Source organism: Streptomyces sp. NPDC127190, assembly GCF_042672505.1.
In the GTDB taxonomy this organism is placed as follows: Bacteria; Actinomycetota; Actinomycetes; order Streptomycetales; family Streptomycetaceae; genus Streptomyces.
The window spans coordinates 133798-229128 of sequence record NZ_JBHXVE010000013.1 but is presented as its reverse complement, the minus strand read 5'-3'; the positions used below and the strand labels follow the sequence as shown (position 1 = coordinate 229128).

Below are 95331 nucleotides of genomic sequence, written 5' to 3'. Positions count from 1 at the left end.
AGCCCGCTGGGCGTCAGTGACCGACAACGGCGGAATCTTCGGACCCGGACGACTCATGCCCGACCAACGACGAATCTCTGACTCAGGTCACTAGGGCCTGTCTTTCGGATCAGGTCGGCTGCGGCGCCGGCGCCTTCTGGCCAACCCGAGCGGGCTCTGGTGCGTGCAGATGCAAGGCGGAGGAGGGAAGCGACGCGGAGCGATGGGGGTCCCCCCGCGCGAGCGCAGCCGAGCGTGGGGGAGAGCGACGACAACGCAGCAGATGTGCGTGCCAGGGCCCGCGACGCCGGCAAGATCCGAAAGACAGGCCCTTAGGGCCCGTCCCGTCCCCGCCCCCGGTTTGGCAGCTTGCTGACTCGCGGGCGGGGGCGGGACGGGCCGCCCCCTACGCTTCCGGCGAGGCGTCCCCGACAGGGCACAGCCCCACGACGCGACGGAAGAGACCCGGGAACCGTGCACACCACAGCTGCTGACGACGCGACACCGATCTTCGCGCGGGACAAGCGCATCTGGTTCCACCACTGCGACCCGGCCGGCATCGTGTTCTACCCGCAGTATCTGCTGCTCATGAACGAGCTGCTCCAGGAGTGGTTCGAGACCGGACTGCGGACGGACTACGCGGGGCTGTTCGCCGAGCGGCGCCTCGGCATCCCCACCGTGCGGCTGGAGTGTGACTTCCACGCCCCGAGCCGGCTGGGCGACACCGTGCGCTTCGCTCTGTCGGTGCCGCGGATCGGCACCAGCTCGTTCCATCTCCGCTTCTCGTGCACCGGCCCGGACCCGTCCGACGTCCGGGTGCAGATCAAGGCCGTCCTGGTGTGCATGTCGCTCGACGAGCACCGCCCGGTCCCGATTCCCGGCGACATCCGTGACGCGATGCAGGAGTGGCTGGTCCCGGTGGCCGACGCGACGACGTGACAGCGGAAGGACGAGACCGAGATGGCAGACGAACTGATGCTCGTCGACGGGCTGGGCGCGGGTAACTTCTTCCGCACCGCGGCCGCCGTCGGCGGCACCGCCGCAGCGAGCGTCATCGAGCTGGACAAGGAGTACCGGCACCCCGAGGGGCACACGGTACGGGAGTTCGGGCTCGCCGAACTGGACGAGCTGACCGACCGGGTGGCCGCCGGGTACCAGCGTGACGGCATCGAGGCCAAGGACCCGGTGGCGGTCTTCCTGGACGAGAGTGTCCGCTATCTGATCCACTACATCGCCCTGACGAAGATCGGTGCCATTCCGGTCTTCCTCAACAGCGGGCTCCGGCCGGACATCGCGGCCGCGTTCGTCTCCCGGGTCGGCGCGGTCGCCGTGGTCAGCGACGGCAGGCTCGAGCGTACGGCGCTGGACCTGCCGTACTACGACGCCGAGCCCTACGCCACCGGCCCCTACACGGCGTTCACCCACGCGGACGACGACCCCGTCCTCATCGCACACACCTCCGGCACCACCGGCGTCCCGAAGGCCGTCCAGTTCAACCACACGGGCTTCTTCTTCGGGATCCGGCAGCAGATCGGGGCCGACCTCGGCCGGCGCGTGCTGTCCGCGCTGCCGCAGAGCCATGCCTCGGCGATCTCCGTGCTGATGTCCTGCGTGGCCCGGGGCAGCCGGGTGCTGCTGGTCACCGCGCGCGAGGGCGAGCAACTGGCGCGGGGAATCGAGGAGTTCCGGCCCGAGCTGGTCGCCGCCTTCCCGAAGGTCTTCGTCGACCTGTGCCGGCTCGACCTGGACCGCTACGACTTCGGCTCGGTCGCCCGCTGGATGTCCACCGGTGACGCCAACCACGAGCGGCACATCAGGAAGCTCGTCCAGCTCGGCAACCACCGCGACCGCAGCGGGCGGCCGGCCCCCGGGTCGCTGTTCATCGACAACTTCGGCTCGTCCGAGTTCGGCTTCGCCATGTTCCGCAATGTCCACTCCCCCACCACCAACCGCTACGGGCGGTGCATAGGGCGGCCCTTCGACTGGATCGACGCCCAGGTCTTCGACGACAAGGACGAGCCGGCGGCGCCCGGCACGGTGGGCCGGCTGGCGCTGAAGTCCCCCACGGTGACCGCCGGTTACTGGAACAACTCGCTGCTGAGCGAGAAGAACCGGGTGCGGGGCTACTGGCTCACCGGCGACCTCGCCTACCGCGACGAGGAGGGCCGCTTCTACCACGTCGACCGCACCACCGACAGCATCGACACCCCGCACGGCACCATCTACAGCTGCGAGATCGAGGAGCTGATCATGCGGCAGGTGCCGGAGGTGTTCGACTGCTCGCTGGTCCATTCCCGGCCGGCCCCCGAGGCCGCGCAGCGGCTGGTCCTCACCGTCGACCTGCCGTCGGCCGGCACCGATCTGGCGGACCTGCGCTCCCGGATCAACGCCGTGCTGGCCCAGCGGGAACTCCCGGTGATCGACCGGCTCGTGGTCAAGGCGCCCGACGAACACATCGGCCTCACCGGGAAGGCACTCAAGCGCACCATGCGGGACGCCTATCAGAGCGTGTGACGCCTTCGCCCTCCTCCCCTCCCCCCCCCCCGGATCACCCGGGCGTGCTGCTCCCCCCCGACGGCACGCCCGGGTCACCTCTTCCGGTACGTCAGTCAGAGAAAGAACAGCCCATGCCGACACCCAGGCTGCACATGCCGGCGGCCAGCACACCCGCCAGGCCCGAACGCCGGACGGCGGCGGTCCGGACGGTCACCTACATCGTGTTCACGCTGCTGCTCGGGGGGACGGTGCCCACCCCGATGTACTCGCTGTACGCCCAGCGGCTCGCTCTCACCCCGGTCGTGGTCTCGGCCGTGTTCGCCGCGTTCGCGGTCGGGGCGCTGTGTGCCCTGATGCTCTTCGGCTCGTTGTCCGACCAGATCGGGCGGCGGGCGACGATCGTCCCGGCGGTCTGTCTCGCCCTGGCCAGCTGTGCGGTGTTCGCCGGCTTCCACACCCTGCCCGGCATCATTGCCGGCCGGCTGCTGACCGGCCTGTCGGTGGGGCTGGCCAACGGCGCGGCCACCGCCTATCTCGGCGAGCTGTTCCAGGACCGCGGCCGGGCCGCGCTGACCTCCTCGGTCGCCAACATGCTGGGCCTGGGGACGGGGGCGCTGCTGTCCGGGGTGCTGGTGCAGTACGTGTCCGCTCCGCTGACGGTGTCGTACCTGGTGCTGGGGGCCCTGCTGCTGCCCGGGCTCGGGCTGCTGCTGATGCCCGAGACGGTACGCCGGGAGGGTCCGGCGCGCTTCCGGCCGCAGCGGCTCGGGGTTCCGGCGCAGATGCGGACGGTGTTCACCGCGATGGCGGTCGCGGTCTTCGGCTCCTTCGCCCTGCTCGGGCTGCTCGCGGCGCTCGCGGGCAAGTTCCTGGTCAGCGGTCTGCACATCACCAGCCATCTGATGGTGGGCGTCGTCGCGTTCTGCGCGTTCGGCTCCGCGGCGGCCGCACAGCTGGTGGGCGCCCGGCTGGCGCCCCGGGTGGGCTCGGTGGCCGGCATGGTGGCGGTGCCGGTCGGGCTCGGCCTGTTCGTGGCCGCGCTGCCGGCCACCTCGCTGGCGCTCTTCCTGGTCGGCTCGGTGATCGGCGGCGCGGGCAGCGGGCTCGCCTTCCGCGCGGGCCTCGCCATGGTGTCCCACCAGGCACCGCCGGACCGGGTCGGCCAGGTCGTCTCCAGCTACTTCGCCTCGGCCTACCTGGGCCTGACCGTGCCCGTGCTCGGCATCGGGGTGATGGTCATGGAACTGCCGCTGCTCACCTCGGCCCTCGTCTTCGCCGTCATCATCAGCCTGCTCGCCGCCCTCAGCATCACGGTCACCCTGGCGACCCGGCCGCGGGCAGCGGCCTGAAGGAACGGACCGGCTCGCAGCCGGCCGGGGAAAGGAGTTCGGCCATGCCGGACAGCGGCGCGACCGCGGTGGATTTCTGGTTCGACCCCATCTGCCCCTGGGCGTGGATGACGTCCCGCTGGATGCTGGAGGTGGAGAGACAGCGGCCGGTGCGGGTGCGCTGGCACGTGATGAGCCTGTCGGTGCTCAACGAGCACGGGCTCGACGATCTCCCGGAACGCTACCGGGAGATCGTCCGCACGGGCTGGGGCCCGGTGCGCGTGTGCATCGCCGCCGAGCAGGAGTTCGGCGGCGAGGTCCTGGGCCCGCTGTACACCGCGCTGGGCACCCGGCTGCACCCGCGGGGGCTGCCGCGGGACCGGCCCACCCTGACCGCCGCGCTGGCGGAGGCCGGGCTGCCCGAGCGGCTGGCGGACGCCGCGGACACCGACGCCTTCGACGCGGCGCTGCGCGCCTCCCACCGGGAGGGCATCGAACTGGTGGGCGAGGAGGTGGGCACCCCGGTGATCGCGCTGCCCGGCGCGGACGGCGAACGCATCGCGTTCTTCGGGCCGGTGGTCACCCCGGCCCCCAAGGGCGAGGCGGCGGCCCGGCTGTGGGACGGAACCCTGCTGGTCGCCTCGACACCCGGCTTCTACGAGCTCAAGCGGAGCCGGGAGACCGGGCCGGTCTTCGACTGACCCGGGACGGCATTTCGCCTGTAGGCGGCAGCTTCTTGCCATGTTCCTCCGGGAACGGCAACAAGCTGCCGCCCGTCGCTGTCCTCGCGCCCTCAGCACGCACAGTGGGTTCGTTAAGCACTTGACGATCCCAGGGAGGGGCGCATGACCGTCACGACCTCCGGCCGGCCGGCCGCCGAACCACCCGTCGCGGAGCGGACCGGCGCCGCCGCCCCGCGGATCACCTGATGCGCACGGCTCCACGGCCTGACCGCGCGCCGGGCACCGGTCCGATGCCGTAGCAGCCCCTGGGGCCGTCCGGCCCCCGGTACTCACCCCCCACCGTCCGCCCGGCTGAACACAGGGAGTTCCACATGCCCTCAGCACGCGTCACGACCACGGACCGCCGCCGCGCCCCGGAGCCGCACGCACACCGCCACGCGGCGGCCGCGGACTGCAAAGAGGAGACCGGGCCGCTGAACCCGGCCCTGTTACGGACCTTCGTCGAGGTCTACCGCACCGGCTCCTTCGGCAAGGCCGCCCAGCGGCTGCGCATCTCCCAGCCCGCCGTCACCCAGCAGATCCGGATGCTCGAGGAACGGGTGGGCGTGCCGCTGTTCGTCCGGCACGCCACCGGCTCCCGGCCCACCCCGGCCGCCGAGTCGCTGGCCAGGGACGCCGAAGGCGCGGTCGACGCCCTGGACTTCGTGCTCCAGCGCTACTTCGGCACCGACGGTCCGGCCCGCCCGCTGCGGCTGGGCGCGCCCAGCGACCTGATCGGCGAGCGGATCCTGCCCGCCCTCGCCGACATGCTCGGGGACGGCCTCCAGCTGCGCACCACCCTCGCCCTCTCCGACGTCCTGCTGCCCCAGCTGGCCGCGGGTGAACTCGATGTCGTCGTCGTCCGGGTCCGGCCCCGGCTGACGGGTATCACCGCACTGCCCCTGTACGACGAGGAGTGCAGCCTGGTCGCCTCGCCCGAGCTGGCCCGCGTGCTGCGGCCCGAGCTGGTGGCGGGCGGTGCGCCGGAGGTGCTGGCCGACCGGCCGCTGGTCGCCTACGCCGAGTCGGTGCCGCTGATCGACCACTACTGGTGGTCGGTCTTCCACCGGCCGGCGCCCAACGCGCCCGATGTGGTGGTGCCGGACCACCGGGCGGTGCTGGCCGCGCTCCGGGCGTCGATCGGCATCGCCGTGGTCCCGACGTACCTGTGCGCCGACGACTTCGCCCGCGGCACGCTCGTCCCGCTGCTCGCCCCCGAGATACCGCCGATCACCACCATGTATCTGGCGACCCGCGAGGGGGACGCGGTGTCCCGTCCGCAGGTCGCCGCCGCCCAGAGCAGGCTCCTCGCCTGCGGCCGCGGCTGGAACTGACGCGCCGGACCGGCGCACCTGGCCGGGCATCAGGGGCGGTCGGGGGCGGTCAGCCGCCAGTCGAGGGTGCGCCGGAAGTAGACGAGCGGTTCGCCCGGCGCGGCCTCGCAGCGGGTCACGTCCCCGATCAGGACCGCGTGGTCGCCGTGCTCGACCACCCGGGCCCGCAGGCAGCGCAGGTACACCAGCGCGTCGGCCAGCCGGGGCACCGGTCCGTCCCAGGACCACTGCTGCCCGGCGAACTTGTGGTCGGCGCGGCTCGCGAACGCCGCCGCGGCCGCGCCCTGTCCGGCGTGCAGCAGATGGACGCCGAACTCCTCGGCCGCGAGCAGCGGTGCGTAGCAGCGTGACCGCCGGTCGACCGCCAGCAGCACCGACGGCGGCGACGCGCTGTAGGAGCACAGCGAGGACACCAGCAGTCCGCGCGGGCCGCCCTCGCGGTCGGCGGCGGTCACCACGGCGACGCCGGACGCCAGGCTGCTCATCGCGTCGCGGAACGTCTCGGGTTCCACCACGGACATCCGCGCCTCCAGCACGGTCCACCTCGCATTCGTCGACGGGATGAGCCCCTGGCGGCCCGGCGGCTTCGCCGCGATCGGTCAGCGAGCGGCGGGGCGGAACCGGGGGGCGACCTGCTCGGCGAACAGGCGCAGCGTCCGCTCCGAGTCCCGGAAGTCGGTGTAGCCGGAGTTGACCTGGATGCTGACGCACAGGTCGTCGCCGTACTTCTCCCGGGTGGTGTCCAGCTGGCGCACCACGTCGTCCGTGTTGCCGGCCAGGATCCGGCCGTCGCCGAGCGCCTTGCCGAAGTCGTACTCGCGCGCCTTGTCGACGAGCTTGTCGTACCCCTTGTACTGGTCCGAGCTCTTGCGCAGCCAGCCCTCGGCGGCCTGCGACATCAGCACGACGTGGTTGTTCTCCATCTCCTCGCCGCGGCGGAGCGCCTCGTCGCGGTCGTCGGAGAGGTAGCAGTTGTACTTGAGCTGGATGCGCGCCGCGCCCGCCCGGTGGCCGGCGTCCGCCCAGGCCTTGCGGTAGGCGGTGAGCATCTCCACCACGGTCTCGGGGCTGACGATCGTCGGCACGATCTGGAGGTGGTAGCCGGCCTGGCCGGCCGCGGCGCAGGACTCGGGGCTGGAGGCGGAGGCCACGAACACCGGGGGGCCGGACTGCTGGTACGGGCGGGGCGACAGCGTGACCGGTCCGAAGGAGTGGAACTCGCCCTCGAAGACGACGTTCTCCTCGGTCCACAGCCGGCGGCAGGCCTCGATGCCCTCGCTGAAGCGGCGGCGGCTCTCGTCGATGGACACGCCCAGCCACTCGAACTCCTGCGGCAGCCAGGCCCGGCCGAAGCCGACGTCCAGGCGCCCCTCGGAGATGTTGTCGAGCATCGCGAGCTTGCTGGCGAGCTGGAGAGGGTGGGAGAAGGCCGGGATGACCGCGCCGGTGGCGACCCGGATGGTCTTGGTGCGGGCGGCGATCGCGGAGAGCAGGGTCACCGGGTCCGGGCTGTAGCCGCCGTACGGGGTGCCGTAGTGCTCCACGGTCTGGACGTGGTCGAAGCCGTACTCCTCCGCGATCTGACTGAGCGCGATGGCCTCGCGGTAGAACTGCGAGGCGGGCTTGTGATCAGGTGTGAAGACCGGGAAAAAGTTCAGACCGAAGTCCACGGGACTCTCCTGAGGGAAGGTTGTGCCGTCGTGGGCAGAGGGTGAGGCGACGAGGCGGCCCAGCGGTCTCACCGTGCGGCGGCAATCGGCTCCGAAGGGGTCCGCGAGGCACCGCGGAACCCGCCGCTCAAGCCAGGCAACTGTGGCAACCGGCCGCGAGGGCCGTCAAATAAGGTGCGCTATCACCTCGATAAGGGATCTGATCCCCCTCCTGTCCTCCCTCCGCCTTCGCGCCAATTCGTGTACGGGGCAAGGGAATTGGTGCCGACCGGCGGTAACGTCGGGGCGTCCCGTCGGCGTCCTTCGGAAACGGTGGTCATGAACACTTCCGTCCTCGCCTGTACCGACCGCCGGCCCGCGTGCGGGCTGGATCCCGATCTCGCGGCGCTGCTCGCGCGGTCCGGTCTCGTCCCCGAGCACGTCGAGGAGGTCGCGCGCCGGGTGGTCGGGGAGGAGACCGGCACCGGGGTGGACCGGGCCACGGCCGTCCTGGTGCCCGAAAGCGCCGTCCTGGTGGGTGACTTCACCGCCCGGCAGGACGGCGTGGTGGCAGGGCTGCGGGTCGTGGAGGCCGTGCTGTCCGTCGCCTGCGCCGAGGGGTTCACGGTGCGGCGCCGGGCCGAGGAGGGCGCACGGGTCGAGGCCGGGCAGGTGCTGCTGAGCCTCACCGCTCCCGCCCGTGCGCTGCTCACCGCCGGGAACGGCGCGCTGAACCTGCTGTGCCGGATGTCCGGGATCGCGACCGCGACCCGCCGCTGGGCCGACGTCCTGGACGGTACGCGGGCCAGGGTCCGCGACACCCGCAAGACCACGGCGGGGCTGCGGGCGCTGGAGAAGTACGCGGTGCGGTGCGGCGGCGGCGTCAACCACCGGATGTCGCTGTCCGACGCGGCCCTGGTCAAGGACAACCATGTCGTCGCGGCCGGCGGGGTCGCCCAGGCGTTCCGGGCCGTGCGCCGGCGCTTTCCCGAGCTGGCGATCGAGGTCGAGGTGGACACCCTGCCCCAGGTGCACGAGGTGCTCGACGCGGGCGCCGACCTGATCCTGCTGGACAACTTCACCCCGGCCGCGACCGCCGAGGCCGTGGCCGTCGTCGCAGGCCGTGCCCTGCTGGAATCCTCCGGCCGGCTCACCCTGGACACCGCCCGCGCCTATGCCGAGACCGGCGTCGACTACCTCTCGGTGGGCTCGCTCACCCACTCCGCGCCGGCGCTCGACATCGCGCTGCGGCTGCGCGACTAGGGCCTTTCTCTCGCCGGCAAGATCCGAAAGAGCGGCCCTGAGCCGGGGCGGCCCCGCGCGGGCCCGTACTCCGCCGGGGCGGCCGAGGGCCACCCCACTGCCCGAAGGTGCAGGAAGGTGCCACGGCCAGGGCGCAAGGGACGGTGCGCCCCCAGCATGGGCTCACCGGAAGCCCCGGCACGCGGAGCCCAGACAGAGAAATCGGCGTGTCTCCGCGGCGGGGCCCCTGACCGAGGAGCGACGTTGCAACCACTGGCACCGTCCGCGCATCTGGACACCTTCCCCCGCGACAGTCTGCCGCCGCGACGGGAGTGGCCCGAGCTGGTCTTCGACCTGCCGGAGCTGCACTATCCCGGGCGGCTCAACTGCGCGGAGGAGCTGCTGGACGCGACCATCGCCCGGTTCGGCGCCCAGCGGCCCGCCCTGCGCGACGGGTCCGGCCGGGTCTGGTCGTACGGGCTGCTGCGGGAGCATGTCGACCGGATCGCCCGGGTGCTGACCGAGGACCTGGGTCTGGTGCCGGGCAACCGGGTACTGCTGCGCGGGCCCAACTCGCCCTGGCTGGCCGCCTGTTGGCTGGCGGTGCTGAAGGCGGGCGGGGTGGCGGTGACGACCATGGCGCTGCTGCGCGCCACGGAGTTGCGCGAGATCGCCACCAAGGCCCGCATCGGCCTGGCCCTGTGCCACAGCGGCTACACCGACGAGCTGGAGCGGGCCGGTCTGCCGGGGCTGCGCGTCATGGAGTACGGGGACGCCGGGAGCGAGCTGAACCGGCGCGCCGATGCCAAGCCCGCACAGTTCGCGGCGGTGCCGACGGCCGCGGACGACGTCGCCCTGATCGCGTTCACCTCGGGCACCAGCGGGCTGCCCAAGGCGACGATGCACTTCCACCGCGACGTACTGGCCATCGCGGACACCTTCTCGGCGCGGGTGCTGCGGCCCCGGCCGGACGACCTGTTCGGCGGCAGCCCGCCGCTCGCCTTCACCTTCGGCCTGGGCGGACTGCTGGTGTTCCCGCTGCGCGCGGGCGCGTCGGCGCTGCTGCTGGAGAAGGCCGCCCCGGAGGAGCTGTTCACCGCGGTGGGCCGGCACGGCGTCACCGTGCTGTTCACCGCGCCCACCGCCTACCGGACGGCGCTGCGCCGGATCGACACCTACGATCTGCGGTCCCTGCGGCGCTGTGTGTCGGCCGGGGAGGCGCTGCCGGCCGACACCTGGCACGCCTTCGAGCGGGCCACCGGTCACCGGATCATCGAGGGCATCGGCTCCACGGAGATGCTGCACGTGTTCATCTCGGCCGCCGACGACGACATCCGGCCGGGCTGCACCGGCCGGCCGGTGCCCGGCTTCCGGGCCCGGGTGATCGACGAGAACGGCGCCGTGGTGCCGGACGGCGTGCCGGGGCGGCTCGCGGTGCAGGGGCCGACCGGGTGCCGCTACCTCAGCGACGACCGGCAGCGCGCCCAGGTCCAGGACGGCTGGAACATCACCGGCGACATCTACGTCCGCGACGCCGACGGCTACTTCCGCTACCAGGCCCGCGCCGACGACATGATCGTCACCGCCGGCTACAACGTGGCCGCCCCCGAGGTCGAACAGGCGGTGCTGCGTCATCCGGCCGTCCTCGACTGCGGGGTGGTCGGCGTGCCCGACGCGGAGCGCGGCTCGGTCGTCAAGAGCTTCGTGGTGCCGGCGCCCGGGGTCGAGCCCAGTGAGCAACTCGCGCGGGACATCCAGGAGTTCGTCAAGTCGGAGATAGCCCCGTACAAGTATCCGCGGCTCGTGGAGTTCGTCGCCGCGCTGCCGATCGGCGCCACCGGGAAGCTCCAGCGCCATGTGCTGCGCGCGGGTGCGCCGGTGGACCGTCCCTGACCGGCCCGGCAGCCGCGCATCCGGTCCGCCGGCCGCGCGCCGTCTCCCCTTATCTTTTCCGGTTCTTTCAGGCAGGTGAGTTCTCATGTCGCTGACGGACGCCGTCGGCACCCCTTGGCCCGACCGGCGCACGGCACGCTGGACCACGCCCGCCGGGGTGGGCGTGCACCGCTCGACGCTGCCGGCCGGTCCGGCCCGGCTCGCCCGCGCCCGGCTGGAGAACACCCTCGACCAGCGGCGCGGCATGCTGCGGTACTGCGGTGACGACCTGGTCATCGGCTATGCCGATCCGCCCGTCGAGGTGAGCGTGCGCGGTGACCGGGTGGCCGTCCGGGCGCTCAACTCCCGGGGCCGGGTGCTGCTTCCCGCGCTGCGGGCGGCGCTGGAGCCGGTGCTGACCGAGTGGTCGGCCGACGCCGACGAGGTCGTGGGACGGGCGCCGGGGCCGGGCGGGGTCTTCGCGGAGGAGGACCGTACCGCGCACGCCGGGGTGTTCCAGGCGGTGCGCGCGCTGCTCGCGGCCATGGCGGGACCGGACGACCGACTGCTGGGCCTGTACGGCGCGTTCGGCTACGACCTGCTGTTCCAGGTGGAGCCCGTCGAGCTGCACCAGGTCCGCGACCCGGACGACCGCGACCTGGTGCTGCATCTGCCGGACGAGATCCACGAGCTGGATCTGCGCCGGGACGAGGCGCTGCGGCACGTCTACGAGTTCAGCGCCGAGGGCGCGAGCACCGAGGGGCTGGAGCGCACCACCGAGGCCGCGCCGTTCGGCCCCGGCTCCCCCGGCCGGCTGCGCGACCACGCGCCCGGTGAGTACGCCGAGGTGGTCGAACGGGCCAAGGAGCTGTTCCGGTCCGGCGACCTGTTCGAGGTGGTGCCCGGCCAGGTGTTCCGCCGAGCCTGCGCCGAGCCGCCCTCCGTGCTCTTCAGACGGCTGCGCGAGACCAACCCCGCTCCGCACAGCCTGCTGGCCAACCTCGGGGAGGGCGAGTATCTGATCGGCGCCTCCCCGGAGATGTTCGTACGGGTACGGCGCGAGGGCGACCCGGCCGGGCTCGGCGACCGGCTGGTGGTGGAGTCCGCGCCGATCAGCGGGACCGTCCGCCGGGGCCGCGACGCCCTGGAGGACGCCGAACGCGTGCGGGAACTGCTCGGCTCCGTCAAGGAGGAGTCGGAGCTGACCATGTGCACGGATGTCGACCGCAACGACAAGGCGCGGGTCTGTGTGCCGGGTTCGGTGCAGGTCACGGCGCGGCGGCGGATCGAGACGTACGCGACGCTCATCCACACCGTGGACCGGGTGCGCGGGGTGCTCGCGCCGGGCCGGGACGCCCTGGACGGCTTTCTCGCCCATCTGTGGGCGGTGACCGTCACCGGGGCGCCCAAGCTGGCGGCGGTCGAGTTCATCGAGCGGGTGGAGCGCTCGCCGCGCCGCTGGTACGCGGGCGCGGTGGGCTGCCTCGCCTTCGACGGCACACTGGACACGGTGCTGACCCTGCGCACCATCCAGGTGCGGGACGGGGTGGCGACGGTGCGGGCGGGGGCGACCCTGCTGTACGACTCCTCGCCGCAGGCGGAGGAGGCCGAGACCGAGCTGAAGGCGCGGGCGCTGCTCGATGTGCTCACCGTGCCGTTGCCGCACTCCGGTCCGGGGCCGCTGGCCGTGGGCCCGGACCGGCCGGGCGAGGGGCTGCGGATCCTGATGGTGGATCACCGTGACTCGTTCGCGCACTGCCTGGCGGACTATCTGCGGCAGACCGGCGCGAGCGTGACGACGTACCGCAGCCCCGGGCATCTGCCGGTGCTGGCGCGGGAACGGCCCGATCTGCTGGTGCTCTCACCGGGGCCGGGCCGCCCCGCCGACTTCGGGCTGGGCGCGACGCTCGCCGAGGCGGAGCGGCTGGACCTGCCGGTGTTCGGGGTCTGCCTCGGACTGCAAGGGCTCGTCGAGTACTTCGGCGGCAGCCTCGGGGTGCTGGACCGGCCGGTGCACGGCAAGTCGTCCCAGGTCCGGGTGACCGCGCAGGACAGCCGGCTGCTGGCGGGGCTGCCCCGGGAGTTCACGGTGGGCCGGTACCACTCGCTGTACGCCAGCGCGGCGCAGATGCCGGCGGAGCTGCGGGTGACCGCGGAGACCTGGGACGGCGTGGTGATGGCGGTCGAGCACCGGGAACGGCCGCTGGCCGCGGTGCAGTTCCACCCCGAGTCGATCATGTCGGCGGGCGGCCGGAGCGGCCATCTGGTGGTCGCGGGCGCCGTGACCTCCCTCGCCCGCGGCCGCACGGCCGCCTCGGTGACCGGCCCCCGCTCGTGACCACCCCACCCGGCCCCTCCACAACAAGAACCCCCCGTCCCCCCGCCGGAAGACACCCGGCCGCGCGCCCGGCACCCCGGCCGAGAGCGGCGCGCCCGCCGGGTGGGCCGCTGGGCCCGGGCACGACCCCAGCGCCCGGGCCAAGCACAGCACGCCCACCAAGTGGACCCCCGGATCCGGCCCTGAACCGGGCACCCCGGCCGACCACGGCACCCCCACGGGGTGGTCCCGCGGGCCCGGGCACGACCCCAGCGCCCTGGCCAAGCACAGCACGCCCACCAAGTGGACCCCCGGATCCGGCCCTGAACCGGGCACCCCGGCCGACCACGGCACCCCCACCAGGTGGGCCCCTGGGCCCGGGCACGAACCCGGCACCCCGGCCAAGCACAGCACCCCCACCAGGTGGGCCCCCGGGCCCGGCCGCGAACCCGGCACCCCGGCCAAGCACAGCACCCCCACCAGGTGGACCCCCGGGCCCGGGCACGACCCCAGCGCCCTGGCCGACAACGGCACCCCCACCAGGTGGACCCCCGGATCCGGCCCCGAACCCGGCACCCCGGCCGACCACGGCACCCCCACCAGGTGGATCCCCGGGCCCGGGCACGAAGCCGGCGCTCCTCGGCGGCACGCCCTCCGGCACCGGAGCGGGTCCCGAGCGCGGTGGCGTGGGTGAGGGGGGTGGCTGATGGGTGGGGTCGATGGCGCGCTCGCCGAACTGGCGGGGTGTCCGCCGCTGTTGTTGCCCGGTGAGTGCGACCGGTTGCGGGCGCGGCTCGCCGCGGTCGCGCGGGGCGAGGCGTTCCTGCTGGCCGCGGACGACGTCGCGGGCGGGCAGGTCGCCGAGGCGTTCGGGACGCTGCTGCGGATGGCCGTCGTACTCTCCTACGCGGGTGCGCGTCCGGTCGTGAAGGTGGTCGGACCGCTCGGCGACGGGGCGCCGGCGCGGGGGACGTACCAGGCCACGGCCGCGGCCCTGAACCTGCTGCGCGGGCTCACCGCCGGACACCACACCGACGTACGGCGGGTGCACGGAGAGATCCAGGACTTCGTGGCGCGCTCCCCCGCGCGAGCCCGGCACACCCGCCTGACCCGGCGGATCGCCGCGGCGATCCGCTTCATGGAGGCCTGCGGGGCGACGCCGGAGGCGCTGCGCAGGGCGGAGTTCTTCACCGGTCACGAGGCGCGGGACGTGGCGTACGAGAGGGCGCTGACCCGGACCGCCGAGCGCGGCGGCCGGTACGGTCTGTCCGGGCATCTGCTCTGGCTCGACGGGCGCACCCGCCGGCCCGACGGCCCGCAGGTGGCGTACGCCGCGGGCATCCGCAACCCGCTCGGGGTGCGGCTGGGGCCGGCCACGGCGGCCGACGAGGTGCCTGCGCTGGTCGACCGCCTCGATCCGGGGCGCGAGCCGGGACGGCTGACGTTCCTCGTCCGGATGGGCGCGGCGGCGGTGCGGGACCGGCTGCCCGGGCTGGTGGCGAAGGCCACCGCGAGCGGCGCCCCGGTGGGCTGGGTGTGCGACCCGGTGCCCGATGGGACGCCCGCCCGGGTGCTGGACGAGATCGGCGGCTTCTTCGAGGTGCTCCGCGCCCTCGGCGGCCATCCGGGCGGGGTCCGGCTGGAGTTGGCCGGTTCCCGCCTCGGCCAAGAGCAGGCACTGGATCTGGCCTTTGCGTTGGCCGAACTGTACTGACTCCGGACAGTCCGTCACCTGCATGGTTAAGCTGGTGAAATGACGTTAGCCAGGTCTCCGCTGACCCTGGAGGTCATCGACCTCATCGGCACGATGGTGTCCCGTTTCTACGGCGAGTACGAGGCGGCCGCGGCCGTGCACGGGCTCTCCGGCTCCCAGGCGCGGCTGCTCGCCCTGCTGTCGCACGGCCCGCTGCCGATGCGCAGGATCGCCGAGCAGCTCAAGTGCGAACCGTCCAATGTGACCGGGCTGGTGGACCGGTTGGAGGCCCGCGGTCTGGTGCAGCGCCGGCCCGACCCCGCCGACCGCCGGGTCAAGCTGGTCGTCTCCACGGACGCGGGCCGGTCCACCGCCGGGCAGGTGCACGCCTCGCTGGACTTCGCCCGCGAACCGCTGGCCGCGCTGCCGGAACAGGACCGGGCGCTGCTGCGGGATCTGCTGCGCCGGATCCTGTCCTGACCGCTCTGCGCGTCAGAGCTTGCGGGCGACGATGATGCCGTAGCCGACCTGCGGCAGGTCCCCGAAGCGCTCGATGATGTCGGCGGCCTCGGTGAGCTGCTCGCTGAACGCGTCGTCGAAGGTCTCGGTGGCCTGCCGGATGGCGGCTGCGGCCAGCGTGTGGCTGCGCCGCACGTTCTCGCCGATGTCCAGCACCTCGACGACCTTCAGGCCCGCGTTCTCCATGTGGGCGACGTAGGTGTCCGCGTCACCGAGCGGCGGGATCTGGAAGAGCCGGCGGTTCGCCGCGACGATCTCGGCCTCCCGCTCGTCCAGTTCACCCTGCTGGTACGGGTTGGCCGTGACCAGCGTGCCCCCGGGGCGCAGCACCCGCGCCGCCTCGGCGATGGCCTTGCCGCGGTCGGACATGTGCAGGAAGGACTCGATGGCGTAGACGCCGTCGAACTGCGCGTCGCCGAAGGGCAGGGCCATGCCGTCGCCCTGCCGGAAGGCCACCTGGCCGCTGTTCTCGCCGACCTCGGGCCGGGCAGCGGCCGTCTCCGCCTGCTGGGCGCTGATGGTGATGCCGGTGACGTGTACGTCCCACCGGCCGGCGATCCGGACGGCGGGCTTGCCGCTGCCGCAGCCGACGTCCAGCACCCTGAGGCCCGAGGAGAGTCCCAGCCGCTCGGCGACCATGTCGGTCAGGGTGTCGGTGGCCTGCTCGACCGACGCGTCGTCCTCGTCACTGTGCCAGTAACCGAGGTGGATATTTCCCCCCATCACTTCGGAGAGAAGGTCCGTCGACTGGTCGTACATGCTGCCGACATCCGCCGCGGTGGGAATTTGCTGTTCGGCCATCCCTGATATGCCCTTCCTTATTTCCCCGACCGGTGCACGCGCACCGCCGCTCGGACGCTACAAACAGTGAACTCCGTTTGTCAACGCACTACTCGGCCCACCTGGAGCCCCTATTCCGCGCTATTTCCGAGTTGTTTCCGCCGTGTTGAGCACGCCCCTCATAAGACGGGTTATCGATGCCATGGGCGATGTTATTGGACAGCCCACGGAGCGTCGGGGTCTACTGACTGTGCCTGATGCGATCAGGCAGTCTGCACCGGCGGACGGACACGCTCCGCCACCCTGAGCGACCGCGCACCACCAGGGCGCGGCCCGGTATCCCGGTCCCTTCCTCCGTCCCTTCTTCCGCTCTCTTCCAGCCACATTCTCGGTCGTCGGACTTTCGGGAGATTCATGCGCACCGCCCGGCCATTCGCAGCTGACCGCACCAGCGTGACCGGTGAACCCGTCGCCATTGTCGGACTGTCCTGCCGATTCCCTGGCGCACCGAACCCCGAGGCCTTCTGGACACTGCTGCGCGAGGGTACCGACGCCGTATCGCAGGCCCCGGCCGGACGCGGGCTCGATGCCGGTGCCGGTGCATTTCTGGACCAGGTCGACCAGTTCGACCCGGAATTCTTCGGCATATCGCCCCGGGAAGCCGCCGCCATGGATCCGCAGCAGCGGCTGATGCTGGAACTGAGCTGGGAGGCGCTGGAGGACGCCGGTGTCGTCCCGGCGGAGCTGAGCGGCAGCAGAACCGGTGTCTTCGTGGGCGTCATGTGGGACGACTACGCCACCGCGGTGCGGCGCGACGGCACGGCCACGGCCGGCCGGCACAGCATGACCGGCCTGCACCGCAGCATCATCGCCAACCGGGTGTCGTACACCCTGGATCTGCGCGGGCCGAGCATGGCGCTGGACACCGGGCAGTCGTCCTCGCTGGTCGCGGTGCACCTGGCCTGCGAGAGTCTGCGGCGGGGCGAGGCGGAGCTGGCACTCGCGGGCGGGGTGAACCTCAACCTCTCCCCGGAGAGCACCCGGCACTCCGAGACGTTCGGCGGACTGTCCCCGGACGGCCGCTGTTTCACCTTCGACGCGCGCGCCAACGGCTATGTGCGGGGCGAGGGCGCCGGTCTGGTCGTCCTCAAGCCGCTCTCCCGCGCGCTCGCCGACCACGACCGGATCTACTGCGTGATCGACGGCACGGCGATGAACAACGACGGGGCGAGCGAGGGGCTCACCGTCCCCAGCGCCCGGGCGCAGGAGGAGGTGCTGCGCGAGGCGTACCAGCGGGCCGGTGTCGACCCGGCCGAGGTGAGCTACGTCGAGCTGCACGGCACCGGGACGAAAAAGGGCGACCCGCTGGAGTCGGCCGCGCTGGGCGCGGTGTTCGGCCCCGGGCGGGAGCCGGACGCACCGCTGCTGGTCGGCTCGGTGAAGACCAACATCGGGCATCTGGAGGCCGCGGCCGGCGTCGCCGGGCTCATCAAGACGGCGCTCGGCATCAGCCGCCGGGAGCTGCCCCCGAGCCTCAACTTCCGTACCCCCAACCCGCGGATCCCCTTCGAGGAGCTGCGGCTGCGGGTGCAGACGGAGCTGACCGGCTGGCCGCGCGAGGACGCCCCGCTGCGGGCCGGTGTCAGCTCGTTCGGCATGGGCGGCACCAACTGCCATGTGGTGCTCTCCGAGGCCGTTCCGGTGGCCGAGCCGGCGCCCGCGCGGACGCCGGGGGCGTTCTCGCCGCTGCCGTGGGTGGTCTCCGGCCGCTCGGCCGCCGCGGTGCGCGCCCAGGCGGAGCGGCTGCACGCGCATGTCGCCGGCCGCCCGGAACTGAGCCCGGCGGGCGTCGGGTTCACGCTCGCCGCCCGGCGCACCGCGTTCGAGGAGCGCGCCGTCGTGCTGGGCGACGGCACCGGTGAGCTGCTGGACGGCCTGGCGGCGCTCGCCCGCGGGGTGCCCGCGCCGAACGTGGTGCGCGGCACGGCCCGGGGCGCGGGCCGTACGGCGTTCCTGTTCAGCGGGCAGGGCAGCCAGCGGCCCGGCATGGGACGCCGGCTGTACGCCACGGTCCCGGTGTTCGCCGCCGCCCTGGACGAGGTGTGCGCGGAACTGGATCCCCATCTGCCGCGTCCCTTGCGGGAGTTGCTCTTCGCCGACCCGGGCACGCCCGAGGCGGAGCTGCTCGACGAGACCCGTTACACCCAGGCCGCGCTGTTCGCGCTGGAGGTCGCGCTGTTCCGGCTGGTGGAGCGGTGCGGGCCGCGCCCCGACGTCCTCCTCGGCCACTCCATCGGCGAGCTGGCCGCCGCGCATGTCGCCGGGGTGTTCTCCCTCGCCGACGCCTGCACCCTGGTCGCGGCGCGCGGACGGCTGATGCAGCAGGCCACCGAGGGCGGCGCGATGATCGCCATCGAGGCCGACGAGCGGGAGGTACGGGCCGCGCTGCCCGACGACGAGCGGCTGGTGTCGATCGCCGCCCTCAACGGCCCCCGGACCACGGTCGTCTCCGGCGACCGGGACGCCGCCACGGCCGTCGCCGCCCGGTTCGCGGCCGACGGCCGCAGGACCAAGCGGCTGCGGGTCAGCCATGCCTTCCACTCGCCGCACATGGACGGCGTGCTGGACGAGTTCCGCGAGGTGGCCGCGGGGCTGGACTACTCCGCACCGCGGATCCCGGTGATCTCCGACGTCACGGGCCGCATCGCCACCGCCGACGAGCTGGGCTCACCCGACTACTGGGCCCGGCACATCCGGGCCTGCGTGCGCTACCTCGACGGCGTCCGCCTGCTGCGCGCCGAGGGCGTGACCTGCTGTCTGGAGCTGGGGCCCGGCGGGCTGACCGCGATGACCCGGGAAGGCCTGGCCGCCGAGGACGGGCTGCCGGGCGCCTCGGTCGTGCCCCTGCTGCGGGACGGACGGCCCGAGGAGCACACGGTCGTCGCGGCGCTGGCCGAGGCGTTCGTCCGCGGGGCGACGGTGGACTGGACGCCGCTCACCGGCTGGGCCGAGGAGCGGGTCGACCTGCCCACGTACGCCTTCCAGCGCGCGTCGTACTGGTTCGACGCGGCGGGCGGCCCCGGGCCGCTCCCGGCCGAGGCCCCGGCCGCGCCGGACCGGGCGCTCCGGGAACCTGCCGATGCCCCGACCGCGCCCGGGCAGACCCCGCATGAGGTGGCGGGCACCGCTCCGGCGGCGGATCTGCCGGAGCTGGTGCGGGCGAGTGTGGCGACGGTGCTCGGACACTTCTCGACCGACACCGTGGACACCGGACGGACCTTCAAGGAGCTGGGGTTCGACTCGCTGACGGCGGTCGAGTTCCGGGACCGGGTGGCCGAGGCGACCGGCCTGACCGACCTGCCCCCCACCCTCATCTACAACTACCCGACACCGGACGAGCTGGTGCGCTTCCTGCGCGCCCGGTCGACGGGCGAGCAGCCGGCGGACGACACCCCGCAGGCGGCGGCCGCGGACGACGAGCCCATCGCGATCGTCGGCATGGGCTGCCGGTTCCCCGGCGGGGTGCGCTCGCCCGAGGACCTCTGGCAGCTCGTCGCCGCCGGCAAGGACGCGATCTCCGGCTTCCCCACCGACCGCGGCTGGCCCCGCACCGAACTGCACGACCCGGAGAACCCGGACGTCCGCTACGCCCGGGAGGGCGGGTTCCTCTACGACGCGGCCGCGTTCGACGCGGGCTTCTTCGGGATCAGCCCGCGGGAGGCGCTCGCCATGGATCCGCAGCAGCGGCTGCTGCTGGAGACGGCGTGGGAGGCGCTGGAGCGGGCGGGGGTCGACCCCACCGCGCTGCGCGGCACCCGGGTCGGGGTGTTCGCGGGCGCGACCGCGCAGGACTACGGCCCCCGGCTGGGCGAGCCGGCCGAGGGCGGGCAGGGCTATGTGCTGACCGGCACCACGGCCAGTGTCATCTCCGGGCGGGTGGCCTACAGCCTCGGCCTGGAGGGTCCCGCGGTCACCGTGGACACCGCCTGCTCCTCCTCCCTGACCGCGCTGCACATGGCGAGCCGCGCCCTGCAACAGGGCGAGTGCACCATGGCGCTGGCCGGCGGGGTGACGGTGCTGGCGACGCCGGGCATGTTCGTGGAGTTCGCCCAGCAGCGCGGGCTGGCGCCGGACGGCCGCTGCAAGCCGTTCGCCGCCGCGGCCGACGGCACCGGCTGGAGCGAGGGCGTCGGCATGGTGGTGCTGGAGCGGCTGTCGGACGCCCGGCGCCAGGGGCACCGGGTGCTCGCGCTGCTGCGCGGCTCGGCGGTCAACCAGGACGGCGCCAGCAACGGTCTGACCGCCCCGAACGGGCCGTCGCAGGAGCGGGTGATCCGGCAGGCGCTGGCCAACGCCCGGCTGACCCCGCGGGACGTCGACGCCGTCGAGGCGCACGGCACGGGCACCCGGCTCGGCGACCCGATCGAGGCGCAGGCGCTCGTGGCCACGTACGGCCGGGACCGCGCCGGTGACCAGCCGCTGTGGCTGGGCTCGGTGAAGTCCAACATCGGGCACACCCAGGCCGCCGCGGGCATCGCCGGGGTGATCAAGATGGTGATGGCGCTGCACCACGGGCGGCTGCCCGCCAGCCTGCACATCGACGCGCCGACCCCGCATGTCGACTGGTCCGCGGGCGCGGTGGCGCTGCTCACCGACACGGTGCCCTGGCCGCGCGGCAGCCGGCCGCGCCGGGCGGGCATCTCCTCGTTCGGGATCAGCGGCACCAACGTCCACGCCATCCTGGAGGAGGCGCCCGAGGACCGCCCGGCCGCCGAGGCGCTGCCGGACCCCGAGGCGCTCGCGGAGGCCGTGGAGGCCCCGGCCGGCCCGGTGCTGTGGCCGCTGTCCGCGAAGACCCCGCAGGCGCTGCGCGCGCAGGCGGCCGCCCTGCGCGCCCATCTCGACGGGCGGACCGCACCCGGCGCCGCCGACGTGGGCCTCTCCCTGGCCACCACCCGGGCCGCCTTCGCGCACCGCGCCGTGCTGATCGGCGACGACCGGCCCGCGCTGGAGGCCGCCCTGGACACGCTGGCGCGCAACGCCCCGGCGGAGACGGTCGTCCAGGGCCGGGCCGCCGGCGACGCGGAGCGGGTGTTCGTCTTCCCGGGCCAGGGTGCGCAGTGGGCGGGCATGGCGGTGGAACTGCTGGACTCCTCCCCGGTGTTCCGGGAGCGGATGCACGAGTGCGCGGCGGCGCTCGACGCGGTCACCGACTGGTCGCTGCTGGACGTGCTGCGCGAGGTGCCGGGCGCGCCGGGTCTGGACCGGGTCGACGTCGTGCAGCCGGTGCTGTTCGCGATGATGGTGTCGCTGGCGCGGCTGTGGGAGTCGTACGGGGTGCGGCCGACCGCGGTGGTCGGGCACAGCCAGGGCGAGATCGCGGCGGCCTGTGTCGCCGGCGGACTCTCGCTGCCGGACGCGGCCCGGATCGTGGCCCTGCGCAGCCAGGCGCTGACCGCGATCTCCGGCCTCGGCGGGATGGTGTCGGTGGCACTGTCGGCGGAGGGGGTGCGCGCCCTGCCCTGCTGGGACGAGCGCCTGGACCTCGCGGTGGTCAACGGGCCCTCCTCGGTGGTGGTCTCGGGTGAGCCCGCGGCGCTGGAGGAGCTGGTCGCCGTGTGCACCGCCCGGGATGTGCGGGCCAAGCGGATCCCGGTGAGCTACGCGGCGCACTCGGCCCAGGTCGAGGCCATCCGGGAACGCCTGCTGGAGGCGCTCGACGGGATCGAGCCGCGCGCGGGCGAGGTGCCGTTCTACTCGACGGTGACCGGCGAACTGCTGGACACGCGCGAGCTGGACGCCGGGTACTGGTACCGCAACCTGCGCGAACCGGTGCAGTTCGAGCGGGCCATGGGCACGGTCCTGAAGCGGGGGCACACCCTGCTGTTCGAGATCAGCCCTCATCCCGTACTGAGCGTGGGCGCCCAGGAGGCGATCGACGCGCTCGGCGGGTCCGGTGCGGTCGTCGGCTCGCTGCGCCGCGGGGAGGGCGGGCCGCGGAGGTTCCTGACCTCGCTGGCGCAGGCGTACACGCTGGGCGCGCCGGTGGACTGGGCGGCGGTGTTCGCCGGTTCCGGCGCGACCCGGACGGAGCTGCCCACCTACGCCTTCCAGCACGAGCGGTACTGGCTGACGGCGCCCGCTCCGGAGCCCGCCGCGGCGCCGGAGAGCGCGGCGGACCGCCGGTTCTGGGACGTGGTGGAGCGCGGGGACGCGGAGGCGCTGGCCGCCGAGACGGGCATCGCGGAGGTGGCCGCCCTGCGGGCGCTGCTGCCGGCCCTGGCCGACTGGCGCCGGCGGCAGGACGAACGGGAGCTGGTGGACTCCTGGCGGTACCGGATCTCCTGGCAGCCGCTGCCGCGGGCGCCGCTGGGCACCCTGTCCGGCCGGTGGCTGGTGGTCGTACCGGAGGCCCCGCGGACCGCGGCGGATGCGCCGGACCGGCGGCCGGTGCCGGCCCTGCTGGACGCCCTCACCCGCAGCGGCGCCGAGGCGGCCGTACTGGCGGTGCCGGCGGAGCTCGGACGGGCCGAGCTGGCGGAGCGGCTGCGCGCCGGGGCGCCGTCGGCCGGGGTGCTGTGGCTGCCGGCGCCGGGCTCGCCGGACCGTCCCGCGGAGTCCGGGAGCGAGGCCCTGACGCTGGTCCAGGCGCTCGCCGACGCCGGGACGGACGCACGGCTGTGGTGTGTGACGCAGGGCGCCGTGGCGGTCGGTGCCGGTGACCGGGTGACCGCACCGGCGCAGGCCGCGGTCTGGGGCCTCGGCCGGGTCGCCGCGGTGGAGTGGCCGGAGCGCTGGGGCGGGCTGCTGGATCTGCCGGACGAGCCGGACGCCGCGGTGCTCGGGCTGCTGCCCGCGGTGCTGGCCGGTGCGGGCGACGGCGAGAACCAGGTCGCGGTCCGCGACGCCGGGGTGTTCGTGCGCCGGCTGGTCCGCGCGCCGCGGCCGGACGGCGGTACCGGGCCGTCCTGGACACCGCGGGGCACCACGCTCGTCACGGGCGGCACCGGCGCGCTCGGCGCGCACGCCGCACGCTGGCTGGCCGGGCAGGGCGCGGAGCATCTGGTGCTGGTCAGCCGCAGCGGACCCGCGGCACCGGGGGCCGACGCGCTGACCCGGGACCTGACCGCGCTCGGCGCCCGGGTCACGGTCCGCGCCTGCGACGTCGCCGACCGGGCCGCGCTGGCCGGGCTGCTGGCCGAGCTGGAGGCGGAGGGCCACCCGGTGCGGGCGGTCGTCCACACGGCCGGTCTGATCGAGAACGTCCCGCTGGACGCGCTCACCCCGCAGCGCTTCGCGGAGGTGGTCCGGGCCAAGGCCGAGGGCGCGCTGCATCTGCACGACATCACCCACGACCTGGACGCGTTCGTGCTGTTCTCGTCCGTCTCCGGGATGTGGGGCAGCGCGGGCAACGGCGGCTACGCGGCGGCCAACGCCTACCAGGACGCCCTCGCGGAGTACCGCAGGGCCCAGGGGCTGCCCGCCACCTCGGTGATCTGGGGGCCCTGGGCCGGCGACGGGATGATGGCCCGCGACGGCATGGACGCGGCCATCGTCCGGCGCGGGATACGGCTGCTGGACCCGGAGCGGGCGATCGGGGCGCTGGCGCGGTGCCTTGACGACGACGCGGCCGCGCCGGTCGTCGCCGACGTGGACTGGACGGCGTTCCACGCGGCGTTCACCGCCAAGAGCCCGAGCCGGTTCTTCGACGAGGTGCCCGAGGTCCGGGAGGCGGTACGGCAGTCGGAGCCGGCGGATCCGGAAGGGGCCGGCGGCGAGGCCGGGACCTGGGCGCGGCGGCTCACGGAGCTGGATCCGGGGCGGCGCCGGGAGGAGGCCGCCCGGGTGGTCCGCGCCCAGGTGGCGAGCGTCCTCGGGTACGCCGACCCGGACGCGATCGGCGACCGCCAGCCGTTCAAGGAGCTGGGCGTCGACTCGGTGATCGCGGTGGAGCTGCGCAACCGGCTCCAGGAGGACACCGGTCTCCGGCTGCCGGTCACCGTGATCTTCGACCGGCCCTCGCTCGGGAAACTGGTGGATTTCCTGCTGGAAACGGCGCTCGCGGACGGTGCGGAGACCCGCGAGCCGGAAGCGGAACCGGAAGACGAAAGGGCGCGGGAACGCGCGCAGGAACTGATGGCAGCAGAGCAGCGGATCAACGAGATGGACGCCGACGATCTGGTGCGGCTCATGCTCGGCGAGCAGTAGCAACGCACCGCGAAGAACGTCGTTCCAAGGCAACCGATCAGTGAGGGACCATGGCCACGTCGCCGGACAAAATCGTCGATGCCCTGCGCGCGTCAATGAAGGAGACGGAGCGGCTGCGGCAGGAGAACAAGGAGCTGCTCGCCGCCGCGCAGGAACCGATCGCCGTCGTCGGCATGGGCTGCCGGCTGCCCGGTGGCATCCGGACCCCGGAGGAGTTCTGGCAGCTCGTCGCCGCGGGCGGTGACGCGGTCTCCGGGTTCCCCACCGACCGGGGCTGGGACCTGGAGGCGCTGTACGACCCGGACGCGGACCGCCCGGGCACGGTGTACACGCGCCACGGCGGATTCCTCACCGATATCGCGGAGTTCGACGCGGAGTTCTTCGGCATATCGCCGCGCGAGGCGGTCGCGATGGACCCCCAGCAGCGGCTTCTGCTGGAGACCTCGTGGGAGACGCTGGAGCGGGCCGGAATCGACCCGACGACGCTGCACGGCAGCCGCACCGGTGTGTACATGGGCACCGCCTTCCAGGACTACGCCCGTGTTCCCCCGGCCGAACTCGGCGAGTACGAGGGGTACTTCCTCACCTCCGGTGCGGCGAGCGTGCTCTCCGGCCGGATCGCGTACACGCTCGGCCTGGAGGGCCCCGCGGTCACCGTCGACACCGCCTGCTCGGCCTCGCTGGTGGCGATCCACGCCGCGTGCCAGGCGCTGCGCCGGGACGAGTGCTCGCTGGCGCTGGCCGGTGGCATCACCGTGATGACCACGCCGCACCAGTTGCAGGGCTTCAGCCGGCAGCGCGGGCTGTCCGCGGACGGGCGGTGCCGCTCCTTCGCCGCGGCGGCGGACGGCACCGGCCTCGCCGAGGGCGTCGGCGTGCTGGCGCTGGAGCGGCTGTCCGACGCCCGGCGGCTCGGGCACCGGGTGCTGGCCGTGGTGCGGGGCAGCGCCACCAACCAGGACGGGGCGAGCAACGGGCTGGCCGCGCCCAACGGCCCCGCGCAGGCGCGGGTGATCCGGCAGGCGCTGGCCGACGCCCGGCTGACCCCGCGGGACGTCGACGCGGTGGAGGCCCACGGCACCGCCACCACCCTGGGCGACCCGATCGAGGCGCAGGCGCTGCTGGCCACCTACGGCCAGGACCGCACCGACCCGCTGTGGCTGGGCTCGGTGAAGTCCAACATCGGGCACACCCAGGCGGCGGCCGGTGTCGCCGGTGTCATCAAGATGGTGCTGGCGATGCAGCACGGCGTGCTGCCGGCCACCCTGCACGTGGACGAGCCGACGCCGCACGTGGACTGGTCGGCGGGGCGGGTGGAGCTGCTGACCGAGGCCACGCCGTGGCCGGAGACCGGCCGACCGCGCCGCGCCGGGGTGTCGTCGTTCGGCATCAGCGGCACCAACGCCCATGTGGTGCTGGAGCAGGCGCCCGAGCAGGAGGCCGCGGACACGGGTGCCGGCACCGCGCCGCGGGCGGTGCCCTGGCTGCTGTCGGCGCGCAGCCCCGAGGCCGTACGGGACCAGGCGCGCGCCCTGCTGGCCCGGCTGGACGCCGCGGACGCGCCGGACGCGGTGGCGGTCGGCCATGCGCTCGCGACCACCCGGACGGCGTTCGAGCACCGGGCCGCCGTCGTCGCGGAGAGCGGCGAGGAACTCGCCCGGGCCCTTGCGGCACTGGCCGAGGACCGCCCCGACCCGCGGGTGACGCTCGGTCAGGCGGTGCGCGGCAAGCTCGGCTTCCTCTTCACCGGCCAGGGCAGCCAGCGCGTGGGCATGGGCCGCGAGCTGTACGGCGCCTCGCCGGTGTTCGCCGAGGCGTTCGACGAGGTCTGCGCGGAGCTGGACCGGCATCTGCGGCGGCCGCTGCGCGAGGTGGTGTTCGGCGCCGACGGCACCGAGGGGCTGCTGGACCGGACCGAGTACACCCAGCCGGCGCTGTTCGCGCTGGAGGTCGCGCTGTTCCGGCTCGTCGCCCACCACGGGGTCCGTCCGGAGTATGTGACCGGGCACTCCATCGGCGAGGTGAGCGCCGCGCACGTGGCCGGGGTGCTGTCCCTGGCGGACGCGGCGGCCCTGGTGGCGGCGCGCGGCCGGCTGATGCAGGAGCTGCCGGAGGGCGGCGCCATGGTCGCCGTACAGGCGGCCGAAGAGGAGGTGCTGCCGCTGGTGGCCAAGCGGTCGGCACGGGTCGACCTGGCCGCGGTGAACGGTCCGGCCTCCGTGGTGGTGGCCGGTGAGCAGGACGCGGTGCTGGAGATCGCGGCGCACTTCGCCGAACAGGGGCGCAAGACCAAGCGGCTGACGGTCAGTCACGCCTTCCACTCCCCGCTCATCGACCCGATGCTGCCGGAGTTCCGCCGGGTGGTCGCCGGGCTCGCGTTCGGCTCCCCGGAGATCCCCGTCGTATCGGCGCTGACCGGCCGGGAGATCACCGCGGAGGAGCTGCGGACGCCCGAGTACTGGGTGCGGCACGCCCGGGGGACGGTGCGGTTCGCGGACGCGGTGCGCGCCATGGAGGCCGCGGGCGTACGCACCTTCCTGGAGCTGGGCCCCGACGGGACGCTGTGCGCGATGGGCCGCGACAGCCTCACCGCCGCGGACGCCGATCTGGTCCCGGCCCTGCGCGCGGAGCGGGCCGAGGAACTCACCGTGACGACCGCGCTCGCCCGGCTGCACACCCGGGGCGTCGCCGTGGACTGGCGGGTGTTCTACGGCCGAGCCGCAGCGCCGGCCGTCGAGCTGCCCGTCTACCCCTTCCAGCGCAGCCGCTACTGGCTGACGCCCGCCCGCTCGGCGGCGGTGGGTTCGGCCGGGCTCGGCGCGGCCGACCACCCGCTGCTCGGCGCCGTGGTGTCCCTGGCGGACGACGACGAACTGCTCTTCACCGGGCGGCTGTCCACGGGCGCGCACGGCTGGATCGCGGACCACCAGGTGTTCGGCCAGGCACTGCTGCCCGGCACGGGCTTCCTCGAACTCGCCCTGCACGCCGGGGAACGGGTCGGCCTGGACGTCGTACAGGAACTCACCTTCCACACCCCGCTGGTGCTCCCCGAGCGCGAGGCGGTCACCCTCCAGGTGCGCGTGGGCGCCGCGGGCGAGTCCGGGCAGCGCTCGCTGAGCCTGCACTCCCGGCCGGACCAGGCGGCGGACGACGAGCCGTGGACCCTGCACGCCACCGGTGTGCTGGCCCGGGCCGAGGCGCCCGGCGACACCGACGAGGAGGAGCTGGCCGTCTGGCCGCCGCGCGGCGCCGAACCGGTGGAGGTCGGCGGGCTCTACCCGCTGATGGCGGAGACGGGGCTGGACTACGGCCCGGTGTTCCAGGGGCTGCGGGCCGCCTGGCGGCGCGGCACCGAGCTGTTCGTGGAGACCGGGCTGCCGGACGGCACCCGGCCCGAGGAGTACGGCGTGCACCCCGCGCTGCTGGACGCGGCCCTGCACGGAGTGGCCCTGAACGTGGTGCTGCCCGAGTGGGACCAGGCCCGGCTGCCCTTCTCCTGGCGCGGGGTGACCCGGTACGCCGTCGGCGCGCCGTCGCTGCGGGTGCGGCTGGCGCCGGCCGGGGAGGACGCGGTGTCGGTGCTGGCCGCCGACGAGTCCGGCCGGGCCGTGCTGGCGGCCGACGCGCTGGTGCTGCGCCCGGCCGCGCGCGAGCGGATCGAGGCGGCCGGCTCCGCCACCCGGGACCGGCTCTTCCAGGTGGGCTGGGAGCCGCTCGCCGCCGCACCGCGGCCCGGTGCGGCCCCGGACCTGGTGGCCGTGGGCCCCGGCACCGGCGACCTGGTGCCGTATCTCACCGGCGGCTCCGCCGCACTCCACCCGGACCCGGACGCCCTGGCCGCGGCCCTGGAAAGCGGCCGCGCGGCCCCCGCGGCGGTGCTGGTCTCCTTCCGTACCGACCCGGTCGCGGCGGACCCGGGTGCCGGTGCCACCGCGGCGGCGGATCGCGGTGACGCCGTGCGCGAGGCCGCGCACCGGGCGCTGGAGCTGGTGCAGGGCTGGGTCGCCGACGAGCGGTTCGCCGGTGTCCGGCTGGTGGTGCTGACCCGGCGCGCCGTCGCCGCGGGCAGCGAGGACGTGACCGACCTGACGCACAGCGCCGTGTGGGGGCTGCTGCGCACGGCCCAGTCGGAGCACCCCGGCCGGTTCACGCTGGTCGACCTCGACGGCGCTGCGGACGCGCTGGACCTGCTGCCGGCGGCGCTCGCCTCCGACGAGCCGCAACTGGCCGTGCGGGACGGCGAGTTGCGGGTGCCGCGGCTGACCCGGGTGCGCCCCGAGCGGGCGCTGGCCGTGCCGGCGGCGCCGGCCTGGCGGCTGGGCGTCGACGGCGGCGGCACGCTGGAGAACCTGGCCCTGCTGGACCACCCCGACGCCGCCGCCCCGCTCGCCCCCGGCCAGGTCCGGGTGGGCGTACGGGCGGCCGGTCTGAACTTCCGCGACGCGCTGAACGCCCTCGGCATGTACCCCGGAGAGGCCGGGCCGCTCGGTGTGGAGGGCGCCGGTGTGGTGCTCGAAACGGGTCCCGGGGTCGACACGTTGGCGCCCGGTGACCGGGTGTTCGGCATGATCTTCGGCGGGATCGGCCCGATGGCCGTGACCGACCACCGGCTGCTGGCCAGGGTCCCGGACGGCTGGTCCTTCGCCGAGGCGGCCTCCGTCCCGGCGGTCTTCCTCACCGCGTACTACGCGCTGGTCGGCCTGGCGGACCTGCGGCCCGGCGAGTCGGTGCTGGTGCACGCCGGCACCGGCGGCGTCGGCATGGCCGCCGTGCAGCTGGCCCGGCACCTGGGCGCCGAGGTGTACGCCACGGCCAGCCCCCCGAAGTGGGACACGCTCCGCGCGATGGGCCTGGACGACGACCACATCGCCTCCTCCCGGTCGCTGGACTTCGCGGAGAAGTTCCGGCGGACCAGCGGCGGGCGCGGCGTGGACGTCGTACTGAACTCCCTGGCCCGGGAGTTCGTGGACGCGTCGCTCGGGCTGCTGGGGCCGGGCGGCCGGTTCCTGGAGATGGGCAAGACGGACGTGCGGGACGCCCAGGAGGTCGCCGAGGCGCACCAGGGCGTCACCTACCGGGCGTTCGACCTGGTGGACGCGGGACCGGACCACACCCGGGAGATGCTCGGCACGGTCCTCGAGCTGTTCGCACAAGGTGCGCTGCGGCTGCCGCCCGTCACCTCGTGGGACGTGCGGCACGCGGCCGAGGCCTTCCGGTTCATCAGCCAGGCCCGCCACATCGGCAAGGTCGTGCTGACCGTGCCGTCCGGCCTGGACCCGGCGGGCACGGTGCTGATCACCGGTGGCACCGGCGCGCTCGGCGCCGGGGTGGCCCGCCGGCTGGTGGACCGGCACGGGGTGCGGAACCTGCTGCTGGTCAGCCGCCGGGGCGCCGCGGCGCCCGGGGCGGACGACCTGGTGGCCGAACTCTCCGCGCGGGGCGCCGCGGTGACGGTCGCGGCCTGCGACGTCGCCGACCGGGACGCGCTGCGGGAGCTGCTGGCCGCGGTGCCCGCGGACCGTCCGCTGACCGCCGTGGTGCACACCGCCGGCGTCCTGGACGACGGGGTCCTGGGGTCGCTCACCCCCGAGCGGCTGGACACCGTGCTGCGCCCCAAGGCGGACGCGGCGCTGCTCCTGGACGAACTCACCCGGGACGCCGATCTCGCCGCGTTCGTACTGTTCTCCTCGACCGCCGGTGTGCTCGGCGGCCCGGGGCAGGCCAACTACGCGGCGGCCAACGTGCTGCTGGACGCGCTGGCCGCGCACCGCCGGGCGGCGGGACTGCCCGCGGTGTCGCTGGCCTGGGGGCCGTGGGAGGACTCCGGCAGCATGCTCGGCGGGCTGGGCGAGGTGGACCTGCGCCGGCTCGGCCGCACCGGTCTGGTGCCGCTCACCGACGAGGAGGGCCTGGACCTGTTCGACGCCGCCCTCGCCGCCGGGCGGGCCGCCCTCGTCCCGGCCAAGGTGGACGGCGCGCTGCTGCGCCGGGCGGCCGACGAGCTGCCGCTGCTGCTGCGCGGGCTCACCCGGACGCCGGTGCGCCGGGCGGCCCGCGAGGCGGCCCGGCCGGCCGCGACCGCGGCCCTGCGCAACCGGCTGGCGGGTGTGTCCGAGGCGGAGGGCGAGCAGCTCCTGCTCGATCTGGTACGCCGGCACGCGGCGACGGTGCTGGGCCACACCGACGGCGCGACCGTCGCCGCCGACCGCACCTTCAAGGAGCTGGGCTTCGACTCGCTGACCGCGGTCGAGCTGCGCAACCGGCTCAGCGGTGCCGCCGGGACGCAGCTGTCCGCCACGCTGGTCTTCGACCATCCGACGCCGGTCGTGCTGGCCCGGCATCTGCGGGCCGAACTGCTCGGCGCCGCGCCCGCCGGGGAGCCGGTCCCGGCCGCCGCGCAGGCGCAGGCCGCGGACGACGACCCGGTGGTGATCGTCTCGATGAGCTGCCGCTACCCGGGCGGCATCGCCACCCCGGAGGACCTGTGGCGGCTCGTCACCGACGAGACCGACGTCGTCCTGCCCTTCCCGGCCGACCGCGGCTGGGACGTGGACGGCATCTACGACCCGGACGGCACCCGGCCCGGCACGACCTATGTGCGGGTGGGCGGCTTCCTGGACGACGCGGCGCGGTTCGACGCGCAGCTGTTCGGCATCAGCCCGCGCGAGGCGCTGGCCATGGACCCGCAGCAGCGGCTGCTGCTGGAGACCTCGTGGGAGGTGCTGGAGCGGGCCGGGGTCGACCCGCTGTCGCTGAAGGGCCGCCAGGTCGGCGTGTTCATCGGGGCGGCGGCCCAGGGCTATCCGTCCGACCCGCGCCAGGCGCCCGAGGACCTGGGCGGCTATCTGCTGACCGGCAGCACCTCCAGCGTCATGTCCGGCCGGATCGCCTACGCCTTCGGCGTCGAGGGGCCGGCGGTGACCATCGACACCGCCTGCTCGTCCTCCCTGGTGGCGCTGCACCTGGCCGTACAGGCGCTGCAACGGGGCGAGTGCTCGCTCGCGGTGGCCGGCGGCGCCGCCGTCATGGCCGCCCCGGACATCTTCCTGGAGTTCAGCCGGCAGCGCGGGCTGTCCCCGGACGGCCGCTGCAAGGCCTTCGCGGCGGCCGCCGACGGCACCGGCTGGGGCGAGGGCGTCGGCGCGCTGCTGCTGGAGCGGCTGTCGGACGCGCGGCGCAACGGCCACCCGGTGCTGGCGGTGGTGCGCGGCTCGGCGATCAACTCCGACGGCGCCAGCAACGGCCTGACCGCCCCGAACGGCCCCTCCCAGCAGCGGGTCATCCGGCAGGCCCTGGCCAACGCCGGTCTGGCGGCCGGTGACGTCGACGCGGTGGAGGCCCATGGCACCGGCACCCGGCTGGGCGACCCGATCGAGGCGCAGGCCCTGGCGGCGACGTACGGCCGTGAGCGCGAGCCGGAGCGTCCGCTGTGGCTGGGCTCGGTGAAGTCCAACATCGGGCACACCCAGGCCGCCGCGGGCGTGGCCGGCGTGATCAAGATGGTCGCGGCGCTGCGGCACGGGGTGCTGCCCCGCACGCTGCACGTCGACCGGCCGACCCCGGAGGTGGACTGGGCGGCGAGCGGGCTGTCGCTGCTGACCGAGGCCACCCCGTGGCCCGAGACCGGCCGGCCGCGCCGAGCCGCCGTCTCCTCCTTCGGGATCAGCGGCACCAACGCCCATGTGATCATCGAGCAGGCCCCGGAGACGGCCGAGGAGCCCGCGCCGGACGCCCCGGAGCAGGCCGCCCCGGCCGCGCTCGCCGCCGTACCGTGGGTGCTGTCCGGCAAGACCGGGACGGCGCTGCGCGCCCAGGCCCGGCGCCTGCTGTCGCGCCTGGCGGACACCGGTGCGCCGGACCTCGCGGGGATCGGGCACGCGCTGGCCACCACCCGCGCCACGCTCGACGAGCGGGCCGTGGTGGTCGGCGCCGGCCCCGAGGAGCTGCGCGAGGGCCTGGCCGCCCTCGCCGAGGGCCGGGACGCGGACGGGGTCGTCCGGGGCACGGCCCGCGAGCGCGGCCGGACGGTGCTGGTGTTCTCCGGGCAGGGCTCGCAGTGGCCCGGGATGGCCGCCCGGCTCCTCGACGAGTCCGCGGTGTTCGCGGAGCGGATCCGGGAGTGCGAGGCCGCGCTGGCGCGGTATGTGGACTGGTCCCTGACGGAGGTGCTGCGGGGTGCCGAGGGCGCGCCGTCGCTGGACCGGGTGGACGTCGTCCAGCCCGCGCTGTTCTCGGTCATGGTGTCCCTGGCCCGGCTGTGGCAGCACTTCGGGGTGCGGCCGCAGGCGGTGATGGGCCACAGCCAGGGCGAGATCGCCGCCGCGTGCGTGGCCGGCGCGCTGACCCTGGACGACGCGGCCCGGGCGGTGGCGCTGCGCAGCAAGGCGCTGCTCGCGATGTCCGGCAAGGGCGGCATGGTGTCCGTCGCGCTGGGCGAGGGGGCGGTGTCCGAGCTGGTGGAGCAGTGGGCCGGCAAGGTGTCCGTGGCCTCGGTCAACGGCGCGTCGTCCACGGTCGTCTCCGGTGACCTGGACGCGCTGGAGGAGCTGGTGGCGCGCTGTGCCGCCGACGGGGTCCGCACCCGGGTGCTGCCGGTGGACTACGCCTCCCACTCCCCGCAGGTCGAGCAGGTCCGCGAGGAGCTGCTGCGGGAACTGGCGCCGATCTCGCCGCGGCCCGCGGAGATCCCCTTCTTCTCGACGGTGACCGGCACCGAGCTGGACACCACCGAGCTGGACGCCGAGTACTGGTACCGCAACCTGCGGCAGACCGTGCATCTGGAGCGGGTGACCCGGCTGCTGCTGGAGCAGGGCCACGACGTGTTCGTGGAGACCAGCCCGCACCCCGTGCTGACCATGGCGATCCAGCAGACCATGGACGCCGCGCACGTCGCCCACGGGGTGACGGTGGGCTCGCTGCGCCGGGAGGACGGCGGCCTCGGGCGGTTCCTGGCCTCCGCCGCCGAACTGCACACCCGGGGCGTGCCGGTGGACTGGGCCGCGGCCTTCCCCGAAGGCCGTACGGGCGCGGCCGCGCTGCCGACCTATCCGTTCGAGGGCGAGCGGTACTGGCTGGAGCGCACCGTCGCCGCGGCCGACGTCACCTCGGCCGGACTGGGCCGCACGCGCCACCCGCTGCTCGGCGCCCTGGTGGCGCTGCCCGGCCCGGCCGGCACGGTGCTGACCGGCCGGCTGTCCCTCACGGCCCAGCCCTGGCTGGCCGACCACGCGGTGCGGGACACGGTGCTCTTCCCCGGCACCGGCCTGGTGGAACTGGCGCTGCGCGCCGGTGCGGAGACCGGCTGCGGCACGGTCGAGGAACTCACCCTGCTGGAACCGCTGGTGGTGGACGAGGAGGGTGCCGTACAGCTGCGGGTGCTGACCGGGGAGGCGGACGGGACCGGACGCTGCTCCGTGGAGGTGCACTCGCGGCCCGAGGACGCGCCCGCGGACACCCCGTGGCAGAAGCACGCCGTCGGGGTGCTCGCCCCCGGCGGGCCGGCCGCGCCGGACCGGCTGCCCGCGTGGCCGCCGGCGGACGCCGAACCGGTGGCCCTGGAGGACGGGTACGCCGTGCTGGCGGCGGCCGGACTCGAGTACGGCCCGGCCTTCCAGGGGCTGCGCGCGCTCTGGCGGCGCGACGGCGAGGTCTTCGCCGAGGTCCGCCTGCCGGACGAGGCGGAGGCGGGCCGGTACGGCGTGCATCCGGCGCTGTTCGACGCGGCGCTGCACGGAATGGTCCTGGGCGGGCTGGTGGCCGATGCCGGCGAGCCGCGGCTGCCGTACGCCTGGCAGGGCGTGTCCCTGCACGCCACGGGCGCGGCGGCGCTGCGGGTGCGGCTGGCGCCGGCGGGCGAGGACACCGTGTCCCTGACGGCGTTCGACACGGCGGGCGCTCCGGTGCTCTCGGTCGGCTCGCTGCGGGCGCGTCCGGTGCCGCCCGGGGCGCTGGCGAACTCCCGCCGGGCGGGCCTGCGTTCGCTGTTCCGGCTGACCGGCGAGCGGCTCGCGCCGGGGCGCGCGCCCCTCGGCGGATGGGCCGTGCTGGGCCCCGACGACCTCCAGCTGGGGGCCGTGCTGGAGCGGGCCGGGGAGCGGCTCGACGGGTACGCGGACCTGGCGGCGCTGGCCACGGCGGTGGCCGCCGGAACGCCGGCGCCCGAGGTGGTCCTGGTGCCCTGCCTGTGCGACCCGCGGGAGGACGCGGGTCCGGCCGCGGCCGTCCACGGGACGGTCCACCGGGCGCTGGCGCTGACCCAGGAGTGGCTCGCCGACGAGCGGTTCGCCGGCTCGCGGCTGGTCTTCGCCACCCGGTACGCGATGTCCCTGGACGACGACGAGCCCGCGCACGACCTGCGGCACGCCCCGCTGTGGGGTCTGCTGCGCGCGGCGCAGTCGGAACACCCCGGCCGGTTCGTGCTGCTGGACACGGACGAGGACGCCGCGTCCCTGCGCGCACTGCCGCAGGCACTGGGCGGCGACGAGCCCCAGCTGGTGGTCCGGCGGGGTGTGGTGCAGGCGCCGCGGCTCGCCCGGGTCTCCCCCGCCGCCGAGGCGGCGGACGGCCCGGCACCGCTCGCGCCGGAGGGTACGGTCCTGATCACCGGCGGCACCAGCGGCCTCGGCGCGCTGGTCGCCCGTCACCTGGTGGCCCGGCACGGGGTCACCCGGCTGCTGCTCACCAGCCGCGGCGGCCCGGACGCGCCGGGCGCGGCCGAGCTGGCGGCGGAGCTGACCGGGCAGGGCGCCCGGGTCACGGTGGCCGCCTGCGACGTGGCCGACCGGGACGCGCTGGCCGCGGTGCTGGACGGGATCCCGGCCGCGCATCCGCTGACCGCGGTGGTGCACGCCGCCGGGGTGCTGGACGACGGGGTGCTCACCGCGCTGACCCCCGAGCGGGTCTCCGGGGTGCTGCGGCCCAAGGTGGACGGCGCGCTGCATCTGCACGAACTGACCCGTGACGCCCGCCTGTCGGCCTTCGTGCTGTTCTCCTCGGCCGCCGGGGTGCTGGGCACCGCGGGGCAGAGCGGGTACGCGGCGGCCAACGCCTTCCTGGACGGGCTCGCGCGCACCCGGCGGGCCGCCGGCCTCGCGGGCACCTCGCTCGCCTGGGGCATGTGGGAGGAGCGCAGCGGGCTGACCGGCGCGCTGTCCGAGGCGGACCTGCGGCGCATGGCGCGGTCCGGGGTCGGGCTGTTGCCCACCGACGAAGGCCTCGCGCTGTTCGACGCGGCGCTGGGCGCCCAGGACGCCGTCCTGGTGCCGCTGAAGCCGGCGCCGGCGGCCGACGCGGACGCGGTGCCGGCGGTGCTGCGCACGGTGCTCCGCGCCGGGCGGCGGGCCGGCGGCCCGGGCGCCGCGGACGGAGCGGGCCGGCCGTTCGCCGCGCAGGTGGCCGAACTCCCCGCGCAGGAGCGGGAGTCGGCGGTGCTGCGCCTGGTCCGGGAGCAGGCGGCGACGGTGCTGGGGCTCGCCTCGGCCGAGGCCGTCCCGGAGACCCGGGGCTTCCTGGAGCTGGGCTTCGACTCGCTGACCGCGGTCGAGCTGCGCACCCGGCTGAGCGCGGCCACCGGGCTGCGGCTGCCGGCGACGCTCGTCTTCGACCAGGCCACCCCGGTCAACACGGCCCGCTACCTGCGCGACCAGCTCTTCCCGGAGAGCCGGGAACTGACCGCGGAGGAGCTGGAGGAGAAGAAGTTCCGCGAGGCACTGGCCTCGATCCCGCTGGCCCGCTTCCGGCAGGCCGGTCTGCTGGCCGACCTGCTCCGGCTCGCCGGGGGCGAGGAGGCCGCGGACCCGGCGGCGCCGGGCGAGGAGGCGGCCGGGATCGACGACATGGACGTCGACGATCTCGTGCGCACGGCCTTCGGCGGGGACACGGCGTGATCACGGATGCGAACTGCGGGAGGGGCCATGGCCACAACCTCTGACAAGGTGGTCGAAGCACTACGGGCTTCGCTGAAGGAGAACGAACGGCTCAGGAAGGCGGCCGCGGCCGCGAACGAGCCGATAGCGATCGTCGGGATGGGCTGCCGGTACCCGGCCGGGGTGACCTCCCCGGAGGAGCTGTGGGAGCTGGTCGTGGACGGCCGCGACGCCGTCTCCGGGTTTCCCGCGGACCGCGGCTGGGACCTGGCGTCACTGTTCTCCGACGACCCCGACCGGCCCGGGACCTCGTACACCCGCGAGGGCGGATTCCTGCACGACGCGGCGGAGTTCGACGCCGCCTTCTTCGGGATCTCCCCGCGCGAGGCGCTCGCCATGGACCCGCAGCAGCGGCTGCTCCTTGAGACGTCCTGGGAGGCCGCGGAGCGGGCCGGGCTCGATCCGCGGACGCTGCGCGGCAGCCGTACCGGGGTCTTCGCCGGGGTGATGTACCACGAGTACGGCGCCCGGCCCGGTCTGCCGACCGAGGAGGTGGAGGGCTACCTGGGCACCGGCAGCGCGGGCAGCGTCGCCTCCGGCCGGATCTCGTACACCCTGGGCCTGGAGGGTCCCGCCGTCACGGTGGACACCGCGTGCTCGTCCTCGCTGGTGGCGCTGCACCTCGCCGTGCAGGCGCTGCGCCGGGGCGAGTGCTCGCTGGCCTTCGCCGGCGGGGTGACGGTGATGTCGACCCCGTCGACGTTCGTGGAGTTCAGCCGGCAGCGCGGGCTGGCCCCGGACGGCCGGTGCAAGTCCTTCGCCGACGCGGCGGACGGCGCCGGCTGGAGCGAGGGCGCCGGGGTGCTGCTGCTGGAGCGGCTCTCCGACGCGCGCCGCAACGGCCGGCGGATCCTCGCGGTGGTGCGCGGCAGTGCGGTCAACCAGGACGGCGCGAGCAGCGGGCTGACCGCGCCGAACGGGCCGTCGCAGCAGCGGGTGATCCGGCAGGCGCTGGACGACGCGGGTCTGACGACCGCGGACGTCGATGTGATCGAGGGCCACGGCACCGGCACCCCGCTCGGCGATCCGATGGAGGCCCAGGCCATCCTGGCGACCTTCGGCGCGGAGCGGGAACGCCCGCTGTGGCTGGGCTCGGTGAAGTCCAACATCGGACACACCCAGGCGGCCGCCGGGATCGCCGGGGTCATCAAGATGGTGCTGGCGCTGCGCCACGAGCTGCTCCCCCGGACCCTGCACGTCGACCGGCCCTCGACCCGGGTGGACTGGTCGGCGGGCGCGGTGGAGCTGCTGACCGAGAACCGGCCGTGGCCGGACCCGGGGCGGCCGCGCCGCGCCGGGGTGTCGTCCTTCGGCATCAGCGGCACCAACGCCCATGTGGTGGTGGAGGCGGCGCCCGCCACCGAGCAGGACACGGACCCCGTACGGCCCTCCCAGGTGCCGGACCGCGCGCTGCCGTGGGTCGTCTCGGGCCACAGCGAGGAGGCGCTGCGGGCGCAGGCCGAGCGGCTGCGCCGGCATCTCGCGGACCACCGCGACGCGTACCTCGCCGATGTGGCGTACTCGCTGGCCACGACGCGCACGGCGTTCGAGCACCGGGCGGTCGTCGTGGCCGCGGACCGCGCGGAGCTGGACCAGGGCCTGCGCCGGCTGGCGAACGGCGAACCGCCCGCCGTCGGCGCGCGCGGCACGGTGTCCGGGGGCCGGCTGGCGGTGCTGTTCACCGGTCAGGGCGCCCAGCGCGTGGGCATGGGCCGCGCGTGGTACGCCCAGTACCCGGTGTTCGCGCAGGCCTTCGACGCGGTGTGCGCGGAGCTGGACCGGCACCTGGACCGGCCGCTGCGCGAGGTGGTCATGGGCGCGCCCGGCACCGAGGGCCTGCTGGACGAGACCGGCTGGACCCAGCCGGCCCTGTTCGCCGTCGAGGTGGCGCTGTACCGGCTGGTGGAGTCCTGGGGCGTACGGGCGGACCTGGTGTCCGGCCACTCCATCGGCGAGCTGGCCGCGGCGCATGTCGCCGGGGTGCTGTCCCTGCCGGACGCGGCCGTCCTGGCCACGGCCCGGGGCCGTCTGATGCAGGCGCTGCCGCGCGGCGGGGCGATGACCGCGGTGCAGGCGAGCGCGGAGGAGGTGGCCCCGCTGCTGGCCGAGCGGGACGGGCGTGCCGGGCTCGCGGCGGTCAACGGCCCGTCGTCCGTGGTGGTCGCGGGTGACGAGGACGCGGTGTCCGAGGTGGCCGCGCACTTCGCCGGGCTGGGCCGCAGCACCAAGCGGCTGCGGGTCAGCCACGCCTTCCACTCGCACCGCATGGACGCCATGGTCGCGGAGTTCGAGGAGGTGGTGCGGGGGGTGACCCTGCGCGCCCCGGAGATCCCGCTGGTGTCCGCGCTGACCGGGACCCTGGTGCCGGCCGAGGAGGTGTGCAGCCCCGCGTACTGGGCCCGGCACGCCCGGGAGACGGTGCGGTTCCTCGACGCCGTGCGCACGCTGGAGGCCGAAGGGGCCACCGTGTTCCTGGAGCTGGGCCCGGACGCGGTGCTCGCGGCCATGGCCCAGGAGTGCGTCACCGGCGAGGGCGCCGTGTTCGCCGCGGCGGCCCACCGTGACACGCCGGAGCAGCAGACGCTGCCGGCGGCGCTGGGCGCGCTGTACGCGCGCGGGGTCGCGGTGGACTGGCCGGCGGTGTTCGCCGGTACCGGCGCCCGGCCGGTCGAACTGCCGACGTACGCCTTCCAGCGCGAGCGGTACTGGCTGGCGGCGGACGCGGCGGACCCGCTCCCGGCGCTGGTGGACGACCACCGCTACCGCCTCGACTGGGCGGCCCTGGACGCGGCCGCGGGCCCGGGCCGGCTGTCCGGCCGGTGGCTGCTCGTGTCCCCCGAGGGCGTTGACGACGCCGACGCCCTGGCGGCCGTGGTGCGGGCGGCCTGTGAAGGCGCCGGCGCGGACGAGGTACGCCACCTGGCGCTCACCGCCGGCGACGCGGCCGACCGCTCGGCACTCGCCGCCCGGCTGCGCGACATCGCGGCCGACGGTGCGCCGGCCGGGGTGCTGTCCCTGCTGGCACTGGACGAACGACCCCTGTCCGACCCGGAGTTCGCGGCCGCCGGACACTCCGCCATGGCCCAGGGGCTGGCCGCCACCGTCGTACTGACGCAGGCGCTGGACGACGCCGGGATCGACGGCCCGCTGTGGCACCTGACCCAGGGTGCGGTGGCGGTCGGCGCCGACCCGGTGCGGCATCCGGCGCAGGCCGCCGTGTGGGGGCTGGGCAGGGTCGCGGCGCTCGAACGGCCGGACGGCACCGGCGGCCTGGTCGATCTGCCGGAGCTGCTCGACGAGCCCGCGCTGCGGCACCTGACCGGTGTCCTCGCGGACCCCGGCGAGGAGACCCAGCTGGCCGTCCGCGCCGACGCCGTCCACGGCTGCCGGCTGGTGCGCGCCCCGCTGGCCCAGACGCCGGTACGGCGTACCTGGCGGCCGGCCGGAGCCGCGCTGGTGACCGGCGGCACGGGTGCGCTCGGCGCGCAGGTGGCCCGCTGGCTGGCCGCCCGGGGCGTGCCCCACCTGCTGCTGCTCAGCCGGCGCGGCCCCGACGCCCCCGGGGTGGCCGAGCTGACGGCCGAACTCAAGGAACTGGGCAGCGAGGTGACCGTCGCCGCCTGCGACCTCGCCGACCAGGAGGCGCTGCGCCGGGCCGTCGCGGCGCTGCCCGCGGAGCACCCGGTGACCACGGTCGTCCACGCGGCGGGCGACATCCAGCGGGAGAAGCCGCTGGCCGAGTGCTCGCTCGCGGAGATCGCCGAGGTGCTGTCCGGCAAGGTCGAGGGGGCCCGGAACCTGGACGCGGTCTTCGACGGCGGCCCCGGCCGCTCCCCCGACGCGTTCGTGCTGTTCTCCTCCGGCGCCGGGCTGTGGGGCAACGTCGGCCAGGCGGCCTACGCGGCGGCCAACGCCTTCCTGGACGCGCTGGCGAGCGAGCGCCGCGCCCGCGGGCTGGCCGCGACCTCGGTGGCGTGGGGCGCGTGGGACGGCGGTGGCATGGCGGCCGCCGAGGGCGCGGGCGAGCTGCTGCGCGAGCGCGGGGTGCCGCTGATGGCACCGGAGACGGCGCTGGCGGGACTCCAGGCGGCCCTCGACCGCGACGAGACCCTCACGGCCTTCGCCGGCATCGACTGGGAGCGGTTCGCGCCCGCGTACAGCCTGACCCGGTCCCGGGCGCTGCTGGCCGACCTGCCCGACGCGCGGCGCGCCGTGCAGGGCGGGACCGGGTCCGGCGGGGCGGACGCCGCCCTGCGGGAGCGGCTCGCGGGGCTGGCCGAGGACGAGCAGGACCGGCTGCTGCTGGAGCTGGTGCGCGACCGGGCGGCCGCCGCCCTCGGGCACCGCTCGGCCGAACAGGTCCGCGCCTCGCAGGCGTTCAAGGACCTCGGCTTCGACTCGATGGCGTCGCTGACCCTGCGCAACCGGCTCGCCGAGGCCACCGGTCTCTCCCTGCCCACCACGGTGGTCTTCGACCATGCCACCCCGGCCGCGCTGGCCCGGCATCTGCGCGAGCAGCTGCGGCCCGACACGGCGGGCGCGGAGGCGGTGCTCGCCGAGGTGGACCGGTGGGCGGCGGCCGTGGAGGCGCTGGAGCCCGACGCCGAGGCGCACGGCCGGGTCGTCGCCCGGCTGCGCTCGCTGCTGTGGAAGTGGGACCGGTCCGGCGCGGGCGCCGCGACGGGGCCGGCCGACGACGCCCTGGACCTCGCCAGTGACGAGGAGATCTTCGACATCGTCGACAAGGAGCTGGGAATCTCGTGACGACCTCAGAGGACAAACTCCGGCAGTATCTGAAGCTCGTCACCACCGAGCTGCGCCAGACCCGGGCCCGGCTCGAGGACGCCGAGGAGCAGCGGTACGAGCCGGTGGCGATCGTCGCCATGGGGTGCCGCTTCCCCGGGGACGTCGAGACCCCCGAAGACCTGTGGCGGCTGGTCGCCGACGGCACGGACGCGGTCACCGGCCTGCCGGAGGACCGCAACTGGGACGTGGCGGGCCTGTACGACCCGGAGCCGGGCCGGCCGGGCAAGAGCTACGCCCGGGAGGGCGCCTTCCTGCGCGACCCGGCGGGCTTCGACGCCGAGTTCTTCGGCATCAACCCGCGTGAGGCCCTGGCGACCGACCCCCAGCAGCGGCTCTGGCTGGAGATCGTCTGGGAGGCGCTGGAGCGCGCCGGGATCGTCCCGGAGAGCCTGCGCGGCAGCCGGGCCGGGGTCTTCGTCGGGCTGACGCACCAGGGGTACGCGTTCCCCACCCGGGCGGACGAGGCCGACGAGGTGGCCGGCTACCGGCTGACCGGCAGCACCGCGGCCGTGGCGGCCGGGCGCACCTCCTATGTGCTCGGGCTGACCGGCCCGGCGGTGACCATCGACACCGCGTGCTCCTCCTCGCTGGTGGCGCTGCACCAGGCGTGTCACGCGCTGCGCTCCGGAGAGTGCTCGCTGGCGCTGGCCGGCGGGGTCACGGTGATGTCCACGCCGAACGCCTTCGTGGAGTTCAGCCGGCAGCGCGGGCTGGCCGCGGACGGCCGGTGCAAGTCGTTCGCCGCGGCGGCCGACGGCACCGGCTGGGGCGAGGGCGCCGGCGTGCTGGTGCTGGAGCGGCTGTCCGACGCGCGGCGCAACGGCCATCCGGTGCTCGCCGTGATCCGCGGCTCCGCCGTCAACCACGGGGGCGCCGGCAACGGGCTGACGGCCCCCAACGGCCCCTCCCAGCGCCGTCTGATCGAGGAGGCGCTGGCCGCCGCCCGGCTGACGCCCGCCGACGTCGACGCGGTCGAGGCGCACGGGACGGGGACCACGCTGGGCGATCCGATCGAGGCGCAGGCGCTGCTCGCGACCTACGGTCAGGGGCGCCCGGCGGACCGCCCGCTGTGGCTGGGCTCGGTGAAGTCCAACATCGGCCACACCCAGGCGGCCTCGGGCGTGGCCGGGGTGATCAAGATGGTGATGGCGCTGCGGCACGGCGTGCTGCCGCGCACGCTGCACGTGGACGAGCCCACCCCGCACGTCGACTGGTCGGCCGGCGCGGTCCGGCTGCTCACCGACGAGCAGCCCTGGCCCGGCTCCGACCGGCCGCGCCGTGCGGGCGTGTCGTCGTTCGGCGTCAGCGGCACCAACGCCCATGTCATCGTGGAGCAGGCGCCGCAGGAGGAGCCCGCCCCCGAGTCCGCCGGCCCCTCCTCCGCCTCCGACCAGGACGTGGTGCTGCCGTGGCTGCTGTCCGCCCGGAGCGCGGAGGCGCTGCGTGCGCAGGCGGCCCGGCTCGCCGCGTACGCCGAGGCCCGTCCGGAGCTGTCCGACGCGGCCATCGGCCGGGCCCTCGCCACCACCCGGTCCGTCTTCGCGCACCGCGCGGTGGTGGTCGGCGGTGACCGCGGCGAGCTGGTCAAGGGGCTGGTGGCGGTGGACCGGGGCGAGGAGTCCCCCGCGGTGGTGTGCGGCCGTACCCGCGAGGACCGGGACGGCACCGGGTCCCCGGCCGGGCGGGAGCGGACGGTGTTCGTCTTCCCCGGCCAGGGCTCGCAGTTCGCCGGCATGGCCGCGGGCCTGCTGGAGTCGGAGCCGGTGTTCCGGGCGGCCGTCGAGGAGTGCGCGGAGGCCCTGGCACCGCATGTGGACTGGTCGCTGCTGGACGTGCTGCGCGGCGAGGCCGGGGCCGACTGGCTGGAGCGGGTGGACGTCGTACAGCCGGCGCTGTTCGCGGTGATGGTGTCGCTGGCCGCGCTGTGGCGGTCGGTGGGCGTGGAGCCGGACGCGGTGGTGGGCCACTCGCAGGGCGAGATCGCCGCCGCGTGTGTGGCGGGCGTGCTGTCGCTTCAGGACGCGGCCCGGGTGGTGGCCGTGCGCAGCAAGGCGCTGCGGGCGCTGGCCGGCCGCGGCGGCATGGTGACGGTCGCGCTCGGCGAGGAGGCGGCCGCGGCGCGCATCGCGCCGTGGGCCGGCCGGCTGTCGGTGGCCGCCGTCAACAGCCCGTCCTCGGTGGTGGTCTCCGGCGACGGGGACGCCCTGGAGGAGCTGCTGGCCGGGTGTGCCGAGGACGGCGTGCGGGCCCGCCGGATCCCGGTGGACTACGCCTCGCACTCCCCGCAGGTCGAGGAGGTGCGCGAGGACCTGCTGGCGGCGCTGGCCGGGATCGAGCACCACACGCCGCGGGTGGCGTTCTGTTCGACGGTGACCGGGACCTTCCTGGACGAAGATGGGCTGGACGCCGGGTACTGGTACCGCAATCTGCGCCGGCCGGTGCGGCTGGCGCAGGTGACCCAGGCGCTCGCGGCCGAGGGCTACGGGGTGTTCCTGGAGGTCAGCCCGCACCCGGTGCTGACCGTCCCGCTCCAGGAGACGATGGAGGCGGCCGAGGCGCCCGGCGTGCTGGTCGCCGGGACGCTGCGCCGGGACGACGGCGGGCGGGCCGGATTCCTGCGCGCGGCGGGCGGGCTGTTCGTGCACGGCGTCCCGGTCGACTGGGCGCGGCTGTTCCCGCAGGACGGCGGGGCCCGGCCGGCGGTGGACCTGCCGACGTACCCCTTCCAGCGGCAGCACTACTGGCTGGACGACCGGGACGCGGGCGCGGACGTCACGGCGGCGGGGCTCGCGCCGGGCGGCCATCCGCTGGTCGGGGCGGTCGTCGCGGCGGCCACCGGCGAGGGGCTGGTGCTCAGCGGGCGCCTCTCGGTGCGCACCCATCCCTGGCTCGCCGACCACGCGGTGCACGGCGCGGTGCTGCTGCCCGGGACCGCCTTCCTCGAACTGGCGCTGTACGCGGGCCGGTTGCTGGACGCGGGGCGGGTGCAGGAGCTGACCGTCGAGGCTCCGCTGACGCTGAGCGAGGACGGCGAGGTGACCCTTCAGCTGGTGGCCGACCGCCGTGCGGACGGGGCGGGCTGGACCGTGGGCGTGCACTCCAGGACCGGGGACGACGAGCCCTGGACCCGGCACGCGTCCGGGGTCCTCGCCGAGGACGCGCCCGCGCCCGCCGCCGGGTTCGCGGCCTGGCCGACGCCGGGCGCCGTCCCGGTCGACGTGCGCGACCACTACCTCCGGCTGGCCGACCGCGGCTACGCGTACGGACCGGCCTTCCAGGGGCTGGCCGCCGCCTGGCGGCTGGGCGACTCCGTGCTCGCCGAGGTACGGCCGGCCGAGGAGAACCTGGCCGACGCCGAGGCCTTCGGCCTGCACCCGGCGCTGCTGGACGCGGCCCTGCACGCCGTCGCCTTCACCGGCGGGGACGCGGCGGAGCCGGGGCCCGCGCTGCTGCCGTTCTCCTGGAGCGATGTCTCGCTGCACGCCGTCGGCGCGGGAGCGGTGCGGGCGGTGCTGTCCCCGGCGGGCAAGGACGCCGTGACGGTCGCCCTCTTCGACGCGGCCGGGCTGCCCGTCGCCACGGTGGGCTCGCTGGCCCTGCGCCCGGTCGACCCCGAACGGCTGGCCGCCGCCTCCGCGGCCGGCCACGACGGGCTGTTCCGCCTGGACTGGCCGGCCGCACCGGCCGCCGGGGACCCGGGCGACACCGCGCCGGAGGACTGGGCCCTGGTGGGTCCCGGCCTCGACGAGGTCGCGGCCGCGCTTCCCGGCGTACGGCACCACGCCGACCTGGCGGCCCTGGCCGACGGCGTCGGCCCGGACGGGACCGCCCCGGGCACGGTGCTGGTGTCCTGCGTGCCGGCCCCCGCCGAGGCGGGGGACGTGCACGGCGTGGCGGCGCGGACGCTGGGGCTGGTGCGGGAGTTCCTCGCCGACGAACGGCTCCTGGCGGCGCGGCTGGTGATGCTCACCCGGGGTGCGGTCGCGGCGGACGCCACGGACGTCCCGGACCCCGCGCAGGCGGCGGTCTGGGGGCTCGTACGGACCGCGCAGACCGAACACCCCGGCCGGTTCGTACTGGTGGACCTCGACGGCGCCGCAGCGCCGGCCGGGCCGCCGGTCGCCGCCCTGGCCACCGGCGAGCCGCAGCTCGCCGTGCGCGCGGGCGAGGTCCGGGTACCGCGGCTCGCGCGGGCCGGCGGAGCGGAGCGGCAGCCCGCCGGGCGGCCCTCCTTCGCCGGGGGCACCGTCCTGATCACCGGCGGCACCGGGCTGCTCGGCGGGCTGCTGGCCCGTCATCTGGTCACCGGGTACGCGGCCGAGCGGCTGCTGCTGGTGAGCCGTCAGGGGCCGGCCGCGCCGGGCGCCCCCGAGTTGGTGGCGGAGCTGGCCGCGCTCGGAGCCACGGCCGAGGCCGTCGCCTGCGACGTGTCCGACCGGGACGCGCTGGCCGCGGTGTTCGACCGGATCCCGGCCGCGCAGCCGCTGACCGCCGTGATCCACGCGGCCGGGGTGCTGGACGACGCGGTGGTGACCGATGTGACCCCGGACCGGCTGGACCGCGTGCTGCGGCCCAAGACCGACGCGGCCGGGCATCTGGACGCGCTGACCCGCGGGCTGGACCTGTCGGCGTTCGTGCTGTTCTCGTCGGCCTCCGGGACCCTCGGCACGGCCGCGCAGGGGGCGTACGCCGCGGCCAACGCCGCCCTGGACGCGCTGGCGCAGCGCCGCCGCGCGGACGGTCTGCCCGCCACCTCGCTGGCCTGGGGGTTCTGGGCGCAGCAGAGCGGGATGACCGGGCATCTCGGCGAGCTGGACCTGGCCCGGATCGCCCGGTCCGGGATGCGCCCGCTGACCTCCGAGGAGGGGCTGGCGCTGTTCGACCGGGCGCTGGCGGCCGGCGACCCGGTGCTGGCACCGCTGCGGATCGACACCGCGGCGCTGCGGGCCCGGGCCGCCGCCTCCGACGCGGTGCCGGCGGTGCTGCGCGCCCTGGCCGGTCCCGCGGTGCGCCGGGCGGCGGCCGCAGGAACCGGTGCGCGCCCGGCGGAGCAGCCGGCGCTCGCGGGCCTGGCGGAGCTGCCGGCCGAGGAGCGGGCGCGGGTGCTGCTGGAGCTGGTGCGGACCACGGTGGCGGCGGTGCTGGGCCACCGCTCCCCCGACGAGGTGCCGGAGACCCGCGGCTTCGTGGAGATGGGCTTCGACTCGCTGACCGCGGTCGAGCTGCGCAACCGGCTCGCCGCCGCCGTCGGACGGCGCCTGCCGACCACCCTCGTCTTCGACCACCCCACGCCCCGCGCCGTCGCCCGGCACCTGGACACGCTGCTGGCCCCGGCCGCGGCACCGGACGGGGACGACGTCCTGGCCGGCCTCGACCGGCTGGCGGCCGGGCTGCGCGCCGCGGACGAGGGGGGCGAGCTGCGCGAGCAAGCCGTGGCGCGGCTGTCGGAGCTGCTGGCCGAGCTGACCGGAGCCGCCGCCGACGCGGGGCCGGGGCTCGACGGCGCCACCGACGAGGAGCTCTTCGACCTGGTCGACAACCGGTTCAGCAATGCCAATTGACGAGCGTGACCAGCGTGACCAGCCGTCGTGCCGGCTGTCGGGAAGGTGTGGAACGCATGGCGGATGAGAACAAGCTCCGCGAATATCTCAAGCGGGCGATCGCGGAGGGACAGCAGACCCGGCAGCGCCTGGACGAGGTGGAGGCCAGGGCCCGGGAACCGATCGCGGTGGTCTCCATGGCCTGCCGGTTCCCCGGGGGCGCCACCGGCCCCGAGGAGCTGTGGCGGCTGGTCGCCGACGGCCGTGACACGCTCTCCGGGCTGCCCGCCGACCGGGGCTGGGACCTGGACCGGCTGCTCGGCGACGCCGACGGGCCGGGCAGGTCGCACGCCGGGGTGGGCGGCTTCCTGTACGACGCCGCGGACTTCGACCCGGAGTTCTTCGGGATCAGCCCGCGCGAGGCGCTGGCGATGGACCCCCAGCAGCGGCTGGTGCTGGAGCTGGCCTGGGAGGTCATGGAGCGGGCCCGGATCGCCCCGGACTCGCTGCGCGGCAGCCGGACCGGGGTCTTCCTCGGGGTGATGTACAGCGACTACGGCAGCCGGGTCACCCAGGCCCCGGAGGAGCTGGAGGGGTATATCGGCAACGGCAGCGCGGGCAGCGTCGCCTCCGGCCGGCTGGCGTACACGTTCGGGCTGGAGGGCCCGGCGGTGACGGTGGACACCGCGTGCTCGTCGTCGCTGGTGGCGCTGCATCTGGCGAGCAACGCGCTGCGCAACGGGGAGTGTTCGCTGGCGCTGGCCGGCGGGGTGACGGTGATGTCCACCCCCGGGGTGTTCGTGGAGTTCAGCCGGCAGGGCGGGCTGGCCACGGACGGCCGGTGCAAGTCGTTCGCCGCGGCGGCCGACGGCACCGGCTGGGGCGAGGGCGCCGGTCTGCTGGTGCTGGAGCGGCTGTCCGACGCGCGGCGCAACGGCCATCCGGTGCTCGCCGTGATCCGCGGCTCCGCCGTCAACCAGGACGGCGCGAGCAGCGGACTGACCGTGCCGAACGGCCCCTCCCAGCAGCGGGTCATCCGGGCGGCGCTGGACCGGGCCAGGCTGTCCCCGGCGGACGTGGACGCCGTCGAGGCGCACGGCACCGGCACCCGGCTCGGCGACCCGATCGAGGCGCAGGCGCTGCTCTCGACCTACGGCCAGGGCCGCCCGGCGGACCGTCCGCTGTGGCTGGGCTCGGTGAAGTCCAACATCGGCCACACCCAGGCGGCGGCCGGGGTCGCCGGGGTGATCAAGATGGTGATGGCGCTGCGGCACGGCGTGCTGCCGCGCACGCTGCACGTGGACGAGCCCACCCCGCACGTCGACTGGTCGGCGGGCGCGGTACGGCTGTTGACGCAGGACCAGCAGTGGCCGGCGTCCGACCGGCCGCGCCGCGCGGGTGTCTCGTCCTTCGGCGTCAGCGGCACCAACGCCCATGTGATCCTGGAGCAGGCACCGCAGGAGGAGCCCGCCCCGGAGCCCGCGGCCGTCCCCTCCGCCTCCGACCAGGACGTGGTGCTGCCCTGGCTGCTGTCCGCCCGGAGCGAGGAGGCGCTGCGCGCGCAGGCGGCCCGGCTGGTGGCGCATCTCGACGCCCGCCCGGACGAGCGGCCCGTCGACACCGCCTGGTCGCTGAGCCGGCGCGCGGTGCTCGACCACCGTGCGGTCGTGGTGGCCCGGGACCGGGACGAGGTGCGCCGGACCCTGCGGGCGCTCGCGGACGGCGGCACCGCGCCCGGCCTGGTGCGGGGCACGGCCGGCGGCGCGGGTCTCGCCTTCCTGTTCACCGGCCAGGGCAGCCAGCGCCGGGAGATGGGCCAGGAACTGTACGCCGCCTTCCCGGCGTTCGCCGATGCGCTGGACACCGTCTCGGAGGCGCTCGACGCCCATCTGGACCGTCCGCTGAAGGAGGTCGTCGCCGGCGCCGCGGACGCGGACGGTCTGCTGGACGAGACCGCGTACGCGCAGCCCGCGCTGTTCGCCTTCGAGGTGGCGCTGTTCCGGCTGCTCGAACAGTGGGGTGTGCGGCCGGACTTCGTCGCCGGCCACTCGATCGGCGAGCTGGCCGCGGCGCACGCCGTCGGGGTGCTGTCCCTGCCGGACGCCGCGCTGCTGGTCGCCGAGCGCGGCCGGCTGATGCAGCGGATGCCGTCGGGCGGCGCGATGGTCGCGGTCCAGGCCGCCGAGGAGGAGGTGCTGCCGTATCTGGCCGACTTCCACGGCAGGGTCGCCGTCGCGGCGGTCAACGGGCCGTCCTCGGTGGTGCTCAGCGGCGATCTGGCCGCGGTCGAGGAGACGGCGCGGATGTTCGGCGCGCGCGGGCGCAAGACCCGGCGGCTGACGGTGAGCCACGCCTTCCACTCGGCGCACATGGACGGGATGCTGGACGCCTTCCGGGAGGTGGCGCGAGGCCTTCAGTTCCGGCCGCCGCGGATCCCGCTGGTGTCCACCCTGACCGGGGCCGTGGCCACCGCGGAGGAGCTGGCTTCGCCCGACTACTGGGTGCGCCATGCGCGGGGCTCGGTGCGGTTCCTGGACGCCGTGCGCACGCTGGAGGCCCGGGGCGCCGGGAAGTTCCTGGAGCTGGGTCCGGACGGTGTGCTGACGGCGATGGCGCAGAGCTGCCTCACGGCGGAGGGCGCGGTGTCCGCGGCGACCGCGCGCGCCGGCCGCTCGGAGGCGGAGACACTGGTCGCGGCCGTGTCCCGGATGCACGCGCACGGCACACCGGTGGACTGGGACGCGTACTTCGCGGGCACCGGTCCCCGGCCGGTCGACCTGCCCACCTATCCGTTCCAGCGGCGCCGGTTCTGGCTGGACCCGACCGCGGACGGGACGGCGGCCGGAGCACCGGACCTGGCCGGTCTGCGCGCGGTGGAACACGCCCTGCTGCGGGCCGCGGTGGAGCTGCCGACCGGGGACGGGATCCTGTTCACCGGCCGGCTGTCCGCGGCCGAGCACCCCTGGCTCGCCGACCACACGGTGCTCGGCGCCCCGCTGCTGCCCGGTACCGCCCTGGTGGACCTGGCGCTGGCGGCCGGCCGGGAGGCGGGGCTGCCGGAGCTGGAGGAGCTGACCCTTGAGGCGCCGCTGGTCCTGGACGGGGACGGCGCGGTGACCGTCCAGGTCTTCCTCGGCCCGGCCGACGACTCGGGGCGCCGCCCGGTGAGCATCCACTCGGCCGCCGGGGACGCGGCGCCGGGACAGCCGCCGGTGCGGCACGCCACCGGTGTGCTCGCCGCCCCGGCCGGCGGGGAGCCGGAACCGCTCGCGGTGTGGCCGCCCGAGGGCGCCGACGCGATCGGGGTGGCGGACCTGTACGACGATCTCGCCGCCGCGGGGCTGGGCTACGGCCCGGTGTTCCGCGGGCTGCGCGCGGCGTGGCGGCGCGGTGCGGAGGTGTTCGCCGAGGTGGCGTTCCCCGCCGAGGACGCGGGGGGCACCGACGGGTTCGGTGTGCATCCGGCGCTGCTGGACGCGGCCCTGCACGGGGCCGCCCTGGGCGGTCTGGTCGAGGGTGGGGGCGCGGCGCGGGTGCCGTTCTCCTGGAACGGCGTGGCGCTGCATCGCACCGGCGCGGCGCGGCTGCGCGTCAGGCTGGCACCGGCCGGGAGCGACGGGGTCGCGGTGACGGCCGCGGACGAGGAGGGGCGGCCGGTGGCATCGGTGCGGTCCCTGGTGCTGCGGCCGGTCTCGCCGGAGCAGATCCGGGCCGCGGGCGGGGTACGGCGCGATGTGCTGTTCCGGCTCGACTGGCCGCGTCTCGACGAGCAGCCGGCGCCGGAGCAGGACGCGGCCCCGGTGCGGCGCTGCGCGGTGCTGGGCCCGGACGCCGACGGACCGGCGGCGCGGTGGGCGGCCGGGCTGGAGGCCGCCGGTGTCGAGGTCGTCCGCGCGGCCGAGATGGGGCAGTGGCACGAGCCGGTGCCGGACGCCGTCGTCCTGGCCGGGGACACCGGGGCCGGGCGCAACGCCGTACACGAGGCGCTCGCGGCGGCCCAGGCGTGGCTCGCGGACCCGCGCTTCGCCGGCGCCCGGCTGGCGTTCGTGACCGAGGGCGCGGTGGCCGCCGCCGGCGGGGACACCGTCCCGGCGCCGGCGCAGGCGGCCGTGTGGGGGCTGATCCGGTCCGCGCAGACGGAGAACCCGGGCCGTTTCGTGCTCGTCGACATGGACGCTGCCGAGGAGTCGCCGCGGGCGCTGGCCGCGGCGCTCGGCAGCGGCGAACCCCAGCTGGCGATCCGCGCCGGCGCGCTCACGGTCCCCCGGCTCGCCCGGGTCGCGGCGCCCGCCGCGCCGGAGCAGCTCGCGGACCCGGACGGCACCGCCCCCCGCCCGCCCGCGCCGGACCCGGAGGGCACCGTGCTGGTGACCGGCGGCACCGGCGGGCTCGGCGCCCAGGTGGCGCGGCGGCTGGTCGTCCGGCACGGGGTACGGCATCTGCTGCTGGCGAGCCGGCGCGGTCCGGCGGCCGACGGCGCCGCCGAGCTGGCCGGCGAACTCACCGCGCTGGGTGCCCGGGTGACCGTCGCCGCCTGCGACGTGGCCGACCGGGAGGCGCTGGCCCGGCTGCTGGCGGACATCCCGGCCGCGCATCCGCTGACCGCCGTGGTGCACACCGCCGGGGTCCTGGACGACGGGGTGCTCACCTCGCTGACCCCCGAGCGGCTGGACGCGGTGCTGCGGGCCAAGGCGGACTCCGCGGCGCATCTGCACGAGCTGACCGGCGACGCCCGGCTCTCGGCGTTCGTCCTGTTCTCCTCGGCGTCCGGGGTGCTGGGCGCCGCGGGGCAGGGCAACTACGCCGCCGCGAACGCCTGGCTCGACGCCCTGGCGCAGCACCGGGCCGCGCGCGGGCTGCCCGGGGTCTCGCTGGCCTGGGGTCCCTGGGAGGAGCAGCAGGGCGGCATGACCGCCACGCTGGACCGGGGCGAGCTGGCCCGGTTCGCGCGCACCGGTGTCGCCGCCCTCCCCGCCGACCAGGCGCTCGCCCTGTTCGACGCGGTCTGGGCGGGCGAGGACCCGCTGCTGGTGCCGATGCGTCTGGACACCGCGGTGCTGCGCGGCAGCGCGGGCGGCACGGACGTACCGGCCGCACTGCGCGGACTGGTGCCCCCGGCGCGGCGCCGGCCGGCCCCGGCCGCCCGGCCGCTCGCCGAGCTGGCCGGGGAGGAGCGGGCCGCGGCGCTGCGCGAGCTGGTGCGGGCGCGCGCGGCCGGGGTGCTCGGCCATGCCGCGCCGGAGGAGTTCGACGACAGCCGGCCGTTCCTGGAGTCCGGGTTCGACTCGCTGACCGCGGTGGAGCTGCGCAACGCGCTCGGCGAGGCGACGGGCCTCCGGCTGCCCGCCACGGTGGTGTTCGACAGCGGCACCCCCGAGGCGCTCGCCGCCCGGCTGGGCGAGCTGCTGGACGCCGCCCGGCCCGGCGGGGACGGGGCCGGCGCCGCGCCGCAGGACACCATCGACGCCCTGTACCGGCAGGCCTGTGCCGAGGACCGGATCGGCGAGGCGAACGAGTTCCTGATGGCCGCCTCCAGGCTGCGTCCGGCGTTCACCGCCGACCGTGCGGAGGCCGCCGTCCTGGAGCCGCTGCGCCTGGCCACCGGTCCCGAGGAACCCGTGCTGATCTGCTTCCCGAGCGTCGGCGCGTCGTCGAGCCCGTTGCAGTACGCCCGGTTCGCCACCGCGCTGGACGGGGTGCGCACGGTGTCGGTGCTGCCGGTGCCGGGCTTCGTCGCAAACGAGCCGGTGCCCGCCGACTTCGCCGCCATGGTGCAGACCCAGGCCGAGGCGGTGCTGGCTTGCGCGGGCGAGGCGCCGTTCGTCCTGGTCGGCTACTCCTCGGGCGGCTGGCTGGCCAACGCGGTGGCGGGGCAGCTGGAGCGGCAGGGCCGCGGCCCGTCGGCCGTGGTGCTGCTGGACACCTACTTCGTCGACAGCAGTCTGCCGGCGATCCAGCCGGCCCTCACCCGGGGCATGTTCGACCGCGAGGACGTGTTCGGCCGGATCGACCATGTCCGGTGGACGGCGATGGGCGCGTATCTGCGGCTGTTCGCCGACTTCACCCCGTCCGCCACGCGGGCGCCGACGGTGCTGGTCCAGGCCTCGGACCCGATGCCGGCCGCGGACGACACGGCACCGTGGCCCGGCCCCGGGGAACGGACCCTGGCCTTCCCCATGGCCGTACGGCCGGTGCCGGGCGACCACTTCACGATCGTGGAGGACGCCGCCGAAGCGGTCGCGCACGCGGTGCACGACTGGCTCACCTCGAACTGACACCACGTCACACCCGACCGACGAGAGAGAGAACGCACATGTCCGAGACATCGACGGTGACCGGCGAGGACCTGCACGAGTACCCGATGCGGCGCGGCTGCCCCTACCACCCGCCGGCGGAGTACACCGAGCTGGACGCGCAGGGCCCGCTGTCCCAGGTGCGGCTGTACGACGGCCGGACCGCCTGGCTGGTGACCCGGTACCCGGAGACCCGGGAGATGTTCGCCGACGCGAAGGTCTTCTCCTCCGACCACGACAACCCGAAGTTCCCGATCCTCGCCGAGCGGGAGAAGAACTTCCCCGAGTTCACCCAGGAGCTGTTCGGCCTGGACGGCGAGGCGCACAAGGCGCGCCGGAAGATGCTGCTGCCGCGCTTCACCGCCAAGCAGGTGGAGAAGATGCGGCCGATGATCCAGGAGGTCGCCGACGAGCTGATCGACGAGCTGCTGCGGCGCGGCGGCCCGGTCGACCTGGTCGCGGTGCTGGGCAGGCCGCTGCCGTCGCGGGTGATCTGCCGGCTGCTCGGCATCTCCTACGAGGAGCACGAGCTGTTCGAGGTGCACGCCCAGGGCATCATGCAGGCCCCCGACCTGGAGAAGGCGGTGCTGGCCGGCCGGGAGCTGCTCGACTACCTGGTGCAGGTGGTGCAGGCCAAGCAGGACCACCTCGGCGACGACCTGCTCAGCACGCTGATCACCGAGCGGCTGCACACCGGCGAGCTGACCGAGATCGAGGTGTCCAAGCTCATGGTCGCCCTGCTGATCGGCGGCCAGGAGACGACCACCAGCATGATCGGTCTGGGCACCCTCACGCTGCTGGAGCACCCCGACCAGCTGGCGCTGCTGCGCAAGGACCCCAGCCTGCTGCCCGGCGCGGTGGAGGAGCTGATGCGCTTCCTGTCCATCGCGGACCTGACCACGCTGCGGGTGGCCACCCGGGATGTGGAGGTGGCCGGGCAGCAGATCAAGGAGGGGGACGGCGTCATCCTCTCGACCGCCGCCGCCAACCGCGACCCCGCGTTCTTCGAGAACCCCGACACCTTCGACATCCGCCGCTCGACCCAGGGCCACCTGGCGTTCGGGCACGGCCCGCACCGCTGCCTGGGCGAGAACCTGGCCCGGGCCGAGCTGGAGATCCTCTTCGGCACCCTCTTCGACCGGATCCCGACGCTGCGGCTGGCCGTCCCGGTGGACCAGGTCCGCATGAAGGTCGGCATGACGCTGGAGGGTCTGCACGACCTCCCCGTCACCTGGTAGGCGACGCCCCGCCCGGCCGCACACTCCCCGTAAGGAAGCACGCATGGACGACCGTTACGCGATCATCGAGACCTGTGATCGCATGGGCTGGCACACCGACCGGCACGAATGGGACGAGGTCACCGACCTGTTCACGGACAAGGTGCTGCTGGACTACACCAGTCTGCTCGGCGGAGAACCGAGCACGGTGAGCGCCAAGGAGCTGGTCGGTTCCTGGATCGCCGTGCTCGGCGGTTACGACGCCTCCCAGCACCTGATGACCAACCACCTGGTGACGCTGAAGGGCGACACCGCGGAATGCACCGCCTCCTTCCAGGCCACGCACCGGCTGGACAACCTCATGGGTTCCCCGCTGTGGCGGGTCGGCGGAACCTACCGTTTCCACCTCGTCCGGTCCGCGGACCGCTGGAAGATCGACGAGTTGGCGATGACGGTTCTCTGGGCCGAGGGAAACAAGAACATCGCGGATATCGCCGCGGCCCGGCAGGCGGAGCGGAAATCCGGGGAATAGCACTGTGCCCCGCGCCGGGCGCGGCGCATTCGGCGGCCGCGCCCGGCGGAAAAGCCCGGAAACAGTACAACCCGTAAGAGAACACGGCGAAGACGGAAGACAGGAGCACGTTCATCATGGCTCAGGGGAGCAATGCGTCGGCAGGTCTGCCGGGCAAGCGCGCACTCGTCACGGGCGGTACCCGCGGAATCGGCCTGGCGATTGTGCAGCGGCTGGCCGAGGAGGGGGTGACCGTGGTGACCTCGGCACGCAAGGAGGCGCCGGGTCTGCCGGACTCGGTGACGCTGGTGACCGCCGACGTGAGCACCCCGGAGGGCGTACGGCAGCTGGCCGAATCCGCCTTCGAGCTGCTCGGCGGCATCGACATCCTGGTCAACAACGCGGGCGGGGCGAGCAGCGGCGGAATGCCGCAACTCGGCGGGTACGCCTCGATCTCCGACGAGGAGTGGGTCGACGCGCTGAACACGAACTACCTCGCCGCGGTCCGGCTGGACCGGGCCGTGCTGCCGTCGATGGTCGAGCAGGGCAGCGGGGTGATCATCGAGATGGCCTCGACCGTCGCCCGCCGCCCGGCCGGCCCCCTGCTGCACTACGGTGCGGCGAAGGCCGCGCTGGTCAACTACGCGAAGGGGCTGGCCACCGAGGTCGCGCCGCACGGCATCCGGGTCAACAGCATCCTGCCCGGCCTGGTCAGGACGCCCGCCATGGATCTGGTCGCGGAGCACATCATGGGCGCCACCGGGCAGGACAGCGACGCGGTCGTCCAGATGATGGTCCAGTCGGAGGGTTCCCCGATGCCGGGCATCACCGAGCCCTCGGACGTGGCCGACCTGGTGGCGTTCCTCGCCTCGGACCGGGCCCGGCGGATCACCGGTGCCGGCTATGTCCTCGACGGCGGTGCGCTGCCGCAGCTCTGACCGCCGCGGGCGGCTTGCCGACGGACCCTACGGGCCGGTGTCCCACGACACCGGCCCGTAGCCGTGCGGGCGTTACCCCTGGCCGAAAACATGCGCACCGCGGGGCGGAAGGAGAGGGTTCTTGTAGATCCACCCGGGATGCAATTTTTTACAGCTCGAACTCTTCGAATGTATGCTTCAACCTCTTGTCTTGCTCCACCTGCTGATGTGCTGTCAAAACGGCGAATCGGCTTGCGGAGACGGTTGCCGAGCCCCTACCCCCTCCCGCCGATCGGGGTCCGTTCCTACTACGGAGGACAGGAGCATGCCCAAGTCCGCACCGATACCCCACGAATCCTCGAGTGACGGGAAAAAGGCGCTCACGTCCCTTGAACTCATGGGTCTGGCGGGGTTACTTCGGGCATGGCGCGCCGCGGCCGGCCAGAAACGGGGCCTCGACCGTCCGCTCACCCAGAAAGAGGTGGCGCAGGCGATCGGCCGCAGCGTGCGGTGGTACATCGACCTGGAGGGCGGCGCGACCCCCCGCCTGGAGCGGTCCATCCTCGACGCGCTCACCAAGGAACTGATGCTCGGCCCCGACCAGGAGGCCACCCTTCATCTGTACGCCCTCGGGGGTGCGGTCACCACACCGCTGCCGGCGCTGAGCGCGGAGGCGGCGAGCCTGATGGAGCTGCTGCTCGACCAGCAGATGCCCAACCCGGCGTACATCAGCGACCTCAGCTGGGACATCATCGGCTACAACACCGCCATGGCCGAGTGGTACCCGTGGGTGCGCGAGCCCGGGGCCAACCTCATGCGCTGGGCGCTGCGCAGCAAGGAGGCCCGCCGGCAGCTCATCAACTGGGAGCACCACGCGGCGATCTACCTGGAGCAGCTCCGCTTCGCCCTCGCCGAGCACCCGCACAACACCGAGCTCCAGGACCTGCTCACCTACATCCTCCAGGACCCGGACTGCGAACGGCTCTGGCACGCCAGCTCCGAGGTCCGCAGAAGCGGTGAGGGCCGCCACTTCCTCCAGGCCCTGCCGCGCCACGACTACGCGACCATCCATGTGGTGAGCAACGTCCTGTATCCCGCGGGACTGCCCAACTCCCGGCTGGTCGTGATCACCTGGATCAAGCACGAGGGGACGCACCTGCACGACTGCCGGCCCGCGCTCGACAGACGGCGCACCCCGGCCCGGGAAGCCGTCGTGGACCCGCACCACCCCACCGCGGAGGCGCAGTTCTCCGTGCCCACCCCGCAGGAGGCGGCGGCGCTGGCCGGGCCGGGGGCCGTACCGCTGCCCGCGCTGAGCCGGCTCGCGGGCCCGCGGCACCAGCTCACCCTCTCCACCGAGCGGGACTCCGTCATCTGGGCCGAGCAGCAGGACACCGGGTACTGGGTCTTCGACGAGCTGGACCCGTACACCGTCATCAGGAAGCTGCCCCGCCATCGCACCCCCCTCGAGGCGCCCGAGGAGTACCAGGCGCTGATCCGTGCCCTGCTGCCGGACGACCCGAAGGCGGCGGCGGCACGGGCCGATGTGCTGCTCGCCGACTATCTGGCCCGGATCCGGCATCTGGCCGAGATCCGGCGGGAGCTGGGCCTGCGCCACCCGGACAGGGTGCCGCCGGCCGATCCGCTCGGCGACGCGCTGGAGCACCCGAAGATCACCGAGGCGCTGCGGCTGCCGCCCGACGACGACTCCCGGCCGGAATAGTCCGGCCGGAGCCACCGCCCGGCTGTTTCACCGGCGCACCCCGTACAGTAAGAGCCGTGATCGTCACGCAGCCCGCCCGGCGCACGGCCGGGGCCCGCCACCGCCGGGTGGTGCGGCCCGCCGTGCTGATCGCGGCGCTGCTCGGGCTGTTCCTGATGCACGGCGCCCCGGCCGCGGCCGCCGGCGGCTGCCACGGGACCATGCCGGACACGGCCGTCATGACGGCCGCGCACCCCGCCGCCCACACCGCGATGACACCCCCGGGCGACCGGGCCACCCCGAGCGCGGGCCACTCCATGCGCGGCGCGCTGTGCCTGGCCACCACACCGCGCCCGGCGGTCCCCCTGCCGCCGCTGTCCGCGGTGGCCGTCCTGCTTCCGGCCGCCGCCCTGTTGCCATGGGTCCGGCGGTCGTACGGCGACGCCCGCCGCCGGGGACCACCGGCCGGCGGACGCGGCCTTCTGCTCCAAGTGTGCGTCGCGCGGACGTGACACGACCCCCGGGCCCCGGCGCGATGCCGCGGTCCGGCCCCGGTCTCCTGTCACTCCGCGCCCGTTCACGGCGCCCACCTGGAAAGACACCTTCATGTCCCAGCGTCTGCGGACGACCCGCCGCGCCCTCATGTCGGCCGCCGCCACCGCGGCCCTCGCCCTGACCCTGGCCGCCTGCGGCTCCGACTCGAGCCACGACTCGGGTCACGGTTCCGCCATGGCCGGCATGGACCACAGCAGCACACCGTCGCCCTCGGCGTCCGGCCACGACATGGCGTCGATGCCCGGCATGGACTCCGGATCCGCCGGAAACGGCCTGGCCGCCGCCCAGGACGGCTACCGGATGACCGCCACGGCCACCGGCCTCCCCGCCGGCAAGGCGGCCGGTTACCGCTTCACCATCACCGGCCCGGACGGCCGGCCGGTCACCGATTTCGCCGTCGACCAGACCAAGCGGATGCACTTCTACGCGATCCGCTCCGACCTCACCGGCTTCCAGCATCTGCACCCCGTCATGGCCGCGGACGGCACCTGGACCGCGACCCCCGCCGCGCTGCGGCCGGGCAGCTGGCGGATGTACGCCTCCTTCACCCCCGGCAGCGGTCCCGGCAAGGGCAAGGTCCTCGTGCTCAGCCGCACCGTGCGGGTCTCCGGCACGGCGACGGCGGCGCCGCTGCCCAAGGCGACCGGCACCACCACCGTCGACGGGTACACCGTGACGCTGAAGGGCGAGCCGATGGCCGGCATGGCCCACCAGCTGACCGCCACCGTCACCAAGGACGGCCGGCCGGTCACCGATCTCCAGCCCTACCTGGACACCTACGCCCATCTGACCGCCTTCCACCAGGGCGACCTCGCCTTCGCCCACCTCCACCCGGAGACCGAGGTGAGCGGCGACCACGGCGGGCCCTCCCTGGCCTTCCACGCCGAGTTCGCCCGCTCCGGCGACTGGCGGCTCTTCCTCCAGTTCCGGACCGGGGGACGACTGCACACCGCGGCCCTCACGCTGCATGTGAACTGACCGCCCGCGTCCGGCCCGTCCCCCGTCGCCGGCGGGGCGGGCCGGGCGCGGTCAGTGGCCGCCGACGGCCAGCTCGTAGTCGCCGATCAGATCGCCGAGCAGGGTTCCGGCGGTGAGGTCGCTGGAGACGTGCCCGGCCATGTAGAGGCGGGAGTAGAGGACCTCGTCCTGCATCCACCGGTAGTCCGCGGCGCGGTGCGGGGACAGACCGCCGAGGAAGGTGACGGCGGCGGCGGCCCGGGTCGCGTGCCGGGAGGGGTAGGAGTAGGGGCCCCTGGCGCCGGGCTTGATGTGCTTGTCCGGGCGCAGGGTGGGGTCGAGGACGAAGGGCGCGGGCTGCCGGTCACGGGCGGCCAGCTGGTCGCTGACGGTCTTGGCGAGCTTGAGGGCCGCCTTGAGCCCGGCCTTCTCCGCCGTGCCCTGCGCCGCGGGGAGGAGTTCCCGCTGGTCGTGCTGGTACAGCTTCCAGATGTCCTTCTTACCGTTGATTTCCAGCCAGGTTGCCGCCTTCTTCCCGGCGGCCGTGCGCTTGCGGGCGAGGGCCTGGACCTGGCCGAGTTCGGCGGTGCGCTCCTTCGCCAAGGGCGGCGCGGGGATCTGCCGGGCGGCCCAGGCGGCGAACGCCTTGTCGTCGCGGGCGGTGCCGTGCGCCTTCTTCCACCGGGCGAAGAGTGCGTCGGCCCGCCGGCGCTGGGCGTCGGCCTGCCGGCCGATCGGTGCGATGTCGGCGTCGGTGAAGAGCGGCGGGGGCGGGTTCTGCCGGATGCGGGCGGCCGCCGAGAGCTTCTGCTTCCCGGTGACGGCCGTGGGCAGCAGGCGAGGCCGCAGCAGCCCGAAGGCGGCGACCGCCACGGCGAGCAGCGCGATGACCGCGTACTGCCATTGGACGCGGCGCAGGATGTTCATCGGGAGAGGGTCCTTTCCGGAAGCGGTGCGGGGTGGGCCGCGGCGGTGAAGTGGGTGCGCGCGAGGCGGCGTACGTCGTTGTCGGGCAGCCCGGGTGTGAGCAGGGACTGGAGGACGATGTACTTGCTCAGCGAGACCGGCCGGGCGCCGAGGCTCAGCAGCAGGCGGTCGGCGGGGGCGGGCCGGGCGCCGCCCTTGGTCTCCACGAGGATCCGTCCCGGGGCGAGGGCGGCGGCGCGGTCGCCGCGATGGCCGGTGAGCAGGCCGTCCAGCGTGACCCGGCTGCCCCGGTCCAGGTCGGCGAGGGCGGCCCGCACGTACCTGACCTCGGCCGCCGGGGTCAGCAGCGAGGCGGTGACCGGGATGTCGGCCTGCCGGAGCACGTCGTCGACGAACCGCGCCGCGGCGGCGTCGAGGCGGCCGTAGGCGTGAGCCGGTACCTTCAGCGCGTGTTTGACGGTGGCGCCCCGGCCGTCCTTCGTCTTCACCTCCACCCGGCACAGCCCGTCCTCCGCGTACAGCCGGGTGCGTACCTTCCAGCGCCGGCGGCGCCGCTGGACGTGGGCGCGCCAGGCGCCGAGTTCCGCCGTGTCGAAGTAGGCGGAGAGATAGCTCGTCGTACGGCGGCCGGCCAGGTCCAGGACATGGTGGCTGGCGGCGAGCCGGTCCACGAGGAGGCGGGCGCGGTCCAGCGGCAGCAGGTACTTGCGGTCGGTGCGGTGCTGGAGCGCGGCGGCCGCGTCCACCTCGGCGAGCGTCGCACCGCGCAGTCCGGACAGACCGAGAGCGGACGCGAGGGGGCCCGCGGACGTCATACGGCGGTCACCTGCTCGAGGGGCTCTGCCTCGTCCCGTACGGCGGCGGGTTCGTCCGGGGCGAGGGGGTAGCGGGCGGACACCCGGGTGGTCTCGCGGACGTAGTCGACCTCCTCGACCGCCACCGACAGCGGAGCCCGGCCGTAGCGCAGGGCGACGTCCTCGGTGATCAGGGACGGGTCGTCGTACACCCGGTCCAGGGTCAGCTTCACGGTGCGGGTGGGCGGCGGGTAGGCACGGGGGTCGTCCACCAGCAGCACGGCGAGCAGCACCACCACGTCCAGGGCGATGACGAGCCAGCCGGCGCGCTGCGGCAGCCCGGTGCACAGGCCGATGACCAGGGTCACGAAGGTGTAGGCGACATCGCGCAGGGTGAAGGCGGCGCTGCGCAGCCGGACCAGGGAGAGGATGCCGAACAGGCCGAAGCCGACCCCGGCCGGGAACTTGCCGGCGCCGATCGCGCTCATCGCCGCGAACAGGCCGATGTTCAGGGTCACCAGCACCAGCGGCATCGCCGGTGCGGTGGGACGGCGCCGGTAGAGCCAGCCCACCAGGAGCAGCAGGGCGATGACGTCGAGCCCGCCGCGGGTGCTGAGGTCGAGGGCGGTGAGGTGGCGGGTGATGCCCTTGGCGGCGAGCACCAGTGCGTGCATGGCTGTCCCTTCCGTCCGGGCACGTCGGACGGCGGACCGGTCGCGGTCCGCGGTGCACCGCGACATGAAGGAAGGTAGGGATGTCACATGAACGGACCATGAAGGCTTTCCCGGCTCCGGGACGGCCCCGGCGGGCGGTTAGCCTGACCGGCATGCACTACCTGGTCGTCGATGACGAGACCCGCCTCACGGACCTCGTCGTCCGCTACCTCACCGAGTCCGGACACACCGCCGAGGGCCGCTACGACGGCCCCTCCGGTCTGGCCGCCGCCCGCGATCCGCGCCTGGACGGGATCGTCCTGGACGTGATGCTGCCGGGGACGGACGGGGTGGAGGTGTGCCGGACGCTGCGCGGCGAGGGCATCGATGTGCCGGTCGTGCTGCTCACCGCGCGCGGCGCGATCAGCGAGCGGGTGGCCGGTCTGGACGCGGGTGCCGACGACTATCTCGTCAAGCCGTTCGCCATGGAGGAGCTGCTGGCCCGGCTGCGGGCGATATCCCGGCGCCGCCCCGACTCCTCCGGCCGGCTCCGGGTGGGCGACCTCCTGCTCGACCCCGAGCAGCAGCGGGCCTGGCGGGCGGGAAGCGAACTGGAGCTGTCCCGGCGGGAGTTCGCCGTACTGCGGGTGCTGATGGAGAACGCCGGCCGGGTGGTGACCCGGCTCCAGCTGCTGGAGGAGGTCTGGGACGGCGAGACGGATCTGCGCAGCAACGCCATCGACGTCCATGTCTCCAAGGTGCGCGCGAAGGCCGACCGCGCCTTCGGCCGTACGACCATCACCACCCTGCGCGGACGCGGCTACCGGCTGGAGACCGCCGCGTGACGCTGCCCGGACGGCTGCGCGCCTGGTTCGGGCGGCTGCCCGTCGTCACCCGCCTGGTGCTGGCCGTCGCCGTGACCATGTCCCTCGTGCTGGCCGCGGCGGCCTGGCTGGTCTACTGGCGGGTGGAGAGCGCCCTGGACCGGCAGCTGCACGACGACCTGGTCACCTACCAGCACAGCCTCGACGGGGCCGTGCGCACCGGCACCGCACCGCCACCGGGCCCGAGCGGCAGCCTCTACCAGGTCCTCGACCTCCGCGGCCGGGTGCTCGGCGCGAGTCCCGCCGTGCACCGCCGCGCCCTGCTCACCCCCGCCGAACTCGCCTCCGCCGCCGGGGGCAGGACGGTACGGCGCGATGTCGGCTCCCTGCTGCCGATGGCCCCGGACACCCTGCGGCTGCTGGCCGAGCGGGTCCCTGCCCGGGGCGCACCCCGCGTGGTCGTCGCCGCCGTCCGCCGCGGGCATCGTGACGAGGCCCTGCGCGAGCTCCTCGCCCAGCTCGCCCTCGCCTCCGGGCTCACCCTGATCGCCGCCTCCTACGTCGGCTACCGCACCGCGCGCGCCGCCCTGCGCCCCGTCGAGCGGTACCGCACCGCGGCGGCCACCCTCGCCGACGGCGCACAGAAGCTGCGGCTGGACGTGCCCGCCGACCGCGACGACGAGATCACCCGGCTCGGCCACACCCTCAACCGCATGCTCGACCGGCTGGAGGCCGCCGCCGCGCGCGAGCACCGGTTCATCGCGGACGCCAGCCACGAGCTGCGCACCCCGCTGTCCCTGCTGCGGGCCGAGGTCGACGTCGCGCTGCACCGCCCCCGCTCGGCCGCGGAGCTCACCGAGACCCTGCGCTCGGTGGACGCGGAGGTGCAGCGTCTGATCGATCTCTCCAACGCCCTGCTGGACCTGGAGGAACTCGGCGGCACCGACCGTGTCACCCGGGCGCCCGTGGCCCTCGCCGACCTCCTCGGCACCGCCGTGGCGCCGCATCTGCGCACCGCCGAACGGGCCGGGCGGGAGCTGGCCACGACGGTGCAGGACACCACCGTGGAGGTGGACGCGCGGTGGCTGGTGCCCGCCCTCGGCAATCTCGTCGACAACGCGCTGCGGCACGGCGAGGGCGCCGTACGGCTCACGGCCGCCGTCCGCGAGAACCGGCTGCGGGTGTCGGTCACGGACGAGGGGCCGGGCTTTCCGCCCGACTTCCTGCCGCGCGCGTTCGAGCGGTTCGCCCGTGCCGAGGCCAGCCGGGCCGGTGAGGGCTCCGGTCTCGGGCTGTCCTTCGTGAGCGCGGTGGCCGCGGCGCACGGCGGCACCGCACACGCCGAGAACGCGGCGGGCGGGGCAGCGGTGACGCTCGAGCTGCCGTGTTGATCCGCCGCTCGGCCAAAGCCGCGGGCCCGGGCCGGCCGGGGCAGGCGGTTCGGCCGGTGGCGGGTGATGCTGGAGCGGACAGCTCTGCCAGATGAGCCTGGAGGCCCGGCCGGTGATCGCCGTCAACCCCATGAACAGCGCCTCGGTGCTGGCCGCCTTCGGCGCGCTGGGCGTCCTGGTGGTGACCTTCGCCGAGTCCGGTCTGCTGGTCGTCGGGTTCCTCCTGCCCGGCGACACCCTGCTCTTCCCGGCCGGGGTGCTGTGCGCGGGCAGCGGTGACCAGCCGCCGCGGCTGTCGCTGTGGCAGGTGCTGCTGTGCGCGGCCGTCGGCGCCGTGGCCGGAGGGCAGGTCGGCTATCTCATCGGGCGGCACGGCGGCCGGGCGCTGCTGGCCCGCACCTCCAGCCGCCGGGCGAAGGCGGCGACGGTCCGGGCCGAGCAGCTGCTGTCCCGGTACGGCTACGGCAAGGCGCTCGTGCTCGGCCGGTTCGTGCCCCTGCTGCGGACCGTCCTGCACCCGGTGGCGGGGGTGCTCGAGGTGCCCCTGCGCCCGTTCACCCTGTGGCAGGCCGTGGGCGGGGTGCTCTGGTCGCAGCTGCTGGTGCTGGCCGGATACACGCTGGGCGCGTCGGTGCCGCACGTCGACGACTATCTGCTGCCGCTGGTCGCGGTGGTCGTCGTCCTGTCGCTGCTGCCGCTGCTGGTCGAGGCCCGCCGCGCCCGCCGGCAGCGGCGCGACACCTCCGGCTGAGCGACCGCGCCCGGCGGGTACCCCACACCCGGCCGTTCGGCCGACGACGCCTTCTGGACGGGCCGCTGACGTTCCCTGAGACTGGACCGGATCCGGCGCTCCGCCTCCCAGGGACGGTGACATGGAAGAGGAAGTCCCCCGCGTCGAACTCACCCCGCAGGCGGCGGAGCTGGTGCGCCGGCTGCGCGCCGAGCACGGCCCCCTGATGTTCCACCAGTCCGGCGGCTGCTGCGACGGCAGCGCACCCATGTGCTACCCGGACGGCGAGTTCCGCACCGGCGGCTCGGACGTGCTGCTGGCCGAGCTGGCGGTGGAGGGGGTGGCGGAACCCGTGACCTTCTGGATGTCCCGGAGTCAGTACGAGGTGTGGCGGCACACCCGGCTGATCGTGGACGTCGTACCAGGAAGAGGCAGCGGTTTCTCGCTGGAGGCACCCGAGGGGGTGCGTTTTCTCACCCGTTCTCGCGTCGTCGAGGCTTAGTCCGCCCGCGAGCCGCAGAGGTCTGGTGCACTGCCCCTGAACAGAGGGATTCCACGGGCAGTTGACGAGACATCAGGGGGCACGGTGACGAGACGTCGCAGGCGTTCGGCAGCGGGCAGAGCGGTTCTCACGGTGGTCACGGCGTTCGGAGTGCTGGCCGGTGCGGCCGTGGCGGAGGCGGCACCGGCCGGTGCCGTGCCGGCCGGCCGGCGGATCGCGCCGGGGGTCACCTACCGGCAGTTCGACGTCGACGCGGCCGCCGGTACGGCGCACGCCCATCTGCTCACGGTCGACCTGGCCAATCCCCATGTCCGGGTCGACCTGCTGCACCCGGGCGCGGTGGCGGCCCGGGCCACGGTCTCCCGGATGGCGGACTCGGCCGGGGCGGTCGCCGGGGTCAACGGGGACTTCTTCAACATCACCGAGTCCCAGCACCCCGGCGTCGAGGCCACCGGCGCGAGCGTCGGCCCGGCCGTCGCGGACGGTACGGTGCTCAAGGCGGCGGTGCCGAAGGGCCAGCGGTTCGGTCCCGCACTGCCCCCGGGGACGAGCACCCAGGACGTCCTCGGCGTCGGCACCGACCGGCGGGCCCACCTGGACCGGCTCTCGCTGTCCGGCTCCGTCGACACCCCGGAGGGCCGGCTGGCGATGGAGGGCCTCAACCAGTACGCGCTCCCCGAGAACTCCGTCGGCGCCTTCACCCACCTGTGGGGCAGCACCTCCCGGGAGCGCGCCGTCTGCGGCACCGACACCGAACGGGCGGCGCCGTGCAGCACCGACACCTACGAGGTGACGGTCACCGACGGCCGGGTGGTCTCCGCCGCCGACGCCCCGGGCAGCGGCCCGATCGCCGCGGACAGCACGGTGCTGGTGGGCCGCGAGGAGGGTGCGCGGCAGCTGCGGAAGCTGTCCGTCGGCGACGCGGTGAGCGTCAGCCACACCCTGGTGGCGGCGTCCGGGACGCCGTACGCCTTCGCGATCGGCGGCTTCCCGGTGCTGCGGGACGGCGCGCCGCTGACCGGGCTGGACGACACCACCACGGCGGTGCGCACGGTCGTGGGCTTCAAGGACGGCGGACAGCAGCTGCTGCTCCTGGTGCTGGACGGGGCCGCCGCCTACCGGACCGGGATGACGGTCGCGGAGGAGGCGGACACCATGCGGTCGCTGGGTGCGACCGACGCGTTCAACCTGGACGGCGGCGGCTCCTCGGAGCTGGTCACCCGGGATGCGGACGCGAGCGCGGTGACGGTCCGCAACCACCCGAGCGGCGGCGCCGAGCGCGCCGTCGCCAACGGCATCGGCGTCTTCTCGCTGCCGTAGGGCCTGTCTTTCGACGCCGGCAAGATCCGAAAGAGAGGCCCTGACTCAGGGCCGCAGACTGCTCACCAGGTCGGCCGTGGTGGTGAGCCCGCTGCTGATGGTGGGCGCCATGCTGGTGCCGGCCAGGAAGAAGCCGAGCAGCATGCAGACCACGGCGTGGGAGACCTTCAGCGCGCCGTTGCGCATGAAGATCACGGCAAGGATCAGGAGCAGCAGCACCACAGAGATGGAAATGGCCATCGCGAACCTCCTCCGCCACGCGCGTTTCGCGGCGTTCGGCCGCAAGTGTGGCGTAGCGGAGGGTTCGTCCGGGCAGCTGACGTGTCCTCCGTTCGTGTGAAGTCTCGCCCGCGTACCGGAAAGGCCCGCCCCGGGTGGGGCGGGCCTCGGTCGCGGTGCGGCGGGTCAGGGGGCCTGGAGGTCGACCAGCCCGGCCAGTGCCTCGCGGTGCGCCCCGGCCGTCCCGTAGGCGATCGAGTCGGCCTTGGCCCGCTTCAGATAGAGGTGGACCGGGTGTTCCCAGGTCATGCCGATCCCGCCGTGCAGTTGGAGCGCCTCCTCCGTGGCGTGGACGGCGACGGGGGCGGCGTAGGCCTGGGCGAGGGCCACGTGGAGGTCGGTCTCGGTACCGGTGGCGAGGGCGTCCGCGGCGGCGCGGGCGGCGGCCCGGAGGTTGACCACCTCCAGCCACAGCTGGGCGAGCCGGTGCTTGAGCGCCTGGAAGCCGCCGACCGGCCGGTTGAACTGCTTGCGCTCCTTCAGATAGCGGACCGTCTCGGTCAACGCCCAGTCGGCGACGCCCAGTTGCTCGGAGGCGAGCAGACCGGCGGCGGCACCGAGGGCCCGGCGTACGGCGGGTTCGGCGTCGCCGACCCGGCGGCCCGGGGCGCCGTCCAGCCGCACCGACGCCAGCGGCCGGGTCAGGTCCAGGGAGACCTGCGGGGTGACCGTCACGTCGTCGGCGGTCACGGCGTACAGGCCGCCGTCGTCGGCCGGGACGAGCAGGACGTCGGCGACGGCGGCGTCCGCGACCCCGGTCAGCTCGCCGTGCAGGGCGTCGCCTTCCCGTCGTACCACCGGGAAGGACGCACCCGGCGCCGTGTGCAGGCCGACCGCGAGGACGCCGATGGTCCGGCCGCCGGCCAGCTGTCCGAGCAGCTCCTCGTCGCCGCAGGCCAGCAGCGCTTCGGTGGCCACGACCGCGCTGGAGAGATACGGCACGGGTGCCACCGCGCGCCCCAGCTCCTCCAGGACGACGGCGGCTTCGCGGTGGGTGGCGCCCTGGCCGCCCAGGGCCTCCGGCACCAGCAGGCCCGCGAGGCCCATGCCGTCGGCGAGCGCCTTCCAGGCGGCGAGGTCGTGCGGCGCGTCGGACTCGGTGCGCGCGATGACCCCGGGGGCGTCGCAGTGGTCGGCGAGCAGGTCGCGTACGGCGGCCCGCAGCGCCTCTTCCTCCTCCGAGTACAGCAGGTCGGTCATCGGGCGAGGTCCTTCCAGGCGACGTCCTTGTCGGTGCGCGGCTCGGCGGGCAGTCCGAGCACCCGCTCGGCGACGATGTTCAGCAGGACCTCGCTGGTCCCGCCCTCGATGCTGTTGCCCTTGGCGCGCAGATAGCGGTACCCGGCGTCCCGGCCGGTGAAGTCGACCATCTCCGGGCGGCGCATGGTCCAGTCGTCGTACAACAGGCCCTCGGCGCCGCGGAGTTCGACCTCCAGGCCGCTGATCTCCTGGTTGAGGCGGGCGAAGGCGAGCTTCATGCCGGAGCCCTCGTAGCCCGGCTGTCCGGCGACGAGCTGCTGGCGCAGGCGTTCGGCGGTGAGGCGGGACACCTCGGCCTCGACCCAGAGCTTCAGCAGCCGCTGGTGCAGTTCGTGGGTGCGCAGGTCGGGGCGTTCGCGCCAGGTCTTCGCGACCGGGCCGATCATCCCGCCCTCACGGGGCAGGGCCATGCCGCCGATGGAGACCCGCTCGTTCATCAGCGTGGTCTGGGCGACCCGCCAGCCGTCGCCGATCTCGCCGAGCCGGTGGGAGTCGGGGATACGGACGTCGGTGAGGAAGACCTCGTTGAACTCGGCCTCGCCGGTGACCTGGCGCAGCGGCCGGACCTCGACACCGGGGTCGGTCATGTCGCAGACGAAGTAGGTGATGCCCGCGTGCTTCGGCACGTCCGGGTCGGTGCGGGCGATGAGGATGGCCCAGCGGGCGGTGTGGGCGCTGGAGGTCCACACCTTCTGCCCGTTGACCACCCAGGTGTCGCCCTCGCGGACGGCCCGGGTGCCGAGCGCGGCCAGGTCGGAACCGGCGCCGGGCTCGCTGAACAGCTGGCACCAGACCTCCTCCCCGGTCCACAGCGGCCGCAGAAAGCGCTGCTTCTGCTCCTCGGTGCCGTATTTGAGGACGGTCGGCGCGGCCATGCCCAGGCCGATGCCGATGCGCCGCGGGTCGTTGTCCGGGGCGCCCGCGGCCTCCAGCTCGGCGTCCACGACCGCCTGGAGCGAGCGCGGGACACCGAGGCCGCCGAGGCCCTCGGGGTAGTGCACCCAGGCGAGTCCGGCGTCGAAGCGGGCCCGCAGGAAGTCCAGCCGGTCGGTCTCGGCGGGCGGATACGCGGCCAGCAACTCGGCCGTACGGCGCCGGAGTTCGGTGGCGTCGGTCATGCGGCGGCTCCCTTGTCCAGGACCACGGCCACCCGGCCGGTGGTCACCCCGTCGGCGACGCGCTGCACGGCGTCGGCCGTGCCGGCGAGCGGCACCCGCTCGCTCACCAGCGGCCGGATCGCGCCACGGGCGGCCAGCTCGGTCAGTTCCTCGTGGCAGCGCTGGACCAGCTTGGGGTTCTTGGTGTTGTACAGGCCCCAGTGGAGGCCGAGGATCGAGTAGTTCTTCACCAGGGCGTGGTTGAGCGCCGGGCTGGGGATGGTGCCGGAGGCGAAGCCGACGACGACGATCCGGCCCTCGAAGGCGACCACCTTGGCGGACTGGGCGTAGGCCGCACCGCCCACGGGGTCGTAGATCACATCGGCGCCGCGGCCGCCGGTGGCCTCCTTGACCGCCGCGACGACGTCCTCGGCGCGCCGGTCGACCACCACGTCGCAGCCCAGCTCGCGGGCGACGGCGGCCTTGTCCGCGCCGCCGACCACACCGATCACGGTGGCGCCGGCGGCCTTGCCGAGCTGGACGGCGGCGCTGCCGACGCCTCCGGCGGCGGCGTGCACGAGCAGGGTCTCGCCGGCCTCCAGACGGGCGCGGCGGTGCAGGCCGAACCAGCCGGTCTGGTAGCCGATGTGCAGGGCCGCGGCCTCGGCGTCATCCAGCGCCTCGGGGGCGGGCAGCAGGGCGCGGGCGTCGGCGAGGGTGTACTCGGCGAAGCCGCCGTGCGGCAGCACGGGGTTGGCGATCACCCGGCGGCCGTCCGCGGTCTCGCCGCAGATCTCCACGCCGGGCGTGAACGGCAGCGGCGGGCGCACCTGGTACTGGCCCCGGCACAGCAGCGCGTCCGGGAAGTTGACGTTGGCGGCCCGCACCCGGAGCAGCACCTGGCCGTCGCCGGGGGTGGGCGGCTCCACCTCCAGCAGGCGCATCACCTCGCTCGGCTCGCCGTTCTCGTGCACTTGCCATGCCTGCATGCGGGGCCTCCACGACTGCTTCGTCCGACCGGGTCCAACCGCATACTAAGCGGTCGCTTGCTGATCAGGGAACAGTCGGCCGGGAAGAGACCGGTGCGCTCACGAACGGGACGGCCGCGCCCGGACGTGCATCCGTTCCCCCTGCGGACCGAACAGGCTGAGGAACTCCACCGGCCCCTCCCCCGTCGACCCGAACCAGTGCGGCACCCGGGTGTCGAACTCGGCCGCCTCCCCCGCCGTCAGCACCACGTCGTGCTCGCCGAGGACCAGCCGCAGCCGGCCCGAGAGCACATACAGCCACTCGTACCCCTCGTGGGTGCGCGGGTCCGGTTCCTGCTTGCGCTGCGGTTCGAGCACCTTGAAGGCCTGGAGGCCGCCGGGCTGGCGGGTCAGCGGCCAGTGGGTGCGCCCGCCGCGCACGATCGGCTTGGCCCGCACCCGCGGATCCCCGGCCGGGGGCGCCCCGACCAGCTCGTCCAGCGGCACCTGGTGGGCCTGGGCGATGGGCAGCAGCAGCTCCAGGCTGGGCCTGCGCAGACCGGACTCCAGCCGGGACAGGGTGCTCACGGAGATCCCCGTCGCCTCCGACAGGGCGGCCAGCGTCACCTCCCGCTCCTTGCGGATACGGCGCAGCCGCGGCCCCACCTCGGCCAGAACCTCGTCAGTGCTCATGCCGGTATTGCAGTTTTGGCAAAGGTGTTTGTCAATACCGCAGAGCGGGGCGTCTGCCGGCGAGGAGGCGGCGGAGACGACCGGGCCGTGGCCGCGCGTCGTGGCACCGACGGGGTGCGGCCGGGATGCGCTGCGCGGCGGAGCGGGTCGACGCCGAATGGACATGGCCCGGCCCCGGCCCTCCGCCGCCGGCACCCGCCTGGCCGGGCCCCTCCGGGCAAGCCGCCCACCTGCGGGTGGCGGCCCACGCGAACGGGCCCCTCCGGGAAAGGCACCCGCCTGTGAGCGGCGGGCCACGCGAGCGGGCCCCTCCAGGCAAGGCGCCGGCCTCTGGGCAGCGGGCTACGCAAGGGGGCCCCGCCGGGGAAGGCTCCGCCTGCGGGCAGCGGGCTACGCAAGGGGGCCCCGGGGAAGGCCCCGGCCTGCGGGGAACCCGCTCCAGGGAAGGCACCCGCCTGCGGACAGCGGCCCACACGAGCGGCACCCCATACGGGGAGGCGCCGGCTTGCGGGCAGTGGCCCACGCGAGCGGGACCCCCTCCGTGGAAGGCACCGACCCGTGGGCAGCGAGCCACACGAGGAGGAACCCTCCCGGGGAAAGCGCCGACCGGTAGGCAGCGGACCACGCGAGAAGTGCACCCCCACCGGGGAAGGCACCCACCCGCGGGCAACGGCCCACGCAAGGGGGACCCCGCCGGGAAGGCCCCGGCCTGCGGACAGCGGGCCACACGAGCGGCGCCCCCACCCGGGAATCGCGCCAGCCTGTGAGCAACGGCCCACGCGAGCGGCACCCCCGCCAGAGAGACGCCCGCCCGTGAGCAGCGGCCCACGCGAGCGGCACCCCCTCCGGGAAAGGCGCCGACCTGTAGGCAGCGGGACGCGCGCGGCTTCGCCGGGCAGGACGTCGACGGGGGCGGCAGGGGCACCGGGCGGGCGCGGCGATCGACGGAGGAGGCCGGTTTCCGCCCTCGGCAGCGGAGCGCCACGCGGCGCGTTGAGGCACGCTGAACGCATGCTTCTGTCTCGGTTGGCCCAGGTGTCCCGGGACGTCGCGGCGACGGCGTCCCGCTCGCGCAAGACCGCTCTGCTCGCCGACCTCTTCCGGGAGGCGCAGCCGGACGACGTGCCGATCGTCATCCCGTATCTGGCCGGCCGGCTGCCGCAGGGGCGGCTCGGCGTCGGCTGGAAGGTGCTGGGCCACCGGGTGCCGCCGGCCGCCGTACCGACGCTCACCGTCGCCGAGGTCGACGCCCGGCTCGGCGCGCTCGGCAAGGTGTCCGGCCCCGGCTCGCAGGCGGAGCGGATCCGGCTGGTCGGCGAGCTGATGGGCGCGGCCACCGAGGAGGAGCAGCGCTTTCTGCTCGGGCTGCTCACCGGCGAGGTCCGGCAGGGCGCGCTGGACGCGGTCGCCGTGGAGGGGCTGGCCCGGGCGACCGGCGCGGACCCGGCGGACGTGCGCCGGGCGGTGATGCTCGCCGGGTCGCTCCAGACGGTCGCCGAGGCCCTGCTCGCCGAGGGGCCGCCGGCGCTGGACCTGTTCCGGCTCACCGTCGGCCGCCCGGTCCTGCCCATGCTGGCGCACAGCGCGTCCTCGGTCGCCGAGGCGGTGGAGAAGCTGGGCGCCTGCGCGGTGGAGGAGAAGCTGGACGGCATCCGGATCCAGGTCCACCGGGACGGCGACACCGTCCGGGTGCACACCCGCACCCTGGACGACATCACCGAGCGCCTGCCCGAAGTGACCGCCGCGGCAAGGGAGTTGACCGGCGAGCGGTTCATCCTGGACGGCGAGGTGATCTCCTTCGACGCGGCCGGGCGGCCCCGCTCCTTCCAGGAGACGGCGGGCCGGGTCGGTTCCCGGACGGACGTGGCGCGGGCGGCCGGAGAGGTGCCGGTCTCCGCCGTCTTCTTCGACGCGCTCGCGATCGACGGCGCGGACCTGCTGGACCTGTCCTTCGCCGAGCGGCACGCCCGGCTGGCCCGGCTGGTGCCCGAGCCGATGCGGGTGCGCCGGACGGTGGCGCACGGGCCCGGGGACATCCCGGAGGCGGAGCGGTTCCTCGCCGACACCCTCGCCCGCGGCCACGAGGGCGTCATGGTGAAGGCGCTGGACGCCCCCTACAGCGCGGGCCGGCGCGGCGCCTCCTGGCTGAAGGTCAAACCCGTGCACACCCTCGACCTGGTCGTCCTGGCCGCCGAGTGGGGCCACGGCCGGCGCACCGGCAAGCTGTCCAACCTGCACCTCGGCGCCCGCACGGCGGACGGCGGCTTCGCCATGCTCGGCAAGACCTTCAAGGGCATGACGGACGCGATGCTCGCCTGGCAGACCGAACGGCTCCAGCGGCTGGCGGTGGCCGAGGAGGGCTGGGGGGTCCGGGTCCGTCCCGAACTCGTCGTGGAGATCGCCTACGACGGCCTCCAGCGCTCCTCCCGCTACCCGGCCGGCGTCACCCTGCGCTTCGCCCGCGTGGTCCGCTACCGCGAGGACAAGCGCCCCGAGGAGGCGGATACCGTGGAGGCCCTGCTGGCGGCCCACCCGGAGGTCACACCATGACGGTGCGCACGACCAGGCGCAGCGCGGGACTGCTGGTGTTCCGGCGCACCGACGCCGGGCTCGAAGTGCTGCTGGGCCACATGGGCGGCCCGTTCTGGGCGCGGAAGGACGCGGGCGCGTGGACCGTGCCCAAGGGCGAGTACGACCCCGGGGAGCCCGCCTGGGAGGCGGCCCGGCGGGAGTTCCGGGAGGAGCTGGGGCTGGCGCCGCCCGACGGGGAGGCCGTACCGCTGGGCGAGGTCGCGCAGAAGAACGGCAAGGTCGTGACCGCGTGGGCGGTGGAGGCGGACCCGGACCTGAGCGGGTTCAGCCCCGGCACCTTCGCCATGGAGTGGCCGCCGCGCTCCGGCCGGGTGCAGGAGTTCCCGGAGCTGGACCGCGTCGCCTGGCTCTCCGTGGACCGGGCCCGGGAGCTGATCGTCGCGGCCCAGGCGGCGTTTCTCGACCGGCTGGCGGAGCACTCGGGCTGAACAGCGCATCACACGTTGCGGCCCGCGCGCGGGGGCGCGAAGGTCGAGACAAGCCCGCTCCCAGGGAGGCCAGCCATGCCCATCGCGACGGTGAACCCGGCGAACGGCGAGACGCTCAAGACGTACGAGCCCATGGGCGAGGAAGAGCTGGAACGCCGGCTCCAGCTCGCCGAGGCCACGTTCCGCACCTACCGGACGACCGCGTTCGCCGACCGCGCCCGGCTGATGACCCGGGCCGCCGGTCTGCTGGACGAGGACCAGCAGGAGATCGCCCGGGTCATGACCACGGAGATGGGCAAGCCGATCGCGCAGGCCCGCGCCGAGGCCGCGAAGTGCGCCAAGGCGATGCGCTGGTACGCCGAGCGCGCCGAGGGCCTGCTGGCCGACGAGGAGCCCCCGGAGGCGGACGTACGGGACTCGGGCGCGTCCCGGGTGCGGGTGCGGTACCGCCCGCTGGGGCCCGTCCTCGCGGTGATGCCGTGGAACTTCCCGCTGTGGCAGGTGATCCGGTTCGCGGCACCGGCCCTGATGGCGGGCAACGTGGGCCTGCTCAAGCACGCGTCCAACGTCCCGCAGACCGCCCTGTACCTGGAGGACCTGTTCCACCGGGCGGGCTTCCCGGAGGGCTGCTTCCAGACGCTGCTGGTCGGTTCCGCGACGGTGGACGACATCCTGCGGGACGAGCGGGTGAAGGCGGCCACCCTGACCGGCAGCGAGCCGGCGGGCCGGGCGGTCGGCTCCACCGCCGGGGAGATGATCAAGAAGACGGTGCTGGAGCTGGGCGGCAGCGATCCCTATGTGGTGATGCCGTCGGCCGACCTGGACCGGGCGGCCGAGGTCGCGGTGACCGCGCGGTGCCAGAACAACGGGCAGTCCTGCATCGCCGCGAAGCGGTTCATCGTGCACACCGACGTCTACGACGCGTTCACCGAGAGGTTCGTCGCCGGCATGCGGGCGCTCAGGGTCGGCGACCCGCTGGCGGAGGAGACGGACATCGGGCCGCTCTCCAGCGAACGGGGGCGGGCCGATCTGGAGGAGCTGGTGGACGACGCCAGGCGGGGCGGGGCCCAGGTGCTGTGCGGCGGTGAGCGGCCGGACGGGCCGGGCTGGTACTACCCGCCGACCGTGCTCGCCGGCATCACCCGGGAGATGCGCATCCACCGCGAGGAGGCGTTCGGGCCGGTCGCCACGGTGTACCGGGCCGGTGACGTGGACGAGGCGATCCTGATCGCCAACGACTCGCTGTTCGGGCTGAGTTCGAACGTGTGGACGCGGGAGGACGGCGAGGTCGAGCGGTTCGCCCGGGACCTGGACGCCGGCGCCGTGTATGTCAACGGCATGACCGCCTCCCATCCGGCGTTCCCGTTCGGCGGGACGAAGCGGTCGGGGTACGGGCGTGAGCTGTCCGGGCACGGAATCCGGGAGTTCTGCAACATCACCACGGTTTGGCAGGGTGCGTAGGGGCCGCGCGACTACCATCCCGTTTTGTGAACCGCGAAGTGACCCTCCCTCTGATCGTCGACGACCGCGGTACCTTGCAGGTGTCCGCGGCCGATGTGAGCAAGTTGTTGCGCACCGTGGGCGGGCGATGGCTGCGGCTGGTCGAGGCCGGGGAGCAGGGTCTGGACGAGGACACGGTCGCCGCGCTGACCATCGAGCTGGCGAAGCTGGCGGACCGGATCGACGTGGCCTGCATCGCCCACAGCAGCGGAGCGCCGTAGCGCCGCGGGCCGGCCGGCCCGCGGCATCACCCTGCGCAACCCTCCCGCGACCAGCGAGGATCGACGCCGTGTCCCCGATTCGGAGTAATCCGGCGCGTGCTCATCGCCCTCCCGGGTGACGGTGGGTGGAGCACCCACAGAGGTGAACCACCTTCTGGCCGGTGGGCGCGAGCTCACCGGGAAGCGGAAAGCAGGGACGGTTCATGGCGACTTTGTGCAGACCCTCGGTGTCGGTCCCGGAGCACGTGATCACGATGGAGGAGACGCTGGAGCTGGCGCGCTCCCGCCACGCGGACCACCCTCAACTGGCGCTCGCGCTGCGGCTGATCGAGAACACGGGTGTCAAGACCCGGCACATCGTGCAGCCCATCGAGGAGACGCTGAAGCACCCGGGCTTCGAGGACCGCAACAAGATCTACGAGGCCGAGGCCAAGGCCCGGGTCCCGGCGGTGATCCAGCGCGCGCTGGACGACGCGGAGCTGCTCACCAGCGACATCGACGTGATCGTCTACGTGTCGTGCACGGGCTTCATGATGCCCTCGCTGACGGCGTGGCTGATCAACGAGATGGACTTCGACAGCACCACCCGCCAGCTGCCCATAGCCCAGCTGGGCTGCGCGGCGGGCGGCGCGGCGATCAACCGGGCGCACGACTTCTGCTCGGCCTACCCGAACGCCAACGTGCTGATCGTGGCCTGTGAGTTCTGCTCGCTGTGCTACCAGCCCACCGACCTCGGCGTCGGCTCGCTGCTGTCCAACGGCCTCTTCGGTGACGGCGTCGCCGCCGCCGTGGTCCGCGGGCGCGGCGGCACCGGCGTCCACCTGGAGCGCAACGGCTCCTACCTGATCCCGAAGACCGAGGACTGGATCGCGTACGACGTCCGGGCCACCGGCTTCCACTTCCTGCTGGACAAGCGGGTTCCGACCACCATGGAGCCGCTCGCTCCGGCGCTGAAGGACCTGGCCGGGCTGCACGGCTGGGACGCGTCCGACCTGGACTTCTACATCATCCACGCGGGCGGCCCACGGATCCTGGACGACCTCAGCAAGTTCCTCCAGGTCGACCCGCACGCGTTCCGGTTCAGCCGGGCCACGCTCACCGAGTACGGCAACATAGCCAGCGCCGTCGTGCTGGACGCGCTGCGCCGGCTGTTCGACGAGGGCGGCGCCGAGGACCGGGCCCGCGGGCTGCTCGCCGGGTTCGGCCCCGGCATCACCGCCGAGATGACGGTGGGCCGCTGGACCAGCGGGAACGGAGCCGGGCGATGACCGAGGAGACCACGCTCACCGGGACGCTCCCGCCGATCCGGCACTGGCCGGCGTTCGACCTGCCGGGGACGGCCTTCGACCCGGTGCTGACCGATCTGATGCGCGAGGGCCCGGTCACCCGCATCCAGCTGCCCAACGGCGAGGGCTGGGCCTGGCTGGTCACCCGCTACGACGACGTGCGGATGGTCACCAACGACCCGCGCTTCGGCCGCGAGGCGGTCATGGGCCGGCAGGTCACCCGGCTCGCCCCGCACTTCATCCCGGACCGGGGCGCGGTCGGCTTCCTCGACCCGCCCGACCACACCCGGCTGCGCCGCTCGGTGGCCGCCGCGTTCACCGCGAAGGGCGTGGAGCGGGTGCGCGAGAAGGCCCGCGGCATGCTGGAGGAGCTGGTGGACGAGCTGCTCCAGGACGGCCCGCCGGCCGACCTCACGGCGGCCGTCCTCAGCCCCTTCCCCATCGCGGTGATCTGCGAGCTGATGGGCGTCCCGGCCGGCGACCGGCACGAGATGCACACCTGGACCCAGCTGATCCTGTCCTCCGCGCACGGCAAGGACATCAGCGAGAAGGCCAAGCGCGAGATGAGCGCCTACTTCTCCGATCTGATCGCGCTGCGCGAGGGCAGCACCGGCGAGGACGTCACCTCTCTGCTCGGCGCCGCCGTGGGCCGGGGCGAGGTCACCCTCGAGGAGGCCGTCGGGCTCGCGGTGCTGCTCCAGATCGGCGGCGAGGCGGTCACCAACAACAGCGGGCAGATGTTCTACCTGCTGCTGACCCGGCCCGACCTCACCGAGCGGCTGCGCGCCGATCCGGAGATCCGCCGGCAGGCCATCGACGAGCTGCTGCGCTACATCCCGCACCGCAACGCGGTCGGCCTGTCCCGGATCGCCCTGGAGGACGTGGAGATCCGCGGCACCCTGATCCGGGCCGGCGACGCCGTCTACGTCTCCTACCTGGCGGCCAACCGGGACCCGGACGTCTTCCCCGACCCGGAGGCCATCGACTTCTCCCGCAGCCCGAACCCGCATGTGGCGTTCGGCTTCGGCCCGCACTACTGCCCCGGCGGCATGCTGGCCCGGCTGGAGTCGGAACTGCTGGTGGACGCCCTGCTCGACCGGATTCCGGGTCTGCGGCTGGCGGTGCCGCCGAACCAGGTGCCCTTCAAGAAGGGCGCGCTGATCCGCGGCCCCGAGGCCCTGCCGGTGACCTGGTGAGCGGACCATGACGGAGACGGAGGGACTCTACGTACCGCCGGGCCACGGCCGCGTCGTGGCGACCCCGGCCCAGCGGGTGACGTTCAAGGTCACCGGCACCCACTCGCGGATGGCCTCCACCTTCGAGGTGGAGGTCCCGCCCGGCTTCGACGTGGGCGCCCATGTGCACACGCGCAGCGAGGAGCTGTTCTACGTCCTGGAGGGCGAGCTGGATGTGCTCGCCTTCGAGCCGCGCGTGCGCACCCCCGACAACTGGCAGAAGTGGGAGTCGAGTTCGGGACGCCGGACGGTCCGGGCGACCCCGGGGACGGTGATCGTCGTACCGCCGGGGTGCCCGCACGCCTTCGCCAATCCCACCGAGACGCCCGCGAGGATGTTCTTCCAGGCGTCTCCGCCTCCGGACCACGAGCGCTATTTCGAGGAACTCCTGGAGATCCTCGGCAACGGCGGCCCGCCGGACCAGGAGGCGATCGAGGCACTGCGCACCAAGTACGACATCGAACAGCTGACGCCGCTCCGGCACCGCTGACGGAGCTAGCGGATCGGCATCCCGGAGAGGGTGCGGGCGATCACCAGTCGCTGGATCTCGCTCGTGCCCTCGAAGATGGTGTAGATCGCGCTGTCGCGGTGCATGCGCTCCACCGGGTACTCGCGGGTGTAGCCGTTGCCGCCCAGGATCTGGATGGCCTGCGCGGTCACCTTCTTCGCGGTCTCGCTGGCGAAGAGCTTGGACATCGAGCCCTCGGCGGCGGTGAACGGCTTGCCGTTGACCGCCATCCAGGAGGCCCGCCAGACCAGCAGCCGCGCCGCGTCGATCTGGGTCCGCATGTCCGCCAGCTGGAACGCGACCCCCTGGTTGTCGATGATCGGCCGCCCGAACTGCTCACGGGTCTTCGCGTAGTCGAGGGCGACCTCGTAGGCGGCCCGGGCGGTGCCGATGGCCATGGCGCCCACCGCCGGCCGGCTCGCCTCGAAGGTCGCCATCGCCGCGTTCTTGACCCGCTCTCCGCCGGCGGCCCGCGCCCGGGCCAGCCGCTCGTCCAGCTTCTCCTTGCCGCCGAGCAGGCAGGAGCCGGGGACGCGGACGTTGTCGAGGATCACCTCGGCGGTGTGCGAGGCGCGGATGCCGTGCTTCTTGAACTTCTGCCCCTGGGACAGCCCCGCGGTGCCCGGCGGGACGATGAAGGAGGCGTGGCCCTTGGAGCCCAGCTCCGGGTCGACGACCGCGACGACGACATGGACGTTGGCGATGCCGCCGTTGGTCGCCCAGGTCTTGGTGCCGTTGATCACCCACTCGTCCTTGGCCTCGTCGTACACGGCACGCGTGCGCATGGAGGCCACGTCGGAGCCGGCGTCGGGCTCGGAGGAGCAGAAGGCGGCGAGCTTGACGTCGTTCTGGTCGCCGTACATCTGCGGGATCCAGGTGCCGATCTGCTCGTCGGTGCCGTTGGCGAGGACGCCCACGGCGGCGAGGCCGGTGCCCACAATGGAGAGGGCGATGCCCGCGTCGCCCCAGAACAGCTCCTCCATGGCCATCGGGATGCCGAGGCCGGTGGGGTCGAAGTACTGCTGTGCATAGAAGTCGAGGGAGTAGATGCCGACCTTCGCGGCCTCCTGGATGACCGGCCAGGGAGTCTCCTCGCGCTCGTCCCACTCCGCGGCGGCGGGGCGGATCACGTCCGCGGCGAAGCCATGGAGCCAGTCCCGGACTTCCTTCTGTTCGTCGTTCAGCTCCATGGTGAACTCGGCCATGTCCCCTCCAGCGGCGCGTACGGTGTTACTAGCGGTAACCGCAGTCTGTTACCGACGGGTAGGAAAAGTCAACCGTGGCTGACCCCTCGGCATCCCGCTCCATGTCAGGGGCCCGGTCAGTGCTAGTTTGCGCAGGCGTCACCGAATCACCACGGGTGGGGAGAGCACATGGACACCACACAGCGGACCGAGCAGCAGCGGTCCGCCGACCGCAGACGGCGCGAGCTGCTGGAGGCCGCCGACCGGGTGGTGCTCCGCGACGGCCCGCGGGCGTCGATGAACGCGATCGCGGCAGAGGCGGGCATCACCAAGCCGATCCTCTACCGCCACTTCGGCGACAAGGGGGGCCTGTACGCCGCCCTCGCCACCCGGCACACCGACGCACTGCTCGCCTCGCTCCGGGCGGCGCTGGACGCCCCCGCCGACCGGCGCGAGCGGGTGGAGTCCACCCTGGACACCTACCTCGCGGCGATCGAGGCCCGGCCCCAGGTGTACCGGTTCCTGATGCACCCGGCGGAGGGCAGCACCGGCGGCGACCAGGGCTTCGACGTCGGCAAGCACTCCGCTCCGCTGCTGAGGCGGATGGGCGAGGAGCTGGCCCAGGTCATCGAGGAGCGGGTGGACCTCGGTCCGGAGAGCCAGCAGCTCGCCCGGGTCTGGGGACACGGGATCGTCGGCATGATGCACGCGGCCGGGGACTGGTGGCTGGGCGAACGGCCCTGCTCCCGGGCCGAGTTGGTGCGGTCGCTGGCGGACCTGCTGTGGGGCCGGCTGGCGGCGGCCGGGGACCGGGTCGGCGGACCGGGGTTCTGAGGACCGCCCTCCGACCCGGAGGGGACGCGCCGGCCGCGGGCCCCCGGGAGACCTCCCTCACTTCCCCCAGGAGGCCTTGGAGATCTGCCGGAGCAGCCTGCGCTTGCGCCACCCCGTGAGGTGATCCGCGTACACCCGGCCCTCCAGGTGGTCGCACTCGTGCTGCAGGCACCTGGCGAAGAAACCCGTGCCGTGCACCGTGACCGGCTCCCCGGTCATCGTGCGGCCCTCGACCACCGCGTGGTCGTAGCGCTCGGTGCCCGCCTCCAGGCCCGGCAGGGACAGACAGCCCTCCGGGCCGCGGAGCACGATCCCGTCGGCCTCCACCAGGCGCGGATTCACGATATGCCCGAGATGCCGGACATCTTCGTCGTCCGGGCAGTCGTACACGAACACCCGCAGTCCCACTCCCACCTGATTCGCCGCCAGGCCCACCCCCTGCGCCGCGTACATGGTGGCGAACAAGTCCTCCACGAGGCGGGCCAGTTCGGGGCCGAAGTCGGTGACGTCCGCGCAGGGCGTGTGCAGGGCGGTGTCGCCGTGCAGGGTGAGAGGCCGGACGCGCCCGCGGGCGCCCGGAATGGAACCGTGTCGCATGGCGGCAAGGGTACGGTTCGTTCGACCCATGCCCGCCGCGCTGGCGTGGGCCGGGATTCGGGTGTGCGAATGGATCTCGATAGGCTGAGCTTCACACCACGTTGCCGGATTGCCCCAGGCGCGGCGCGTACGCAAGGAGGATCGAGAACTGATGGCAGGCAACTCGGACCCGCTCACGCCGCGGGCCAAGCTGGCCGTGACCGCGGGTAAGGCGGTCGCTGCGGCCTCGCGCGCCGCAGGGCGCGGCAGCGGGTCGGTGATCGGCGGCCGGGTCGCGCTGAAGCTCGACCCCGATCTGCTCGGACGGCTGGCCCAGAACCTGGACGTCGTCCTGGTGTCCGCCACCAACGGCAAGACCACGACCACCCGGCTCATCGCGGAGGCGCTGCGGGCCGCGGGCCCGGTCGTGTCGAACGCGCTCGGCGCCAACATGCCGGCCGGCATCACCTCCGCCCTGGCCGGGGGCACGGAGTCGAAGTTCGGTGTGATCGAGGTCGACGAGAAGTACCTGGCCGGTGTGGCGCGGGACACGGACCCGAAGTGCATCGCCCTGCTCAACCTCTCCCGCGACCAGCTCGACCGCGCCGCGGAGACCCGGATGCTCGCCGAGAACTGGCGCGAGGGTCTGGCCGGCTCCAAGGCCGTGGTCGTCGCCAACTGCGACGACCCGCTGGTGGTGTGGGCCGCCTCGTCCTCCCCGAATGTGATCTGGGTCGCGGCCGGGCAGATGTGGAAGGACGACGCCTGGTCCTGCCCGGCGTGCGGTGGCGTGATGCAGCGCCCCGGCGACGACTGGTTCTGCGGTGAGTGCGGCTTCCGCCGACCCACCCCGACCTGGGCGCTCTCCGGCGACCATGTGCTGGACCCGCACGGCTCCGCCTGGCCGATCCACCTCCAGCTGCCGGGCCGCGCCAACAAGGCGAACGCGGCCAGCTCCGCGGCGGTCGCCGCCGTCTTCGGGGTGCCGCCGCAGGTCGCCCTGGAGCGGATGTACCAGGTGCAGGCGGTGGCCGGCCGGTACGACGTCGTGCAGTTCCTGAACCGCGATCTGCGGCTGCTGCTGGCCAAGAACCCGGCCGGCTGGCTGGAGACGTTCTCGCTGATCGACCCGCCGCCCGCCCCGGTGATCCTGTCCGTGAACGCCCGCTCGGCCGACGGCACCGACACCTCCTGGCTGTGGGACGTCGACTACACCCGGCTGACCGGTCACCCGATCTTCGTCATCGGTGACCGCAAGCTGGACCTCGCCGTCCGCCTGGAGGTCGCGAACCAGCACTTCCAGGTCTGCGACGACCTCGACCAGGCGGTGCAGATGTGCCCGCCGGGCCGGGTGGAGGTCATCGCGAACTACACCGCGTTCCAGGACCTGCGCCGCCGCGTCGGCAACTGATCTTCGAAGGGCGATCACCTCATGAGCGACAACCAACTGCGGCTGGTGTGGATCTATCCGGACCTGCTCAGCACCTACGGTGACCAGGGCAATGTGCTCGTCGTGGAGCGCCGGGCCCGGCAGCGCGGCCTGGACGTGGCCCGGCTGGACGTCCGCAGCGACCAGCCGATCCCGACCTCGGGCGACATCTACCTGATCGGCGGTGGCGAGGACCGTCCGCAGCGGCTCGCCGCCGAGCGGCTGCGCCGGGACGGTCATCTCCAGCGGGCGGTGCAGAACGGCGCGATCGTCTTCTCCGTCTGCGCCGGCTACCAGATCCTGGGCCACGAGTTCATCAACGACCTGGGCCAGCGCGAGCCGGGCCTCGGTCTGCTGGACGTGGTGTCGGTGCGCGGCGAGGGCGAGCGGTGCGTCGGCGACGTCCTGGCCGACATCGACCCGCAGCTGGGCCTGCCCCCGCTGACCGGCTTCGAGAACCACCAGGGCGTCACCCACCTCGGCCCGGCGGCCCGCCCGCTGGCCCGGGTGCAGATCGGCAAGGGCAACGGCACCGGGGACGGCACGGAGGGCGCGTACAACGGGACGGTCTTCGGGACGTACATGCACGGCCCGGTCCTCGCCCGCAACCCGCTGATCGCCGATCTGCTGCTGAAGCTGGCGCTCGACGTCAATGCGCTGCCGCCGATCGACGACCGCTGGTACGAGGCGCTCCGCAACGAGCGCATCGCGGCTGCGCAGCAGCCTGCGTAGGCACTGTTGCGCAGCAGCCTGCGTAGGCGCTGTTGCGCAGCAGCCTGCGTAGGCACGGTTGCGCAGCAGCCTGCGCAGGCACGGTTGATCACTGCCGGGAAGCCCCCTGCCTGAGCGCTTGCGCTCCAGGTCAGGGGGCTTTTCCGTGGCCTTCGGCGGGGCGGCGGGGAGCCCGCCTGACGGGCCGTCCGCTCACATGTGCGGGCGCGTCCAGCAGGCGGACGCCCGCTACGGCGGGGCCCCCTCGCGCCGGTAGGGTGGCGGTGAATCCGCCGGACAACGTGGTCCGGTCTGACCGGCCCACGTTGAGAAGGTAAACGGGCTATGCGCATTGGTGTCCTCACGTCCGGCGGCGACTGCCCCGGCCTGAACGCCGTCATCCGGTCCGTCGTGCACCGTGCCGTCGCCGACCACGGCGACGAGGTCATCGGCTTCCGGGACGGCTGGAAGGGCCTCCTGGAATGCGACTACACGAAGCTCGACCTCGACGCCGTGGGCGGCATCCTGGCGCGCGGCGGCACCATCCTCGGCTCCTCCCGGGTCCGTCCGGAGCATCTGCGGGACGGGGTGGAGCGGGCCAGGGGCCATGTCGCGGAACTCGGCCTGGACGCGATCATCCCGATCGGCGGTGAGGGCACCCTGAAGGCGGCCCGGCTGCTGTCGGACAACGGGCTGCCCATCGTGGGCGTGCCCAAGACCATCGACAACGACATCGCCGTCACGGACGTCACCTTCGGCTTCGACACCGCCGTCGGTGTCGCGACGGAGGCCCTGGACCGGCTGAAGACCACCGCCGAGTCGCACCAGCGGGTGCTGATCGTGGAGGTCATGGGCCGGCACACCGGCTGGATCGCGCTGCACTCCGGCATGGCGGCCGGCGCCCACGCCGTCGTGGTACCGGAACGGCCCTTCGACATCGACGAGTTGACCAGGAAGGTCGGCGAGCGGTTCGCGGCGGGCAAGCGGTTCGCCATCGTGGTCGCCGCCGAGGGCGCCAAGCCGAAGCCGGGCACCATGGACTTCGACGAGGGCGGCAAGGACATCTACGGGCACGAGCGGTTCGCCGGCATAGCGCGTCAGCTCTCGGTGGAGCTGGAGCAGCGGCTCGGCAAGGAGGCGCGGCCGGTCATCCTCGGGCATGTGCAGCGGGGTGGCACGCCGACCGCCTACGACCGGGTGCTGGCGACGCGGTTCGGCTGGCACGCCGTGGAGGCCGTGCACCGGGGCGAGTTCGGCATGATGACGGCGCTGCGCGGGACCGACATCGTGATGGTGTCGCTGGCGGAGGCGGTCGAGACCCTCAAGACGGTGCCGACCGAGCGCTACGACGAGGCGGAGTGCGTGCTCTAGCCCGTCCGGGCTGTGGGCTGTGGTTCGGCCGAGAACAACCCGCCCCCGGTCACCGTCGTGACCGGGGGCGGTTCTACTCTTGGTGCGGACACAGACAGCTGTGGACAGACACCGCACACCCCCACGAACCAGGAGCCGCAGGATGGATCACGGCGGGCACGGCATGATGATGGATCTGCCGCCGTTCACGCTGGGGCGGGGGCTCCAGTGGTCGGCGGACCCGTTCTTCCTCGTCGCCTGTCTGCTGGGGCTGGGTCTGTACGGCTGGGGTGTGGTGCGGCTGCGGCGGCGCGGGGACGCGTGGCCGGTGGGCCGTACGGTGTCGTACGCCGTGGGTGTTGCGACCATCGGCCTGGTGATGTGCACCAGGCTGAACGACTACGGCATGGTCATGTTCAGCGTGCACATGGTGCAGCACATGATCATCAGCATGCTGTCGCCGATCCTGATCCTGCTCGGCGCACCGGTCACCCTGGCGCTGCGGGCGCTGCCGGCCGCCGGCCGGGGCCGGGGCCGCAAGGGTCCGCGCGAGCTGCTGCTGGCGCTGCTGCACAGCCGGTACATGCGGATCATCACCCACCCGGCCTTCACCATCCCGCTGTTCATCGCGAGCCTGTACGCGCTGTACTTCACCCCGCTGTTCGACTTCCTGATGGGGTCCAGGGCCGGGCACATCGCGATGATGGTGCACTTCCTGGCGGTGGGCGTGGTGTTCTTCTGGCCGATCATGGGGGTCGACCCGGGCCCGCACCGGCCGGGGTACGTGATGCGGATGCTGGAGCTGTTCGCGGGCATGCCGTTCCACGCGTTCTTCGGCATCGCGCTGATGATGGCGTCGGCGCCGATGGTGGAGACGTTCGAGCACCCGCCGGCCTCGCTCGGCGTCGACGCGCTGGCCGACCAGGTCTCGGCCGGCGGCATCGCCTGGGCCTTCAGCGAGGTCCCGTCCGTGCTGGTGCTGATCGCCCTGCTGTTCCAGTGGTACCGCTCCGAGCAGCGGCAGGCCAGGCGCACGGACCGGGCCGCGGACCGGGACGGCGACAAGGAGCTGGAGGCGTACAACGCCTATCTGGCCTCGCTCGGCGCCCGCAAGGGCTGAGCGGACGGCCTACGGCTGGGTGAGGACCATGGCGAGGGTCAGCAGGCCCAGCACCACCCAGCCGAACCACAGCCAGCTGTTGCTGCCGAGCGCGACCGTGTAGGCGGTCACGGCGACGAGCCCGCCGACCGTGAGTGCCCCCATCGCCTTGGTGGAACCGCTTGTGGAACCGGGCATCGCGACACCCTCCTCATGGTCCGTACCGACCATGGTGCCCCGGCTGCGGGCGAAAGGGGATGCCCTCGGTGATTACAGTGCCCGCATGAACAGCAGGACGTCGTCGTTCGACGACCTCGACCGCAAGATCATCACCGCGCTGATGGCCAACGCCCGGACCAGTTTCGCCGAGATCGGCGCGGACATCGGGCTGTCCGCCACGGCGGTCAAGCGGCGCGTGGACCGGCTCCGGGAGACCGGGGTGATCACCGGGTTCACGGCGACGGTGAAGCCCGCGGCGCTCGGCTGGCGCACGGAGGCGTATGTCGAGGTGTACTGCGAAGGCGCGGCCCCGCCCCGGCGGATCGCCGAGGTGGTGCGCAACCACCCGGAGATCACGGCGGCCATGACCGTGACCGGCGGCGCGGACGCGCTGCTGCATGTGCGGGCGCGGGATGTGGAGCACTTCGAGGAGGTGCTGGAGCGGATCCGCGTCGAGCCGTTCATCCGGAAGACGATCAGTGTGATGGTGTTGTCCCACCTCCTCCCGGAAAGCCCGGAAGCGGGTGCCACCCATGCGGCACCGGAGTGACCCGAGCAGGCGCAGCACTCGTGCGTGCACCCCTGGAAAGACGCAGCAATGCTGCACATCCACGCAGCTTTTCATTCTTGTCGTCCGTCCTCCTCGCTTTCTACCGTGGTGTCACCCCCAGTGACAGTCAGCAAAGCGGAGGAAACCCTCTGTGTCGGAGAGCCGTGCACAGCGCCACCGGCGCTTTCTCGTCTGCGAACCCAGACACTTCGCGGTGCAATACGCGATCAACCCCTGGATGCATCCCGACCGGCCGGTCGACGTGGACCTCGCCCAGGAGCAGTGGCAGGAGCTGATCCGCGTCTACCGCGCCCATGGCCACACCGTGGACGCGGTCGAGCCGGTGCCCGGGCTGCCGGACATGGTGTTCGCCGCGAACGCCGCGTTCGTGGTGGGCGGCCGGGTCTTCGGCTCCCTGTTCCACGCGCCGGAGCGGCGTCCCGAGTCCACGCACTACGACACCTGGTTCAAGACGGCGGGGTACGACGTCTACCGCCCCGAGTCGGTGTCCGAGGGCGAGGGCGACCTGGTGTGGACGGGCCGGTACGTGCTCGCCGGCACCGGGTTCCGCACCACCCGTGAGGCGCACCGGGAGGCGCAGGAGTTCCTCGGCCACCCGGTGATCGGTCTGACGCTGGTGGACCCGTACTTCTACCACCTGGACACGGCGCTGTTCGTGCTGGACGACGACAACATCTGCTACTACCCGGAGGCGTTCTCCGCGGGCAGCCGGGAGGTGCTGCGGCGGCTGTACCCGGACGCGGTGCTCGCCACCCGCGAGGACGCGATGGCGTTCGGGCTGAACTCCGTCTCCGACGGCCGGAACGTCTTCATCGCGCCCCGGGCCGAGGCGCTCGCCGAACGCCTCGCCGACCACGGCTACCACCCCGTCCCCGTCGACCTGTCCGAGTTCCACAAGGCCGGCGGCGGCATCAAGTGCTGCACCCAGGAGATCCGCTGATGACCGCACCCGCCCGCACCCGTACGTCCGGCGACCTGATCCGCGCCGAGGAGCCGGTCCTCGCGCACAACTACCACCCGCTGCCCGTGGTCGTCGCGCGTGCCGAGGGCACCTGGGTGGAGGACGTCGAGGGCAACCGCTACCTCGACATGCTCGCCGGGTACTCGGCGCTGAACTTCGGCCACCGGCACCCGGCGCTGATCGAGGCCGCGCACCGCCAGCTGGACCGGCTGACGCTCACCTCGCGGGCGTTCCACAACGACCGGCTCGCCGAGTTCGCCGAGCGGCTCGCGGAGCTGACCGGCCTGGACATGGTGCTGCCGATGAACACCGGCGCCGAGGCGGTGGAGAGCGGCATCAAGGTGGCCCGCAAGTGGGCCTACGACGTGAAGGGCGTCCCGGCCGACCGGGCGACGATCGTGGTCGCGGCGGAGAACTTCCACGGCCGTACGACGACCATCGTCAGCTTCTCCACCGACGAGACGGCCCGCGCCGGCTTCGGCCCCTTCACCCCCGGCTTCCGGGTCGTGCCGTACAACGACCTGGCCGCGCTGGAGGCGGCGGTCGACGAGACCACCGCGGCGGTGCTGATCGAGCCCATCCAGGGCGAGGCCGGCGTGATCATCCCGGACGACGGCTATCTCGCCGGGGTGCGGGAGCTGACCCGGCGCGCGGGGTGCCTGTTCATCGCGGACGAGATCCAGTCGGGGCTGGGCCGCACCGGCCGTACCCTCGCCGTCGAGCACGAGGACGTCGTGCCGGACGTGCTGCTGCTCGGCAAGGCCCTGGGCGGCGGGATCGTACCGGTGTCGGCGGTGGTGGCCCGGCGCGAGGTGCTGGGGGTGCTGCACCCGGGCGAGCACGGCTCGACGTTCGGCGGCAACCCGCTGGCCGCGGCGGTCGGCACGGCCGTGGTGGAGCTGCTGGAGACCGGCGAGTACCAGCGCCGCGCCGCCGAGCTGGGTGTCGTCCTGCGCGGCGGGCTGACCGAGCTGGTCGGCAGGGGCGTGGTCGGCTTCCGCTCCCGGGGCCTGTGGGCGGGCGTGGACATCGACCCGGCCATCGGCACCGGCCGTGAGATCAGCGAGCGGCTGATGCGGGAGGGCGTCCTGGCCAAGGACACCCATGGCTCCACCGTCCGGCTGGCGCCGCCGCTGACCATCACCGCCGAGGAGCTGCGTTCCGCGCTGGCGGCCCTGGAGAAGGTGCTCGCCTGAGTAACGTCCTGGTCCTGGGACCATCAACTCCTGTCCGGCCCCTAGGACAAAGGCGGTTCACAGGAGTACCGTTCCGGCGCTCGGCAACGGGAGATCATGTGCGGCCGTAGGGGCGGCCGCGCCCCGTGCCGGAGCAGCCGGAGAAAAGTCCATGCGCGTCACTTCCGCACGGCGCAGACCGCGCCGCGGCGCGAACGGCGGCGGTAGAGCGGCATTCGCCGCCACCGCCGCCGCACTCCTGATAGCCGGGACGGGACCCGTCGCCGCGTTCGGAGCGGGCAGCGACACGGGAACCGGCCGCCATGACGTGGCGGGCGAGGAGTCCCACGAACTGATGGAGTCCATCGACTCGTTCAACGAGCCGCGGCTCTCCCCCAGCGACCAGGTCGCTCCGGGCGCCTACGCCGCCGCCTGGGCCCACATCAAGAACATGCCGGTGGCGTCCGGCAGTTGGTCGGAGGTCACCACCTCTCCGTACAACGAGGACGCCGCCCACTACCGCGACCAGTCCGCCTCCAACTCCGGTGGCGGGGCGGGCCATTCGGCGGGCCGGATCGCCGCCCTGGCCACCGACCCCGGCCACACCGGTGTGGTCTACGCGGGCGCCGCCGGCGGTGGCGTGTTCCGCTCCACCGACGACGGCAGGACCTGGACGCCGATCGCCGACCGGCTGCCCGCGCTGTCCGTGGGTGCCCTCGCGGTCGCGCCCGACGGCTCGCTGTGGCTGGCCACCGGCGAGGCGACCACCGCCTCCGACAACTACCTGGGCAGCGGCGTCTACCGGCTCGCCGACCCGGTCACCGGCACCTTCGCGGAGAGCGACAAGGTCGGCGGCACCGAGCTGGACAGCAGCTCCGTGCACACCCTCACCTTCGACAAGGCGGCCGGTTACGTCTTCGCGGCCTCCTCGCACGGCGTCTTCCGGCGCCCGCTGTCGGCCGACCGGTCCAGCACCTGGACCAAGGTCCTCGCCCCCTGCGCGGGCGTCGGGATCACCGGGGTGAGCTGCGGGGTGGACAGCCACTACGCGGACATCGCCGACGACATCGCCGTACAGCCCGGCAGCGACGGCAGGAAGCTGCTCGCAGACGTGGCCTGGCGCGGCGGCGCGGCCTACAACGGCTTCTACTACTCCGCGGACGCGGGCGTCACCTGGAAACGCGCCAACCCGACCGGCGCGGTCAACCCCGCCGAGATCGGCAACGCGGCCTTCGCCTACTCGGCCGACGGCAGCAAGCTGTATGTCTCGATGGAGTCCCCCAAGCTCCTGAACAAGTCCTCCGGCTCCGGCGTCTACTCGGTCCTCGCCGGTGTGTACGTCAGCTCCAGCGGCAACGCCGACGGCCCGTTCAAGCAGATCGCGTCGGCCTCCTCGCTGTCCGCCAGCGGTTCCGCGATGAAGGTCAACGAGATCGGCACCGGCTACCAGCCCGGCTCCCAGTCCTGGTACGACCAGGTCATCACGGTCGACCCGACCGACCCGAACCATGTCTACCTGGGCCTCGAGGAGATGTTCGAGTCCCGGGACGGCGGCGCCACCTGGAAGACGATCGGCCGGTACTGGAACTTCGGCATGCCGTGCTACTCGCCCGATCCGGCCGCGGACACGTGTGACGGCGATGTGATGCACTCCGACCAGCACGCCCTCGCCATCTCCCAGTGGCCCGGCAGGGCCCCGGAGGTCTTCGTCGGCAACGACGGCGGCGCCTACGCCCGTCCCACCGCGCAGACCACGTCCGGCTGGCGCAACCTCAACGAGTCCGGCACGCTGCGCAGCCTCCAGTACTACTCGGTGCGCGCGGGGAAGATGACCGACGGCAGCGGCGAGGCCGTCTGGGGCGGTCTCCAGGACAACGGCGTCTCGCTGCTGGCCCCCAAGGGCGCCACCTACCAGGGCGCGCAGCTCAACCCGGACGGCGAGATGGTCTCCCCGTTCGGCGGCGACGGCGGCGACCAGCTGGTCAACCCCGCCAACGGCTGCCAGACGGTCGGCGAGTACGTCGACCTGGCGCTCCAGATCACCGACAACTGCGGCTACACCGCGAGCGCCGACGGCGCCGAGGACGTCATCACGGACATCGCACCGGGCGACCCGGGGGCCCGCTTCATCGCCCCGTTCGCCGCGGACGAGACCGACCCGAACGGCCTGTGGATCGCGGGCGGCCAGTACGTGTGGGGCAACACCAGGACCTGGCAGAGCACCTCGGGCGCCGACTGGACCAGGCTGTACGACCTGGGCGCGGGCCACTCCGCCTCCGCAGTCGCCAGCCGCGGCCATGTGAGCTGGGCGGCCTGGTGCGGCCCCTGCTCGAAGGTGGACGGCACCTTCGGCCGGGGCATCGCCACCAACTACGGCGGTACCTGGCACCAGGTGAACCTGCCCGCCGACTTCCCGAACCGCTATGTCGCCGGGCTGAGCATCGACCCGTCCGACGCCTCCGGCAAGACGGTCTACGCGGTGGTCAACGGCTTCTCGCGGCACTGGAACGAGGGCCCCGGCGCCGGCTACGGCCATGTCTGGCGGACCACGGACGGCGGCGCGACCTGGACCGACGTCAGCGGTGACGCCGCCGCCACGGACTCCTTCCCGGACGCCCCGGCCAACGCGGCGCTGGTCACCCGGGACGGCACCCTCGTGGTCGCCACCGACCTCGGTGTCTTCACCAGCACCTCGGCCGGCCACTGGTCCCGGCTGGGCACCAACCTGCCCACCTCGCCGGCGGTCTATCTGTCGCCGAGCCCGGACGGCAGCCGGATGTACGCGGCCACGCACGGCCGCGGCATCTGGAAGACGGCGATGCCGTAGGCCCCCGCTGTGACGAAGAGGCCCCGGGAATCTCCCGGGGCCTCTTGGCGTACGGCGGAAAACGTCAGGCGGAGGCAGGCGCCGCCGGGCACAGCCAGTGCGCGGCCGCGGCCAGCAGGGTCGTCACGCCGGTCTGGATGGCCGGCCTCGGCAGGGGCGCGAAGTGCGGGGAGTGGTTGGACGGGATGTGCGAGGGCAGGCCGTTCTCCAGCAGGCCGGTGAGGGAGACGCCGGTGTAGAGGGCAGGGTCGGCGCCGCCGAAGTGCCAGAAGACGGAGGGGACGCCGAGGGTGGTGCCGAAGATGCCGAAGTCCTCGCTGCCGGTGATGGGCTGGGGCAGGGCGAGGACGCGTCCCTCGCCGAGCGCGCCGGTCAGGGCGGTCTGGACGGCGGCGGTGGCCGCGGGGTCGTTGGACAGGACCGGGAAGGACTTGAGGGGTTCGATCTGCGGGTCCTTGGGGGCTCCTGAGGCGGCGGCCTCGGCCCGCACGATCCGCTCGACCGCCGCCAGCACCCGTTCGCGCACCGCCGTGGTGGTGGAGCGGATGTTGACGGTCAGTTCGGCGGTGTCCGGGATGATGTTCTCCTTCGTACCGCTGTGGATCGAGCCGACCGTCACCACGGCGGCCTGGTTGGCGCCGATCTCGCGGGAGACGACGGTCTGCAGGCGGGTGACGACCGCGGCCGCCATGACGATCGGGTCCACGGTCAGCTCCGGGCTGGAGCCGTGTCCGCCCCGCCCGAACAGGGTGATGCGGAAGCTGTCGGAGGCCGCCATCACCGGTCCGGGGCGGGTGCCGACGACCCCGGCGGGGGCGGGGGCCACATGCTGGCCGAGGCAGACGTCGGGCCGGGGAAAGCGGTCCGCGAAGCCGTCACCGACCATCACCGCGGCCCCGCCGACCTCCTCGGCGGGCTGGAACACCGCGACCACCGTGCCCCGCCAGTGGTCCCGGGCGGCGGCCAGCAGGGCGGTGGCGCCGAGCAGGCAGGTGACGTGCATGTCGTGCCCGCAGGCGTGCATCACGGGCACCTCCTCGCCGCGGGCGTCGGTGCCGGTCGCGGTGGAGGCGTACGGCAGTCCCGTCTCCTCCTTGACCGGCAGGGCGTCCATGTCGGCGCGCAGCAGGACGACCGGCCCGGGGCCGTTCGCGAGGACGCCGACCACACCGGTGCCGCCGATTCCCTCGGTGACCTCCCAGCCCTGCTCGCGCAGGCGGGCGGCCACGGTCCGGGCGGTGCGGAACTCCTGGAAGGACAGCTCGGGGTGGGCGTGCAGGTCCTGGTAGAGGGCGAGCAGGCCGGGCAGGCGGTCCGGGAGTCCGGCGAGCAGGGGGGCGAGGGTCATGAGGGCTCCAGAGTGCGTGCGTCGGAAAGGAGGGCGGCCGCGCGGAACGCGTCGGCGTCCTGCGGGGTCAGCCACGCCATGACGGCGGCGGCGACCGCGCCCAGGACCAGACAGGCGAAGGCGGCCCGGAAGGAGAAGGCGTCGGCGAGGACGCCCAGGACCGGCGGGGTGATCATGCCGGCGAGCTGGCCACCGAAGACGATCACGGCGCTGCCCACACCGACCCGACCGGGCGGCAGCGCGCGCAGCGGCACGGCGAAGATCGGCATGTAGGCGAGGGAGGCGACGGAGACGGCCACCGCGACCAGGACGAGGAAGCCGGTGAGCGAGGAGACCACGGCCAGCAGCGCCAGGGCGAGCGCGGACACCGCCATGGCGGGCACGATCACCGTGCGGTGGTGCCCGCCGAGCCGGTCGGCCAGCCGCCCGCCGACGATCGTGGCGATGGCCGCGCCGAGCGCCGGTACGGCGGCCAGGGCGCCGATCGAGGTGAGGGAGACCCCGCGGTCGTCGTCGAGGTAGGTGGGCACCCAGGTGGTCAGGCCCCAGACGATGGTGTTGTAGCCGTACATCATCCCGGCGAAGCGCCACAGCACACCGGTGCGCAGCACCTGCCCCAGCACCTCCCGGCCGGCCGGGGCCGGGGTGCCGCCGCCGTCGAGCGGGGCCGGCAGCCACAGCCGTAGCGCCCCCAGGACGAGCACGCCGAGGGCGGCCGTCGAGAAGAAGGCCGAGCGCCAGCCGAAGGCGCTGATCAGCGGGGCGGCGAGGAGCGGGACCAGGACCGCGGCGAACGCGTTGGAGCTGAGGATCAGGCCGTTGGCGCCCATCCGCTGCGCGGGCGTGGTCCGCTCCACCAGCAGCGTGGTGGAGGCCGGCGGGAAGGCACCCTCGGCCATGCCGAACAGGAACCGTACGACGAGCAGCACGGCGAAGGACCGGGCGAACCCGGTGAGGGCGGTGAACACGGACCACAGCAGCAGCGCCCAGCAGGTCACCCGGCGTGCCCCGAACCGGTCGCTGAGCATGCCGCCGGGGATCTGGCAGAGGGCGTACGCGAGGAAGAACGCGGAGACCAGCAAGCCCTGCGCGCCGTGCCCGAGCCGGAACTCGTGGCCGAGCGAGGGCAGGGCGAGGTTGATCACGAGGCGGTCGGCGTAGTCGACCAGCCAGGCGGCGAAGAGCAGGGTGACGGTGGTCCGGACGGTCCGGGACACGGCACTCCTCTCGGGCTCGGATGCGGCGCGGGGCCTCACGGGTGGCTCGGGGGCGGTTCGGTACGGCCGGGAGGGCTGCGGCCCGGCGGGAAGTGCCCTTACGATCCGGCCCATGAGCGGAACACCTCGGAAATTGCCGGAAACCATCAGCGAGGCCTCTGTTCTGCCGGATTCCGGCAGCCTCCGCTTCTCCGAGCTGGATCTGGCGCTCGTCGACGCCTTGCAGACCGCGCCCCGCGCCCCCTGGTCCCGGATCGGCCGGGCGCTGGGCGTGGACGCGACCACGGCGGCCCGGCGCTGGGAGCGGCTGCGCGCGGGCGGACTGGCCTGGATCACGGCGTACGACGCGGCGAAGACGCTCACGGTCGCCCATGTGGAGGTGCGGTGCCGGCCCCGCCGTCTGGAGTCGGTGAGCGCCGCGGTGGCCCGGCTGCCGTGGGTGTTCAGCGTGGACGAGACCGCCGGTGACTTCGATCTGTTCCTCGGGGTGGCGGCGCCCGACCTCGGCACCCTGGGCCGGGCGGTGCGCGAGGAGATCGGCGGGCTGCGCGGGGTCCGTACGATCCGCACCCTGCTGGGGATCACCCAGTACGGCGAGGGCAGCGACTGGCGCACCCGGGCGATGGGCCCGGCCGACCGTGCCGCCCTCGGCGACGCCCGGCCGCCGGCCCGCGCGCCGTACAGCGCGCGCACGCACGGCGGGCCCGCGCGTGAGGACCGGGCCATGCTCGACGCGCTCGCCGAGGACGGCCGGCTCGGCTACACCGAACTGGCGGCGGTGACGGGCCTGAGCGAGCACACGGTTCGCCGCCGGCTCGGGCGCATGCTGCGGGCGGGGGACGTCACCATCCGCTGCGATCTGGCGCACCAGCTCGCCGGGCTGTCGACGACGGTCGTCTACCGCGCCCATGTGCCGCACGTCCATCTCGCCCACACCGGAAACGCCCTGGCCCGCCTCGACCAGGTGCGGATGTGCGCCTCGGTGAGCGGCCGGTACAACCTGCTCGTGCTGGTGTGGCTGCCCGAGCTGGGTTCGGTCGACCCGTTCGAGGCGCTGCTCGCGGACCGCTTCCCGATGCTGGAGGTGAAGGACCGCACGGTGGTGCTGCACTCGCCGAAGCGGATGGGCCGGCTGCTCGACGCCCACGGCCGGGCCGCCGGCCGGGTGCCGTTCGCGCCGCCCGAGCCGCCGCACCCGCTTGTCAGGTGACCCGGCAGGGGTCAGCCTGGTCGGATACGGACCGGGCGGAGGGTGAGCCGTGTTCTACTACCTGCTCAAGTACGTGCTGCTGGGCCCCTTGCTCCGGCTGGTCTTCCGGCCCCGGATCGAGGGCCTGGAGAACGTGCCGGCGCACGGCCCGGCCATCGTCGCCGGCAACCATCTCTCCTTCTCGGACCACTTTCTGATGCCGGCGATGCTGAAGCGGCGCATCACCTTCCTCGCCAAGGCGGAGTACTTCACCGGGCCGGGGGTGAAGGGGCGGCTGACCGCGTTCTTCTTCCGCAGCGCCGGGCAGATCCCGGTGGACCGCTCGGGCCGGGAGGCGGGCCGGGCCGCGATCCGCGAGGGGCTCGGGGTGCTCGGCAGGGGCGAGTTGCTCGGCGTCTACCCGGAAGGGACGCGCTCGCACGACGGGCGGCTCTACAAAGGCAAGGTGGGGGTCGCGGTGATGGCGCTCACGGCGGGTGTGCCGGTGGTGCCGTGCGCGATGATCGGCACCTTCGAGGCGCAGCCGCCCGGGCGGGTGGTCCCGCGGATCCGCCCGGTCACCATCCGCTTCGGCACTCCGCTGGACTTCTCCCGGTACGCCGGGATGGAGCACGAGAAGGCCGTCCTGCGGGCCGTCACCGACGAGATCATGTACGCGATCCTCACGCTGTCCGGGCAGGAGTACGTCGACGAGTACGCGGCGGTCGTCAAGGAGCGGCAGGCAGCCTCGGGCAACACCCGCAAGCTCCCGCGGCCGCCGCGGAGTTGAGCGGGGGGGGGGGGGGGGGGGGCGCCCGCCCCCCCCCCCGCGGCGCGGGGGCCCCCCCCCCCCGGCGCCCCGCCCCGCGCGC

At 74.2% G+C, this 95331-nt stretch carries 60 protein-coding genes; 44 read left to right on the top strand and 16 right to left on the bottom strand.

Features of this window, described 5'->3' with window-relative positions; all coding sequences use genetic code 11:
- The first annotated feature begins 453 nt into the window (after nt 1–453).
- From ACFVIU_RS21580 to ACFVIU_RS21560, 5 genes are all read left to right on the top strand, one after another.
- Nucleotides 454–918, top strand: coding sequence for an acyl-CoA thioesterase (locus ACFVIU_RS21580; protein WP_385844352.1), 465 nt, complete (start codon nt 454–456; stop codon nt 916–918).
- Between the two features lie 21 nt (nt 919–939).
- Entirely contained in the window at nt 940–2493 is a 1554-nt protein-coding gene (locus ACFVIU_RS21575; RefSeq protein ID WP_385844351.1) for a class I adenylate-forming enzyme family protein, read from the top strand.
- A gap of 113 nt (nt 2494–2606) precedes the next feature.
- Nucleotides 2607–3824 carry an MFS transporter gene (locus ACFVIU_RS21570; RefSeq protein WP_385844350.1) on the top strand — a complete coding sequence of 406 codons (1218 nt, stop codon included), beginning with the start codon at nt 2607–2609 and terminating at the stop codon, nt 3822–3824.
- Between the two features lie 44 nt (nt 3825–3868).
- Nucleotides 3869–4504, top strand: coding sequence for a disulfide bond formation protein DsbA (locus tag ACFVIU_RS21565; RefSeq protein ID WP_385844348.1), 636 nt, complete (start codon nt 3869–3871; stop codon nt 4502–4504).
- A 353-nt stretch (nt 4505–4857) separates the two neighbouring features.
- On the top strand, nt 4858–5859 hold the full coding sequence (locus ACFVIU_RS21560) for a LysR family transcriptional regulator (RefSeq protein ID WP_385844347.1): 1002 nt from the start codon (nt 4858–4860) through the stop codon (nt 5857–5859).
- Nucleotides 5860–5888: 29 nt separating this feature from the next.
- Here ACFVIU_RS21560 and ACFVIU_RS21555 read toward each other — a convergent pair whose 3' ends face one another.
- Both ACFVIU_RS21555 and ACFVIU_RS21550 read right to left on the bottom strand, forming a co-directional pair.
- Nucleotides 5889–6380, bottom strand: a complete 492-nt coding sequence (locus ACFVIU_RS21555; protein WP_385844346.1) for a flavin reductase family protein — start codon at nt 6378–6380, stop codon at nt 5889–5891.
- Between the two features lie 78 nt (nt 6381–6458).
- The gene (locus ACFVIU_RS21550) at nt 6459–7529 is read right to left on the bottom strand and encodes an LLM class flavin-dependent oxidoreductase (protein WP_385844344.1); all 1071 of its coding nucleotides are present in this window, start codon (nt 7527–7529) and stop codon (nt 6459–6461) included.
- A 318-nt stretch (nt 7530–7847) separates the two neighbouring features.
- On the opposite strand from ACFVIU_RS21550, the gene nadC reads away from it, so the two are divergent.
- The 5 genes from nadC (at nt 7848) to ACFVIU_RS21525 (ending at nt 15112) form a co-directional block, all read left to right on the top strand.
- A complete protein-coding gene (gene nadC, locus ACFVIU_RS21545) occupies nt 7848–8771 on the top strand; it encodes a carboxylating nicotinate-nucleotide diphosphorylase (RefSeq protein WP_385844342.1) in 924 nt (307 codons plus the stop codon).
- Between the two features lie 156 nt (nt 8772–8927).
- Entirely contained in the window at nt 8928–10643 is a 1716-nt protein-coding gene (locus ACFVIU_RS21540) for an AMP-binding protein (RefSeq protein WP_385844340.1), read from the top strand.
- Between the two features lie 85 nt (nt 10644–10728).
- Nucleotides 10729–12960, top strand: coding sequence for an anthranilate synthase component I (locus tag ACFVIU_RS21535; protein ID WP_385844338.1), 2232 nt, complete (start codon nt 10729–10731; stop codon nt 12958–12960).
- Between the two features lie 685 nt (nt 12961–13645).
- Entirely contained in the window at nt 13646–14653 is a 1008-nt protein-coding gene (locus tag ACFVIU_RS21530) for a 3-deoxy-7-phosphoheptulonate synthase (protein ID WP_385844337.1), read from the top strand.
- 39 nt (nt 14654–14692) lie between these two features.
- The gene (locus tag ACFVIU_RS21525) at nt 14693–15112 is read left to right on the top strand and encodes a MarR family winged helix-turn-helix transcriptional regulator (RefSeq protein WP_385844336.1); all 420 of its coding nucleotides are present in this window, start codon (nt 14693–14695) and stop codon (nt 15110–15112) included.
- A 12-nt stretch (nt 15113–15124) separates the two neighbouring features.
- On the opposite strand, the gene ACFVIU_RS21520 is transcribed toward ACFVIU_RS21525, so the two are convergent.
- A complete protein-coding gene (locus ACFVIU_RS21520; protein ID WP_385844335.1) occupies nt 15125–15952 on the bottom strand; it encodes a methyltransferase domain-containing protein in 828 nt (275 codons plus the stop codon).
- Between the two features lie 432 nt (nt 15953–16384).
- Between ACFVIU_RS21520 and ACFVIU_RS21515 the strand changes: the two genes are divergently transcribed.
- The 11 genes from ACFVIU_RS21515 to ACFVIU_RS21465 all read left to right on the top strand — a co-directional run bounded on the left by ACFVIU_RS21515 (nt 16385) and on the right by ACFVIU_RS21465 (nt 58582).
- The gene (locus tag ACFVIU_RS21515; protein ID WP_385844333.1) at nt 16385–24139 is read left to right on the top strand and encodes a type I polyketide synthase; all 7755 of its coding nucleotides are present in this window, start codon (nt 16385–16387) and stop codon (nt 24137–24139) included.
- 50 nt (nt 24140–24189) lie between these two features.
- Nucleotides 24190–36024: an SDR family NAD(P)-dependent oxidoreductase gene (locus ACFVIU_RS21510; RefSeq protein ID WP_385844332.1), complete on the top strand. Its 11835-nt coding sequence runs from the start codon at nt 24190–24192 to the stop codon at nt 36022–36024.
- 48 nt (nt 36025–36072) lie between these two features.
- Nucleotides 36073–40827, top strand: coding sequence for an SDR family NAD(P)-dependent oxidoreductase (locus tag ACFVIU_RS21505; protein WP_385844357.1), 4755 nt, complete (start codon nt 36073–36075; stop codon nt 40825–40827).
- Nucleotides 40824–46430: a type I polyketide synthase gene (locus ACFVIU_RS21500; RefSeq protein WP_385844331.1), complete on the top strand. Its 5607-nt coding sequence runs from the start codon at nt 40824–40826 to the stop codon at nt 46428–46430. The genes ACFVIU_RS21505 and ACFVIU_RS21500 overlap by 4 nt, the downstream gene beginning before the upstream one ends.
- Before the next feature lie 47 nt (nt 46431–46477).
- On the top strand, nt 46478–52684 hold the full coding sequence (locus ACFVIU_RS21495) for a type I polyketide synthase (protein ID WP_385844329.1): 6207 nt from the start codon (nt 46478–46480) through the stop codon (nt 52682–52684).
- A gap of 38 nt (nt 52685–52722) precedes the next feature.
- Complete coding sequence (locus tag ACFVIU_RS21490) at nt 52723–53940, top strand: cytochrome P450 (protein ID WP_385844328.1); 1218 nt, start codon at nt 52723–52725, stop codon at nt 53938–53940.
- Nucleotides 53941–53983: 43 nt separating this feature from the next.
- Nucleotides 53984–54451 (top strand): nuclear transport factor 2 family protein, encoded by a 468-nt coding sequence (locus tag ACFVIU_RS21485; protein WP_385844326.1) that lies wholly within the window; start codon nt 53984–53986, stop codon nt 54449–54451.
- A 116-nt stretch (nt 54452–54567) separates the two neighbouring features.
- On the top strand, nt 54568–55368 hold the full coding sequence (locus tag ACFVIU_RS21480) for an oxidoreductase (protein WP_385844324.1): 801 nt from the start codon (nt 54568–54570) through the stop codon (nt 55366–55368).
- A gap of 460 nt (nt 55369–55828) precedes the next feature.
- Nucleotides 55829–57070 (top strand): XRE family transcriptional regulator, encoded by a 1242-nt coding sequence (locus tag ACFVIU_RS21475; protein ID WP_385844323.1) that lies wholly within the window; start codon nt 55829–55831, stop codon nt 57068–57070.
- Nucleotides 57071–57126: 56 nt separating this feature from the next.
- Complete coding sequence (locus tag ACFVIU_RS21470; protein WP_385844321.1) at nt 57127–57561, top strand: hypothetical protein; 435 nt, start codon at nt 57127–57129, stop codon at nt 57559–57561.
- A 94-nt stretch (nt 57562–57655) separates the two neighbouring features.
- Complete coding sequence (locus ACFVIU_RS21465) at nt 57656–58582, top strand: hypothetical protein (RefSeq protein WP_385844320.1); 927 nt, start codon at nt 57656–57658, stop codon at nt 58580–58582.
- Between the two features lie 51 nt (nt 58583–58633).
- Here ACFVIU_RS21465 and ACFVIU_RS21460 read toward each other — a convergent pair whose 3' ends face one another.
- Genes ACFVIU_RS21460 through ACFVIU_RS21450 form a run of 3 tightly spaced genes read right to left on the bottom strand, consistent with a single transcriptional unit; the run spans nt 58634 to nt 60956 of the window.
- Complete coding sequence (locus ACFVIU_RS21460) at nt 58634–59488, bottom strand: phosphatase PAP2 family protein (protein WP_385844318.1); 855 nt, start codon at nt 59486–59488, stop codon at nt 58634–58636.
- A complete protein-coding gene (locus ACFVIU_RS21455; RefSeq protein WP_385844317.1) occupies nt 59485–60303 on the bottom strand; it encodes a VTC domain-containing protein in 819 nt (272 codons plus the stop codon). Before ACFVIU_RS21455 ends, ACFVIU_RS21460 begins: the two co-directional genes overlap by 4 nt.
- The gene (locus ACFVIU_RS21450) at nt 60300–60956 is read right to left on the bottom strand and encodes a DUF4956 domain-containing protein (protein WP_385844315.1); all 657 of its coding nucleotides are present in this window, start codon (nt 60954–60956) and stop codon (nt 60300–60302) included. The genes ACFVIU_RS21455 and ACFVIU_RS21450 overlap by 4 nt, the downstream gene beginning before the upstream one ends.
- Before the next feature lie 152 nt (nt 60957–61108).
- On the opposite strand from ACFVIU_RS21450, the gene ACFVIU_RS21445 reads away from it, so the two are divergent.
- The 5 genes from ACFVIU_RS21445 to ACFVIU_RS21425 all read left to right on the top strand — a co-directional run bounded on the left by ACFVIU_RS21445 (nt 61109) and on the right by ACFVIU_RS21425 (nt 65702).
- Nucleotides 61109–61780 carry a response regulator transcription factor gene (locus ACFVIU_RS21445; RefSeq protein WP_385844314.1) on the top strand — a complete coding sequence of 224 codons (672 nt, stop codon included), beginning with the start codon at nt 61109–61111 and terminating at the stop codon, nt 61778–61780.
- A complete protein-coding gene (locus tag ACFVIU_RS21440; RefSeq protein WP_385844313.1) occupies nt 61777–63150 on the top strand; it encodes an ATP-binding protein in 1374 nt (457 codons plus the stop codon). Before ACFVIU_RS21445 ends, ACFVIU_RS21440 begins: the two co-directional genes overlap by 4 nt.
- A 91-nt stretch (nt 63151–63241) precedes the next feature.
- Nucleotides 63242–63901 (top strand): DedA family protein, encoded by a 660-nt coding sequence (locus tag ACFVIU_RS21435; RefSeq protein ID WP_385844311.1) that lies wholly within the window; start codon nt 63242–63244, stop codon nt 63899–63901.
- Nucleotides 63902–64022: 121 nt separating this feature from the next.
- Nucleotides 64023–64382 (top strand): DUF779 domain-containing protein, encoded by a 360-nt coding sequence (locus tag ACFVIU_RS21430; protein WP_385844310.1) that lies wholly within the window; start codon nt 64023–64025, stop codon nt 64380–64382.
- Nucleotides 64383–64514: 132 nt separating this feature from the next.
- Nucleotides 64515–65702, top strand: coding sequence for a phosphodiester glycosidase family protein (locus ACFVIU_RS21425; RefSeq protein ID WP_385844308.1), 1188 nt, complete (start codon nt 64515–64517; stop codon nt 65700–65702).
- 45 nt (nt 65703–65747) lie between these two features.
- Here the strand turns inward: ACFVIU_RS21425 and ACFVIU_RS21420 are convergent, their stop codons facing one another.
- The 5 genes from ACFVIU_RS21420 to ACFVIU_RS21400 form a co-directional block, all read right to left on the bottom strand.
- Entirely contained in the window at nt 65748–65942 is a 195-nt protein-coding gene (locus ACFVIU_RS21420; RefSeq protein WP_385844306.1) for a hypothetical protein, read from the bottom strand.
- 165 nt (nt 65943–66107) lie between these two features.
- On the bottom strand, nt 66108–67181 hold the full coding sequence (locus tag ACFVIU_RS21415; protein WP_385844304.1) for an acyl-CoA dehydrogenase family protein: 1074 nt from the start codon (nt 67179–67181) through the stop codon (nt 66108–66110).
- Entirely contained in the window at nt 67178–68359 is a 1182-nt protein-coding gene (locus ACFVIU_RS21410; RefSeq protein WP_385844302.1) for an acyl-CoA dehydrogenase family protein, read from the bottom strand. Before ACFVIU_RS21410 ends, ACFVIU_RS21415 begins: the two co-directional genes overlap by 4 nt.
- Complete coding sequence (locus ACFVIU_RS21405) at nt 68356–69327, bottom strand: NADPH:quinone oxidoreductase family protein (RefSeq protein ID WP_385844301.1); 972 nt, start codon at nt 69325–69327, stop codon at nt 68356–68358. The genes ACFVIU_RS21410 and ACFVIU_RS21405 overlap by 4 nt, the downstream gene beginning before the upstream one ends.
- 99 nt (nt 69328–69426) lie before the next feature.
- Nucleotides 69427–69999, bottom strand: a complete 573-nt coding sequence (locus tag ACFVIU_RS21400; RefSeq protein ID WP_385844300.1) for a helix-turn-helix domain-containing protein — start codon at nt 69997–69999, stop codon at nt 69427–69429.
- 1011 nt (nt 70000–71010) lie between these two features.
- On the opposite strand from ACFVIU_RS21400, the gene ACFVIU_RS21395 reads away from it, so the two are divergent.
- The 7 genes from ACFVIU_RS21395 (at nt 71011) to ACFVIU_RS21365 (ending at nt 77751) form a co-directional block, all read left to right on the top strand.
- Nucleotides 71011–72549, top strand: a complete 1539-nt coding sequence (locus ACFVIU_RS21395; RefSeq protein ID WP_385844298.1) for an ATP-dependent DNA ligase — start codon at nt 71011–71013, stop codon at nt 72547–72549.
- Nucleotides 72546–73019 carry an NUDIX domain-containing protein gene (locus ACFVIU_RS21390; RefSeq protein WP_385844297.1) on the top strand — a complete coding sequence of 158 codons (474 nt, stop codon included), beginning with the start codon at nt 72546–72548 and terminating at the stop codon, nt 73017–73019. Before ACFVIU_RS21395 ends, ACFVIU_RS21390 begins: the two co-directional genes overlap by 4 nt.
- Before the next feature lie 75 nt (nt 73020–73094).
- Complete coding sequence (locus ACFVIU_RS21385; protein ID WP_385844296.1) at nt 73095–74480, top strand: NADP-dependent succinic semialdehyde dehydrogenase; 1386 nt, start codon at nt 73095–73097, stop codon at nt 74478–74480.
- A gap of 26 nt (nt 74481–74506) precedes the next feature.
- Nucleotides 74507–74740, top strand: coding sequence for a DUF6213 family protein (locus ACFVIU_RS21380; protein WP_385844295.1), 234 nt, complete (start codon nt 74507–74509; stop codon nt 74738–74740).
- Between the two features lie 203 nt (nt 74741–74943).
- Complete coding sequence (locus ACFVIU_RS21375) at nt 74944–76008, top strand: type III polyketide synthase (protein WP_385844294.1); 1065 nt, start codon at nt 74944–74946, stop codon at nt 76006–76008.
- On the top strand, nt 76005–77222 hold the full coding sequence (locus tag ACFVIU_RS21370) for a cytochrome P450 (RefSeq protein WP_385844292.1): 1218 nt from the start codon (nt 76005–76007) through the stop codon (nt 77220–77222). Before ACFVIU_RS21375 ends, ACFVIU_RS21370 begins: the two co-directional genes overlap by 4 nt.
- 7 nt (nt 77223–77229) lie before the next feature.
- Entirely contained in the window at nt 77230–77751 is a 522-nt protein-coding gene (locus tag ACFVIU_RS21365; protein WP_385844291.1) for a cupin domain-containing protein, read from the top strand.
- 5 nt (nt 77752–77756) lie between these two features.
- Here ACFVIU_RS21365 and ACFVIU_RS21360 read toward each other — a convergent pair whose 3' ends face one another.
- A complete protein-coding gene (locus tag ACFVIU_RS21360; RefSeq protein ID WP_385844290.1) occupies nt 77757–78974 on the bottom strand; it encodes an acyl-CoA dehydrogenase family protein in 1218 nt (405 codons plus the stop codon).
- A 168-nt stretch (nt 78975–79142) separates the two neighbouring features.
- Here ACFVIU_RS21360 and ACFVIU_RS21355 point away from each other — a divergent pair, with 168 nt between their 5' ends.
- Nucleotides 79143–79787 (top strand): TetR family transcriptional regulator, encoded by a 645-nt coding sequence (locus ACFVIU_RS21355; RefSeq protein WP_385844289.1) that lies wholly within the window; start codon nt 79143–79145, stop codon nt 79785–79787.
- Between the two features lie 57 nt (nt 79788–79844).
- Here the strand turns inward: ACFVIU_RS21355 and def are convergent, their stop codons facing one another.
- Nucleotides 79845–80384 (bottom strand): peptide deformylase, encoded by a 540-nt coding sequence (def, locus tag ACFVIU_RS21350; protein ID WP_385844287.1) that lies wholly within the window; start codon nt 80382–80384, stop codon nt 79845–79847.
- A 151-nt stretch (nt 80385–80535) separates the two neighbouring features.
- Between def and ACFVIU_RS21345 the strand changes: the two genes are divergently transcribed.
- The 4 genes from ACFVIU_RS21345 to ACFVIU_RS21330 all read left to right on the top strand — a co-directional run bounded on the left by ACFVIU_RS21345 (nt 80536) and on the right by ACFVIU_RS21330 (nt 84973).
- Nucleotides 80536–81774, top strand: coding sequence for a MurT ligase domain-containing protein (locus ACFVIU_RS21345; protein ID WP_385844286.1), 1239 nt, complete (start codon nt 80536–80538; stop codon nt 81772–81774).
- A gap of 21 nt (nt 81775–81795) precedes the next feature.
- On the top strand, nt 81796–82524 hold the full coding sequence (locus tag ACFVIU_RS21340; RefSeq protein ID WP_385844285.1) for a type 1 glutamine amidotransferase: 729 nt from the start codon (nt 81796–81798) through the stop codon (nt 82522–82524).
- Nucleotides 82525–82848: 324 nt separating this feature from the next.
- Nucleotides 82849–83874, top strand: coding sequence for a 6-phosphofructokinase (locus ACFVIU_RS21335; protein ID WP_385844283.1), 1026 nt, complete (start codon nt 82849–82851; stop codon nt 83872–83874).
- 142 nt (nt 83875–84016) lie between these two features.
- On the top strand, nt 84017–84973 hold the full coding sequence (locus ACFVIU_RS21330; protein ID WP_385844282.1) for a cytochrome c oxidase assembly protein: 957 nt from the start codon (nt 84017–84019) through the stop codon (nt 84971–84973).
- A gap of 9 nt (nt 84974–84982) precedes the next feature.
- On the opposite strand, the gene ACFVIU_RS21325 is transcribed toward ACFVIU_RS21330, so the two are convergent.
- The gene (locus ACFVIU_RS21325) at nt 84983–85150 is read right to left on the bottom strand and encodes a hypothetical protein (RefSeq protein WP_385844280.1); all 168 of its coding nucleotides are present in this window, start codon (nt 85148–85150) and stop codon (nt 84983–84985) included.
- Nucleotides 85151–85235: 85 nt separating this feature from the next.
- Here ACFVIU_RS21325 and ACFVIU_RS21320 point away from each other — a divergent pair, with 85 nt between their 5' ends.
- The 4 genes from ACFVIU_RS21320 to ACFVIU_RS21305 all read left to right on the top strand — a co-directional run bounded on the left by ACFVIU_RS21320 (nt 85236) and on the right by ACFVIU_RS21305 (nt 90705).
- Nucleotides 85236–85721: an Lrp/AsnC family transcriptional regulator gene (locus ACFVIU_RS21320; protein ID WP_385844279.1), complete on the top strand. Its 486-nt coding sequence runs from the start codon at nt 85236–85238 to the stop codon at nt 85719–85721.
- 151 nt (nt 85722–85872) lie between these two features.
- The gene (ddaH, locus tag ACFVIU_RS21315; RefSeq protein ID WP_385844277.1) at nt 85873–86682 is read left to right on the top strand and encodes a dimethylargininase; all 810 of its coding nucleotides are present in this window, start codon (nt 85873–85875) and stop codon (nt 86680–86682) included.
- On the top strand, nt 86682–87899 hold the full coding sequence (gene rocD / locus ACFVIU_RS21310) for an ornithine--oxo-acid transaminase (RefSeq protein WP_385844276.1): 1218 nt from the start codon (nt 86682–86684) through the stop codon (nt 87897–87899). The genes ddaH and rocD overlap by 1 nt, the downstream gene beginning before the upstream one ends.
- 151 nt (nt 87900–88050) lie before the next feature.
- Nucleotides 88051–90705 carry a WD40/YVTN/BNR-like repeat-containing protein gene (locus ACFVIU_RS21305; RefSeq protein WP_385844274.1) on the top strand — a complete coding sequence of 885 codons (2655 nt, stop codon included), beginning with the start codon at nt 88051–88053 and terminating at the stop codon, nt 90703–90705.
- Between the two features lie 64 nt (nt 90706–90769).
- Here the strand turns inward: ACFVIU_RS21305 and ACFVIU_RS21300 are convergent, their stop codons facing one another.
- A complete protein-coding gene (locus tag ACFVIU_RS21300) occupies nt 90770–92053 on the bottom strand; it encodes an amidohydrolase (protein ID WP_385844273.1) in 1284 nt (427 codons plus the stop codon).
- Nucleotides 92050–93270 (bottom strand): MFS transporter, encoded by a 1221-nt coding sequence (locus tag ACFVIU_RS21295; protein ID WP_385844272.1) that lies wholly within the window; start codon nt 93268–93270, stop codon nt 92050–92052. The genes ACFVIU_RS21300 and ACFVIU_RS21295 overlap by 4 nt, the downstream gene beginning before the upstream one ends.
- Before the next feature lie 112 nt (nt 93271–93382).
- Between ACFVIU_RS21295 and ACFVIU_RS21290 the strand changes: the two genes are divergently transcribed.
- Both ACFVIU_RS21290 and ACFVIU_RS21285 read left to right on the top strand, forming a co-directional pair.
- Nucleotides 93383–94480, top strand: a complete 1098-nt coding sequence (locus ACFVIU_RS21290; protein ID WP_385844271.1) for an Lrp/AsnC family transcriptional regulator — start codon at nt 93383–93385, stop codon at nt 94478–94480.
- Between the two features lie 49 nt (nt 94481–94529).
- Nucleotides 94530–95249: a lysophospholipid acyltransferase family protein gene (locus ACFVIU_RS21285; protein WP_385844270.1), complete on the top strand. Its 720-nt coding sequence runs from the start codon at nt 94530–94532 to the stop codon at nt 95247–95249.
- Nucleotides 95250–95331: the final 82 nt, after the last annotated feature.

What these genes read in the sequence shown, in the direction of transcription:
- ACFVIU_RS21560 (WP_385844347.1), top strand. Translation starts at nt 4,858, where the DNA reads ATGCCCTCAGCACGCGTCACGACCACGGACCGCCGCCGCGCCCCGGAG.
- ACFVIU_RS21570 (WP_385844350.1), top strand. Translation starts at nt 2,607, where the DNA reads ATGCCGACACCCAGGCTGCACATGCCGGCGGCCAGCACACCCGCCAGG.
- ACFVIU_RS21405 (WP_385844301.1), bottom strand. Translation starts at nt 69,327, where the DNA reads ATGCAGGCATGGCAAGTGCACGAGAACGGCGAGCCGAGCGAGGTGATG.
- ACFVIU_RS21555 (WP_385844346.1), bottom strand. Translation starts at nt 6,380, where the DNA reads ATGTCCGTGGTGGAACCCGAGACGTTCCGCGACGCGATGAGCAGCCTG.
- ACFVIU_RS21460 (WP_385844318.1), bottom strand. Translation starts at nt 59,488, where the DNA reads ATGAACATCCTGCGCCGCGTCCAATGGCAGTACGCGGTCATCGCGCTG.
- ACFVIU_RS21365 (WP_385844291.1), top strand. Translation starts at nt 77,230, where the DNA reads ATGACGGAGACGGAGGGACTCTACGTACCGCCGGGCCACGGCCGCGTC.
- ACFVIU_RS21510 (WP_385844332.1), top strand. Translation starts at nt 24,190, where the DNA reads ATGGCCACGTCGCCGGACAAAATCGTCGATGCCCTGCGCGCGTCAATG.
- ACFVIU_RS21410 (WP_385844302.1), bottom strand. Translation starts at nt 68,359, where the DNA reads ATGACCGACGCCACCGAACTCCGGCGCCGTACGGCCGAGTTGCTGGCC.
- ACFVIU_RS21390 (WP_385844297.1), top strand. Translation starts at nt 72,546, where the DNA reads ATGACGGTGCGCACGACCAGGCGCAGCGCGGGACTGCTGGTGTTCCGG.
- ACFVIU_RS21335 (WP_385844283.1), top strand. Translation starts at nt 82,849, where the DNA reads ATGCGCATTGGTGTCCTCACGTCCGGCGGCGACTGCCCCGGCCTGAAC.
- ACFVIU_RS21525 (WP_385844336.1), top strand. Translation starts at nt 14,693, where the DNA reads ATGACGTTAGCCAGGTCTCCGCTGACCCTGGAGGTCATCGACCTCATC.
- ACFVIU_RS21435 (WP_385844311.1), top strand. Translation starts at nt 63,242, where the DNA reads ATGAGCCTGGAGGCCCGGCCGGTGATCGCCGTCAACCCCATGAACAGC.
- ACFVIU_RS21375 (WP_385844294.1), top strand. Translation starts at nt 74,944, where the DNA reads ATGGCGACTTTGTGCAGACCCTCGGTGTCGGTCCCGGAGCACGTGATC.
- ACFVIU_RS21575 (WP_385844351.1), top strand. Translation starts at nt 940, where the DNA reads ATGGCAGACGAACTGATGCTCGTCGACGGGCTGGGCGCGGGTAACTTC.
- ACFVIU_RS21455 (WP_385844317.1), bottom strand. Translation starts at nt 60,303, where the DNA reads ATGACGTCCGCGGGCCCCCTCGCGTCCGCTCTCGGTCTGTCCGGACTG.
- ACFVIU_RS21305 (WP_385844274.1), top strand. Translation starts at nt 88,051, where the DNA reads ATGCGCGTCACTTCCGCACGGCGCAGACCGCGCCGCGGCGCGAACGGC.
- ACFVIU_RS21420 (WP_385844306.1), bottom strand. Translation starts at nt 65,942, where the DNA reads ATGGCCATTTCCATCTCTGTGGTGCTGCTGCTCCTGATCCTTGCCGTG.
- ACFVIU_RS21385 (WP_385844296.1), top strand. Translation starts at nt 73,095, where the DNA reads ATGCCCATCGCGACGGTGAACCCGGCGAACGGCGAGACGCTCAAGACG.
- ACFVIU_RS21465 (WP_385844320.1), top strand. Translation starts at nt 57,656, where the DNA reads ATGTCCCAGCGTCTGCGGACGACCCGCCGCGCCCTCATGTCGGCCGCC.
- ACFVIU_RS21485 (WP_385844326.1), top strand. Translation starts at nt 53,984, where the DNA reads ATGGACGACCGTTACGCGATCATCGAGACCTGTGATCGCATGGGCTGG.
- ACFVIU_RS21395 (WP_385844298.1), top strand. Translation starts at nt 71,011, where the DNA reads ATGCTTCTGTCTCGGTTGGCCCAGGTGTCCCGGGACGTCGCGGCGACG.
- ACFVIU_RS21430 (WP_385844310.1), top strand. Translation starts at nt 64,023, where the DNA reads ATGGAAGAGGAAGTCCCCCGCGTCGAACTCACCCCGCAGGCGGCGGAG.
- ACFVIU_RS21480 (WP_385844324.1), top strand. Translation starts at nt 54,568, where the DNA reads ATGGCTCAGGGGAGCAATGCGTCGGCAGGTCTGCCGGGCAAGCGCGCA.
- def (WP_385844287.1), bottom strand. Translation starts at nt 80,384, where the DNA reads ATGCGACACGGTTCCATTCCGGGCGCCCGCGGGCGCGTCCGGCCTCTC.
- ACFVIU_RS21520 (WP_385844335.1), bottom strand. Translation starts at nt 15,952, where the DNA reads ATGGCCGAACAGCAAATTCCCACCGCGGCGGATGTCGGCAGCATGTAC.
- ACFVIU_RS21445 (WP_385844314.1), top strand. Translation starts at nt 61,109, where the DNA reads ATGCACTACCTGGTCGTCGATGACGAGACCCGCCTCACGGACCTCGTC.
- ACFVIU_RS21535 (WP_385844338.1), top strand. Translation starts at nt 10,729, where the DNA reads ATGTCGCTGACGGACGCCGTCGGCACCCCTTGGCCCGACCGGCGCACG.
- ACFVIU_RS21400 (WP_385844300.1), bottom strand. Translation starts at nt 69,999, where the DNA reads ATGAGCACTGACGAGGTTCTGGCCGAGGTGGGGCCGCGGCTGCGCCGT.
- ACFVIU_RS21300 (WP_385844273.1), bottom strand. Translation starts at nt 92,053, where the DNA reads ATGACCCTCGCCCCCCTGCTCGCCGGACTCCCGGACCGCCTGCCCGGC.
- ACFVIU_RS21290 (WP_385844271.1), top strand. Translation starts at nt 93,383, where the DNA reads ATGAGCGGAACACCTCGGAAATTGCCGGAAACCATCAGCGAGGCCTCT.
- ACFVIU_RS21330 (WP_385844282.1), top strand. Translation starts at nt 84,017, where the DNA reads ATGGATCACGGCGGGCACGGCATGATGATGGATCTGCCGCCGTTCACG.
- ACFVIU_RS21490 (WP_385844328.1), top strand. Translation starts at nt 52,723, where the DNA reads ATGTCCGAGACATCGACGGTGACCGGCGAGGACCTGCACGAGTACCCG.
- ACFVIU_RS21450 (WP_385844315.1), bottom strand. Translation starts at nt 60,956, where the DNA reads ATGCACGCACTGGTGCTCGCCGCCAAGGGCATCACCCGCCACCTCACC.
- ACFVIU_RS21345 (WP_385844286.1), top strand. Translation starts at nt 80,536, where the DNA reads ATGGCAGGCAACTCGGACCCGCTCACGCCGCGGGCCAAGCTGGCCGTG.
- ACFVIU_RS21320 (WP_385844279.1), top strand. Translation starts at nt 85,236, where the DNA reads ATGAACAGCAGGACGTCGTCGTTCGACGACCTCGACCGCAAGATCATC.
- ACFVIU_RS21355 (WP_385844289.1), top strand. Translation starts at nt 79,143, where the DNA reads ATGGACACCACACAGCGGACCGAGCAGCAGCGGTCCGCCGACCGCAGA.
- ACFVIU_RS21415 (WP_385844304.1), bottom strand. Translation starts at nt 67,181, where the DNA reads ATGACCGACCTGCTGTACTCGGAGGAGGAAGAGGCGCTGCGGGCCGCC.
- rocD (WP_385844276.1), top strand. Translation starts at nt 86,682, where the DNA reads ATGACCGCACCCGCCCGCACCCGTACGTCCGGCGACCTGATCCGCGCC.
- ACFVIU_RS21340 (WP_385844285.1), top strand. Translation starts at nt 81,796, where the DNA reads ATGAGCGACAACCAACTGCGGCTGGTGTGGATCTATCCGGACCTGCTC.
- ACFVIU_RS21325 (WP_385844280.1), bottom strand. Translation starts at nt 85,150, where the DNA reads ATGCCCGGTTCCACAAGCGGTTCCACCAAGGCGATGGGGGCACTCACG.
- ACFVIU_RS21530 (WP_385844337.1), top strand. Translation starts at nt 13,646, where the DNA reads ATGGGTGGGGTCGATGGCGCGCTCGCCGAACTGGCGGGGTGTCCGCCG.
- ACFVIU_RS21370 (WP_385844292.1), top strand. Translation starts at nt 76,005, where the DNA reads ATGACCGAGGAGACCACGCTCACCGGGACGCTCCCGCCGATCCGGCAC.
- ACFVIU_RS21360 (WP_385844290.1), bottom strand. Translation starts at nt 78,974, where the DNA reads ATGGCCGAGTTCACCATGGAGCTGAACGACGAACAGAAGGAAGTCCGG.
- ACFVIU_RS21540 (WP_385844340.1), top strand. Translation starts at nt 8,928, where the DNA reads ATGGGCTCACCGGAAGCCCCGGCACGCGGAGCCCAGACAGAGAAATCG.
- nadC (WP_385844342.1), top strand. Translation starts at nt 7,848, where the DNA reads ATGAACACTTCCGTCCTCGCCTGTACCGACCGCCGGCCCGCGTGCGGG.
- ACFVIU_RS21565 (WP_385844348.1), top strand. Translation starts at nt 3,869, where the DNA reads ATGCCGGACAGCGGCGCGACCGCGGTGGATTTCTGGTTCGACCCCATC.